The sequence below is a fragment of the Amycolatopsis sp. NPDC039088 genome, from assembly GCF_055598845.1.
This window is the reverse complement of the sequence record NZ_JBVKAE010000018.1, coordinates 1-111,344: the sequence shown is the minus strand read 5'-3', so window position 1 is coordinate 111,344 and position 111,344 is coordinate 1. Positions and strand designations below refer to the sequence as shown.

General features: G+C 68.4%; 108 protein-coding genes and 1 tRNA gene (1 of these 109 running past the window's edge). 65 read left to right on the top strand and 44 right to left on the bottom strand.

The window, feature by feature from the left end; translation table 11 throughout:
- From cydB to ACZ7KI_RS23390, 8 genes are all read left to right on the top strand, one after another.
- Window positions 1-467 carry the 3' end of a cytochrome d ubiquinol oxidase subunit II gene (gene cydB, locus ACZ7KI_RS23425; protein ID WP_470275226.1) on the top strand. Its footprint begins 541 nt before the window's first position, so only the last 467 of its 1,008 coding nucleotides appear in the window; the start codon falls outside the window, past its left edge; its stop codon occupies window positions 465-467.
- A complete protein-coding gene (gene cydC, locus ACZ7KI_RS23420) occupies window positions 464-3,715 on the top strand; it encodes a thiol reductant ABC exporter subunit CydC (protein WP_470275225.1) in 3,252 nt (1,083 codons plus the stop codon). The genes cydB and cydC overlap by 4 nt, the downstream gene beginning before the upstream one ends.
- A 14-nt stretch (window positions 3,716-3,729) precedes the next feature.
- Window positions 3,730-4,866, top strand: coding sequence for a GAF domain-containing sensor histidine kinase (locus tag ACZ7KI_RS23415; protein ID WP_470275224.1), 1,137 nt, complete (start codon window positions 3,730-3,732; stop codon window positions 4,864-4,866).
- Window positions 4,867-5,009: 143 nt separating this feature from the next.
- Entirely contained in the window at window positions 5,010-5,639 is a 630-nt protein-coding gene (locus ACZ7KI_RS23410) for an excalibur calcium-binding domain-containing protein (protein ID WP_470275223.1), read from the top strand.
- Entirely contained in the window at window positions 5,636-6,271 is a 636-nt protein-coding gene (locus ACZ7KI_RS23405) for a class F sortase (RefSeq protein ID WP_470275222.1), read from the top strand. The genes ACZ7KI_RS23410 and ACZ7KI_RS23405 overlap by 4 nt, the downstream gene beginning before the upstream one ends.
- Window positions 6,272-6,338: 67 nt before the next feature.
- Window positions 6,339-7,604: an HAD family hydrolase gene (locus ACZ7KI_RS23400; RefSeq protein WP_470275221.1), complete on the top strand. Its 1,266-nt coding sequence runs from the start codon at window positions 6,339-6,341 to the stop codon at window positions 7,602-7,604.
- A gap of 74 nt (window positions 7,605-7,678) precedes the next feature.
- A complete protein-coding gene (locus ACZ7KI_RS23395; RefSeq protein WP_470275220.1) occupies window positions 7,679-8,896 on the top strand; it encodes a hypothetical protein in 1,218 nt (405 codons plus the stop codon).
- A gap of 84 nt (window positions 8,897-8,980) precedes the next feature.
- A complete protein-coding gene (locus tag ACZ7KI_RS23390; protein WP_470275219.1) occupies window positions 8,981-11,197 on the top strand; it encodes a hypothetical protein in 2,217 nt (738 codons plus the stop codon).
- On the opposite strand, the gene ACZ7KI_RS23385 is transcribed toward ACZ7KI_RS23390, so the two are convergent.
- The 5 genes from ACZ7KI_RS23385 to ACZ7KI_RS23365 form a co-directional block, all read right to left on the bottom strand.
- The gene (locus ACZ7KI_RS23385; RefSeq protein ID WP_470275218.1) at window positions 11,198-12,733 is read right to left on the bottom strand and encodes a hypothetical protein; all 1,536 of its coding nucleotides are present in this window, start codon (window positions 12,731-12,733) and stop codon (window positions 11,198-11,200) included.
- Between the two features lie 117 nt (window positions 12,734-12,850).
- Window positions 12,851-13,477, bottom strand: a complete 627-nt coding sequence (locus ACZ7KI_RS23380; protein ID WP_125790547.1) for a response regulator — start codon at window positions 13,475-13,477, stop codon at window positions 12,851-12,853.
- 10 nt (window positions 13,478-13,487) lie between these two features.
- Window positions 13,488-14,624, bottom strand: a complete 1,137-nt coding sequence (locus ACZ7KI_RS23375) for a hypothetical protein (protein ID WP_470275217.1) — start codon at window positions 14,622-14,624, stop codon at window positions 13,488-13,490.
- A 23-nt stretch (window positions 14,625-14,647) separates the two neighbouring features.
- A complete protein-coding gene (locus tag ACZ7KI_RS23370) occupies window positions 14,648-17,146 on the bottom strand; it encodes a M14 family zinc carboxypeptidase (RefSeq protein ID WP_470275216.1) in 2,499 nt (832 codons plus the stop codon).
- Window positions 17,147-17,235: 89 nt separating this feature from the next.
- Window positions 17,236-17,553, bottom strand: a complete 318-nt coding sequence (locus ACZ7KI_RS23365) for a nucleotide pyrophosphohydrolase (RefSeq protein WP_061980383.1) — start codon at window positions 17,551-17,553, stop codon at window positions 17,236-17,238.
- Window positions 17,554-17,704: 151 nt separating this feature from the next.
- Here ACZ7KI_RS23365 and ACZ7KI_RS23360 point away from each other — a divergent pair, with 151 nt between their 5' ends.
- From ACZ7KI_RS23360 to ACZ7KI_RS23340, 5 genes are all read left to right on the top strand, one after another.
- Window positions 17,705-18,580, top strand: coding sequence for a nitrate- and nitrite sensing domain-containing protein (locus ACZ7KI_RS23360; RefSeq protein ID WP_470275215.1), 876 nt, complete (start codon window positions 17,705-17,707; stop codon window positions 18,578-18,580).
- A 23-nt stretch (window positions 18,581-18,603) separates the two neighbouring features.
- Window positions 18,604-19,917 (top strand): hypothetical protein, encoded by a 1,314-nt coding sequence (locus ACZ7KI_RS23355; protein WP_470275214.1) that lies wholly within the window; start codon window positions 18,604-18,606, stop codon window positions 19,915-19,917.
- A gap of 166 nt (window positions 19,918-20,083) precedes the next feature.
- Window positions 20,084-21,640: a DUF1841 family protein gene (locus ACZ7KI_RS23350; protein ID WP_470275213.1), complete on the top strand. Its 1,557-nt coding sequence runs from the start codon at window positions 20,084-20,086 to the stop codon at window positions 21,638-21,640.
- 70 nt (window positions 21,641-21,710) lie between these two features.
- Window positions 21,711-22,010 carry a type II toxin-antitoxin system Phd/YefM family antitoxin gene (locus ACZ7KI_RS23345; protein ID WP_470275212.1) on the top strand — a complete coding sequence of 100 codons (300 nt, stop codon included), beginning with the start codon at window positions 21,711-21,713 and terminating at the stop codon, window positions 22,008-22,010.
- Window positions 22,007-22,423 carry a PIN domain-containing protein gene (locus ACZ7KI_RS23340; RefSeq protein ID WP_470275211.1) on the top strand — a complete coding sequence of 139 codons (417 nt, stop codon included), beginning with the start codon at window positions 22,007-22,009 and terminating at the stop codon, window positions 22,421-22,423. Before ACZ7KI_RS23345 ends, ACZ7KI_RS23340 begins: the two co-directional genes overlap by 4 nt.
- 63 nt (window positions 22,424-22,486) lie before the next feature.
- Here the strand turns inward: ACZ7KI_RS23340 and ACZ7KI_RS23335 are convergent, their stop codons facing one another.
- From ACZ7KI_RS23335 to ACZ7KI_RS23325, 3 genes are all read right to left on the bottom strand, one after another.
- Window positions 22,487-22,660: a hypothetical protein gene (locus tag ACZ7KI_RS23335; RefSeq protein WP_470275282.1), complete on the bottom strand. Its 174-nt coding sequence runs from the start codon at window positions 22,658-22,660 to the stop codon at window positions 22,487-22,489.
- A 327-nt stretch (window positions 22,661-22,987) separates the two neighbouring features.
- Window positions 22,988-23,920 carry a type I pantothenate kinase gene (gene coaA, locus ACZ7KI_RS23330; protein WP_470275210.1) on the bottom strand — a complete coding sequence of 311 codons (933 nt, stop codon included), beginning with the start codon at window positions 23,918-23,920 and terminating at the stop codon, window positions 22,988-22,990.
- A gap of 157 nt (window positions 23,921-24,077) precedes the next feature.
- Window positions 24,078-24,719: a macro domain-containing protein gene (locus ACZ7KI_RS23325; RefSeq protein ID WP_465500399.1), complete on the bottom strand. Its 642-nt coding sequence runs from the start codon at window positions 24,717-24,719 to the stop codon at window positions 24,078-24,080.
- 97 nt (window positions 24,720-24,816) lie between these two features.
- On the opposite strand from ACZ7KI_RS23325, the gene pheA reads away from it, so the two are divergent.
- The 3 genes from pheA to ACZ7KI_RS23310 all read left to right on the top strand — a co-directional run bounded on the left by pheA (window position 24,817) and on the right by ACZ7KI_RS23310 (window position 27,156).
- Window positions 24,817-25,725 (top strand): prephenate dehydratase, encoded by a 909-nt coding sequence (pheA, locus tag ACZ7KI_RS23320; protein WP_470275209.1) that lies wholly within the window; start codon window positions 24,817-24,819, stop codon window positions 25,723-25,725.
- A complete protein-coding gene (locus ACZ7KI_RS23315; RefSeq protein ID WP_470275208.1) occupies window positions 25,722-26,342 on the top strand; it encodes a histidine phosphatase family protein in 621 nt (206 codons plus the stop codon). Before pheA ends, ACZ7KI_RS23315 begins: the two co-directional genes overlap by 4 nt.
- Before the next feature lie 160 nt (window positions 26,343-26,502).
- Window positions 26,503-27,156, top strand: coding sequence for a DUF4232 domain-containing protein (locus ACZ7KI_RS23310; RefSeq protein ID WP_470275207.1), 654 nt, complete (start codon window positions 26,503-26,505; stop codon window positions 27,154-27,156).
- Window position 27,157: 1 nt separating this feature from the next.
- Here the strand turns inward: ACZ7KI_RS23310 and ACZ7KI_RS23305 are convergent, their stop codons facing one another.
- From ACZ7KI_RS23305 to ACZ7KI_RS23290, 4 genes are all read right to left on the bottom strand, one after another.
- A complete protein-coding gene (locus tag ACZ7KI_RS23305) occupies window positions 27,158-27,595 on the bottom strand; it encodes a hypothetical protein (protein ID WP_470275206.1) in 438 nt (145 codons plus the stop codon).
- A gap of 60 nt (window positions 27,596-27,655) precedes the next feature.
- Complete coding sequence (locus ACZ7KI_RS23300) at window positions 27,656-28,918, bottom strand: MFS transporter (RefSeq protein ID WP_470275205.1); 1,263 nt, start codon at window positions 28,916-28,918, stop codon at window positions 27,656-27,658.
- Between the two features lie 214 nt (window positions 28,919-29,132).
- Complete coding sequence (locus ACZ7KI_RS23295; RefSeq protein ID WP_061980372.1) at window positions 29,133-29,483, bottom strand: metallopeptidase family protein; 351 nt, start codon at window positions 29,481-29,483, stop codon at window positions 29,133-29,135.
- Between the two features lie 4 nt (window positions 29,484-29,487).
- On the bottom strand, window positions 29,488-30,492 hold the full coding sequence (locus tag ACZ7KI_RS23290) for a septum formation family protein (protein WP_470275204.1): 1,005 nt from the start codon (window positions 30,490-30,492) through the stop codon (window positions 29,488-29,490).
- Window positions 30,493-30,586: 94 nt separating this feature from the next.
- On the opposite strand from ACZ7KI_RS23290, the gene ACZ7KI_RS23285 reads away from it, so the two are divergent.
- The 4 genes from ACZ7KI_RS23285 to ACZ7KI_RS23270 are packed head-to-tail and all read left to right on the top strand — an operon-like array spanning window position 30,587 to window position 33,834.
- Window positions 30,587-31,195, top strand: a complete 609-nt coding sequence (locus ACZ7KI_RS23285) for a hypothetical protein (protein ID WP_470275203.1) — start codon at window positions 30,587-30,589, stop codon at window positions 31,193-31,195.
- On the top strand, window positions 31,196-32,362 hold the full coding sequence (locus tag ACZ7KI_RS23280) for a glutathionylspermidine synthase family protein (RefSeq protein WP_470275202.1): 1,167 nt from the start codon (window positions 31,196-31,198) through the stop codon (window positions 32,360-32,362).
- A gap of 58 nt (window positions 32,363-32,420) precedes the next feature.
- Entirely contained in the window at window positions 32,421-32,873 is a 453-nt protein-coding gene (locus ACZ7KI_RS23275; protein WP_470275201.1) for a DUF350 domain-containing protein, read from the top strand.
- 55 nt (window positions 32,874-32,928) lie between these two features.
- Window positions 32,929-33,834: a haloalkane dehalogenase gene (locus ACZ7KI_RS23270; RefSeq protein WP_470275200.1), complete on the top strand. Its 906-nt coding sequence runs from the start codon at window positions 32,929-32,931 to the stop codon at window positions 33,832-33,834.
- 87 nt (window positions 33,835-33,921) lie between these two features.
- Here ACZ7KI_RS23270 and ACZ7KI_RS23265 read toward each other — a convergent pair whose 3' ends face one another.
- Window positions 33,922-35,205: an aspartate aminotransferase family protein gene (locus tag ACZ7KI_RS23265; RefSeq protein WP_470275199.1), complete on the bottom strand. Its 1,284-nt coding sequence runs from the start codon at window positions 35,203-35,205 to the stop codon at window positions 33,922-33,924.
- A gap of 156 nt (window positions 35,206-35,361) precedes the next feature.
- Here ACZ7KI_RS23265 and serS point away from each other — a divergent pair, with 156 nt between their 5' ends.
- The 3 genes from serS (at window position 35,362) to ACZ7KI_RS23250 (ending at window position 38,206) form a co-directional block, all read left to right on the top strand.
- Window positions 35,362-36,630 carry a serine--tRNA ligase gene (gene serS / locus ACZ7KI_RS23260; protein ID WP_470275198.1) on the top strand — a complete coding sequence of 423 codons (1,269 nt, stop codon included), beginning with the start codon at window positions 35,362-35,364 and terminating at the stop codon, window positions 36,628-36,630.
- Window positions 36,631-36,755: 125 nt separating this feature from the next.
- A complete protein-coding gene (locus ACZ7KI_RS23255; protein ID WP_470275197.1) occupies window positions 36,756-37,154 on the top strand; it encodes a hypothetical protein in 399 nt (132 codons plus the stop codon).
- Between the two features lie 47 nt (window positions 37,155-37,201).
- The gene (locus tag ACZ7KI_RS23250; RefSeq protein ID WP_470275196.1) at window positions 37,202-38,206 is read left to right on the top strand and encodes a DUF3558 family protein; all 1,005 of its coding nucleotides are present in this window, start codon (window positions 37,202-37,204) and stop codon (window positions 38,204-38,206) included.
- 18 nt (window positions 38,207-38,224) lie between these two features.
- Here ACZ7KI_RS23250 and lhgO read toward each other — a convergent pair whose 3' ends face one another.
- Window positions 38,225-39,409 carry an L-2-hydroxyglutarate oxidase gene (gene lhgO / locus ACZ7KI_RS23245; RefSeq protein ID WP_470275195.1) on the bottom strand — a complete coding sequence of 395 codons (1,185 nt, stop codon included), beginning with the start codon at window positions 39,407-39,409 and terminating at the stop codon, window positions 38,225-38,227.
- Between the two features lie 65 nt (window positions 39,410-39,474).
- Between lhgO and ACZ7KI_RS23240 the strand changes: the two genes are divergently transcribed.
- The 3 genes from ACZ7KI_RS23240 (at window position 39,475) to ACZ7KI_RS23230 (ending at window position 40,855) form a co-directional block, all read left to right on the top strand.
- Complete coding sequence (locus tag ACZ7KI_RS23240; RefSeq protein WP_470275194.1) at window positions 39,475-40,086, top strand: TetR/AcrR family transcriptional regulator; 612 nt, start codon at window positions 39,475-39,477, stop codon at window positions 40,084-40,086.
- A complete protein-coding gene (locus ACZ7KI_RS23235; protein ID WP_470275193.1) occupies window positions 40,083-40,574 on the top strand; it encodes a nuclear transport factor 2 family protein in 492 nt (163 codons plus the stop codon). The genes ACZ7KI_RS23240 and ACZ7KI_RS23235 overlap by 4 nt, the downstream gene beginning before the upstream one ends.
- A 68-nt stretch (window positions 40,575-40,642) precedes the next feature.
- On the top strand, window positions 40,643-40,855 hold the full coding sequence (locus ACZ7KI_RS23230) for a hypothetical protein (protein ID WP_470275192.1): 213 nt from the start codon (window positions 40,643-40,645) through the stop codon (window positions 40,853-40,855).
- Between the two features lie 92 nt (window positions 40,856-40,947).
- Here the strand turns inward: ACZ7KI_RS23230 and ACZ7KI_RS23225 are convergent, their stop codons facing one another.
- Window positions 40,948-42,045: a C45 family autoproteolytic acyltransferase/hydolase gene (locus tag ACZ7KI_RS23225; protein WP_470275191.1), complete on the bottom strand. Its 1,098-nt coding sequence runs from the start codon at window positions 42,043-42,045 to the stop codon at window positions 40,948-40,950.
- Between the two features lie 129 nt (window positions 42,046-42,174).
- On the opposite strand from ACZ7KI_RS23225, the gene ACZ7KI_RS23220 reads away from it, so the two are divergent.
- Together ACZ7KI_RS23220 and ACZ7KI_RS23215 are read left to right on the top strand one after the other, a co-directional pair.
- Complete coding sequence (locus tag ACZ7KI_RS23220) at window positions 42,175-42,393, top strand: hypothetical protein (protein ID WP_470275190.1); 219 nt, start codon at window positions 42,175-42,177, stop codon at window positions 42,391-42,393.
- Window positions 42,390-43,073 carry a hypothetical protein gene (locus tag ACZ7KI_RS23215; protein WP_470275189.1) on the top strand — a complete coding sequence of 228 codons (684 nt, stop codon included), beginning with the start codon at window positions 42,390-42,392 and terminating at the stop codon, window positions 43,071-43,073. The genes ACZ7KI_RS23220 and ACZ7KI_RS23215 overlap by 4 nt, the downstream gene beginning before the upstream one ends.
- Here ACZ7KI_RS23215 and ACZ7KI_RS23210 read toward each other — a convergent pair.
- Window positions 43,055-46,192, bottom strand: coding sequence for an AfsR/SARP family transcriptional regulator (locus tag ACZ7KI_RS23210; RefSeq protein WP_470275188.1), 3,138 nt, complete (start codon window positions 46,190-46,192; stop codon window positions 43,055-43,057). The two genes, ACZ7KI_RS23215 and ACZ7KI_RS23210, sit on opposite strands and share 19 nt — an antisense overlap.
- A 104-nt stretch (window positions 46,193-46,296) precedes the next feature.
- Between ACZ7KI_RS23210 and ACZ7KI_RS23205 the strand changes: the two genes are divergently transcribed.
- From ACZ7KI_RS23205 to ACZ7KI_RS23180, 6 genes are all read left to right on the top strand, one after another.
- A complete protein-coding gene (locus tag ACZ7KI_RS23205) occupies window positions 46,297-47,469 on the top strand; it encodes a DegT/DnrJ/EryC1/StrS family aminotransferase (protein ID WP_470275187.1) in 1,173 nt (390 codons plus the stop codon).
- A gap of 7 nt (window positions 47,470-47,476) precedes the next feature.
- A complete protein-coding gene (locus tag ACZ7KI_RS23200; RefSeq protein WP_470275186.1) occupies window positions 47,477-48,406 on the top strand; it encodes an NAD-dependent epimerase/dehydratase family protein in 930 nt (309 codons plus the stop codon).
- A 26-nt stretch (window positions 48,407-48,432) separates the two neighbouring features.
- On the top strand, window positions 48,433-49,629 hold the full coding sequence (locus ACZ7KI_RS23195) for a glycosyltransferase family 4 protein (RefSeq protein WP_470275185.1): 1,197 nt from the start codon (window positions 48,433-48,435) through the stop codon (window positions 49,627-49,629).
- Entirely contained in the window at window positions 49,616-50,242 is a 627-nt protein-coding gene (locus ACZ7KI_RS23190; RefSeq protein ID WP_470275184.1) for an acyltransferase, read from the top strand. Before ACZ7KI_RS23195 ends, ACZ7KI_RS23190 begins: the two co-directional genes overlap by 14 nt.
- Window positions 50,243-50,296: 54 nt before the next feature.
- Window positions 50,297-50,824: a Uma2 family endonuclease gene (locus tag ACZ7KI_RS23185; RefSeq protein ID WP_470275183.1), complete on the top strand. Its 528-nt coding sequence runs from the start codon at window positions 50,297-50,299 to the stop codon at window positions 50,822-50,824.
- Between the two features lie 794 nt (window positions 50,825-51,618).
- Window positions 51,619-52,185: a copper resistance CopC family protein gene (locus tag ACZ7KI_RS23180; protein WP_470275182.1), complete on the top strand. Its 567-nt coding sequence runs from the start codon at window positions 51,619-51,621 to the stop codon at window positions 52,183-52,185.
- A gap of 2 nt (window positions 52,186-52,187) precedes the next feature.
- On the opposite strand, the gene ACZ7KI_RS23175 is transcribed toward ACZ7KI_RS23180, so the two are convergent.
- Window positions 52,188-52,838, bottom strand: a complete 651-nt coding sequence (locus ACZ7KI_RS23175; protein WP_470275181.1) for a hypothetical protein — start codon at window positions 52,836-52,838, stop codon at window positions 52,188-52,190.
- Window positions 52,839-52,921: 83 nt separating this feature from the next.
- Between ACZ7KI_RS23175 and ACZ7KI_RS23170 the strand changes: the two genes are divergently transcribed.
- A complete protein-coding gene (locus ACZ7KI_RS23170; RefSeq protein WP_470275180.1) occupies window positions 52,922-53,431 on the top strand; it encodes a SigE family RNA polymerase sigma factor in 510 nt (169 codons plus the stop codon).
- On the top strand, window positions 53,428-54,183 hold the full coding sequence (locus ACZ7KI_RS23165; RefSeq protein ID WP_470275179.1) for a hypothetical protein: 756 nt from the start codon (window positions 53,428-53,430) through the stop codon (window positions 54,181-54,183). Before ACZ7KI_RS23170 ends, ACZ7KI_RS23165 begins: the two co-directional genes overlap by 4 nt.
- A gap of 9 nt (window positions 54,184-54,192) precedes the next feature.
- Here ACZ7KI_RS23165 and ACZ7KI_RS23160 read toward each other — a convergent pair whose 3' ends face one another.
- Together ACZ7KI_RS23160 and ACZ7KI_RS23155 are read right to left on the bottom strand one after the other, a co-directional pair.
- Entirely contained in the window at window positions 54,193-55,152 is a 960-nt protein-coding gene (locus tag ACZ7KI_RS23160) for a Gfo/Idh/MocA family protein (RefSeq protein WP_465500427.1), read from the bottom strand.
- Window positions 55,149-56,255, bottom strand: coding sequence for a DegT/DnrJ/EryC1/StrS family aminotransferase (locus tag ACZ7KI_RS23155; RefSeq protein WP_470275178.1), 1,107 nt, complete (start codon window positions 56,253-56,255; stop codon window positions 55,149-55,151). The genes ACZ7KI_RS23160 and ACZ7KI_RS23155 overlap by 4 nt, the downstream gene beginning before the upstream one ends.
- Before the next feature lie 173 nt (window positions 56,256-56,428).
- On the opposite strand from ACZ7KI_RS23155, the gene ACZ7KI_RS23150 reads away from it, so the two are divergent.
- From ACZ7KI_RS23150 to ACZ7KI_RS23120, 7 genes are read left to right on the top strand one after another with little or no spacing between them, the layout of a single operon-like run.
- Entirely contained in the window at window positions 56,429-57,160 is a 732-nt protein-coding gene (locus ACZ7KI_RS23150) for a UDP-N-acetylglucosamine acyltransferase (protein WP_470275177.1), read from the top strand.
- A gap of 10 nt (window positions 57,161-57,170) precedes the next feature.
- On the top strand, window positions 57,171-57,410 hold the full coding sequence (locus tag ACZ7KI_RS23145) for an acyl carrier protein (RefSeq protein ID WP_061980346.1): 240 nt from the start codon (window positions 57,171-57,173) through the stop codon (window positions 57,408-57,410).
- Window positions 57,410-58,135: an SDR family NAD(P)-dependent oxidoreductase gene (locus ACZ7KI_RS23140; RefSeq protein ID WP_470275176.1), complete on the top strand. Its 726-nt coding sequence runs from the start codon at window positions 57,410-57,412 to the stop codon at window positions 58,133-58,135. The genes ACZ7KI_RS23145 and ACZ7KI_RS23140 overlap by 1 nt, the downstream gene beginning before the upstream one ends.
- The gene (locus tag ACZ7KI_RS23135; protein WP_470275175.1) at window positions 58,135-59,532 is read left to right on the top strand and encodes an AMP-binding protein; all 1,398 of its coding nucleotides are present in this window, start codon (window positions 58,135-58,137) and stop codon (window positions 59,530-59,532) included. Before ACZ7KI_RS23140 ends, ACZ7KI_RS23135 begins: the two co-directional genes overlap by 1 nt.
- Window positions 59,529-60,581, top strand: coding sequence for a LuxE/PaaK family acyltransferase (locus ACZ7KI_RS23130; protein ID WP_470275174.1), 1,053 nt, complete (start codon window positions 59,529-59,531; stop codon window positions 60,579-60,581). Before ACZ7KI_RS23135 ends, ACZ7KI_RS23130 begins: the two co-directional genes overlap by 4 nt.
- On the top strand, window positions 60,578-61,822 hold the full coding sequence (locus ACZ7KI_RS23125; protein ID WP_470275173.1) for an acyl-CoA reductase: 1,245 nt from the start codon (window positions 60,578-60,580) through the stop codon (window positions 61,820-61,822). Before ACZ7KI_RS23130 ends, ACZ7KI_RS23125 begins: the two co-directional genes overlap by 4 nt.
- 34 nt (window positions 61,823-61,856) lie before the next feature.
- Window positions 61,857-62,825: a lysylphosphatidylglycerol synthase transmembrane domain-containing protein gene (locus ACZ7KI_RS23120; RefSeq protein ID WP_470275172.1), complete on the top strand. Its 969-nt coding sequence runs from the start codon at window positions 61,857-61,859 to the stop codon at window positions 62,823-62,825.
- A 25-nt stretch (window positions 62,826-62,850) separates the two neighbouring features.
- On the opposite strand, the gene ACZ7KI_RS23115 is transcribed toward ACZ7KI_RS23120, so the two are convergent.
- Window positions 62,851-64,788 (bottom strand): DUF6541 family protein, encoded by a 1,938-nt coding sequence (locus ACZ7KI_RS23115; RefSeq protein ID WP_470275171.1) that lies wholly within the window; start codon window positions 64,786-64,788, stop codon window positions 62,851-62,853.
- A gap of 264 nt (window positions 64,789-65,052) precedes the next feature.
- Here ACZ7KI_RS23115 and ACZ7KI_RS23110 point away from each other — a divergent pair, with 264 nt between their 5' ends.
- Window positions 65,053-66,663, top strand: coding sequence for a hypothetical protein (locus ACZ7KI_RS23110; protein WP_470275170.1), 1,611 nt, complete (start codon window positions 65,053-65,055; stop codon window positions 66,661-66,663).
- Window positions 66,660-68,126: a glycan biosynthesis hexose transferase WsfD gene (gene wsfD / locus ACZ7KI_RS23105; protein WP_470275169.1), complete on the top strand. Its 1,467-nt coding sequence runs from the start codon at window positions 66,660-66,662 to the stop codon at window positions 68,124-68,126. Before ACZ7KI_RS23110 ends, wsfD begins: the two co-directional genes overlap by 4 nt.
- Here wsfD and ACZ7KI_RS23100 read toward each other — a convergent pair.
- Window positions 68,087-69,337, bottom strand: a complete 1,251-nt coding sequence (locus ACZ7KI_RS23100) for a hypothetical protein (protein ID WP_470275168.1) — start codon at window positions 69,335-69,337, stop codon at window positions 68,087-68,089. The two genes, wsfD and ACZ7KI_RS23100, sit on opposite strands and share 40 nt — an antisense overlap.
- A 103-nt stretch (window positions 69,338-69,440) precedes the next feature.
- On the opposite strand from ACZ7KI_RS23100, the gene ACZ7KI_RS23095 reads away from it, so the two are divergent.
- Entirely contained in the window at window positions 69,441-70,175 is a 735-nt protein-coding gene (locus ACZ7KI_RS23095; protein ID WP_470275167.1) for a lysophospholipid acyltransferase family protein, read from the top strand.
- Here the strand turns inward: ACZ7KI_RS23095 and ACZ7KI_RS23090 are convergent.
- A complete protein-coding gene (locus tag ACZ7KI_RS23090; protein ID WP_470275278.1) occupies window positions 70,172-70,972 on the bottom strand; it encodes an HAD family hydrolase in 801 nt (266 codons plus the stop codon). The two genes, ACZ7KI_RS23095 and ACZ7KI_RS23090, sit on opposite strands and share 4 nt — an antisense overlap.
- A gap of 82 nt (window positions 70,973-71,054) precedes the next feature.
- Here ACZ7KI_RS23090 and ACZ7KI_RS23085 point away from each other — a divergent pair, with 82 nt between their 5' ends.
- A complete protein-coding gene (locus ACZ7KI_RS23085) occupies window positions 71,055-71,948 on the top strand; it encodes an LLM class flavin-dependent oxidoreductase (RefSeq protein WP_470275166.1) in 894 nt (297 codons plus the stop codon).
- A 711-nt stretch (window positions 71,949-72,659) separates the two neighbouring features.
- On the opposite strand, the gene ACZ7KI_RS23080 is transcribed toward ACZ7KI_RS23085, so the two are convergent.
- Complete coding sequence (locus ACZ7KI_RS23080; protein WP_470275165.1) at window positions 72,660-74,669, bottom strand: DUF6541 family protein; 2,010 nt, start codon at window positions 74,667-74,669, stop codon at window positions 72,660-72,662.
- A 77-nt stretch (window positions 74,670-74,746) separates the two neighbouring features.
- Between ACZ7KI_RS23080 and glf the strand changes: the two genes are divergently transcribed.
- The 5 genes from glf to ACZ7KI_RS23055 all read left to right on the top strand — a co-directional run bounded on the left by glf (window position 74,747) and on the right by ACZ7KI_RS23055 (window position 79,457).
- Window positions 74,747-75,973 carry a UDP-galactopyranose mutase gene (glf, locus tag ACZ7KI_RS23075; protein ID WP_465495804.1) on the top strand — a complete coding sequence of 409 codons (1,227 nt, stop codon included), beginning with the start codon at window positions 74,747-74,749 and terminating at the stop codon, window positions 75,971-75,973.
- Window positions 75,966-76,484 carry a phosphatase PAP2 family protein gene (locus ACZ7KI_RS23070; RefSeq protein ID WP_061980615.1) on the top strand — a complete coding sequence of 173 codons (519 nt, stop codon included), beginning with the start codon at window positions 75,966-75,968 and terminating at the stop codon, window positions 76,482-76,484. The genes glf and ACZ7KI_RS23070 overlap by 8 nt, the downstream gene beginning before the upstream one ends.
- Window positions 76,481-77,434 (top strand): decaprenyl-phosphate phosphoribosyltransferase, encoded by a 954-nt coding sequence (locus ACZ7KI_RS23065; RefSeq protein WP_470275164.1) that lies wholly within the window; start codon window positions 76,481-76,483, stop codon window positions 77,432-77,434. The genes ACZ7KI_RS23070 and ACZ7KI_RS23065 overlap by 4 nt, the downstream gene beginning before the upstream one ends.
- Window positions 77,435-77,532: 98 nt before the next feature.
- Window positions 77,533-77,913 carry a hypothetical protein gene (locus ACZ7KI_RS23060; protein ID WP_470275163.1) on the top strand — a complete coding sequence of 127 codons (381 nt, stop codon included), beginning with the start codon at window positions 77,533-77,535 and terminating at the stop codon, window positions 77,911-77,913.
- Between the two features lie 38 nt (window positions 77,914-77,951).
- Entirely contained in the window at window positions 77,952-79,457 is a 1,506-nt protein-coding gene (locus ACZ7KI_RS23055) for a hypothetical protein (RefSeq protein WP_470275162.1), read from the top strand.
- Here ACZ7KI_RS23055 and ACZ7KI_RS23050 read toward each other — a convergent pair.
- The 7 genes from ACZ7KI_RS23050 to ACZ7KI_RS23020 all read right to left on the bottom strand — a co-directional run bounded on the left by ACZ7KI_RS23050 (window position 79,436) and on the right by ACZ7KI_RS23020 (window position 85,753).
- Window positions 79,436-80,233, bottom strand: a complete 798-nt coding sequence (locus tag ACZ7KI_RS23050) for a class I SAM-dependent methyltransferase (RefSeq protein ID WP_470275161.1) — start codon at window positions 80,231-80,233, stop codon at window positions 79,436-79,438. The genes ACZ7KI_RS23055 and ACZ7KI_RS23050 overlap by 22 nt on opposite strands.
- A gap of 82 nt (window positions 80,234-80,315) precedes the next feature.
- Entirely contained in the window at window positions 80,316-80,909 is a 594-nt protein-coding gene (locus ACZ7KI_RS23045) for a hypothetical protein (protein ID WP_470275160.1), read from the bottom strand.
- Window positions 80,909-81,625: a hypothetical protein gene (locus ACZ7KI_RS23040; RefSeq protein WP_470275159.1), complete on the bottom strand. Its 717-nt coding sequence runs from the start codon at window positions 81,623-81,625 to the stop codon at window positions 80,909-80,911. Before ACZ7KI_RS23040 ends, ACZ7KI_RS23045 begins: the two co-directional genes overlap by 1 nt.
- Entirely contained in the window at window positions 81,622-83,112 is a 1,491-nt protein-coding gene (locus ACZ7KI_RS23035; protein WP_470275158.1) for a WXG100 family type VII secretion target, read from the bottom strand. The genes ACZ7KI_RS23040 and ACZ7KI_RS23035 overlap by 4 nt, the downstream gene beginning before the upstream one ends.
- On the bottom strand, window positions 83,109-83,594 hold the full coding sequence (locus ACZ7KI_RS23030) for a YbaB/EbfC family nucleoid-associated protein (protein ID WP_470275157.1): 486 nt from the start codon (window positions 83,592-83,594) through the stop codon (window positions 83,109-83,111). The genes ACZ7KI_RS23035 and ACZ7KI_RS23030 overlap by 4 nt, the downstream gene beginning before the upstream one ends.
- Before the next feature lie 72 nt (window positions 83,595-83,666).
- Complete coding sequence (locus ACZ7KI_RS23025) at window positions 83,667-84,422, bottom strand: decaprenylphospho-beta-D-erythro-pentofuranosid-2-ulose 2-reductase (protein WP_470275156.1); 756 nt, start codon at window positions 84,420-84,422, stop codon at window positions 83,667-83,669.
- Entirely contained in the window at window positions 84,419-85,753 is a 1,335-nt protein-coding gene (locus ACZ7KI_RS23020) for an FAD-binding oxidoreductase (RefSeq protein WP_470275277.1), read from the bottom strand. The genes ACZ7KI_RS23025 and ACZ7KI_RS23020 overlap by 4 nt, the downstream gene beginning before the upstream one ends.
- A gap of 152 nt (window positions 85,754-85,905) precedes the next feature.
- On the opposite strand from ACZ7KI_RS23020, the gene ACZ7KI_RS23015 reads away from it, so the two are divergent.
- Together ACZ7KI_RS23015 and ACZ7KI_RS23010 are read left to right on the top strand one after the other, a co-directional pair.
- Window positions 85,906-86,403, top strand: a complete 498-nt coding sequence (locus ACZ7KI_RS23015) for a GtrA family protein (protein ID WP_470275155.1) — start codon at window positions 85,906-85,908, stop codon at window positions 86,401-86,403.
- Between the two features lie 6 nt (window positions 86,404-86,409).
- On the top strand, window positions 86,410-88,335 hold the full coding sequence (locus tag ACZ7KI_RS23010) for a glycosyltransferase (RefSeq protein WP_470275154.1): 1,926 nt from the start codon (window positions 86,410-86,412) through the stop codon (window positions 88,333-88,335).
- Window positions 88,336-88,463: 128 nt separating this feature from the next.
- On the opposite strand, the gene ACZ7KI_RS23005 is transcribed toward ACZ7KI_RS23010, so the two are convergent.
- On the bottom strand, window positions 88,464-88,706 hold the full coding sequence (locus ACZ7KI_RS23005) for a hypothetical protein (RefSeq protein WP_465459447.1): 243 nt from the start codon (window positions 88,704-88,706) through the stop codon (window positions 88,464-88,466).
- A 114-nt stretch (window positions 88,707-88,820) separates the two neighbouring features.
- On the opposite strand from ACZ7KI_RS23005, the gene ACZ7KI_RS23000 reads away from it, so the two are divergent.
- The 4 genes from ACZ7KI_RS23000 to ACZ7KI_RS22985 all read left to right on the top strand — a co-directional run bounded on the left by ACZ7KI_RS23000 (window position 88,821) and on the right by ACZ7KI_RS22985 (window position 92,254).
- Window positions 88,821-89,585, top strand: a complete 765-nt coding sequence (locus ACZ7KI_RS23000; protein ID WP_470275153.1) for an ESX secretion-associated protein EspG — start codon at window positions 88,821-88,823, stop codon at window positions 89,583-89,585.
- Between the two features lie 146 nt (window positions 89,586-89,731).
- Entirely contained in the window at window positions 89,732-90,208 is a 477-nt protein-coding gene (locus ACZ7KI_RS22995; protein WP_470275152.1) for a hypothetical protein, read from the top strand.
- A gap of 5 nt (window positions 90,209-90,213) precedes the next feature.
- A complete protein-coding gene (locus tag ACZ7KI_RS22990) occupies window positions 90,214-90,768 on the top strand; it encodes a DUF3558 domain-containing protein (protein ID WP_470275151.1) in 555 nt (184 codons plus the stop codon).
- Between the two features lie 13 nt (window positions 90,769-90,781).
- Entirely contained in the window at window positions 90,782-92,254 is a 1,473-nt protein-coding gene (locus ACZ7KI_RS22985) for a WXG100 family type VII secretion target (RefSeq protein WP_470275150.1), read from the top strand.
- A gap of 85 nt (window positions 92,255-92,339) precedes the next feature.
- Here ACZ7KI_RS22985 and glfT1 read toward each other — a convergent pair whose 3' ends face one another.
- The 3 genes from glfT1 to wzm are packed head-to-tail and all read right to left on the bottom strand — an operon-like array spanning window position 92,340 to window position 95,026.
- Window positions 92,340-93,248 (bottom strand): galactofuranosyltransferase GlfT1, encoded by a 909-nt coding sequence (gene glfT1 / locus ACZ7KI_RS22980; RefSeq protein ID WP_465500456.1) that lies wholly within the window; start codon window positions 93,246-93,248, stop codon window positions 92,340-92,342.
- Window positions 93,245-94,069, bottom strand: a complete 825-nt coding sequence (gene wzt / locus ACZ7KI_RS22975; RefSeq protein WP_465500457.1) for a galactan export ABC transporter ATP-binding subunit Wzt/RfbE — start codon at window positions 94,067-94,069, stop codon at window positions 93,245-93,247. The genes glfT1 and wzt overlap by 4 nt, the downstream gene beginning before the upstream one ends.
- A 3-nt stretch (window positions 94,070-94,072) precedes the next feature.
- On the bottom strand, window positions 94,073-95,026 hold the full coding sequence (gene wzm / locus ACZ7KI_RS22970) for a galactan export ABC transporter permease subunit Wzm/RfbD (RefSeq protein ID WP_470275149.1): 954 nt from the start codon (window positions 95,024-95,026) through the stop codon (window positions 94,073-94,075).
- A 105-nt stretch (window positions 95,027-95,131) separates the two neighbouring features.
- Here wzm and ACZ7KI_RS22965 point away from each other — a divergent pair, with 105 nt between their 5' ends.
- Both ACZ7KI_RS22965 and ACZ7KI_RS22960 read left to right on the top strand, forming a co-directional pair.
- Window positions 95,132-96,379, top strand: a complete 1,248-nt coding sequence (locus ACZ7KI_RS22965) for a polysaccharide pyruvyl transferase family protein (protein WP_470275148.1) — start codon at window positions 95,132-95,134, stop codon at window positions 96,377-96,379.
- Between the two features lie 39 nt (window positions 96,380-96,418).
- A complete protein-coding gene (locus ACZ7KI_RS22960) occupies window positions 96,419-97,594 on the top strand; it encodes an epoxide hydrolase family protein (protein WP_470275147.1) in 1,176 nt (391 codons plus the stop codon).
- A gap of 207 nt (window positions 97,595-97,801) precedes the next feature.
- Here the strand turns inward: ACZ7KI_RS22960 and ACZ7KI_RS22955 are convergent, their stop codons facing one another.
- Window positions 97,802-98,410, bottom strand: coding sequence for a bacterial proteasome activator family protein (locus tag ACZ7KI_RS22955; protein WP_470275146.1), 609 nt, complete (start codon window positions 98,408-98,410; stop codon window positions 97,802-97,804).
- 134 nt (window positions 98,411-98,544) lie between these two features.
- On the opposite strand from ACZ7KI_RS22955, the gene ACZ7KI_RS22950 reads away from it, so the two are divergent.
- Entirely contained in the window at window positions 98,545-99,744 is a 1,200-nt protein-coding gene (locus tag ACZ7KI_RS22950; protein WP_037315320.1) for a cysteine desulfurase-like protein, read from the top strand.
- Here the strand turns inward: ACZ7KI_RS22950 and ACZ7KI_RS22945 are convergent.
- Entirely contained in the window at window positions 99,741-100,718 is a 978-nt protein-coding gene (locus ACZ7KI_RS22945) for an NAD(P)H-quinone oxidoreductase (protein ID WP_470275145.1), read from the bottom strand. The two genes, ACZ7KI_RS22950 and ACZ7KI_RS22945, sit on opposite strands and share 4 nt — an antisense overlap.
- 80 nt (window positions 100,719-100,798) lie before the next feature.
- On the opposite strand from ACZ7KI_RS22945, the gene ACZ7KI_RS22940 reads away from it, so the two are divergent.
- Window positions 100,799-102,346: a M28 family metallopeptidase gene (locus tag ACZ7KI_RS22940; RefSeq protein ID WP_470275144.1), complete on the top strand. Its 1,548-nt coding sequence runs from the start codon at window positions 100,799-100,801 to the stop codon at window positions 102,344-102,346.
- Window positions 102,347-102,425: 79 nt separating this feature from the next.
- Here ACZ7KI_RS22940 and ypfJ read toward each other — a convergent pair whose 3' ends face one another.
- The gene (ypfJ, locus tag ACZ7KI_RS22935) at window positions 102,426-103,349 is read right to left on the bottom strand and encodes a KPN_02809 family neutral zinc metallopeptidase (protein ID WP_470275143.1); all 924 of its coding nucleotides are present in this window, start codon (window positions 103,347-103,349) and stop codon (window positions 102,426-102,428) included.
- Window positions 103,350-103,888: 539 nt separating this feature from the next.
- On the opposite strand from ypfJ, the gene ACZ7KI_RS22930 reads away from it, so the two are divergent.
- A complete protein-coding gene (locus tag ACZ7KI_RS22930; RefSeq protein ID WP_470275142.1) occupies window positions 103,889-104,380 on the top strand; it encodes a MarR family winged helix-turn-helix transcriptional regulator in 492 nt (163 codons plus the stop codon).
- Here the strand turns inward: ACZ7KI_RS22930 and ACZ7KI_RS22925 are convergent.
- From ACZ7KI_RS22925 to ACZ7KI_RS22910, 4 genes are all read right to left on the bottom strand, one after another.
- Window positions 104,341-104,967 (bottom strand): hypothetical protein, encoded by a 627-nt coding sequence (locus ACZ7KI_RS22925; protein WP_470275141.1) that lies wholly within the window; start codon window positions 104,965-104,967, stop codon window positions 104,341-104,343. The genes ACZ7KI_RS22930 and ACZ7KI_RS22925 overlap by 40 nt on opposite strands.
- Window positions 104,964-105,746: a hypothetical protein gene (locus tag ACZ7KI_RS22920; protein ID WP_470275140.1), complete on the bottom strand. Its 783-nt coding sequence runs from the start codon at window positions 105,744-105,746 to the stop codon at window positions 104,964-104,966. Before ACZ7KI_RS22920 ends, ACZ7KI_RS22925 begins: the two co-directional genes overlap by 4 nt.
- Before the next feature lie 115 nt (window positions 105,747-105,861).
- A complete protein-coding gene (locus ACZ7KI_RS22915) occupies window positions 105,862-107,016 on the bottom strand; it encodes an RNA polymerase sigma factor (protein ID WP_470275139.1) in 1,155 nt (384 codons plus the stop codon).
- A complete protein-coding gene (locus tag ACZ7KI_RS22910; protein WP_470275138.1) occupies window positions 107,013-107,420 on the bottom strand; it encodes a YciI family protein in 408 nt (135 codons plus the stop codon). The genes ACZ7KI_RS22915 and ACZ7KI_RS22910 overlap by 4 nt, the downstream gene beginning before the upstream one ends.
- 180 nt (window positions 107,421-107,600) lie before the next feature.
- Here ACZ7KI_RS22910 and ACZ7KI_RS22905 point away from each other — a divergent pair, with 180 nt between their 5' ends.
- Window positions 107,601-109,292 carry an RICIN domain-containing protein gene (locus ACZ7KI_RS22905; RefSeq protein ID WP_470275137.1) on the top strand — a complete coding sequence of 564 codons (1,692 nt, stop codon included), beginning with the start codon at window positions 107,601-107,603 and terminating at the stop codon, window positions 109,290-109,292.
- Window positions 109,293-109,335: 43 nt separating this feature from the next.
- Here ACZ7KI_RS22905 and ACZ7KI_RS22900 read toward each other — a convergent pair.
- The 3 genes from ACZ7KI_RS22900 to ACZ7KI_RS22890 all read right to left on the bottom strand — a co-directional run bounded on the left by ACZ7KI_RS22900 (window position 109,336) and on the right by ACZ7KI_RS22890 (window position 110,132).
- A tRNA-Ser gene (locus ACZ7KI_RS22900) sits at window positions 109,336-109,424 on the bottom strand.
- A 44-nt stretch (window positions 109,425-109,468) separates the two neighbouring features.
- On the bottom strand, window positions 109,469-109,816 hold the full coding sequence (locus ACZ7KI_RS22895; protein WP_470275136.1) for a DUF4190 domain-containing protein: 348 nt from the start codon (window positions 109,814-109,816) through the stop codon (window positions 109,469-109,471).
- A 28-nt stretch (window positions 109,817-109,844) separates the two neighbouring features.
- Window positions 109,845-110,132, bottom strand: a complete 288-nt coding sequence (locus ACZ7KI_RS22890; RefSeq protein WP_465500472.1) for a DUF2277 domain-containing protein — start codon at window positions 110,130-110,132, stop codon at window positions 109,845-109,847.
- Between the two features lie 113 nt (window positions 110,133-110,245).
- On the opposite strand from ACZ7KI_RS22890, the gene ACZ7KI_RS22885 reads away from it, so the two are divergent.
- On the top strand, window positions 110,246-111,190 hold the full coding sequence (locus ACZ7KI_RS22885; protein ID WP_470275135.1) for an Ldh family oxidoreductase: 945 nt from the start codon (window positions 110,246-110,248) through the stop codon (window positions 111,188-111,190).
- Window positions 111,191-111,344: the final 154 nt, after the last annotated feature.

The window sequence follows — 111,344 nt, the reverse complement described above, 5'->3', positions numbered from 1 at the left end:
CGCTCAAAACCGAAGGCGACCTCCGCCGCCGGGCGCGGAACCTGGCCACCCGCCTCCTGCCGGTCGCGTTGTTGCCGTTGCTCGCGTTCCTCGTCGTCGTTCAACTGCGCTCGGGCGACCTGTGGACGCTGCTCCTGATCGGCGTCGCGGTCCTCGCTGCGGTCCTCGCCTGGTTCAGGATCCGCATGGGCCGCGAAGGACAGGCGTTCGCCGCGCTGGGCGGGGTCATCGCCGCCTCGGCGGTCGCGATCTTCGTCGCGCTGTACCCGAACGTCCTGCCGTCCACTGTGGACCCGGCGAACACGCTGACCATCGCGGGCGAGGCATCGAGTCCGTACACCCTGACCGTGATGACCTGGGTCGCGCTGTTCGGCGCCCCCGCGGTGCTGATCTACCAGGGCTGGACGTACTGGGTGTTCCGCAAGCGCATCGGCACCAAGCACATCCCGCCGGTGCACGCACCATGACCGAACTTCCCGGCCGCGACACCCCTTCCGCCACGGAGTCCACAATGGACCCAGCGCGACCGGGAAAGGGTCCGCTCGGCGCGCTGGCCCCGCTTTCGGCGGCGGCGCGCCGGGCGTTGATCCTCAGCGGATTCCTGTCTTTCGTCAACGCCGGTTTGCTGGTGGGGCAGGCGTTCCTGCTGGCCGACGTCCTCTCCGCGGTGGTCCGCGGCGCACCGGGGGACCGCACCGTCCAGTTGGCCGTGCTGCTCGCGCTCGTCGCAGGGCGCGCGCTAACCGGCTGGGCGGTGCGGATCGTCTCCGCCCGCGCGGCGGCCCGCGCGAAGGAGGAACTGCGCGCCAAAGCCCTCGACCATGCCCTGAAACTCGGTCCGGAATGGATCGCCCGCCGCGGCCACGGCGAGCTGACGTCGTTGACCACCAAGGGACTCGACGCGCTCGACGCCTACTTCACCCAGTACCTCCCGGCGCTGGTCACCGCGGCGATCGTGCCGCTCGCCGCCGGTGTCGCGATCCTGTTCGCCGACTGGCCGTCGGCCGTGCTCGTCGCGATCACCGTGCCGCTGGTGCCGCTGTTCGCCATCCTGATCGGCAAGCACACCGCCGAACGCGTCGCCGACGCCGCCGACGCCGAACACCGGTTGTCGGGACATCTGCTGGAACTCGTCCGCGCGCTGCCGATCCTCAGCGCGTTCCGCCGCGCCGAGGCGCAGGCCGAGACGGTCCGGAAGATCTCCGAACGGCATCGTCGTACGACGCTGAAAACACTGAAGGTCGCGTTCGCGTCGGCGTTCGCGCTGGAACTGATCGCGACGCTTTCGGTCGCGCTGGTCGCGGTCGTCATCGGCGTCCGGCTGGTCGACGGCGAACTGCCGCTGGCCATCGGGCTCGGCGTCCTGATCCTCGCGCCGGAGTGCTACCAGCCGCTACGCGCGGTCGGTGCCGCGTTCCACGCCAGCGAAGACGGCGTCGAGGCCGTGCGCCGGGTCGCGGACGTGCTCGCGGAACCCCTGCCGCCCACCGGTTCCGAGACCCCGGCCAAGGGCGAGGTCCACGTCGAAGGCCTGCGTGTCGCGCGGCGAGGTGGATTCGCGCCGGACGGCGAGACCTTCGCGGTCCGGCCAGGGGAAGTCGTCTGGCTGCGTGCGCCCAGCGGTGGCGGCAAGTCGACGACGCTGTCCGCATTGCTCGGCTTCGTGCAAGCCCAGGACGGGACGATCACCGTCGGCGGCACCAGTCTCGCCGACGCCGATCTCGACCGCTGGCGTGAGAAGGTCGCGTGGGTGCCGCAGTCGCCGGTGTTCGGCGGAGGCACGGTCCGCGACGAGGTCGGCGCGGACGACATCCTCGGCGAGCTCGGGCTGAGCGGCCTGGCCGGACGCCCGGTGGCGAAACTGTCGCAAGGACAACGCCAGCGGGTCGCGGTGGCGCGGGCCTTGGCGCGGGTCCGGACGGGTGCGTGGCTGCTTCTGCTCGACGAGCCCACCGCCCACCTCGACGAGGTCAACGCCGGACTCGTCATGGCCGCCGTCGCCAAGGCCGTCGGCAACGGTGCCGCCGCGATCATCGCCGCGCACGAACGCACGTCCGGTATCGACATGTCGGCTACGCGAGTGGTCGACGTCGGTACCGCGGACGAGGAGCCGACGGTCCGGCCGCTCCCGTGGCGCGATCTGCTGCACCGCAGGTTCTTCGGCGGCGCCTTGCTCGGCGCGGCCGCTTTGCTCGCCGGAGTCGCGCTGGCCGCGCTTTCGGGCTGGCTGATCGCGAAGGCGTCCCAGCAGCCGCCGATCCTGACCCTGACGGTGATGATCGTCGGCGTGCGGACCTTCGGCCTCGGCCGCGCGGGACTGCGGTACCTCGAACGGCTGGTCACGCACGACGCCGCGTTCCGGATCGCCGGACGGCTGCGGGTCCGGCTTTGGGAATCGCTGGTGCGGCTCGGCCCGGCGCGCGCGCTTCGGGCCGGTGAGGAACAGCGACGGCTGGTCGGGGACATCGACACGGTGCGTGATCTGCTTCCCCGTGTGATCACGCCGCTGGTCGTCGTCACCTTGGTGGCCGTGGGCGCCGTCGCGGTGCAGACCGCCGTGCTGCCCGAAGCCGGGCTCACGCTGGCCGCGGCCGTGCTGGTGAGCGCGTTCGCGCCGCTGCTCGCGCTGCGAGCGGAACGCCGCGCGACCAGTGCGCTGGCCGCCGGACGGCGTTCGGTGTCGGCGCAGGTGCTCGGCCTGTTCGAGGCCGCCGCCGAGTTGATCGCGTTCGGCGCCGACAAAGAGCGTCGCCGTCACATCGCCACGACCGACGCCGCGTTGACCGCCGAAGCGCGGCGGCAGGCCTTCGGCGCCGGTGCGGCCGACGCCCTGATCATCCTGGCGACGGGCGCCGCCACCGTCGTGAGCACCGGGTTCGCCGTGAGCGCTGTCGCCGCCGGCGCGCTGAACCCCGTCCTCGCACCGGTGGCCGGCCTGGTTCCGCTCGCGCTGGCGGAAGTGCTCTCCCTGCTTCCGCCCGCCGCGCAGCACTGGGACACCCTGCGCCAGGCCCGTCTGCGCCTCGCCGCGTGCCAGGAAAGGTCCTTTCCTGGCAAATTTCGCCAGGAAAGGACCTTTCCTGGCACCGGCGGGGTGCGGATCCGCGACGCCGACCTCGGCTGGCCCGGCACCGAGCATCCGGTCCTCACCGGTGTCGACCTCGACATCGCGCCCGGTACGCACGTGGCCGTCATCGGCCCGAGCGGGGCAGGCAAGTCGACGCTCGTCGCCGCCCTGCTCGGTTTTCTCAAGCCGAGCAAGGGCGACGTCGCCGCTCCCGAGAACGTCGTGTGGGCGCCGCAAGAACCGATGCTCGTCTCGACAACGGTCGCCGAGAACCTGCGCCTCGCCAACCCGACGGCGTCCGAGTCCGACCTCCGGAAAGCCTTGTACCAGGCCGTTCTCGAAGACGTCGAACTCACCACGATGCTGGACAGCGCGGGCGCCGGGCTCTCGGGCGGGCAAGCGCAGCGGGTCGCGCTCGCACGCGCCATGCTCGGCGCCGACCGGGCCGACCTGGTCCTGCTCGACGAGCCGACCGCACATCTCGACGAACCCACCGCGCGCACCGTCCGCGAACGCCTTGCCGAGGCTCTGGCGGGAAAGACCGTCGTCCACGTCACGCACAACGCCGCCGAAGCCGACGGCGCCGACGTGGTCCTGGAGGTACGAGAGGGTCGCGTCACAGCGCGCGCACGGGCCGGAGCGGGCTAATGTCGATAGCGCTCATGGATCCCACACTTGCCGCGCGCGCACTGTCCGCCGCCACCGAGATCACCGGCACCGCCCTGTCCGGCGACGACCCGGGCGACGTGCTCGAGACGGTGGTCGCCCGCGCCGTCGAACTGGCCGAGGCCGACCTCGGTCTCGTCATGGTGCGCGCGGACGACGGCCAGGTGGTCGTCGAGGCCGCGCACGGAGCGACGACCCAAGGCTTGCGTGGCTTGGCCTTCCCCGCCGATTCCGCCGCCGGTCAGGTCGCCCGCGGCGGGAAACCGGTCGTCAGCGAGGATTTCACCGTCGATCCCCGGACGGCGCCGTTCGTCCCGCCGGACCTGCAGGGCTTCGGCCCGTTCGCGGCGTCGCCGTTCGGTTCCGGCGGGCGCGTCCTGGGCGCGCTGACCGTGTATCGCCGCCACGGCGGGGCTCCGTTCTCCGACAGCACCGTCGAAGTCCTCACCGCTTTCGCGGCGCAGGCTGGCGTCGTCCTCGCTCTGGCCGAAGGCGCCAACGCGCGGCACCGCGTGACGCTCTACCAGGAGCGCGAACGTATCGCGCGCGAACTGCACGACGTCATCGTGCAGCGGCTTTACGGCGCGGGCATGCAACTGGACCGCGTGCGCAAGAACATGCGGAAGCGGTTCGCGCAGGCCGACGGCGCGCGGCTGTCCGAGGCGATCGACCAGCTCGACCAGACCATCGAAGAGATCCGCGGCACCGTGCGCGCGCTGCGCAGCCCGGAACCCGCGAACGAGAAGGTCGTCGCCACCGATCTCGCCGAGTCCGCCCGGGGCGAGGTGCGCATCGCGGGTGAGTTGCTCGGCTACCCGCCGACCCTCGAACTTTCGGGAGAACTGGCCGACATCCCCGCCGAACAGGCCGATCACATCCGCGCCGCCCTGCGCGAAGCACTGTCCAATGTGGTCAGACACTCCGGGGCGAGCGAGACCCGCGTGACGCTCAGCCGCGACGCCGAGGGCGTCAAGCTCCGGGTGCGGGACAACGGGTCCGGTGTGCCGCAGGGGGTCGCCAAACGCGGTCTCCGGCATCTCGACGAGCGTGCGACGACTTCCGGTGGACGGTTTTCGATCAATTCTTCGCCGAGTTTGGGTACTTTGGTGGCTTTCGACGTCCCGCTCGATTGAGTCGTGGGATATTCACCGCATTTTGTCGCTCGAACGAGTGACAAAATGCGGTTTTCGATTAATCCGTAACGACTGTGGCCGAGGCGCGACTGTAGGTGTATAGAACGCGCTCGGAGCGCGAATTCCCCATCGAAAGGTCTCCCATGTCCTCGGTTCGTCGCGCCATCGGCACGGCCGTGCTTCTCGCCGGATTCTCCTTGTTCGGCCCTGCTTCCGTCGCTTTCGCGCTGGCCGACACACCCGCGATCGCCGACTTGGACTGCGGCGACTTCCAGTTCCAGGAGGACGCGCAGGCGGTGCTCGAAAAAGATCTCTCCGACCCGAACGGTCTCGATCGTGACAAGGACGGAATCGCGTGCGAAACGCTGCCGAAGCGCGGAAACGGGCCGACGAAAACGATCACGCCGACCGTTCCGCCGATCGTCACGGAAACGAAACCGGCGCCCAGTAGTGCGAAATCCGCCGACAAGGATTGCGCCGATTTCCCCTCGCAGGCCGCGGCACAGGCCGAGCTCAAGAGGAACCCGAGTGACCCGTACAAGCTCGACGGCGACCACGACGGGTACGCCTGCGAGTCCCGCTTCGGCGAGCCTTCGAAATCCGGCCAGGTGAAGGTCAAGCCCGCGGGCGGCGTCGCGACCGGCGGCGGCGAGACCAGCGAAGTCAACGGTGGGCTCCTCGAAATCGGCGCGGTCGCGTTGACCGGCGGGGTCCTGCTGGCCGCGACGGCCGCGGGCGCGTCCCTCGTCCTCCGGCGGCGTGCCGAGCGATGACCCCGGTTTCTTCCTGGCGCCGATGGCCGTTTCCGCTGGTCATCGGCACCATCATCGGGGTGGTGCTCGCGGCCGCGCTGACCGCTTGCGCCGGCCCCTCGGCAGGCAGGGTCGCGTCACCGGCGCAGCCCACCACCGCGTCTTCGGCGGTCTCGTCGGCCGTCGCGGTCGCTCCGCTCGGACCCGCGAAGCCGGTGACGCTCGAGATTCCGGCGATCGGGGTGCGCACCGGCGAGATCGTCGACCTCGGCCTGACCGGCGACGGCAGCCTGCAGGTACCGCACGACGCGATCACCACCGGCTGGTTCACCGGCGGCCCGGCACCCGGCGAGATCGGGCCCGCCGTGCTCGCGGGGCACGTCGACTACAAGAAGGTCCCCGGGGTCTTCGTCCGGCTCAAGGAACTGAAGAGCGGCGACGAGGCTGTTGTGCATCGCGAGGACGGGGTCACCGCGGTGTTCACCGTGTACGCCGTCGAGCGGCATCCGAAGGCCTCCTTCCCGACGGAAAGGGTCTACGGCGACACGCTCGGACCGGAACTGCGCCTGATCACCTGCGGCGGGGACTTCGACTCCTCGACCGGCAACTACCTCGACAACGTGATCGCCTACGCGAGACTGACCCGCACTTAGCCTCGTGAGTCTCGCCGGAAAATGACAAGATCTCCCCGGAAAGTCGATGAAGACGTGGGGAGATGACATGCCGAGGTTCCTGCGAGCCGTCGCCGTCGCCGCCGCTGTGGCGGCCGTTCCGGTGCTGGTGCCCGCCACGTCGGTGGCCGCGACCGAGTCACGTTGCCCGCAGCTGCGGCTGGCCGATCACTGGTACGGCGACAACGCCACGAAGATCCAGAAGGTCATCGACGAACGCGGCCGCTGCGGCGGGCGGCACGGCGAGCGCCCGGTCGCGGTGTTCGACTGGGACAACACGGTCATCAAGAACGACATCTCCGATCAGACCGTCTTCTGGATGATCCGGCACGACAAGATCCTCCAGCCGAGGAACAAGGACTGGCGCACGACCAGCCGGTACATGACCGACGCCGGGGCGAACGCGCTCGGCAAGGCGTGCGGTACCGACACCCCGGCCGGGAAACCGCTGCCGACGAGCAAGAACATCACCTGCGCGGACGAACTCCTTTCCGTGCGGAAGAACGCCAAGACGACCACCGGCGAAGAGGTCTTCGCCGGAAGCAACCGGCGCTACATGGAGGCGGCCTACGCCTGGGTCGCGCAGATCAACGCGGGATACCGCCCGGACGAGGTCCGCGCGATCGCCCGGCAGGCCAGGGCCGCGGCGCTGCAGGCACCGGTCGGAGCGACCCAGAAGGTCGGTTCGAGCACGCAGGTCGCGTGGATCCGCTACTACCCGGAGATCAAGGACCTGATCGCGACGCTGACCAAGGCCGGGTTCTCGACCTGGGTCGTTTCCGCCTCGCCCAAGGAGTTCGCGGACGTCTGGGGATCGGCGGTCGGGATCCCGCCCAGCCGCACCCTCGGGATCTACTCGCTCACCACGAACGGCCGGATCAACGGACACCTCGAAGGCTGCGGCGGGCACGCCGACGGCGCCGACGAGATCATGACCTACATCGACGGAAAGCGTTGCTTCATCAACGAACGGATCCTCGGGATCCGCGGCCCGAAAGCGATGGAAGCGGCACCGGAAGCCAAGCGGCAGGCACTCGCCGGCGGCGACGCGACCACCGACGTCACGATGCTGCGCGACGCCACCGGAGTCCGCGTCACGCTCAACCGCAACAAGGACGAGCTCATGTGCCGCGCCTACGACAACGCGGACGGCAAATGGGCGGTGAACCCGATGTTCATCGAGCCCTTCCCGGCGTTGAACCGCACCTACCCGTGCTCGACGACGGCGTACGAGAACCCCGACGGCACACACGGACCGGTGCTGCGCGACGACGGCACGGTCATCCCCGATCAGCGCGACACCGTGCACCCCTGAGCGTGTTCCTCGCCGATCGGACCAGGTGAAGGAGTTCTGTTAATGTCGCCATAAGGTCGTGGAAGGGGAGAGACATGACCGCAGAGGCGATAATTCTCGGGTATGGTGCTACAACGCTCGGCTTGGCTTTGATCGTTCTGACTGTCCATGTTGGTTCATGGATGGTATTCCAGGATGGCTTGGCCCGGTTCGGCGTCAGAATTTTCCATAGCAAAGAATTTCACGATAAAAGACGGGCCTTGGGAACTCTTGGCCGTGTGGCCAGGCTTGGGCTCGGAATAGTTATTGCTCTCACTTTGGCGGAAACCGTTGCGTTCGGTTTCGCGTTGGTGAGCTGGCGTGTGACTCTGAACATTCTACTTTTTTGGGGACTCTTGGCTGCCCCCGTGGTGTATGTGCTCGTCTACCTGACGTTGGTCAGCTGCTTGTTCGGGCGAATCCGAGCCCGTGTGGAGAAGGAGGCCGTGACCGTGCCAGGGGTCGAGGACTCCAAAGGCCTGTTAAGGGAGTTTGCGGTGTCCCGGACCCGCGATCGAGGCCTGTCCTTGTCCTTGATTTTTTGTGCCATCCTGCCCGCGTTATGGGCGGGTGTGGTGTTTTCGATCGAGACCTTCCCTGCCGGAGGTCGCACTGGCCCAGACGCCGCGATGCTTGGCTTTTCGACCCTCTTGAGTGCCGGTGCGGCTCTCTTGTGGATTGCCTTGGTTTGCTGGTTCCTCCGTATTTCGTCCCCACATCAAGGGTTGATCGACGATTCATTTTCCATTTTGAAGTTTCTCGCGATGCGAAGGCCAGATGAATCTTACCGGCGATCACCGCATTTGCCGTGGTCGTTCCGTGCATCGCGGTCGCGTAACCTCCTGCATGGTATGGGGTTCGACTTGGCGCGCCATGTCGAACGCTATGTGCGTGGTACGGAGCGCCGCCTCACTTCTTATGAGTACGAGCGGCTGCGAAACACTTATCAGGCGATAGCCTGTGCGCTTCGGAGTGAGTCCATTGGTGCCACGCGGAATATCGAGAACACGCAAAAGTATCGAGAACTCGTCATCGCGGGATTGGCGCTGGTTTCCGTGGAAGAGTTCAACCTGCTTCCTCAGCGGTACGCGTCGTTGGTGGCGAACGCAACGGAACAACCTGTCGTCCGCCCACGCTGGCAGCGGTGGGTAGAGACGGCCGACACTCTCCTGCAGCGAGGTCGGGCGTTCATCAGTGTCTTGATTCTGTTGGCGGGCATTCTCTTCTTCCTGGCCACTGGACAGTTGGCCGAACTGCTAGGGCTCGTCAAGTAGGCGGACAGGCCTGGGGTTCACGGTGAGTGACGCGCATGATCCACGCTGCTAGCGTATCGGTTACAGCTGTGAGGGGGTTTACAGGTGACCGATCCGTTGCTTCAGGTGGAACTCGTCAAACAGACCGTCGCTTTGGTCTTCACCAGTGGTGGCAAGGTCGCCGAGTATCTCTGGAAGAAGCTCTCCGGACGGCGGGACGAGCGGCGGCTGCGGTCCGATCCGGCCGCGCTGGAAGCCGCTGTGCGTCGCCTGACCACCGAAGACCCGGCGGTGGCGAAGGAACTGCGGGAGCTCGTCGGAAGCATGCTCGAGATGCGCCATGCCCGCCCGCTTGTCGTCCCTCGTTCGGCAAATTTGTTCGACCGGGTCGGCGCTCAAGCCGAGATGGGTGGATCCGGGGTTCTGGTGCTCTCCGGCCCGTCCGGCGTCGGAAAGACAGCGCTCGCGGAGCATTTCGGCCAACGATCCCAGGAGGCGTATCCCGATGGGGCACTGCTGATCGATCTCGCGGACCACCGCGACGGCCCGGGAGCGTCGTTGCGGTTCAGCCAGGTCAGGGAGTCGGTGCTCAGGGCACTGGGAGTGGATCCGAAGCTCATCACGATGGGCGCCGACGAGCTGAAGGGCCAGTACAACGCCTTTCTCGCGCCACTGCGGCTGCTCCTGATCTTCGATTCGGTCGAAGGCGTCCGCGATCTCCAGGCTTTGGTGCCTCCGGCGCCGATGAGCCTGGTGCTGGCTTTGACGGAGGGGCCTGCCGAAGAAATCGTGACGCAGTACCCGCGGCACGTGCCTCTCAGCAGGCTCGAAGAAGGAGCGGACAAGAAGCTCTTCGAAGCCATCGCGGGTACCGAGCTGCTCGCAGCCGATCCCGAAGGCGCCGGGGAAGTGCTCGCCGAATGCGATCGTTTTCCGGCGATGGTGGTCGCGGCGGCCACCGCGGCGCGACAACGAGCCGGTCTGGCCACCCGACCGCTCAAGCATCTCGCGAAGGAGTTGCGCAACGGCCGCGCTCTCGGTCCGGTGAGTACCGCCTTCGATCAGGTCCTCGCCGGACTTCCTCAGCGTGAACAGGAACTCTGTCGGTTGCTGAGCGAGATCCCCGGTCCGGGTTTCACACTCGACGCGGCGGCCGCCGTCGCCGACTGCGAACCGTTCGCGCTGTTGGGCGACCTTGCGCACTTCCAGTCCGTCTTCTTTCTGACCCCAGAACCTGACGGCCGGCTCCGGCTGACCAAACAAGCGATGCAGGCGCTCACCCGCGCTGGTCATGCTCCGGGTGGCGAAGGTTTCCGGCGGCTCGTCCGGTTCCATCGCACGCGAGCGGTACAGGGGGATCAGCTGAGAATGCCCGGTGGGCGGCTGAGGCTTTACGATCAAACGTTGCCGGAAGGCACTCAGGCCTGGGAGCTGGAACCCGGCCAGGATCCGATCGAGCTGCTGCTCGCCGAGATCCCGGTCTACCGGGCCCTGGCGGAACCGGCCCACCACGCTGGGCTTCATGTCGAGCTGACGCAGATCTGTGGCGCTCTGGAAATCGTCGGGCTGTACCGGGGACACCTGCGCGAGCTGGTGGAGATCACCAAGTGGGGTATCGCGAGTGCGGAAGCATTGCGCGACGTCCCACTCCAGCTGAGGACCATCGCGCAACAAGCGCGTCTGTACTCGTTGCTTCAGGAGTTTTCGCGCGCAGACGTGGAATTCGACCGCCTGCGAGAGCTGCTTCCCCGGTTGGAGTCACCCGAAACCGAAACGAATCGTCAACTCCGCGCCTCGCTTTGGGAGTTCCGCGGGCTTTTCCACCGGGAACAAGGCCAGTACACCGAGGCGGCGGCATGCCTCTTCGAGGCGCTGAAGATTAGCCGGACATTGGGCGGACTTCCCTTCCGAGGGCAGGGTTTGCACGCGAGGATGCTCGCCAACGTCCTGGTTCAGCTCGGCGATCTCGACGGGGCGCTCCAGTTCCTCGCGGAGGCCGAATCGAATACGAATCCCGCGAACAACCGTGACCTCGCTCAGGTGTGGCTGGTCCGGGCGAAGGCGCTTAGCCGGTCCGGCACGGCGGCCGCCGCGCGGCAGGCGCTCGACCTGCTGCCGGAAGTCTGGCGCATGGTCGCCCCCACCGGAAGTGATCAGTACGACCTGGAGATCGCCGAGGCGCTTGGGGACGCCGCCTGGTACTGCGGGGAATTCAATTTGGCACGGCACCACTGGTCAGGCGTCTGGCAACGGTTGCAGGCGGTCCGACATCCGCGCGCGTCCGGAGTGCACGCCAAGATTTTCCACGGATGCCGCCCCTGATCAGCCGGTGAACTCCGCGGTGACCACGTTCCGGGTGGCGTTGCCCTCTCGCACGCGGAACGGCCCTGTCGTCGGAAGGTCCCGGTTCCCGCGCCAGTACCAAGCGGAGATGGCGGACAACGGCTCGCCTTCCGTGACGAGTTCGACGACCGGACGGCCGGGTCTCCAGACCAGGCACCGGTCCGCACCGATCCCGGCGATGAGTCCGGCGTCGGGGCGACGACGTCTGATTTCCCGAGCCCAGTCGGTGAACTCGGCGTTTTCGCCGTCGAATTCGCAGTAGACAACGTCGGCCCCGTCGAGTTCGTCCAGAGTGGACAATTCCTCGTGGGCGACGATATGGCGACCCGGTGAGGCCGTCTTTCCCGCTCGGTCACCGGGAAACCGGAAGACCGCGACGTGGTCGGCGTGCTGCCGTACTTCGACCGAGAACGTCGTCGGCTCCGTGACGTCCGGCACCGGATCGGGCACAGGGCGGAAGATCGCGCGACTTTCCGGTTCGGGCAGGCGCATCAACTCGTACAGAATGGGTCGAAGAAGCTCCGCGCACTTCCCGGAGAACTCGACCGCCTGCTCCGCGACGTCGGTGAGCGGTTCCGTGGCGGCGGCTGCGTCGACCTGCTTGCGCAGATCACGTTCCGGGTCGAGCCGCGGCGCCCTGACCAGGAGTTCCGCGAGGGGCGAGTCCGGTACCACCGTGGCAGGCTCCCGGCTGCCGATCAGGACCGGGATCCGCGTGGCGGCGGCGTACAGCGCGATGGAGCCGCCGTCCGAGATCAGGCAATCCGCCGCGATGACGGTCGCCTGCCAGCCACGTTGAGGTGGGATCACGGCGAGACCCGCCCGCAACGGCCGCGACAACCACGCGCGGATCTGCCAGGGACTGTGCGCCGCCCAGGCGCCCGGATGCACGATGAGACTGAACTTGTACTCGTCGACTGGGAGTTCGGTGAGCAGCCGTGCGGGCAGGCTCGGATCGGTGCCCAACAGAGAATCAGGCCCCCAGGTGGAGGCCAGTACGACGTGCTTGCGGTCCCGCACGTCGAGCAGCCGCCGGTAGCGGGCCGCGCGATTGAGGCTGGCGAGCATCCGGTCGTGGCAGGGGTCGCCGACCACGACGGCGTGCGGTTCGGCTTGGGAGCAGTGCTGCCGGAGATAACGCAGTTGGTTGCTGTGCGAAAGGCCGATCCGGCTGGGTACGACGTGGCCGTCGCGGATCAACCGTGCCGGGTTCAGGCCCGAGATGACGGACTGGTGCGGGTAGACCTTCTGGTGTCCGATGCCGTGCGGCACGAGCAGAACGGGCGCGGCCAACCGGTGGAGTTCGTCGTTCTCGCTGGCGGCGATCGCCAGGTCGAACGAGGTTTCGACAGCCTGGTCCCAGGAGATGACCTTTGCGTCCATCGAGGCGAGGAACTCACCGACCCCGGAGGACAGGATCGCCGGCTCTCGCTCGTTGTGGGTGAAGACGATCTGGATCCGCGGATCGTCCTTCAGCAGTGACACGACGTCGAGCAGCCGGGTCAAGGTGGTCACGGTGCGGACGACGACCAGAACACGGTGGGAGAACTGGACCGTGAGCCACTGATCGAACGCGGGATCAACCGGGACCTTCGCCCAAAACGACGGGGGGGGGGGTACCTTTTTCGCGCACTACCTGTCCCGGCGCGCGATCCACGCCGCGGCCTGCGTGCGGCGCTGCATGCCGAGCTTCGCGAGGACGGACGTCACGTAGTTCTTCACCGTCTTCTCGGCGAGGAACAGGCGTTCCGCGATCTCGCGGTTGGACATGCCCTGCCCGATCAGGTCCAGTACTTCGCGCTCGCGTTCGGTGAGGGAGCCGAGTTCGTCCTCCGGCGGGTGCCGCAGCTTGTCCAGCACCCGCGCCGTCGACAGCGGGTCGAGCAGCGAACGGCCTGCCGCGACCTCGCGGACCGCGTTGACGACGTCCTGCCCGCGGACCTGTTTCAGCAGGTACCCGGCCGCGCCGGCCATGATCGCGCCGACCATGGCCTCATCGTCGTCGAACGCGGTCAGCATCAGGCACTGCGGCGGGTTCGGCTTCGAACGCAGTTCGCGGCAGAGCGCGATGCCGTCGCCGTCACCGAGCCGCACGTCGACCACCGCGACGTCCGGCTCGACGTGCATCGCCACGGCGAGGGCTTCGTCGACCCCGCTCGCTTCGGCGACGACCTCGATGTCGGGCTCGTCGGTGAGGAGGTCGCGCAGACCGCGCCGCACCACCTCGTGGTCGTCGATGAGCAGCACCTGGATCGGCATACCCCCCACGTTACTTCGTCGCCTTGGCGACCATCCCTTCCACCAGCGGAGACGGCAGGCCTGCCCGCTCGCCCAGCCAGCGCACCCACGTCGGCAGCAAGGCCTGCGCGGCGGGGCGGATGGTGTCCTCCGGCCAGTCGCCGATCAGCGCGATGAGGTGGTCGAGCCGATCCGGTGAGACCGCGAACCAGGTGGCCGGGACGACACCCTCCATCCATTCGGCGGCGAGTTCTTCGACCACCAGATCATCGGGTTCGTTGCCGAAGGTCTCGAGGTGCCAGGCGGTGAAGGGGACGGTCATCACCGTCGGGTCGATGCCGGTGTAGTAAGAGCCGCTCGGCGGTAACCGCAGACCGCGGTTCTTGAGCGCCGTATCGAGCGCCAGGTACCGGCGCTCGGAGCGATACCAATTGTCGAGGAGCGTGCGGGATTCGTCACCGATGATGTCCAGGCTTCGGTTGACGAGGCCTTCCAGACGGCGTGGTTCGATCACCGGTTCGGGGGCCGCCTGCTCGTCGAAGCGTTGCCGCCACGCTTCGACGGCCTGATCGAGAGAGTCGTAGACGCCTCCGCCGCTCAGGCGGGGAATCCATGACTGGTCGATTTCGAACAGGTAGATCGTGGGGGCCGCGTCACCGGGGTAGCTATAGGCCGCGAGCACGCCGAGGCGGGTCCCGTAGACGTCCTGGAGTTCCCAGACGTCACCGGTCGCCTTGATCTTCGTGGCCAGCTGGGGCCATTCGGGCAAGTCTTCCGACCGCAACGCCTTCCGCAACCTGCTCACGCCCGCGCGGACGAACGACTCGAATCCGGGCGGTGAGATCGCGCTCATCCCCTGCAGCAGCAGCCAAAGCTCCTGGCGCGGCTCCGCGTTCGTAACGGCGAGTACGACGGCTTCGAAGAACAGGTCGAAGTCGAGGCCATGGTTCTCGCCCTGCAACGCCCGGTACAGCTCAGCGCCGAGCAGCGAGGCCGTCACCTGCTCGAGCTCTCTGGGGCTTCGCGTCTTCAGGAGCACACTCGCCTCGCCGAGGACGTTCTCGACCGATTGCTCCATCCACTCCGGCAGGGCCACCGGCTCCAAGGCCTTCTGCGTCTTTGGCGGTTTTTTGTTCTTCTTCGGCTTGCGGCCGCGGGAGACGGGCATGGCCCGGAGCGTATCCGCCCGGATCAGGCGGCCGCCCAGAACACCGCCTTGGCCACCTGCGAGTACAAGCCCTTCGGGTGATCGCGGAACAGCGGTTCGGTGCCGAACAGCACCACCCGCCCGCCGAGTCCCGAGGTACCGGACACGACGGCCGCCTGACCCGCCGCCTGCAGTGGCCCGCCGGTCCCGTCGTCCCGGGTCCGCCAATGGCCCGCGACCAGCGGATTCCCGCTCGCGTAGCGCTGCTCGACACTGACCGAAGAGCCGAGATCGGTGAACCAGAAAGGCCCGTAGACGAACGAGTCCGGCAGTGCGCCCGCGCCGACCGGGCCGGTCCCGTTGACGACCGAAACGACGCCGTTCCCGTCCTCCCAACCGGCCACCGGACGCGCTTCGAGAAGTCCCACGTCGGTGTTGAAGCGTGCGCCTGTCGCGCCGCGGGTGACGACGCCGCCGCGAGCGAGGAAGGCGCGTAGAGCGTCCTTCGCCGCCGGGTTGAGGTCGGTGTAGCGCAGCCCCGAAGACACGAACAGCAGGTCGATCCGCGACCAGTCGAATCCGGCGTTGAGTACCGCCGCCGACACCGGCCGGACGTCGAAGCCCATGTCCCGCAACGCCTTCAGCTCGTCCGGCCCGACGGCGCCCGCGATCGTCTTACGGCCGAGCGGGGTCGCCGCACCACTTGCCTCGGTGAACCGGACGCCGTAACGGTCCGCCACCTCGGCGGCGGACGGACGCGCCGACGCGGGGACGACGATCGTGCCGTCGGCCGCGCGGCCCAGTGCGATACCCCGGTTCAGCAGGTCGTTGACGGCGCTGACGTCCTTGCCGTCGACGAGCTTCAGCGCGAGGTCACGGCCGGGAGCGGCGTCGATGCCGCCGGTGGGCGACGCCGCGGCGACGTCGTGCGTCCGGACGTCGAGCCTGCCTTGGCGGACGATGTCGACCGACGCACCCCACAGCAGCCGGTGGCTCCAGCCGGAGATGTCGTACATGACCGGTACCTTCGCCGAGATGTCGCTGCCCTGCTCCAGCATCACGTTCGCCAGGCCGCGCTTCGGCTGGTGCATGTCCACCAGGTACGAACCGGCCGGATACCGGCGCCCGGCGAGGCTGAACGCACGATCGGCCTGTTTGACCCGGACGTCGTTGGCCACCAGGTGGTCGACGAGCCGGGAAGCGGCGACGGCCGAGCGCTGGCCCGCGCCGGCGGGGATGACGTACGCGCGCGGGAACTCCGTGCGGTAGCGGTCTTCCGGCCCGAATCCGGGCACGAAACCGTCGGGGATCTCGCGCTGCGCCTCGCCCGCACCGCCGCGGCGGAACATCTCGATCTGGTTCGCGATCAGCTCACCGCGGTTGCGGTCGACGTAGGTCAGCGTGCTGCCGATGGTGGCCTCGACGACCTCGGTGTTGATCACCGCGCGCCGCTGGAGTTCCGCCACGGGCTGCGTTTCGTAGTCCGCGTTGTTGACCCGCATCGGGATCTCGATCGTGAACGACACCGCGCCGTGGTACATCGCGTACTGGGCGGTGTAGATCGGCGCCCAGCCGTCCCAGCTGCCGGGTTCGTAGTCGCGGAACGGGATCTCCGGCTTCGCCGTCTCCGGCCGCCCGAGCGCCTTGACCGCCTGCTCCATGCCGAGACCGTTGGCGTAGCCGTGCTTGATGTAGAGGTCGAAGTCGTAGTTCTGGCCGTGCGGGGGCGTGGTCGGCTCGATGAGCGTGTTTTCGACGTAACCGTGTTCGTCCAGCATCATCAGCGGCTGCTTGCCGATGGCGATCCCGCGCATGGCCCGCACTTCCGGCTGCGACGCGGTGACGAAGTCGCGGTTGGGGTCGAAGCCCTGCGACGTCTGCCGCGTGCCGGCGACCCTGCCGTCCGGATTGGCCGTGACGTTGAAGTAGAAGCGGTTCCGTTTCAGCAGCTCAGCCGTCTTGGGATCGTTGGACGTCGCCAGCTTCTCGATGACGCGAAGCGTGCCGTCGGTCCCTTCCCATTCGTTGCCGTGGATGTTGTTGTTGATCCACACCGGAGCCTTGTAACCGTGACGCAGGAAGGGGTCGCGGGCGGCACGGGCCGGGTCGTTCTCGATCAGCGACCGCCACGCGTCCTGCCGTCGCGTCTCGAACGGGCTCTCCGGCGCGGTGAGCGTCACCAGGTAGAGGTCGCGGCCGAGGCCGGACTGCCCGGCGATCTCGACGGAGATCCGGTCGCTGCGCGCCTGCAACGCGTTCAGTTTCGGCGCGATCGCGTGGTACGGCGCCAGCCCGAGCTTGATCGACTTGTCGCCCGTGGTCTCCGGGTAGACCCGCAGCTTGGTCTTGCGCGGATAACCCGAATGGTCGCCCGCGACGTTCTCGCCGGCCGCGGCGCGCGCGGTGCTCATCGGCGGGTCGGTCGCGGCGACGTCGTTGCGGTCCGGCCCGTTGCCGGGGTCCCGATGCGTCGTCGTCGGCGGTGGCGCGGCGTACGCGGGCGCGGCGACCGCGCTCAGGGACAGCATCAGTGCCAGAACCACGGTGCGAGCCGAACGCGACAAGGGCCACCTCCAGAGACGTCGGCACAGTCTTTCGGCTCGCTAAAGACGTCACAAGACCCGAAAGGCGGCTAATCGGGCGCGGGGAACCGATGCTCGTTCCGGTCGATCTTGGCGTTGGCCGCCTCGATCAGGTCGACGCCGAGACTGTTCGCCAGCTGGAGGAGATACAGCGTGACGTCGGCGATTTCGTCGACGACGTTGTGTGCCAGTTCAGGGTCGGAGCGCCACTTCTCGGACTCCTCCGGCGTGAGCCACTGGAACAGCGAGGTCAGTTCACCGACCTCGCCGGACAGCGCCATGACCAGGTTCTTCGGGGTGTGGAACGGTTCCCAGGCCCGTGCCGCGGCGAAGTCGCGGAGGCGCTGGTTGAGGTCGTCGAGTGTCACGTGCTGTGCCTACCAGATCGTCACGGTGCGCTAACGGCCGTATGGCGGACGAGCGTTGACGTGCAATTTGCAACTTGCATAGCGTCGTTCCGCGTCGGGGAATCGATCCGGAAGGAAAGCCTTGACGTACCAGCGAAGCCTTCGCTCTCGCATGCTCTCCATCGCGTTCGTGCCGAGCGCGGCACTGGTGCTCGTCGCGCTGTTCATCGGCGGGTTCCTCGTCCACCAGGCCATCCAGGTCCGCGACGACGCCGAAAGCGGAGCCGTCACCATGGTCGACGTGAGCCGGATGATCGCGGCGCTGCAGCGAGACCGGGCGGTCGCGTTGAAGGCGCCGGGCAGCCGTTCCGCCACGTACACGGCGTACGCCGAGCGCATCGACACCTCGCTTTCGTCCCTGCGCGAGATCGCGCGAGTCGCCCCCGACGCCGAGGTCGGCTACCAGCAGACGATCGCCGTCGAACTGCTCACCGTCGTCGAAGGGATGGACCGCAGCGACTCGCTGGCGGTCGCCGGGATCGACGACGAGGGCAGGCGCCACTACGCCGCGGCCGTCGGTGCCTACCGGTCCAGGCTCGACGCCGTGGCCGGAATGCTGACGGAGAGTGGTCGGCAGGTCTACCGGAATCTCGTCGCCAGTGAGGCCTGGAGCCGGTTCGGCGCGGTCGAGAACGCGCTGAGCGCCGCCACGCCGCCGCCCGTCGGACAGGACTCCTGGCGTGTCGCGGCCGGCGTCGTCGGCCGGTCCCTCGGCGACCTCGCCACCCGGCAGATCGAGTACTCGGCGCAGCTCGCGATCGACGGCGGACGCCGGGTTTTGAGCGGCGCGCTCGCCGCGGCCGGGGCGATCTCGCTGCTCGCGTGGGTGGTGATGGCGATCGTGATGCTGCTCGCCCGGCGGCTCCCGATCCCGATCATCCGTTGCCCGGTCCGCCTCGAAGCGGCTCTTCCGGAGCCTTTGGGCTGGTCACGCCGTGTACACGATTACGCCGAAAAGAGCACGCTGTTGGCCCACACGCGTCGGTGAACCGGTCGGGCAGACTTGTCCGGGTGAGTTCCCCGACGGATCTGCGCCCCTACCTGCGCACCTTGGACGCGGAGACGCTGGCTGACCTGCTTCATGCCCACGCCGAGCGTGACCCTGTGTTACGGCAGACCCTGGAGAACCGCTTCACCACCCAGGGGAGTGATCTCGCTGAGGCGCACCGCCTCCTCGATACCGCCGTGGCGGCGGGGAACGTCGAGTACGCCGCGAAAGTGGGCTCGGTTCTCGACACGCTTCAGCGCCTCCTCGACGCCGGTAGCCGGGCCGATCTCGCCCCGCTCGCCCGGCGGACCGTGGACGACATCAGCGAGATGCTGGAGCAGATCGACGACGCCTCCGGCGAGGTCGCGGACCGGCTGGACCGGGCCGTCGAGCTGTACGCGCGGGCCTGTGTCGCGCGCCCGCCGGATCCGGAGAGTCTGGCCGACTGGATTCTCGAAGTGGAGTTCGACGGGCCGGGCTGGCCGGCCATCGAGCTCGCCGATTTCGCCTCCGCCTTGGGAGACAAGGGCATCGCGCGGATAAAGTCCACTGTGGACAGCGTGCTGGCGGAGCAGCCGTCCGGGGCGAAGCGCGAGACGGCCGAGCGGATGCGCGAGGAACTGGCGGAGGTGTCCGGCGACGTCGACGCGCTCGTCGCGATCCTCGCCGCCAAGCCGCCGCGGGTCGACGTCAGCCTCAAGATCGTGCGCGTGCTGCGCGCGGCGGGACGGCACAGCGAGGCCATCGCGCACGCGGCGCGGGCGCTCACGCATGACAAGAAGGAAGAAGCGCCTCCGGTCGAAGAAGAGCCGGTTCCGTTGTCTCGCAAGGAGTTCGACGAGAATCCCGGTAGCGCGACATATCTCGCGCTGCGCGAGGAGGCGCTCGAAGCGGGACGGTGGGTCGCGCAGCGGAAGACCGCGCTGGCGCGGTTGCGCGAACTCGCCGCCGAGAACACGGAGGCCGCCGACGAACTCGTGCGCGCGCTGCTCGGTGAGGATCGCGTGGACGAGGCCTGGCGGGCGGCGGTGCGTTTCGAAGCCTCTTCGCCGGTGCGTGTCGAACTCGCGGATTCGCGTTCCGTCGCCCATCCCGCCGAAACGATTCCCATCTACCGGGACCATGTCGAAGAATTGATCACGCACAAAGATCCGAATTCCTATCGCGAGGCCGCCCGGCAGCTGCGCAAACTCCGCACGGTGCACAAAAAGGCCGGTACGGCTGAAGAATTCAGCTCGTACCTCGCCACGTTGGTGGAAATACACAAACGGAAGACTCGGCTGATCGCCGAGATCAAGGCGGCGAGAATCGCGATTCCGAAAACGGTCAGGGCGTAACCGCGCCCGTCGCCGGTCGTTATTCGAAGTGAACCGAGGAAACCCGGCGAAGTCGCGGTGGTCCTGAACCGGTGTCCGCCCGCGCCCTCCCCGCGACCTGGACCTCCGTTTCGCGCCCGGGACCACCGCGACGAGCCGGTTCGGGTACGCGTGCAAACATGTCGCCATGAGTCCGGTGAGTCGTGCCCGCAAGAAGGCAGCCCAGCCCGCCACTCCGAGTGTGACGGGCCTCTTCAAGGACGTCCTCCGGGACTTCTCGACCCTCGGCGCCGAACCCGAGGTGCTCGATGTCGAATTGCTGACCTCCGAGGTGCTCGGTCAGTGGTGGGAGATCGAGCTCGAAGAGGGTGAACAGCCACTGGGCTTGGAACTCATCGCCTTCGCGGAGCGGAAGATCACCCCCGCGGCGGCCGCGTTGCTCGCCGGCCTGCGGGTGTTCGCCGAGACCGAGGAGGAGCGCGAGGCGGCCGCGTCGGCGCTGAACACCGTCCTGGGCCGCGGGATTCCGGAGCCGGAGTGGGCGGCGGACCTGGCCGCGGTGACCGTCGGGGACTGCTGGCGGACCGGCGACGTCTTCGATGACGAGTCCTCCCTGCTCTGCTTCTTCTCCCGCGGCGGCGTCGAGCACGGTCTGCTCGCGCTGGTCGACTTCACCGAGGGTGGCCGGATCCGCGACGTCGTCGTGGTCGACAAACCGCACGACGTGCTGGCCGATATGCGGCAACAGGCCGCCGACGATCCGGAGCTGGTCACGCTGGAGCGGGTGCTGCCCGAGCGTGCCCACCAGCTGCTGGCGGACGGGCTGGCCGCGACGGACGTCGTCGAGGAGCCCGACGTCAGCGAGGACTACGCGCGGTTCCACGCGCTCGCGCTGGCCTGGATCCGGACTCTTCCCGCCCCCGAGCCTTCGCCCGAAGTCACCGAATGGCCCGAGCAGGTGCGCGAAGAGGTCGTCGCCGACTTCATCGGTTCCGGGCTCGTGGAGGACACCGAAGCGACGCGGTTCTACGCGCGCCTGCTCGTCGACTACGGCTGCGAGACCGAGCCGGGCAGCCCGCTGCGGGTCGGGCCCGAGAAGCTCGCGCGGTTCCTCGAGTCCCTGCTGGACGGTGAGTTCGAGATCGACGAAGCGTACGAGGACGCGCTGGAGCCCGCGCTGCTCGGCTGGGTCACCTGGGCCGCCGATCGCGCCGGTCTCCCCGAAGCCGCCCGTGTGGCGCTGCTGGAAAGCGCGACGGAGTTCCTGGAGGAGTTCTCGCAGGAGGAGGACTCCACCCTCGACGTCTACTTCGACGGTTCCGAGGGAATCGAGGACCCGGCGGAACTCGCGGAGGCCCTCCAGCGCCGGATGTTCGCCGTCCCGACGGTCTACACGGAGATCGGCGACGAGGAGCTGGAACTCGAGCCCGCCGACCCCGAACAGCGCCGTCTGCTGGTCATCGGCGAGCACCCCGAGTATCACGAGGCGCTGGCCGAGGAGACCTTCGACGGGGAGCCGAGGTTGCGGCTGGCGCTCAAGACCACGATCGTCGACCAGCTCTGGGCCGACGAGCCCGCCGAGGTCTGGCAGGCCGTGCGGCGGCTGAGTGAGAGCGGCCAGGAGCGCGACGAGATCTTCGACCGGCTGATCGACGCGCTGTCCGCCCAGCTGAGCGAGGCGGGCGAACACGAGATGGACTACGACATCGACGACTACCGGAAGGCGCTCGCCGACCTCGGCTGACGTCCCTTTTTCACCGGTCACGACCTCTCCCGGCCTTGCCTTCCCACCCGAGTCCGTCTAGTCTGTCTAGATGGAAGCAGCAACCTGGCAAGTGCAGGACGCCAAGCAGCGGCTGAGCGAGCTGCTGCGCCGGGCCTCGGCCGAGGGGCCGCAGTTCGTCACGAAACATGGGGAGGAGGTGGCCGTGGTGCTGGACATCGTGGACTACCGCAGGCTGGCCGGAGGCGGTGAAGCCGTCGATTTCAAACTCGTGCTCTCCGGCGAGCAGCACCATCCCGAATACGGGGAGGCGCTGGCCGACGTACTGGAGGAGATCGCCGCCGAGCGTGCGGAGGATCTGCCGAGGGATGCCGCGGAGGTGAGCGGGTGAGCTTTCTGCTGGACACGAACATCGTGTCCGAAGCCCGGCGCCGCACGAAGAACCCGGGTTTCGCCCGGTGGTGGGGCGGGGTGTCGTCGAGCAAGCTCTACTTGAGCGTGCTGACCGTCGGAGAGATCGAGAGGGGGATACACAAACTCAGGGTTCGAGGAGATCAGGACCGGGAGCGGGCGGACGCCTTGGCCGACTGGCTGGCCGGGCTCACCGCGCAGTTCTCGGAACGGATCCTTCCGGTGACCACCGCAATCGCGGCCGAATGGGGCAGGCAGTACGCGCCGCGGAAAGTGCCGTCCATCGACGGGCTGATCGCCGCGACCGCCCGGGTCCACGAGCTGACCCTGGTCACCAGGAATCTGGCCGATATGGCCGGACTCGGCGCGCAGGTGCACAACCCGTTCGACTGAGCTGTAGTGGACCGAGCTGTAGTTGACCGAGCTGTAGTTGACCGAGACGAGTTCTGCCCGCCTTCAGCTCAGCGGTGCGGCCGGGGTCCCCTTGCTCTCCGTGACGTCCGGCTTCTTCCAGCGGCGGTCCCCGCGAGCGTCGTCGAAGTCGACGACGAAGGCGCCGGCGGCCATGGCCACCAAGAGTGCGAGACCGAGAATCGAGCCGACCCAGGTCAGGATGATCGAGAACATCATGACCCTCCTCCCTGCTCAAGGTCCCTTTAGAGACCTCTTCTTCCCCTGACACAAGGGTCGCCTCGGGGGGCTGTAGCCGGTATCGGCCAACCGGTTACACGTACTGAGCGTGGATCGGCCGATCGGCCGAGGAAATCCGGCCATCGGTCGCGGCGTGCGACCGGACGACGCCGACGCCTCGCCGGTGGTGCGAAGGCTGGTACTTGTGAGGGAACAAACGGAATTCGTTCGGGTGATCGGCTTCCGGCCGGATGATCTTGGGCTTCGTCGTGAAACGCTCGCCGTGAGTAGAGGTTCCGTGAGTATCCGGTTACCCAGCGTCCGTGCTCAGAGCTTGCGCAGCCGGACCCGGTTGATCGCGTGATCGGCGTCCTTGCGGAGGACGAGGGTCGCGCGGGGCCGCGTCGGCTTGATGTTCTCCATCAGGTTCGGCTCGTTGATCGTGCGCCACAGGTGGCGCGCCTCGGCCCGTGCCTCGTCGTCCGGGAGACCGGCGAAGTGGTGGAAGTGTGACGCAGGGTCCGCGAACGCGGTGTGCCGCAGCTTGAGAAAACGCTCGATGTACCAGCGCTCGATGTCGGTCGTCGGCGCGTCCACGTAGATCGAGAAGTCGAACAGATCGGAGACGGTCAGCCGGGGGCCGGGCTGAAGGACGTTGAGCCCTTCGAGGATGAGGATGTCGGGCCGCTGAACAACCTGTTCCTCGCCGGGAAGGATGTCGTAGGCGAGGTGCGAGTACACCGGCGCGCTGACCCGTTCGGCCCCGGACTTCACCTCGGTGACGAACCGCAGCAGGGCCCGGCGGTCGTAGCTCTCCGGGAAGCCCTTGCGGTGCATGATCCCGCGCCGGACCAGTTCCGCCCGCGGGTGAAGGAACCCGTCGGTGGTGACCAGGTCGACCCTGGGGTGATCCGGCCAGCGGGCGAGCAGGGTCCGCAGGATGCGCGCGGTGGTCGATTTGCCGACGGCGACGCTTCCGGCGATCCCGATGATGTACGGCACCTTGGTGCCCCGACTGTCTTCACCGAGAAAGGTGGTGGTGGCTTCGTACAACCGTTGCCGGGCGGCGACCTGGAGATTGATCAGCCGGGAGAGCGGCAGATAGACCTCGGCGACCTCGGCCAGGTCGACCTGTTCACCGAGACCACGCAGCCGCAGCAGTTCCGCGGCCGTCAGCGGCAGGGGAGTCGCCCTGCGCAGCTCGCGCCACTGCTCACGGTGCAGCTCCACGTAGGGACTGAGCTCACGGACCCGCGGCATCGCACACTCCTCGCCCGTCGCCTGCGCTGGCGCCGTACAAAACCGTGTTGACGAGTTCTCGGCGGGAAGACGTGCCTCGAACCGGATGAAGCCGCTTTAACGGTAGGGCTTACGGCTCGTGAACGCGCTGCGATGTGATGTAGCCCGCGTCGGGGCGTTACCGTCCGTTACGGGTACGGGGAGGCGAAAAGACCTCGTCCCAGGCCGCGGCGACCTGCCGTGCGCAGGTGGCGGGTGCGACACCACCCACACCGGTGCCGAGTCCGGGCATCGCGATCGTGTGCACCAGGTCACGGACCCGGCCCTGGTCGACGCTGCCGTCGCGCCACTGCCGGAACACGGCGCGGGCGGCCAGGTACGGGTGCACGGTGTCACGCGGGAGACGTTCGCCGGGTTCCCGCATCGTCGGAGCGCTGATCAGCCAGGCGGGCTCCGCCTCGCCGGTGGGCACGATCACCGTTTCCCCGATCGGGAGCTCCCCGCCGTGGTAGGCGAGTACGGCGCTGCGCACGTTCTGCTCGACCTCGGGGTAGGCGCGGGCGTAGACGGCGTCGATGCCACCGCGCATCCAGCCGTAGGAGTTCGCGGGGCTGACGACGGCCTGCGCGACGACGTCGAGCACCGACCCGCGGTGCACGAAGACCCGTCCGTCCACAGTGTCCGCGACGGTGGTCCAGGCTTGCGCGAGCAGGTCATCGACGGCGCACAGCACCAGCTCGGGGGTGGGATGGTCCGGCAGGGGAGCATATGAGGAGCCGACATCCGCGTGGCCGGTGTGCGTGCCCGATTCGGCGGTCACGCCCTAAGCATGGCAAAAAAAGCCACCCGGCGTAACCGGTTCGCGTACCGGCTGTCCGAGTGAAAGTCGCCACTCGCGGCGTGCGTAATCTGGCGAGGTGTCACGGATCGCGTACTTCGGCCCACAGGGAACCTTCACCGAACAGGCCGCACGCCGGCTCGCTCCCGGCGAGGAGCTGATCCCGGCGGAAACCATTCCGGCGGCGTTGGCCGCGGTGCGCGCCAGCGAGGCCGACGCGGCCTGCGTCCCGATCGAGAACTCGGTGGAGGGCGCGGTCACCGCCACCCTCGACAACCTGAGCGACGCCGAGCCGCTCGTCGCGGTGGCGGAGGTGCTGCTGCCGGTCCACTTCAGCGTGCTGACCCGGCCCGGGGCGACCGAGATCCGCACTGTGGCGAGTCATCCGCACGCCCTCGCGCAGGTCCGCCACTGGGTCGAGGCGAACCTCCCCGGCGCCCACCCGGTCGCGACGTCGTCCACGGCCGCCGCCGCGGTCGCGGTCGACGCGGGCGAGTTCGACGCCGCCGTCACCGCGCCGGTCGCGGTCGAGCACTATCCGCTGGAGGTGCTGGCCACCGAGGTCGCCGACGTCCGCGACGCCAAGACCCGGTTCCTGCTGGTCCGTCCGCCTGGTGAACTGCCGTCGCCGACCGGCGCCGACCGCACCTCGATCGTCGCCGCCGCGACGAACCGCACCGGCGCGCTGGCGGAACTGCTCACCGAACTGGCCGTCCGCGGGATCAACCTGACCAAGCTGGACGCCCGTCCGACCAGGAACAACTTCGGCGAGTACCGCTTCTTCATCGACTTCGAAGGGCATGTGACCGAACCTCGGATCGGTGACGCCCTGGCCGCGTTGCGCCGCCGGTGCCGCAACGTGCGGTTCCTCGGCTCCCACCCGCGGGCGGATGGCGGCGCGACCGAAGTCGAGCCGGGCGCCGCCAATGAGGACTTCACCGACGCGATCGACTGGGTCGAGTCGGTCCGGAAGGGAGCACAGGCGTGAAACTTCTCCTCGTCCGCCATGGCCAGACCGAGGGCAACGTCCGTGGCGCGCTCGACACCGCCCTGCCCGGTCCGCCGCTCACCGAACTGGGGCGCGAACAGGCCCGTGACCTCGCGACGCGGCTCGACGGCGAGCCGATCGTCGCGGTCTATGCCTCGCAGGCGGTCCGCGCTCAGGAGACGGCCGCGCCGGTGGCCGCCAAGCTCGGCCTCGACGTCCAGGTCATCGACGGCGTGCACGAGGTCGCCGCGGGTGACCTCGAGGGCAAGACCGACAAGGACTCGGTCGCGGTCTACATGAGCCTCGTGCGCCGGTGGACGCTCGGCGAACTCGACCCGCCGATCCCCGGCGGCGAGACCGGCGCGCAGGTGCGCGCCCGGCTGCTCGACGCGGTCGCCCGGCTGCGCGCCAAGCACGAGCAGGCCGACCCCGACGGAACGGTGGTCCTGGTGAGCCATGGCGGCGCGATCCGGCTCGGTGGCGAGTGGCTCGCCGACAACGTCACCGCCGAGGTCGCCAACCAGGGCCTCGTCCCGAACACCGGCATCGTCGAACTCGTCGCGACCGACGGCGGCTGGCACTGCCTGACCTGGGCGGACGTCCCCCTCGAAAGCTGATTCGCGGCTCACGCGGTGATCCCGTTTGCCTCCGCTCCCGCCGGGGAATACACCCCACGAGATCAATTAACACCTTGTGGGGAATTAACCGGGGGAGCGCAACCCCGGTGCCGGACAAGACGTCTACTGATCGGTGGGTCACCCGGCTACAGGGAGGCGAATGACCATGGTTCGTTCGAAGATGATCTCCATCGGCGGTCTCATCGCGGGTACCGCCGGGCTCCTGCTGATCAGCGCGTGTGGTTCGGAAACCGCCCCGGTCGCGCAGAGCTCGTCCGCGACGCCGTCCAGTTCGGCACCGGACACCTCGGCCGCGCCCAGCGCGAGTCCGACGAGTTCCGCACCGGCACCGCAGCCCGCACAGGGCGGGGACCCGGCGCCCAAGAACGACGGGCTGTGCAAAGCGGGAGACGTGAAGCTCTCCGTCGCCGGCGGTGACGGGGCGGCGGGGACGGTCTACCGGAAGCTCGTCATCACCAACTCCAGCGGACACGCGTGCACCATCCAGGGTTTCCCCGGCATCTCCTACGTGACCGGCGCGGACGGTCACCAGGTCGGTGAGGCCGCGTTCCGCGACGGAGCCAAGGGCGAGCCGGTCACGTTGAACACCGGCGAGAGCGCGTCGGCCGACGTCGGTTTCGTGAACGTCCGCAACTACGACGAGGCGGTCTGCAAACCGACCGAGACCCGAGGACTGCGGGTGTACCTGCCGCAGGAGACGGCGTCGAACTTCGTGCCGGTGCAGGGGCTCGGCTGCGCGGGGAAGATCCCCGGCAATCAGCTGACCGTCAAGACGGTCCACAAGGGAGCATGACCTAGAGCTGCGTGCAGAGCTGTTCGGCCTGCGCCAGATGCCGCTGGCCGGAGATCTGGTTGAAATGCAGGCTGAACACCATCCGGCTGACGCCGTCGATGTGCTCGGCCAACGGCCGGTAGGTGTCGTTGGCGGCGGCCGCCGCGGCGGAGAGTTCGCGGGCGGCCGTCATCCGGTGCAGGATCTCGGGGGCCAGCACCGCCACGGGCCGCTCTCCGGGTGCCGAGCCGGTGGTGTCGGGGATCGTGCCGACCCTGGCCAGTGCCTGACAGGCGTCTTGAGCGTCTTCGAGCGCTCCCGCGTTGACACCCGAGAGCGCCCACAGCATGCCGATCACGCCGGCGCCGATCACGAAACCGGCGACCGCGGTGACCACCTGCGGGCGTCTGGAAGGTTCTGCTGTTCCCACGCCGCCCTCCGGCACCAGTGTCTGCTGCATCGCGGACCTCCCTCACCAGCTGGCGGTGATGGGCTATTCCAGCACCAAAGGCGCCGGTTTTCACTGGTCTTGGTGCAGTACCCGCGAGGCCGTGGCCGATTCGTCATCGAAGGCGCCGGGGCGTAACGAGACGAACGCGAAACCGGCTACGCCGAACAGCAGAAGCCCGGACGTCAGGAACGTCCGGGCCGGGGAACCGAGCGTGTGGGTGAGGACGCCCCCGAGCAAAGCCCCCACCGGGATCGCACCCCAGACCACGGTGCGCCATACGCCGAGGACCCGGCCGAGCAGTTCACCGGGGACGAGCGTGTGCCGCGCCGTCCCCAGCACGATGTTCACCGCGACCACGGCCGCCGCGAACAGGCCGAACAGCACCGCTCCCGCCACCGGCGAACTCGTCAAGCCCATCCCGGCGAAAGCCGCGCCGCAGCAGGCGGTGCCTCCGAGGAGGACCGCGCGACGGCTGGACGTCTTCACCAGCCGTGGGGCGATGCCCGCGCCCACCAAGCCCCCGATCCCACCGACGAACGCGAAGAGCCCGAAGGTGGCTTCGCTGAGTCGCAGGTACTCGATCGCGTACAGCACCAACTGTGCCTGCGCGAGTTCGCTGATCAGGCTGATCAGCCCGGCGACGATGACCAGGCGCAGCACCAGTCGGTGCTGCTTCAGCCACCGGAAACCCTCCGCCAGCTCGGCGCGGAAGTCGGCGGGCGCGCTCGTGGGGGAAGGGCGAGCCCGGTAGCTCCCCGTGAGCCCGATCAGCACCGCCGCCGCGATCGCGAAGCCTGCCGAGTTGAGCAGGAACGGGAACGTCGCGAAGAGTGCGAAGGTGGCGCTGCCGACCGGCCCGCCGAGGAAGGTCTGTCCGACGATCTCGCAGGCCTGGAGCTTGCTGTTCGCGCCGTCGAGCGACCCCTTGCCGACGACCGCCGGGATGAGCACGTTCGCGGCGCTGTCGGCGACCACCTCCGCGAAGCCGATGAGCAGGGCGGCGGCGTAGACCACCCAGATCGTCACCCCGCCGGCCGCGACCAGGACGGCCATCCCGCCGACGACCACCGCGCGGGCGCCGTTCGCGAAGATCATCGCGCGACGGCGGTCGATCCGGTCCAGCAGCGCGCCCGCAGGGAGCGCGAACAGCAGCCACGGCAGGAACTGGGTCGCCGAAAGCCCGGCGATGAGCAGCGGATCGCGGGTGAGGGTGATCGCGAGCAGCGGGAAGGCGACCTTGCCGATCCCGTCGCCGAGATTCGACGCCGCGCTGGAGGTGAGCAACCAGCGCAAACGCCGGTCACCCCTGCGGCGCACCGTCGACTCGGCCATCCACGCCTCCCCAGGCATTCGCCGGCGCCGGCCGACGACAACGTGCCGAAAAGTTTAGCGGGGTTGTCGCCCAAAGTGGCGGGATTGTTACGCCCAGTTAAGAATCCGAAGAACCTTTGGTGCCCGACGCACAAAAATCACCGACCACGCCGCCCTCGGCACGAAATCCGCCGGAAGGGAGCAAGGGACCTTTGCTATCGCCTGTGGCGGCGGTTCAGCCCCAGCCGAGTTCGTGCAGCCGCGCGTCGTCGATGCCGAAATGGTGGCCGACCTCGTGGACCACCGTGATCAGCACCTCTTCGACGACGTCTTCCTCGGTGTCGCACATCTGGAGCAACGGCCGCCGGTAGATCGAGATCCGGTCCGGCAGCACTCCGCCGTACTCGTGGGTCCGTTCGGTCAGCGCGACACCGTGGTAGAGCCCGAGGATCGTGGGCGACTCCTCGTTGTACTCCTCGACGAGGACCACGACGTTGTCCATCGCGTCCGCGAATTCGGGCGGAAGCTCGTCCAGCGCCTCCGACACCAGTTCCTCGAACCGCTGCTGGGTCATCTCGACGGGCACGCGCTCACCCTCCGGTCTTCGGGGCCGAAGAAGACGATGGCGGGGTCGGCTGCCCGCCGTCGGACGGCGGGGCTTCGCCGTTGCCGACCTTGACGCTCCCGGTGACCGGTGCGAGCCCCTTGTTGTCCGGCAGGACCGCCGCCGCCTTGCAGTTCACCAGCGTCGACCCGGCGTCCCAGCTCTCCTGCTCGCGAACGTCCCAGCTGAGGATGAGCTTCTTCGCCGCCAGGTCGGCGTTGCCGGAGTAATCCTGCGCCGCCGTCGAGCATTCGGTGTCCAGCCAGGTGTTCTGCTGCTCCTGTGAGGGGTAGCCGTCCTTGAACTTCGTCTTGAGGTCGAGCGTCGCGATGATCTCGTAGGAGTGCGGCTGCGCGCAGTCGATGGGATCGCCGAAGCTGTTGTTGAGCAGCGCGAGGCAGGTGCCCGCCTCCCACACCATGGACTGGTTCTGCTCCTTCGCCGGTCCGGTGGTCGGCTGCAGCTTGCCGCCGGGGCCGGCCCACTGCAGACCACACCGCAGCTGCCGGTCGCCGTCCTCCCATTGCGCGGGCGTCGGCCGGAGCAGGTTCATGCTCAGCCTGCCGTAGGGATCCAGCGTGCGGCCGAGGTACGGCTTGACGTCCACGGTGCACTTCGACCGGGAGATCTCCTGCCACTGGTTCAGGTTCGGGCTCGGCACGCCGGCCGGGTACTGCGCGCCGATGTCGACGACGCTGGTGACCTCGAACAGGTGGGCCTCCGTGCACGGCACGCGCCGCGCGTCGGTGGCGTCCGGGTTGTTCCAGGTCAGACAGGTGCCAGGGGGAGACTGGAACGCTTCGACCGCGGCGGGCGACAGCTTGGGGGCACCGCCGCCCACGCCGCCCTCCGGGCCGACATTCCACGAGAACGCCACACTCAGCGAAAGGGCGATGATCGCGCCCACGAACACACCGGCCATGACGAGCCGGGTGCTGAGGGTGCTCAGCGCGTTTCGCGGATCACGGAACCGCTCGGCCTGTTGAGACATCCACTCCATGATGCCCGCGCCGCACGTAAGGTGCGCGTACCGGGTGGTTAGTGTTGGACACGGGTTCGTGCTGGCGGGCGATTACGGAGCTTCGATGACGCAGGATGACAACCGAGGGGGACAGCCTCCCCAGGAGCCGCCGAAGCGCGGCTCGATGCGGTTCCAGGACGAGACGACGCAGGCGCGGCAGCCGTCGCTGGCCGAGCAGCGCGCGCGACAGCAGGCGCTGGCGGAGCAGGAGCGGCAAGAGGTGCTCGCTGCCGAAGCCGCCCGTGCCGCCGAGAAGAAGTCGTCGACCAAGAAGAAGATCCTGATCGGCACCGGGGTGACCGTCGGGCTGGTCGGCCTGGTCGCGACGTTCTACACCGTCGCGAAGCCGGAGAACGTCACGGCCGTCTGCACCACCAAGGACGAGATCGTCGACAACGACAACAACTGCGACGAGAACTACGTGCGGTCGCACGGCGGGCACGTCAGCGGCGGATTCTTCTTCATCCCGATCCCGGGCGGCGGCGGATACAACAGCTACCGCTACAACTACGGCGGCAGCGGCACGATCGGCCAGCGGGTGTCCGGCGGCTCGTACACCGCGCCGTCGAACGCGAACGTCAGTACCAAATCGGGCAAGAGCGTCCAGCGCGGCGGGTTCGGCATCAGCGGCAAGAGCGGCTCCGGCGGCAGCGGAAAGAGCGGGGGCTCGTAGGTGTACCGGGATTCCAAGCCGCCTCGGCGGGACTGGCAGCACATCGTCGAGGAGCAGGGCCTGGTCTTCGGCACCCCCGCCCGTGACGGTGCCGGCAAGTCCAGGCCGTACTGGGACGAGTCGGTCCACTACGTCTTCGAGATGGACGAGATCCTGTCCGTCGAGGCGGACGTGGAACTGCTGCACTCGATGTGCCTCGAAGCCGTCGACAACGTGGTGACCACCGAGCAGTACCACCGGTTCGGCATCCCCGAGTGGGTCTGGCCGCATATCGCCGAGTCGTGGAAGCGGCAGGATCCGCACGTCTACGGCCGGTTCGACCTGCGCTACGACGGCAAGAGCCCGGCGAAGCTGCTCGAGTACAACGCCGACACGCCGACCTCGCTACTCGAGGCCGCGGTCCTGCAGTGGCACTGGAAGACCGCGGTCTTCCCGGAGGACGACCAGTGGAACTCGATCCACGAGAAGCTGGTCGAGCGCTGGGGCGAACTCGCCGACAAGCTGCCCTCCAACGAACTGCACTTCACCTGGTCGTCCGCGGATCCCTCCGGTGAGGACCACGTGACGACGGCGTACTTGCAGGAGACCGCGGCCGAGGCCGGACTCGACACCGTCGGGTTGTCGATCGAGGAGATCGGCTGGGATCCGGTGCTCAAGCGGTTCGTCGACCTCGAAGAGGCGCAGATGGCGACCGTGGTGAAGCTCTACCCGTGGGAATGGGTGGTCGACGAGGAGTTCGGCCGCTTCGCCGTCGAGACCATGCCGCGCACGCTGTGGGTCGAGCCGCTGTGGAAGATGATCCTCTCCAACAAGACGCTGCTCGCGATCCTGTGGGAGAACTATCCGGGCCATCCGAACCTGCTGCCCGCCTTCGCCGACGACCCCGGCCTGCTGACCGAGTACGTCCGCAAGCCGAAACTCGGTCGCGAGGGCGCGAACGTGCAGATCGTCGCCACCGGGTACGAGACGCAAACCGACGGCGTCTACGGCGCCGAAGGCTACGTCTACCAGGCTTTCGACCCGCTTCCGGAGTTCCAGGGCTACCGGCCCGCGCTCGGCGCGTGGATCGTCGGCGACCAGGCCGCCGGCCTCGGCATCCGCGAGACGGCAGGACTCGTCACGGACGACGGTGCCGCGTTCGTCCCGCACCGCATCGTCGAGTCGTGATAGAAGCAACCGCACAAAACTGACATTCCTGACCAGCTCGTACTTCCGGGAGAACCCTGTGACCACCACCCTTGCGCTGTCCGACACGTTCGGCTCCGACCTCGTGCGAGGGATCGGCGCGATCCTGTTGTACGGCGTCGTCGGCCTGCTGCTGATGTTCGCCGGGTTCTGGGCGATCGACTGGACCACGCCCGGCAAACTGGCCCAGCTCGTCACCCGTGGCCTGCCGAACGCGGTCATCGTCACCGCGTCGGGTCTGCTGTCGATGGCGTTCATCGTCGTCGTGGCGATCGCGAACTCCGCCAGCGACCTGACCGAGGGCCTCATCACGTCGCTCGTCTACGGCCTGCTCGGCATCGTGGTGCAGGTGCTGGCCGTCCGGCTGCTCGAATGGGCGACGCGGATCGACGTCCGCTCGACCATCGAAAGCGAGAAGTTCGCCCCGGTCAGCGTCGTGGTCGCCGCCGCGCACCTCGCACTCGGGCTCGTCGTGGCCGTCGGTATTTCGTAAATCCTTGTCGCACTGAAAACGGCATAGGCGCACGATTCCCACTAACGTGGGAGCCGTGCGCCTTTTGAGGACACCGGACGACCGGTTCTCGGACCTGCCCGACTTCGACTTCGAACCGCGCTACGCGGAACTCGTCGACCTTCACGGCGGCGTGATCAGAGTGGGTTACGTGGAGGCCGGACCCGAAAACGGGCCGCCTGTGCTGCTGTTGCACGGCGAGCCCACCTGGTCCTACCTCTATCGCAAGGTCATCCCGGTGCTCGCCGACGCCGGGTTGCGCGCCATCGCGCCCGACCTGGTCGGCTTCGGCCGCTCCGACAAACCCGGCGACATGGTCGACCACACCTTTCAGCGGCACGTCGAGTGGATGCGCGCGTTCGCCTTCGACGTGCTCGACCTGACCGAGGTCACGATGGTCGGTCAGGACTGGGGCGGCCTGATCGGTCTGCGGCTGGTCGCCGAGAACCCCGACCGCTTCTCCCGGGTCGTCGCGGCCAACACCGGCCTCCCCACCGGCGACACCGACATGCCGGAGATCTGGCACAAGTTCCGCGAGACCGTCGAGAACGCGCAGGTCCTCGACGTCGGCCGATTCGTGCAGGCGGGCTGCCAAGCCCAGCTGCCGCCCGAGGTCCGCGCCGCCTACGACGCGCCGTTCCCGAACGAGATGTACAAGGCCGCGCCGCGCGCGATGCCGTCGCTGGTGCCGACCACCCCGGACGACCCGGCGTCGGCCGCCAACCGGGCCGCGCTGAAGGTGCTCGCCGAACTGGACAAACCGTTCCTGGTCTCGTTCTCCGACGGCGACCCGATCACCGCGCCGTGGGGCCTCGAACTGCGCGGCTCGATGCGCGGCGCCCGCGAACTCGAGCATCCGACGATCACCGGCGCCGGTCACTTCCTGCAGGAGGACGCCGGTGGGCGGCTGGGCGAGGTCATCGCACGCTTCGTGAAGTCCTGACGCGCGCAATGAAAGGCTCTTTCCTTGCAAAATTTGCAAGGAAAGAGCCTTTCATTGCATCGGGCAGGGCTCAGGAGGGGGCGTGGTTCAGGACACGGCGGCCAGCGCGTCCACGATGATCTCCAGCCCCTCCGCGGCCTCCTCGGCGGTGAGCGTCATCGGCGGCGCGATCCGCAGCACGTTGCCGTGCAGCCCGCCCTTGCCGATCAGCAACCCCCGCGCCTTGGTCTCTTCCATCATCCGCGCCGCGGCCTGCGGGTTCGGTTCCATGCCACCCGGCTTGACCAGCTCCACGCCGATCATCAGGCCCTTGCCGCGCACGTCCCCGATGAGCGGGTTCCCCGCCGCGCGCAGACCGGCGAGCAGTTCGTTGCCCCGTGCCAGCGCGTTGGCCTGGAGATCGTGGTCGGCGATGTGGTCGAGCACCGCGGCCGCGCCCGCCATCGCGACCGGGTTGCCGCCGAAGGTCGAGATCGAGTTCGCGGTCAGGCAGTCGACGAGGTCGCCGCGCGCCACGAGACCGCCGATCGCGAGGCCGTTGCCGAGGCCCTTCGCGAAGGTCATCGCATCGGGGACGACGTCATGCGCCTGGATGCCCCAGTAGTGTTCCCCGGTCCGTCCCCAGCCGGTCTGGACCTCGTCGGAGATGAACAGGATCCCGTACTGGTCGAGGACCTCCTTCATCGCCTTGAACAGGCCGTCCGGCGGTGAGCTGAAGCCGCCGACGCCCTGGATCGGCTCGGCGATCATGCAGGCGACATCACCGGCGGTGCCCGTCTCCAGGACGTCGACCAGGTCCGCGACGCAAGCGTCGATGTACTCCGTGTCCGAAAGCGCGCGGAACGGGCTGCGGTACCGGTAGCCACCGTGGACGTAGCTCACCTTCACCGGGCTGAGCGACGACGCCGACCAGCCGCGGTTGCCCGTGATCCCGACCGTCGCGAACGACCGGCCGTGGTACGAGTTCCGCATCGCCAGCACCTGGTTGCTGCGCCGGTATTGCGTGGCGAGCATCAGCGCGGTGTCGTTGGCTTCGGTCCCGGAGTTGGTGAAGAACACCTTCGCGTCGGGGATGCCGGAGAGCTTCGCGATGCGCTCGGCCAGTTCGACCTGTGAGCGGATCAGGTACAGCGTCGAGGTGTGCAGGATCCCGGTGTCGAGTTGCTTGCGCACGGCGTCGCTGATCGCCGAGACGTCGTAGCCCATCGAGTTCGTCAGGATGCCCGCGAAGAAGTCGAGATAGCTGCGTCCGGTCGAGTCGATGACCCGGCGGTCCTGCGCGTGCACGATCTCGATCGGCTCGTCGTAGTAGAGCGCCAGCCACGACGGGAGTACCGCCTTGTGCCGCGCCAGCAGGTCCGCATCGGTCATCGGGTTTCTCCGTCCGCAGCAGGGAGATCTCAGTATGGGGACGGCCGGAAACGGGCGACAACGATCAGACTGTCGGGTTATCCGCGACGGCCCGCACAGTGTGTACGGGCAAACTGCCTCGAAGCACTTGAAGTCCTAGGACTAATCTCTGGACTCGTGATTGACCCCAGGACTCTGCGCGATGACCCGGACGTCGTGCGCGCTTCTCAGCGCGCCCGTGGCGAGGACGAAGGAGTGGTCGACAAGCTGCTCTCCCTCGACTCCCGGCGCCGGTCTTCGATCGCCGCCGCCGACAAGCTGCGCGCCGAGCAGAAGTCGCTGGGCAAGCTCATCCCGAAGGCGCAGGGTGACGAGCGGGCCGAACTGCTCGCCAAGGCGAAGGACCTCGCCGCCCAGGTCAAGACCGCCGAGGTCGAGCAGACCGAGGCGTCGGAGGAGTTCGACCAGCTGCACCGCCTGGTGCCGAACCTGGTCCACCCCGACGCGCCCGAAGGCGGCGAGGACGACTACGTCGTGCTCAAGCACGTCGGTGAGCCGAAGAAGTTCGACTTCACGCCGAAGGACCATCTCGAACTCTGCGAGGGCCTCGGCGCGCTCGACATGGAGCGCGGCGCGAAGGTCTCGGGCTCGCGGTTCTACTTCCTCACCGGCATCGGTGCCCAGCTGCAGCTCGGCCTGCTGAACATGGCCGTCGCGCAGGCGACGGCGAACGGCTTCACGCCGATGATCACGCCGACCCTGGTGCGCCCGGAGATCATGGCGGGCACCGGCTTCCTCGGCGCGCACTCGTCGGAGATCTACCGGCTGCGCGACGACGACCTCTACCTCGTCGGCACCTCCGAGGTCCCGCTCGCCGGCTACCACGCCGACGAGATCCTCGACCTGACGAAGGGGCCGAAGCGCTACGCGGGCTGGTCGTCCTGCTACCGCCGTGAGGCCGGTTCGTACGGCAAGGACACCCGCGGCATCATCCGCGTCCACCAGTTCGACAAGGTCGAGATGTTCGTCTACACGCGTCCCGAGGACGCCGAAGCCGAGCACGCGCGCCTGCTGGATTGGGAAGAGCAGATGCTCGCCAAGATCGAGGTCCCGTACCGGGTGATCGACACCGCCACGGGTGATCTCGGCACCTCCGCGTACCGGAAGTTCGACTGCGAGGCGTGGGTGCCTTCGCAGGAGACCTACCGCGAGCTGACCTCGACGTCGAACTGCACGACGTTTCAGGCCCGCCGCCTCGGCATCCGCTACCGCGACGACGACGGCCGTCCGCAGACCGTCGCCACGCTGAACGGCACGCTCGCCACCACCCGCTGGATCGTCGCGATCCTGGAGAACCACCAGCTCGAAGACGGTTCGGTCCGGGTGCCGGAGGCTCTTCGTCCCTTCCTCGGTGGAACCGAGGTGCTCACGCCGGCATCGAAGTAGGGTCCGCGCCGAGGAGGGACCCCGCATGAACCGCCGCAGCGAACCGATCACCGCGCTCTTCGCGGCGGTCCTGCTGCTCGGCGGATGTTCCGAGACGATCTCGGGCCGTTGCCGCGAGCCGACCCATGCGCGCTGCTGAAGCCGGACGAGGCCGCGAAGCTGGCCATGGCCCCCGGGACCCCGTCGACCCCGCGAACCTGGCCAATCCCGAGGACAGGGGCTGCGAGTGGAAGGACTCCGACGGCGACAAGGGGCAGCGTCCGCTGAACGTGACGTTCTTCCCGTCGACGGCCGTGGCCGACGTCGCCGGTCTCGAAGGCACCCCCGAGGAGAACGACCTCGGTGGTCGCAAGTGGACGGTCCGGTTCGACGCCTCCCTGAAGTACTGCACGGCCGTGCTGCCGATCAACGAGACGTCCACCGTGAAGGTCTCCAGCGGCCACTGGGACGACGAGACGAAGGCCTGTGACCTGCTGCGGGCCGCGCTGCCGACGGTGAGCGCGGCGCTGCCCGCCGGTTCGTGAACGGCGGCCGCGCACAAGTAGTGTGCGAGCCGATGAGGAGGGGACGCATGCGGTTTCGGAATTCGCTCGCGGTCGGGCTGGCGGTGCTGGCGGTCGGCGGCTGCACGTCGACGATCGGCGGTACGGCCTCGCCGGTGCCAGGGCAGGGGCCGGTGATCACGAAGGCCGAGCCGTGCGGACTGCTGACGCAGGAGCACGCGGCGGCGCTGGGTGTCCAGTATCCCGGTGCGGAACGCGCCGCCAAGCCCGAGCAGAAGGTCCCCGCCGTCTGCCGGTTCCGGAAACTGGAGGACGTGCGCAAGGCGTCGAACCTCGAGGTGTCGTTGAGCAAGGACCTGTCCTTGAACGACTACATGAGCGGCGCGCAGCCCGGGGAGAAGTTCGGGATCGGCGGGTTCACCTGGACGCGCTACGCCACCATCCTCGGCCCCTCCTACTGCTCGCTGAGCACGGAGCTCACCCCGGACTCCTTCGTGGAGATCGCCAGCGAGAGCCCCGACCACACCGAGGGCAACGCGTGCGACCTGGCCAAGGCGGCGGCCCCGGCCGTGGCGTCGAAGCTGCCGGGTGGGCAGCAGGACCCGCAGATCACCGCGCCACCCGGGCAGAAGCCCGCCGAGCCGGGCGGGCCGCTCGTGACCACCGACCCGTGCGCCATGCTCAAGCCCGAACAGACCGCGCAGCTGCGCCTCGGACCCACGGGTGAGCCGATGAAGTCCAGCTCCAACCCGAACCAGCTCGGCTGTGAGTGGGCCGACACGGACGGCGACCAGGGAGAGAAGGCGTTCGACCTCTGGTTCTACACGGCGACGCCGATGGACGAGGCTCCGTCGCTGATCACGCAGGGTGAACCGAAGGACTTCGACTCGGGTGACCGCAAGTGGAAGCTCTACACCGAGCCGGGCAGCAAGCTGTGCGCGGCAGGTCTCGCGATCACCCCGACGTCGACGGTGGCGATCATCGCGGGCAACCTCGACGATCCCGCGAAGGCGTGCGACGTGATCAAGGCCGCCGTTCCGATGTTGAACGGGAACCTGCCGCCCTCGTCCTGAGTCACTCGGGCTCGGCTGCTAGTCCGCCACCTCGTCGGCGATGTGCTTCGCGATCTCCAGCGCGCTGGTCGCCGCCGGTGAGGGCGCGTTGAGGACGTGCACCTGGTTCCGCGCGGTCTCGATCAGGAAGTCGTCGACGAGCGCGCCGTCCGGGCGCAGCGCCTGCGCGCGGACACCGGAGCCGTGCCGCACGATGTCGTCCTCGGTGACGGCGGGTACGAGCCGCGCGAGGCTTTCGGCGAAGCGGCGGCGGGAGAACGAGCGGCGGACCTCGTCGAGCCCGGTCGGGTAGGCGTACTTGCGCGCGAGCCGCCAGACGCCGGGGAAGCGGGCGACCTCGGCGAGGTCCTTCGCGGAGATGTCGCGCCAGGTGTAGCCCTCGCGGCGCAGCGCGAGCACGGCGTTGGGGCCGGCGTGCACGCTGCCGTCGAGCATGCGGGTCAGGTGCACGCCGAGGAACGGCAGCGACGCGTCCGGGACCGGGTAGATCAGGCCGCGTACGAGGTGACGGCGTTCGGGTTTCAGTTCGTAGTACTCGCCACGGAACGGCACGATCCGCGCGCTCGGGGTGAGCCCGGCGAGCCGCGCGACGCGGTCCGCGTGCAGGCCCGCGCAGTTGACGAGCGCGTCCGCGTGGATCACCTCGTCGCCGGTCGCCACCTCGACCCCGCCGTCGCGGGCCGGGCGGATCCCCAGCGCGGGCGTGCCGAGGCGCAGGTCGGCGTCGGACTCGTCGAGCAGGCGCACCAGCGCGGTGCAGACGGCGGGGAAGTCGATGATGCCGGTGGATTCCACACGCAGCGCGGCGACGCACGACACCTCGGGTTCGTACTCGCGGGCCTCACTCGGGGTGATCAGCTTGGCCGGGACGCCGTTGGCTTCGGCCCGTTCGGCGAGCACCTTCAGCGCCGGAAGCTCGGCTTCGGAGGTCGCGACGACCAGTTTGCCGCACACCTCCACCGGCACCCCGTACTGCCGCGCGAAGTCCACAATGGACCGATTGCCCGCGGTGGACATCCTCGCCTTGAAGGAACCCGGCTTGTAGTAGAGCCCCGCATGCACGACGTTGGAGTTGTGCCCGGTCTGGTGGGCCGCCCAGCGGTCCTCCTTTTCGAGCACCGTGACGTCCAGGCCTCGTTTGGTCAGTTCCCAGGCCACGGCGAGACCGACGATCCCGCCCCCGATGACTACGACTGTACGCACGATCGACCAGGCTACCCGGAGCGCTACCTGACAGCTGTCAGGTTAGGTGGTAGCGTACCTAACCGATGTCAGGTAAGCGCTTGAGCAAGGACGAACGCCGGGAACGGATCCTCGCCGCGGCGGCGCGGGTGTTCGCCGCGTCCGGTTACGACGGCGCCGGGATGCGCGAGGTCGCGACGGCGGCCGGGATCAGCACTCCCGTGCTGTATGACCACTTCCCGTCCAAGGCGAAGCTGTACGCCGGGCTGCTGGAGTCCGAAGTGGACAGTCTGCTGGCAGGCTGGGCCGAGCTGCCGCCGTCGGAAACCACCGAGGAACTGCTGCGCGGCCGGGTCGACGCGATCTTCGCCTGGATGGAGACGAACGAACGCGGCTGGCGGATGATCTTCGCCGAGACGCCGTCCGACGAGGGTGTCGCCGAGGTGCACCGGCGCGGGCAGGCCAGGGCGACCGGACAGCTGACCGAGGTGTTCGCGCAGGTCCCCGCTCTGGCGCTGACCGCGGACCTGCCGCGTGAACGCGCGAACGAGGTACTCGCCGAAGCGGCGAAAAGCGCACTGAACGCCATCGCCACCTGGTGGTGGAGCAACCGCGACATCCCGCGGGAGCAAGTCGTCGCGCTCACGGCCGATCTGCTGTGGCGCGGCCTGGGAGCCCTGATCCAGGAGGAAACATGAGCATCGAAACCATCGAGCGGTACCGCCGGGCTCTCGAGACACGAGACGTCGAACTCGGGCTGAGCGCCTACGCGCCGGACGCGGTGGTGCGTTCACCGCTGACCAGCCGGGTCCGGTTCACCGGGCACGCGGAACTCCGGCCGCTGCTGGAAGTCGCCTTCTCGCATCTGCGTGACGTCCGGTTCGGCACCGACACCGGCGACGCGTCGACGCGCGTGGTCGTCTACACCGCGCGCATCGGTGACGAAGAGGTCGAAGAGGCGGCGGTGCTGAAGCTCGACGAGGACGGGCTCATCGCCGAAGCGACGTTGTTCGTGCGCCCGCTACCCGGCCTCGTCGCGCTCATGGACGCCTTCGGTCCCGACATCGCACGCCGCAACGGCCGCACCTTCGCGGCCCGGCTGCTGAGCGTGGCCACCAAACCGTTGCTGGCCATGGTGCGGTCGGGCGACCGCCGCGCCGTCCCCTTGGCCGGGCCCCGCCCCTGACCGCATTCAGAGGACTAAACGCGGGAGGGTCGTCGGGGTCTCCGAGGACCTTCGGCACACCGCGCAGCGTGAACAACGCGCTGATCGCCAGCAGTGCCATGAGCCCCGCCGAGCACAGCATCATCAGCTGCAGCCCGTCGACGAACGCCAGTTTCGCGTTGGCCAGTATCAGCGCTCCCTGCTCAGGCGGCAACTGCGCCGCGACCTGGACAGCACCGCCGAGAGTGTCCGAGACCACCTCGGGCTGCACTCCAGCCGGGATGACCAGTTCGCTCCGGTAGAGCGCGCCGAGCACACTGCCCAGCACCGCGATCCCCAGCGCCCCGCCGAGTTCGGTCGCCGTCTCGGAGATCGCCGCGGCCACGGCCGAGGGTCATCGCGTCACGCCGAAGGTGAGTTCCGGCGAGTGACGCGCGGTGCCGTTCTCGCCGTCGCCGAGGTAGAACCGGGTGCTCATGGTGCGGGCCGCCGGGTCGAGGACGCTGCGCCACAAGGTCCGCCACGGCGCGCCCGGTTCGATCGCGAAGGACACCGCGTCGAGCGCGTCACGCGGTCCGGTGCCCGCCTCCTCGGTGAGCGTGCGCAGACGCTGGTAGGTGCGGAAGGTGTCCGGGGTGTCCTCCGGCAGCGCGTCGAGATCCGGGTGCCGGTGCAGCGGGTGGTTCGTGACGCACAGCGGCCCTTCCGCGACCTCGACGAAGTACTCGACGTCGTGCTCGCCACGCTCGTAGACGAAACCGCGTCCGGAGGCGTCGGCGACGATGTAGTGGCAGGGCGCACCGTGCGCGTACTGCTTGGCGAGCATCAGGGCTTCTTTGGCTTCGTCGACGTTCTCGCACGTGTCCAGCAGATATCGGCATACCTGGGTCACCGAGAGGCCCGCCTGCGGGCCGGGGTCGTCCGCCGGCGGTGCCGCCGTTTCGACGTCGGCCATCAGCAACGCGACGACGAGCCCCGCCTCGTTGACACCTTCCATTCCTCCGTCCATTGTGGACATCGAGAGCGACGTCGACGCGATGCCGTCGTCGGGGATCGTGGTCAGGAAGTAGGGCCGCGAAGCCATCGGCACGGTTCCGTCGTCGACGGGTTCCGCACCCGCCATCACCGCGCCCAGCTGGCTCCAGCTCAGGGTGAAGAAGTCGTAGTTCCGGCCGAGCGCGCTGCCCGTCCACAGCGCCGAACAACCCGAACCGGCAGGCAAGGCGCTGGCGTTGTCGAAGGAGACCGCCGCGTCGGCCGAGAAGCCGTAGGCCTCGGCGAACCCCGCCATGCGTCCGGCGTACTGCGGCCAGTTCCTGGCGAACCAGGTCCGCCGCGCCTTGGCGACGATCGGATCGATCGGCGGCGGCGTCCAGTCCGAGAGCGCCTTCGTTTCGGCGCCGAGGGCGTGGCCGATCTCGGCCTGTGTGCCGCGCAGCGTCAGCTGCCGTACGGCGAGGAAGTCTTCAGGAGATCCCGCGAGGTAGGTCATGGCCGGGAGCGTGGCCGTCGCCGCTGACCGGCCACGCACCAGTCGCTGACGGCCTGTCCTTGCTTGTCATCGGAATGTCATGTGCACCGCGCGAAGCTTTCGGCACCAGGAACGAAAGCGAGGGATTCCATGCTCAGCAACAAGGTGTACATCATCGCCGGTGGTGTCATCAGCGTTCTCTTCGTCGCGCTCGCGATGGTCGAATTCTCCACCGGTTACCCGGACGACGGCCTCCAGGACCTGTTCTACGCCGCCCTGAGCGCCGGCGCGGGCGTCCTGCTGTACGTCCTCGACCGCCGTCAGCGCGAGCGCCGCGCGGCCGCCGAAGCACAGCGTGATGCCCGATGAGGAACATCGACGGCGGTTTTCTCGCCGCCCCGGACCAGGCCGCGCTCGAACAGCGGGAGCGCGACATCCGCAAGGGCAAGCTCGCACTGGCCTTGACCGTCGTCGGCGGCTTCGTCACGCTGATCGCCGGTTACCAGGTCTTCGAGGACTTCTCCCCGGGCTCGCTGGTGGTGACGATGCTCGCGCTGGCCGTCGCCGTCGGCGGCGGGATGCTCACCAAACAGCTGAACCGCAACGTGCGGTTCCGGGTGCACAAGCCGAATGCGGGGCTGGTCGCTGCCGCGAAGCTGACCGGAATCCTGGTGGTCTTCTTCGCGATCGCCGCCCTGCTCGGCTCGATCGACGCTCCCGGTCCGCTGCGTCTCATCCTGATCGCCGGTGTCTGCGGCGCCCTCGCCTACGTGCGATCGCTGCACGATCAACAGTGGGTGCTCTTCGAACTGGACGCGGTCGGCGTCCGGGTCGAACGGACGGTCGTGCCGTGGCGCGACGTCACCCGGCTCACCATCGATCCGGTCGGCCCCGGCATGACCCGGCTGGGCGCCGTCCCGGTCAACTCGGAGCCGCTGTACGTCGCGGTGCAGGACAGTGAGCTGGACTCGCGGCTCCTGACCGAGGCCGTCGCCCGGTTCGCGCCGACGGGGGTCCTGCTGACCGGCGTTCACAATCCCGCCAGTTGAGCGGCGTTCCGCAGGCCGAGTCCCCGGCGGTAGGCCCGGTCGAAGTCGTCACCGAGCCGCTCCCGAACGGTCGCCCGGAGCAGGGCGGCGTCCAGATCGACGGCGGACGGGGTGCCCCTGACGGTCACCGCGGCGCCGATCAGGACCGCCGCCTGCTCGGGATCGTCCCGGAGCAGCGCGACCCCGGCGAGGCCTTCGACGGCGCAGGCGAGGGTGGTGCTGTCGTGCCACCGGTCCGCCGAGACGAGCGCCGCCCGGTGCAGTTCCTCGGCACCGTCCGCGTCGCCCTCGGCGGCCATGACCCAGCCCAACGAGATCCTCGCTCCGGTGCGGACCCCTTCGGCCGCGAAGGAGCCGCCAGGGCACTCCGAAAGAGCGAGTTCGCTCAGCGCGCGAGCCGTCGCCAGATCGCCTTCGTGCCGGGCGAGGAAGGCGAGCCCGATGTACCCGGCCGCCCGGCTTTCCGGCATCCCGGCGCGACGCGCGATTTCGATGGCGAGTTCGAAATCGGCCCGCGCCCCCGCCGCGTCGCCGTACAGCAGTTTGCTGCCGCCGCGGCGGCACAGCAGGTCCGCGTTGTCGTCCGCGGCCCCGAGTTCCCGCATCAGCCGGAGCGCCTCGTTCATCGTTTCGAGTGCTTCCGCCTGCCTGTCCGTCCAGATCAGGATCTGTGACAGGTGATCGAGCGCCATCGAGAGACCCCAGCGTTCCCCGAGACGGCGGAACGCCGCGGCCCCTTGGCGCAGGAACTCTTCCGCCGGTTCGAGTTCGCCCCGCATCAACGCGCGGAGGCCGTACCCCGTCGGCGCGAGGGCGAGACTCCAGGCGTCGCTGTGCGCCAGCAGGGCCTGACCGCGCTTGATCAGCGCGTCGTCGTCACCGGGCGGACCGGTCACGACCCCCATCAACAGCAGCAGCGCCGGATTCCGGGGCGCCTTGGCCAGGTCGCGCGCGAGGTCGTCCACGGCCGGTAAATGGTGGTCGAGGGCTTCGTGGCCGCGGAGACCGGCGGCGGCGTTGAGCACGCACAGCTGATACTCCTCTTCGAGCCCCTCCGGCGGTCGTGTGCCGAGCCGTTTGACCACTTCCACGCACAGCGTCGAGCCTTCGAACCGGCGCCCGCGCATCCACCAGTACGTCACCATCGAGGCCGAAAGCCGCAGCGCGATCCGCGTGTCCGCCTCGGCCGACCACCGCAACGCGGCCAAGAGGTCGTCGTAGGCGTCGTCGACGCGCTCCAGCCAGATCAGCTGATCACCGGTGCGGATGAGCGGATCGGCCTTTTCGGCGAGGGCGAGGAAGTGCTCGGCGTGCGCGCGTCGTATCCGCTCGGTCTCGCCGGATTCGGTGAGCTTTTCCGCGAAAAAGGCTCGGATGGTTTCGAGCATCCGGTACCGGTTTCCGGCGCGCTCGACGAGTGATCTGTCCACAAGGGACGGAAGCAGCTCCTCGATGTCCGGCACGGCGCAGACCGCCTCGGCGTCGGCGAGGGTGGTGCCGCCCGCGAAAACGGTCAGCCGCCTGCCGAGCCGCCGTTCGTCCTCGTCGAGCAGATCCCAGCTCCATTCGACGACGCCGCGCAGCGTGCGATGCCGGTTCTCGGCGACGCGGCTACCGCGGGAGAGCAGGGCGAAGCGGTCATCCAACCGGCTGGCGATCTCGCCGACCGGCAGGGCCCGGACGCGGGCGGCGGCGAGTTCGATGGCCAGCGGCAGCCCGTCGAGCGCGGCGCAGATGCGCTGGACGTCGCCCGCGGTGGTGTCGTCGACGGCGAAGCCCGGGTCGGTGGCCCGCGCGCGATCGGCGAACAGCCGCACGGCGGCGAACTCCAGCGACCGCGCGGGCGGCGTCCCCGGCGGCGGCACGGTGAGCCGGGGCACGGGGGAGACGACTTCGCCGGTGATGCCGAGCGGTTCGCGGCTGGTGGTGAGCACGCGCAGTGCCGCGGCCGCGCCCAGCAGCCGCGCGATCAGTTTCGCGGCCGCGTCGACCAGATGCTCGCAGTTGTCGAACACCATCAGCAGCGCCCGGTCGGCCAAGGCGTCGATCAGCCGCTCGACGGGTTCGTTCTCCACCGGGGCGGTCGCCACGCCGAGCGGGGTGGTCCGCAGGCCGAGCGCGGTCAGCGCGGCGTGGGCGACGTCGGCGTCCTCGGTGTAGGGCGCGAGCCCGACGAACACCACGGGCAGGTCCGCGACGGCCGCGACCTCGACGGCCAGCCGGGTCTTGCCGGTCCCGCCGGGGCCGGTCAGCGTCACCAGCCGGGAGCGGTCCAGCTGGCCGAGTACGTGCCGGAGGTCGCCTTCGCGCCCGATGAAGCTGGTGAGCTGTGCCGGGAGCGGCGTTGTCGCCTTTTTGGCGGGAGGCGCTTCTTTGGCGGGAGGGGCCTCGCCGCGCAGCACGGCCAGATGCGCGGCCGCGAGTTCCGGCCCCGGATCCGTGCCGAGTTCTTCGGCGAGGACGCGACGGGCGTCCTCGAACGCGGTGAGCGCGTCGGCATGGCGTCCGGCGGCGTGCAGCGCACGGATCAGCAGCGCGCGTGGCCGTTCGCGCAGCGGCTGGGTGGTGACGATCTCGCGAAGGGCGGTGAGGACGTCTTCGTGTCGTCCCAGCTTGAGATCCGCTTCGGCGCGGTCCTCGATCGCCGACGTCTTCAGTTCGTCGAGCCGCGTGACCTGTGGCTCGCGGAACGGCGCGTCGGTGATGTCCGCGAAGGCCGGGCCACGCCAGAGACCGAGAGCGTCGCGAAGCAGTTCGGCCGCCTTCGTGGCGTCTCCCGCCGCGAGGATGCGACGTCCTTCCGCGGCGAGCTGTTCGAACCGGTGGACGTCGACGTCGGCGGGATCCACGGCCAGCCGGTAACCCGCCGGAGTGAATTCGACCGGCGCGAGATCCTTCAGCGCGCCGCGCAGCCGGGAGACCTGCGATTGCAGCGCGTTCGCCACTCCTTCGGGTGGTCGTTCGCCGTAGAGACCGTCGATGAGCCGCTCGGCCGGGACGACCCGGCCCGCCTCCAGCGCGAGCAACGCGAACAGCGTCCGGACCCTGGGCCCGCCGACCGGTACGAGGGCGCCGTCCGCACGGCGCACCTCCGTCGCCCCCAGAACGCCGAATCGCATGAGCTAGAGAGTAGGACGTCGTTGACCTGGGCGGATCCAGCCCGCCCGAACTACGCCGATCGGCGTCTATACACTTCGCCGGGTCCCCACGCAATGGGAGTGGTATGTCTACGCAGGAACCTGTGGTCCTCGGTCAGCCGACCGTCGGCGACGAAGAACTCGCCGCGGTGGCGGAGGTGTTCCGGTCCGGCTGGCTGGCCGGCGCCGGTCCCGCGTGCCGCCGTTTCGAGGAACGCTTCGCGAAGACCGTCGGCACCGCGCACGCGCTGACCACCAGCAACTGTGGCTCCGCACTCTTCCTCGGGCTGCGTGTACTCGGTGTGAAGCCGGGTGACGAGGTCATCGTCGGCGACTACACCTTCCCCGCCACCGGCCACGCCGTGCTGCAGGCGGGTGCGACCCCGGTGTTCGCGGACATCCGCCCGGACGTCTGGAGCGCCGATCCGGCGTCGATCGAAGCCCTGGTCACCCCGCGTACGGTCGGCATCCTCGCCGTCGACGTCGCCGGGCAGCCCGGTGACTTCGACGAATACCGCGCCATCGCCGACAAACACGGCCTGTGGCTTTTCGAAGACGCCGCCTGCGCCGCGGGCGCCACCTACAAGACCCGGCCGGCGGGCAGCCTCGCCGATCTGGCCGCGTTCTCCTTCCACGGCCGCAAGGGCATCACCGCGGGCGAGGGCGGCGCGCTGGTCTCGGACCGCGAAGACCTCATCGCGCACGCGCGCAAACTGCACACCTACGGCATCGAGCCCGCCATCACCCGCGAGGGTTCCCCGGAGGCGGGGGTGGGCCCCCGAAGGGGGGCTGGAATCAACACAGCGTTGCCGATCCCGGAGTTCCACGAGCTGGGCTACAACTTCCGGCTCTCGGACGTGCAGGCCGCGATCATGAACGTTCAGCTGGACCGGCTCCCGGATCTGCTCTCGGCCCGCCGTTCGGTGGCCAAGCGCTACCACGAGACGTTCGAAAACCTGCCCGGCCTCGACGTCCCGGTGGAACTGCCGGACCGCGAGCACCCCTGGCAGGCCTACATCCTCACCGTGGCCCCGGAGATCGACCGCGACGCGCTCGCGCTGCGGATCCGCGAACAGGGCGTGCAGTGCAACTTCGGCACCTACGCCTCGCACCTCCAGCCCATCTACGGCAAGAAGCAGACCTTGCCGGTCTCGGCGGACCTCTTCGCCCGTCATCTCGCCATCCCGATGCACGCCAACCTCACCGATGCCCAGGTCGACCGGGTCATCGAGACCGTCAGCGCCGCACTGCCGAGCTAGGAGAGAAATGCCCGACAAGAAGGTCCTCTTCACCGGGGGCGGCGGTTTCATCGCCGCGCACGTGATCCCGATGCTGATCGAAGGCGGCTACACCGTCCGTATCTTCGACAACATGACGCGCGGCGACCGCGCGAGGGTGAACGAGTTCATCGCCACCGGCAAGGTCGAACTCGTCGAGAAGGACGTGCGATACGGCGGAGCCGTGCGCGAAGCCATGCGCGGCTGCACGCACGTGATCCACTTCGCCACCGTGTCGATCAACAAGTCGGTGGCAGACCCGCACGAGTCCATCGACATCAACATGGTCGGCAACCACAACGTCTTCGCCGCCGCGGCGGACGAGGGCGTCGAGCGCGTGGTGTTCGCCTCGACCGCGTCCGTCTACGGCGACCCGAAGCGGCTGCCGATGCACGAGGACGACGAGCTCAAGCCGCTCACGCCGTACTGCATCTCGAAGCGCGCCGGCGAGGACATGCTGGGCTTCTACGAGCGCACCAAGGGCCTCTCCTGGAACGCTCTGCGGTTCTTCAACGTGTACGGCCCCGGCCAGAAGATCGAGGCCTACTACACCTCGGTGATCAACCACTTCATCCAGCGCCTGCGCGCCGGTCAGCCGCCGGTCATCGACGGCCGCGGCGACCAGTCGATGGACTTCGTGCACGTCACCGACCTCGCCCGCGCCGTCGTCGCCGCGCTCGAATCGGAGCAGGCCAACCTGCCGATCAACATCGGCACCGGGATCGACACCTCGATCGCGACGCTGGCGAAGATCCTCATCGACGCTGTCGGCGTCAACGTCGAGCCGCTGTTCAACGAGCGTGACGTGCTGGTATCGCGCCGGGCGGCGGACATCACCCGTGCCCGCGAGATCCTCGGCTGGGAGCCGAAGATCTCCGTGGAAGAGGGCATGCACGAACTGGTGAAGGCTTCGGAGTGACTGCCGGCCCAGGGGAGAGCCGCGCCATGCGCATCGCGGTCGTCAACAACTTCTTCCCGCCGCGGGTGGGCGGAAGCGCGCATATGGCGGCGTCCCTGGCCGAGCAGTACGCGGCGCGCGGGCACGAGGTGCTCGCGATCACCGCGGCCTACGCCGACGCCCCGGCCGACGAGACGAAGGACGGCTACCGCGTCGTCCGCCTGCCCGCGGTGAAGATGCCGCAGCTGGGCCTGTCGATCGACTTCGACATGAGCTTCGCCTCGCTGCGGCCGGGGAACTGGCGGCGGCTGTGGAAGCTGCTGAACGAGTTCGAACCGGACGCCATCCACCTGCACGGACAGTTCTTCGACCTGTCGTGGCTGGCCGGGTTGTACGCGCGGCGGCACAAGCTGCCGATGCTGCTGACCATCCACACCCTGCTGATCAGCGACAACAAGCTGTACGGCGGCGTGTTCCGGTTCCTGGACACCGTGCTGGTGAACCCGATCCTGCGCTATCTCAAGCCGCGGTACGTCATCCTCGACAAGCTCGGGGTCGATTACTGCGTCGAGCGCTACGGAACCAGCGACGCGAACTCGGACTACTTCCCGATCGCCGTCGACACCGGCAACTTCGAGAAGCCGCTCACCCTCGACGTGCGTGCGGAGCACAAGCTGGGCGACGGTCCGGTGATCGTGTCGCTCGGCCACGTGATCCCGCTGCGCAACCGGCTGCCGCTCGTCGAGGCGCTTCCGTCCATTTTGGACAAGCACCCCGATGTGAAGGTCGTCGTCGTCGGCCGGGTCTACCACGACGTCTTCCTGAAGCGGGCCGAAGAACTCGGCGTCGCCGACGCCATCATCGTCACCGGCGCCGTGCCGAAGGCGGACGTGCCCGCGTACTTCGCCGCCGCCGACATCGTCACGCACGACCTCAACGGCGGCTGCGGCACCGCGTCGCTGGAGGCGATGCTGTCGGGCACCGCGACCATCGCGTCGGTCACCGAGGACAACTACCCCGGCATCGAACTGCGCAACGGCGAGAACATCCTGCTGGTGCGGCCCGACGACAGCGAGGCGGTCGCGAACACCGTCATCGAACTGCTCGACGACCCGGAGAAGCGGGCTTTGGTGGCACAGCGGGAAAGCGCGATGGTGCGGGCCAACTTCGGCCTCGACGTCGTCGCCGACGAACACCTGCGCACCTTCGAGAAACTGGTGACCGAGGCCGATGTTCTTCGATGACGAGCGCAGCAACCGGCTGCGTCCGCAGATCCTGACCGAACTCGTTTCGCAGTACATGAACGACGCCGAGCGCGCGAAGTTCTACGGTCTGCCGGAGACGACGAGGGTCCGCGAGCGGGTCAAGATCATCAGCCCGGAGAACCTGAAGATCGGCGAACACTGCTGGATCGGCGAAGGCGCCGCGCTCGACGCGAGTGGCGGGCTGGAGATCGGCGAGCACACCAGCATCGGCCTGAACACGCTGATCTTCACGCATTCCAGCTGGCTCGCGAACATGACGCTGCAGAACCACTCCGGCAGCGACCTCATCGAGCGCAAGCCGGTGAAGATCGGCAAAGGCTGTTTCATCGGCGGCCTCGTCGTGATCATGGCGGGCGTCACGATCGGCGATTTCGCCACCGTGCAGCCGAATTCCGTGGTCGCCAAGGACGTCCCGCCGCGGACGCTCGTCGCGGGCAACCCCGCGCGCGTGTTCCAGAAGTACGACGACGAGTACATCCAGTCCGAAATGGAGCGTGTGCGCGGCGAGAACGCGCGGCGGCGCGCGCTGGCGGAGGAGCGCGGGGACACGCCGGGATCTTGGGGCGCTCCGGCAGGCGACTTCACGGAGTAATCGCCACCGCAAAGGGTGATGAACCGTCCTTTGTGGCGACATACGATCGGCTTGATGAACCCCGTGAACCTCGCCGACTGGGCGTCCATGCCCCAGAACCGGGCTGAAGTGGTCAGCGGTGTGCTGGTCCAGCCACCGCTGCTGGGTACGCTTCACCAACTGGCCGTGGGTCGGCTCGCCTATTGGTTGGACGAGCGGCTCCCGGATCTGTCCGCCTTCGCCGGAGTCGAGTTGTTGCTCGCCGAGGCGCCGCTGACCATTCGCGTACCGGACGTCGTCGTGACGAGTTTGACGGATTCGAACGTTCCCAGGGTGGCACCTGAAGATGTGCGGCTGGTGATCGAGGTTCTTTCCGAGGGCACGGTCCGCACCGACCGGGTCACGAAATTCTCCGAGTACGCCGAAGCCGGAATCGAGCACTACTGGATCGTCGATCTCGACGACCCGCCGAGCATGATCACCTATCGCCTTGTTGACGGCGAGTACGAGAACTTCGGTGAGCACACCGGCAAGGTGAGCCTCGACTTCGATGGCACCCCGATCACGCTCGACCTCGACGCGCTCACCACCCGGCACGCGTAGCGCCCCTGATCAGCCCTCGTGAGTAGTAATGACGGTCCTATTGGGGGTAAGGCAAACGTGTCGTGTCTCGGGCGAGACGGCAAGTCACGCCTTACCGAAGTACATGAAGGTCCCCTTCCTTGCGCCTAGCGCAGGGTCCCGGCAAAGTCGCATAACTGCTGGTCGGCTCCGCCGCTAGAGCGGGACAGGGCGAACGTGTCGTGGTGGCCTCGGCGGGAGCGGGCTCACGCAAAGGGCCTCACCCGGCTTCTGACCGTCCATAAGGGACACTTTTCAAGTCAAATGTGACCGGTTTGGGAGACTTGCACGGTTTTGAGAAGGGGTCGTGAGTGATTTGGGTCGTTCTAACCCTCATTATCACTCACGACCCCGCGTCGAAACGTGCATAACGGCATCAATCGGACATCTGATCGCCCAGTGGTGTCCCTTGTGGACAGTGAAACCTCTCCGGCGTCCAGAATCAGGCCTGCCCTACCTCGGCTCGCCCTTGATCCACCACCGATGCGTGCGGCCTAGCGCAAGGAAGGGGGCCTTCATGTACTTCACGACCGGCCGCCGAGATCACAGCCGTCCACTGTCACCAGGGCTCACATCCGACGGTAGCGAAAGCCTCCTTCACTACCGTCAGAGTAGGCAAGGAGGCCTTCACTACCAGAAGAACGCCTACGCAGGAGCGACAGCAGCCCCACGCCACGACACGTTCGACTTACCCCTCAATAACTGTCCTTACCACTCACCAGGCTCGCGTCCGGCCACTAGGCTCACCCGGGGAGTTTCCGCGTGAAGGGTGTCTGATGAGGTTCAAGCGGTTCGGTGCGTCCCTGCTGGCCGCCGGGGTGACCCTGCTGGGTGCCGCGACCCCGGCGATGGCCCACTCGGAGCTGAAGAGCAGTGATCCGGAGAGGGGCGCTTCGCTCGCGGCGCCGCCGACGCAGATCAAGCTGACGTTCTCCGGCCCGGTCACCCTCGCCGAGAACCCGATCCAGATCACCGGGCCCGAGAACGCGTCATGGACGGTCGGCCGGGCGGAGGTCGCCGGAACCGTCGTCACCGCGCCGGTACAGGCCGTCGGGCCCGCGGGCGAGTACACCTTGCGCTACAAGGTGACCTTCGAGGACACGCACGCCGCGAGCGGTTCGGTGAAGTTCAACCTCAGTGCCCCGGTCGCGCCGCCGTCCTCCAGCAGCGCTGCGGCTCCGGCGAGCAGTGCGGCACCCGCGACCGGCGCCACCCCGGCCCCGCAAGCAGAGGAGACCACTCCCGAAGGCCTGTTGCCGGTCTGGGTGTGGATCGTGCTCGCGGCCGCCGTGGTGGTCGCCGGTCTCGTCGTCGCGTTGCGCCTCACTCGACGCAAGAACTGAGCTCAGCCGTGGCCGACGTCGGGGTTGCCCAGGGGCAGCTTCTTGCCGGAGGCGTCGAAGGCGGCCAGCTTCAGCGGGTCGGCGGCGGAGTCGAACCAGAACACGACGATGTTCGGGTCCACGCTCCAGGCGGCCTGGTGCGCGGTGACGGCCTTGCCGTTCACCTTCGCGGTGATCTTCGCGGCCGGGCCCGCGTAGTAACCGAAGGCCGGGATGCCGTTCAACCCGCCGGACACCGCGTGGAAGCCAGGGGACTTGTCGGGGCCGGAGAACTCGTTGGTGACGGTGCCGGCGGTCACCTCGCCGTCGGCCGACCGGTGCCCGGCCATGATCCCGAAGGTCGTCTGCGGAAGCTGTGCGAGGTCGATCTTCACGCCGTAGAACACCAGCTCACCGCCATCGCTCTGGACGCCGGTGCCGATGACGTCGCCCCACGGCGTGTTGGCCGGTTCCTCGGCCGTCCGCACCGGGGCGGCCACCTCCACGACCTCCGCCGCCGCGACGGGCGCAGGTGCCGGAGCGGGGGTCGCGTTCGCGGTCAACGTGCTCGAAAGGACGACAGCGAGACCGGCGGCCGCGATCCCGCCGCCTGCCAGCATCGTCCGCTTCCCGGGTGATTTCATGTGCAGTGCCTCCCAGTGGTCGAAGATCATGCGAAGACCTCTACGGGAGAGCGGTCGAAAAGGTTGAGGCAACCTTTCGGGTGGCCAACCGTCGAACGGAGATGAGGACCAGCGTGGCTCGCGGCGATGACGAGTTCGTCGAGTTCGTGCGGAACTCGTCGACGCGTCTGCAGCATGCCGCCTACCTGCTGACCAGCGACCGGCATCAGGCCGAGGACGCCGCACAGACGGCGCTCGCCAAGACGTACGCCGCCTGGTCACGGGTACGCCGCAAGGACGCCTACGCCTACGCGAGGCAGGTCCTGGTCAACCACATCATCGACGGCTGGCGGCGTCCGATGCGCGAGAACGCCACCGAGAAGGTCCCCGAACGGCCGAGCGGCGCGGACGTCGCCGGGGCCGTTGTCCAGCGGAAATGGCTGCTTGACGCGTTGCGTACGCTCACAGATCGGGAAAGAGCGGTTGTGGTGCTCCGGCACTTCTTCGACTTGAAGGAGTCCGACGTGGCCGGCGAGCTGGGGGTCTCGGTGGGCACGGTGAAGAGCACCAACTCCCGCGCACTGACGAAGCTGCGGATCACCGCGGAGGACGGCACGGAACTGATCGGGGGGCTGGGACGATGACCGACCTCGAGACGCTGCGCTCGGCTCTCCGGGAACCGCCTGCCGAGGAGTTCGCCGCACCCGACCTCGCCGCGATCATGACCAAGGGCAGGCGCATCCGCCGCCGTCGCCGTCTCGCGACCGGCGCGGGCGGGGTCGCCGCCGCCATGGTGACGGTGCTGGTCATCGTCGGCGCGGTGGCGCTGAAGGAACCGCCGCCCGACCGGCAACCGATCCCGCCGGCCGCGAGCGCGCCGGCCTCGCAGCCGCTTCCGGCGCCGGTGTCACCGGCACCGTCGGTCGCCACCACCACGGCGGCGGCGGCGGACCTGCCCATGGGCGACGTGATCCCGCTCGGCGTCCGCGGTGAGGGCGGCCGGGAACTGGTGATCTACGCGGCCGCGCTCGACGAGCCGGCCCTGCCGGACATCCACTTCAGTCTCCAGGTCGCCTACCGGAACGACAACGGCACCTTCGAGGCGCTCCAGAGCACCAACGAGTACAAGGGATCCGACCGGTCCTTCGGCTTCCACGCCACGGACGGCGGCGACCTGGTCCAGGGCACGTTCGTCCCCGTGTTCGGCTACTTCTCCGGTCCGGCGGCGCGGATCACCAGCACCGTACGGGGAAAGCCGGTCGAAGCGAAGACGGCCGTCTGGTCCGAAGACCCGGGGGTCGTGATCTTCTGGTTCGACCCGGCCGACGTGGACTCGGCGAGCGTCCTGAGCCGACTCGTCGCCTACAACGCGAAGGGCCAGCGCCTCACCAAATAACGCGAGAGATCAGGCGGCGGCCTGGGTGAGCACCTGGTCGACGACGGCGTGCGACGGCAGGATCAGGTCACGCTCGGTGTCGGCGTCGACCTTGCCTTCGAGCAGTTCGAGGAACCGGTCCAGCTGGGTGGCCAGCGGCTCGCGCGCGGTGACCAGTTCCGGGATCTCGATGACGGTCTGCTGCCGGTAGCCGAGGCCGTCCGGGGTGACCGAGTCGTGCGAGACGTGCCGGTAGATGGTGACGTCGCGGCGGAGCAGGTCGATCTCGATCATGCGGTCCAGTTCGGACACCCAGAGCGAGCGGACCTTGCGCTGGCCGAGGCGGGACGCGGAAACCGTGGCCAGCCCGGACTCGAACGACAGCACCGTCTCGATGGTGTCTTCGGCGCCCTCGACCGAATTCGGGTGGAAGTAGCCGGCACCCGAGGCGACCCGCGCCGGGGTCGCGCCGCCGAAGAACTGGATCGCCAGGTCGACGTCGTGCACCAGCAGGTCCCACGCGACACCGGTCTTGATCCGCGGCGCGTACGGGCCGTGGCGGCGGGCCATCAGGTGGATCGGCTCGTTGATCAGCGCCCGCGCGGTCATCACGGCGGGGTTGTAGCGCTCCAGGAGCCCGCACATCAGCGGGACGTCCTTCTTCGCCGACAGCGCGACGATCTCCTGGGAGAATTCGAGGCTGTTGCAGACCGGCTTCTCGACCAGCAGCGGCTTGCCCTGGCCCAGGATCTCCTGCGCCAGCTCGTAATGCGCCTCGGTGGCCGAAGCGAGCACGACGGCGTCCACATCGGACAGTGAGCCGATTTCGGGCGTCCACTGGGTTTCGTAGCGTTCGGCGACCTTGCGGCCTGCCTCTTCGCGCGGGTCGATCACGCGGACGAGGTCGACGCGCTCGTTCGCGGCGAGGACACGGGCGTGCAGCGAACCCATGTTCCCGGTACCGATGAGAGCGATCTTGTGCGTCGTCATGCGCCGAGTACCTCGCGAACCGTTTCGATGATGGTGTCCAGGTCGGACTCGGAAAGGTGCGGGTGCACCGGCAGGGAAAGCGCCTGCGCGGCGACGGAGGCGGCCACCGGGAAGTCCTCGACCTTGGCGTCGGGGATCAGCGGGTTGTTCCGGTAGCAGTCGTAGTCGAAGACGATCTTCGGGTAGTAGATCCCGTTGCCGATGCCCCGCTCGGTGAGCGCGGCGGCGAGTTCGTCACGGGAGAGGAAGGCGTGCGGGCCGACCAGCACGGTGTACTGGTGCCACACGTGCTCGCGGCCAGGCAGGACCTGCGGGAGGTCGAGACCCGGGGTGCCGGCGAGGCCCTCGGTCAGGCGCTTCGCGTTGGCCTGGCGGGCGGCGGTGAGCTGGTCCAGCTTCTCGAGCTGCGGGATGCCGACCGCGGCGTGCAGATCGGTCATCCGGTAGTTGTGCCCGGCGACCTCGTACTGGTACCGGGCGCGCATGCCCTGGTTGCGCAGCACACGCAGGCTGTCCGCCAGCTTGTCGTCGTCCGTGGTGATGACGCCGCCCTCGGCGGTGGTGACGTTCTTGGTGGCGTACAGGGAGAAGCAGCCGATCCCGAAGGATCCGGACGGCTTGCCCTCGAACGACGCCCCGACGGCCTGCGCGGAGTCCTCGATGACCTGGAGACCGTGTTCGGCGGCCAGCGGCGCGAGCTTGCCCATGTCCGCGGTCTGCCCGTACAGGTGCACCGGCATGAGGACCTTGGTGCGGTCGGTGATCGCGGCGCCGACGGCGTCCGGGTCGATCGCGAAGTCGTCGCGCCGGATGTCGGCGAAGCGGACGGTCGCGCCGGCTTCCAGGATCGCGTTCAGCGTCGCCACGAAGGTGAACGGCGAGGTGATGACCTCGTCACCCGGCTGGAGGTCGAGCGCCTGGATGGCGGCGACCAGCGCGGTGGTGCCGTTGTTGACGGCGATCGCGTGCTTCGTGCCGGAAACGTTCGCGAACGCGTCCTCGAAGCGCTTGACCATCGGTCCCTGTGCGATGGCGCCGGATCGCAGCACCTCGACGACGAGGTCCTCCGCGTCACGGACGTCGACCACGGTAATGGGGATCATCTGCAAGTCTCTCTCGACTGGGCATTCGTGAATCAGGCACTACGGTGCGTCCGGTACAGTGAGCCGCCGGTTCTGCGTCCGGCCGCCCTCTCTGGCGCGGGCCACACGTTACCGGGACCGCCGAAGCGCCCAATACCCCAGGCTGCCTCCCAGCCACAACGAACGGATCTCACGTGGTGAACAGCATCCACCCGACCGCAGTCATCGGCGAGGGTGTCGAGCTCGGTGACGACAACGTCATCGGACCGTTCACCGTCATCGTGGGCCCCACGCGCATCGGCGACGGCAACTGGATCGGCCCGCACGTGACCATCGGCACCCCCGGTGAGGACCGCGGTCGCGAGCACCCCGCCGCCTGGGAATCCGCGCCGAACGGTGATCCCGATCACGACGGCCACGGTGTCGTCATCGGCAGCCGGAACCGGATCCGCGAGTACGTCAGCGTCCACCAGGGCACCTGGCGCACGACCACCGTCGGCGACGGCGGCTACTTCCTCCGCGGCTCCCACATCGCCCACGACTGCCTGGTCGAGGACGCCGTCACGGTCGCGTCGAACGTCATCACCGGTGGCCACTGCCACATCTGGTCCGGGGCGAACCTCGGCATGGGCGCGATCCTGCACCAGCGGGTCGTGATCGGCCCCGGCGCGATGGTCGGGATGAGCTCCGCGGTCCGCAAGGAGGTGGGCGCGTTCACCATCGCGGTCGGCAACCCCGCCCGGGTGACCGGCGTCAACACCGTGGGCCTGTCCCGTCGAGGGCTGGACGAGGCCACCATCGAGGCACTGGGACCGTGGCTGAAGGGTAAGGCCGGTCTCCCTGAGGACGGGCTGGCCGACCGGCTGCCCGGCGACCTCTCTACCTTGGTGAAGGCGTGGGACGCCCGTCCGCGCGACGATCATTAGGAGTACGGACATGGCGGAAGTCGCCGGCAAGCTGCGTGAGGTCTTCGTCGAGGCGCTGGACCTCGATGGCGATGTCGACGTCGAAAACCTGAAGTACCGCGACATCGAGGCGTGGGACTCGGTCGGTCACATGGCGCTGGTCGCGGCCATCGAGGACGAGTTCGACGTCGAGTTCGACACCGACCAGGTGATCGACATGTCGAGCTTCAAGGTCGCCGTCGACATGGTCACGGACCTCCAGAACAAGTGATGCTCGAAGGCAAGGTCGCCCTGGTCACCGGCGGAACGCGCGGGATCGGGCTCGCCACCGCGCGGGCGCTCGCCGAGGCGGGCGCCACCGTCGTGTTGACCGGCCGTGACGAGGCCAAGGCCAAGGAAGCGGCGGCCGCGGCGGGTGCCGCGAACGGGCTCGCGCTGGACGTCACCGACGCCAAGGCCGTGTCGACGCTGGTCCGCGGCGTGGCCAAGGAGCACGGCAAGCTCGACATCGTGGTCGCCAACGCCGGGATCATGGAGGACGCGCTCCTCGGGATGATCCGCGAGGAGCTCGTCGACACCACGCTGAGCACGAACGTCGCCGGCACGCTGCACACCGTCCAGGCCGCGGCCAGGGCGATGATGCGCAAGAAGACCGGCGCCATCGTGGTGCTGGCATCGATCGTCGGCGAGCACGGAAGTGCCGGTCAGACGGTGTACGCGGCCTCGAAGGCAGCGGTGGCGAACATCGCGCGTTCGGCCGCGAAGGAACTCGGCCGGTCCGGGATCCGGGTCAACGCGGTGGCGCCCGGCGTCATCGACACCGACCTGACCTCGGGCCTGAGCGAGGACGCGAAGGCCGAGAACATCGGCAAGACCCCGCTCGGGCGGCTCGGAACGCCCGAAGACGTGGCGAACGCGATCCGGTTCCTCGTCAGTGATGACGCTTCGTTCATCACCGGGCAGGTGCTGGGCATCGACGGAGGCTTGGTTCTCTGATGACCCTCTTGGGTGTGGGTGCACGACTCATCGACGTCACGAGCGGCAAGACGCTCGCGGGCGAGGAACTCGACACCGAGGTCACCCGCGTGGGGGCCGCGTTGTCGGAGCTGCCGCCGGGCGCGCTGTTCGCGCGGATGTCGGTGGACCTCGAAAGCGTGCTGAACTACCTCGGCGCGTTCGAGGCGGGCCGCGCGATCGCGTTGATCGACCCGGCACTGGACGCCGACGTCCTGGCGGGGCTCATCGAGCGCTTCCGCCCGGCCGCCGTCCTGTCCGCGCCGGACGCGCCCGCGCCGGAGGGTTACGGCGTCTCCGACGGACACTGGGTCCGCGAGTCTGCCGAAGGTGTCGAGCCGCATCCGCATCTCGCGGTCCTGCTGCCGACCAGCGGTTCCACCGGTAATCCCAAGCTGGTCCGGCTTTCGCGCGGTGCGGTGCTGTCCAACGCCGACGCGATCGCGCAGGTGCTCGGCATCGACCGCGACGAGGTCGCGCCGACCAGCCTGCCGCTGCACTACAGCTACGGCCTGTCCGTGCTGAATTCGCATCTCGTCCGCGGCGCGACCGTGGTCATCGAGCCTTCCGGCGTGCTCGGGCGTGGGTTCTGGGACGCGGTCAATGAGCACAAGGTGACGTCGCTCGCCGGGGTCCCGTACCACTACGAGATGCTGCGGCGGCTCAAGTTCGACCCGGCGAAGTACCCGTCACTGCGCACGCTGACCCAGGCGGGCGGCAAGCTCCGCGACGATCTCGTCGCCCAGTTCAACGACAAGATCCGCGCGGTCGGCGGGCGCATGTTCGTGATGTACGGGCAGACCGAGGCGTCGCCGCGGATGACCACCGTCCCGGCGGAGCGGCTCGCGGAGAAGCTCGGTTCCGCCGGGCCAGCGCTGCCCGGCGGCTCGTTCGCCGTCCGGCGCGAGGACGGCTCCGAGACCAAGCATCCGAAGATCGTCGGCGAGGTCGTCTACCGGGGGCCCAACGTGATGATGGGCTACGCCGACGACGAGACCGGGCTGGCCGCGGGCGACGAATGCGGCGGCGTGCTGCCCACCGGCGACCTCGGCTACCTCGACGAGGACGGGTTCCTCTACATCACCGGACGGCTCAAGCGGATCGGCAAGGTCTTCGGCAACCGGGTCAGCCTGGATGATCTCGAGCACGCCGTGCGTTCCGCTTCGGTGGGGATCGACGTCGTGGCCGCCGTCCCGGCCGGGGACAAGGTCGTCCTGTTCGCCGAGGCGGCCGACAAGGAGATCTGCAAGGACGCCGCGAAGGCGCTGTCCGAGCGGCTGCACCTGCACACCAGCGGGTTCGACGTCCGCCCCATCGACACCGTGCCGCTGCTGGCCAGCGGCAAGATCGACTACCGGTCGCTGGAGGCCCAGGTATGAGTGTGTTCACGCTTTCGCAGGCGGAGCGCGAGAAGCACCTGCTTCCGCAGCTCGCCGAGCTCACCGCGCACCACCGCGAGAATTCCGTCGGTTACGACCGCATCCTCTCCTCGCTCGGCATCGCGCGGGACGCGGAGTTCGCCTCGATCGCGGATCTGCCGTGGCTGCCGGTGCGGATGTTCAAGACGCACGACCTGCGCAGCATCCCCGAGGCCGAGATCTTCAAGACGCTGACGTCCTCGGGCACCACCGGCGCGGGCGCGTCCCGGATCTACCTGGACAAGGCCGCCGCCGGCGCGCAGACGAAGCAGCTCGGCGCGACGCTGCAGGAGGTCCTCGGCGGTGAGCGGCTGCCGATGCTGATGGTCGACACCATCGGCATCATCAAGAACCGCCGTTCGTTCTCCGCGCGCGGCGCCGGTGTGCTCGGCATGGCGAACTTCGGCCGCAAGCACACCTACGTGCTCGACGAAAACGACCAGCCGGACGTCGAGGCCGTCAAGCAGTTCCTCGTCACCTACGGTGACAAGCCGTTCCTGATCTTCGGCTTCACCTTCATGGTGTGGCAGTACCTCTACGAGGTCGCGCGTGAGCACAAGCTGGACCTGTCCAACGGGATCCTGATCCACTCCGGCGGCTGGAAGAAGCTGATCGACCGCGCGGTCGACAACACCGAGTTCCGCCGCCGGTTCAAAGAGGACACCGGCCTCACCCGGATCCACAACTACTACGGGATGATCGAGCAGATCGGCACCGTGTTCCTCGAAGGGCCTTCCGGGAACTCCTTGTACTGCCCCGACTTCGCGGATGTCGTGATCCGGGACCCGGAGACCTGGGAAGAGCAGCCGGTCGGTGTCCCCGGGGTGATCGAGGTCGTCAGCACGCTGCCGCATTCGTATCCGGGTCACGTCCTGCTCACCGAGGATCTGGGCGTCTACAACGGGATCGACGACGGCGACTGGCCGGGCAAGCACTTCTCCGTGCACGGCAGGCTGCCCAAGGCCGAGGCCCGCGGCTGCTCGGACACCTTCCAGGGGGCGGCGGCATGAGCACACTGAACCAGCGGTTCCCGCTCGGCGACGGCATCGAGGTCTCCTCGTTGGTCGAAGAGCTGCGTGCCGAGCCCGTCGGCGGACGGCTTCGCGTCGGCGACCCGCGTGTCGTCGAGTTCCTGACGAAGTTCGCGCGCAAGCTCCTCGCGCCCGCCACCGCGCGCCGGTTCCCGGAACTGGCGTCACTCGGTTTCTTCCTGCGCAAGGGAGAGATCGCCAAAGCACTGTCCACTTTGGATACTTCCGGCGACGCGCTGCGCTTCCCGCGCGGGCTGGTCTTCCACGTCCCGCCCGCCAACGTCGACACGATCTTCGTGTACTCGTGGGCGCTTTCCGCGCTGGCGGGCAACCACAACGTCGTCCGCGTGTCGTCGCGTTCGGCCGGTGCGGCCGAAACGGTGCTGGAGGCGCTGAACGCCGCACTGTCCGAAGTGGACGACGACACCGCCGCCGCGATCACCGCGACGCAGCGCATGGTCACCTACGACCGCAGTGACGCGATCAGCGGTGCGCTGTCGGTCGCCGCGGACCTGCGGGTCATCTGGGGCGGCGACGCCTCGGTCGCGGCCCTGCGCAAGTACCCGCTGGCGCCGCACGCGCGCGACCTGACCTTCCCGGACCGCTCGTCGTTCGCGGTCGCGTCGGTGCGTGGCTGGCAGAACGCGTCCGAGGCCGAGCGCCGCGGCGCGGCCGAAGGGTTCTACAACGACTCGTACTGGTTCGACCAGGCCGCCTGCTCGTCGCCGCGCGCGGTGTTCTGGGTCGGCGACGAGGACGGCGCCCGCGAAGCCGGGCAGGAGTTCCGGAAGCTGCTCGCCGAGGTCTTGGCGACCAAACAGCACGTCACCGAGCCCGCGATGGCCGTCCAGAAGCGGGTTTCGGCGTACGGCGCGGCCGTCGACGGGCTCGTCGACGGCATCGAGTTCCAGGGCAACGGCCTCGCGACGCTCGAACTGGCCGACCCGGCGATCCTTCCGCGTGAGTGGCTCGGCGCGGGTACTTTCGCCAACGCGCGGGTCGACACGCTTTCCGACCTCGTCCCGATCGTGCTCCGCAAAGATCAAACCGTCGGTCAATTCGGCTTCAGTAAAGAGGAATTGACGGAATTCGTGACCGAATTGGCGGGCCGCGGTGTCGACCGTGTCGTTCCCTTCGGATCGGCCCTGACGTTCTCCGCGATTTGGGACGGCTACGATCTGCTGACCGAGTTCAGTCGACTGGTGACCGTACAGTCCTGACCAGCGGCGACAGCGGTACAGCGGAGGAGGTTCAGTGACGACCGTCGAAACGCCCGAGGAGGAGTCTCCGGTTGCGGTAAAGCAACCGAAATCCACCAAAGCGAAGATCCTCGACGTCGTCCGCTGGATCGCCATCATCGCGGTAGTCGGTTTCGCCGCGAAGACGCTGGTCGCCAATTGGGCGGAATTCTGGCGGACGTTGTCCGACGTCGCCTGGGAATCCTCCACGCTGAGCCTGCTCGCGCTGATCGCCGCGATCATGGTGTCGACCTACGGCTGGCAGGTCATGGTCGACGACCTCGGCAAGCCGATCGGCTACGCCCGCGGGGCGCAGATCTGCCTCGTAGGTTCGCTCGGCAAGTACGTGCCGGGTTCGGTGTGGGCGTACCTGCTGCAGATGGAACTGGGCCGCAAGGCCGGGCTCGCCAGGGCCCGGATCTTCACCGGCTCGCTGATCCAGCTCGGCGTCGGCGTGGTCTCCGCGCTGGTCGTCTCGCTGCTCGCGGCTCCCGCGGTGTTCAGCAACAGCCCGCGGGCGCTGTGGCTGTTCGTGCTGATCCCGGTCGGGCTGGCGATGCTGCATCCGCGCGTGCTCACCTGGGGTACGTCACTGGTGCTGCGGATCCTGCGGCGCCCGCCGCTGGACCACCGGCTGAGCTGGTCCGTCGTCGGCAAGGTCTTCGGCTCGTCGACGGCCGCGTGGGCGCTGCAAGGTGTGCACCTGTGGCTGCTGGCGAACTCGGTCGGCACGCCCGGCTTCAGCGGCTTCGTGCTGTGCGTCGGCGCGATGGCTGTCGCGATGACCGTCGGGACGTTCGCGTTCATCCTGCCCAGCGGGGTCGGTGTCCGCGAGGTCGCCCAGGTCGCCGTGCTCACCGCGTCGGGTCTCACCGTCGGCCAGGCGACGGCGTTCGCCATCGCTTCGCGCGTCATGTTCACCGTCGCCGACCTGATCACCGCCGGCGCCGCCGCTCTCTCCGCCCGCCTCGCGACCCGCGTTTAGGACCGCATTCAGAGGACTAAACGCGTCAGGGGATCAGCCGGTAAATGACGGCGTCAGCGTTGCGGTAGACCTCGCTCACGAAGTTCAGGCCGTCCAGATCGCGCAGCCCGGCCTGGCGCGGCGCGCCCGGCGGGTAGCCGTACTGCCCGAGGATCACCCAGCGCACGTTCAGCCGCTGGACGGCCGCCCGGACGTCGGGATTCGCCGGGTACTCGCGGAAGTGCCACTCCAGCAGCCGCGCGTCCGACGGTGACAGCGTCTCGTCGAAATGCCCGGAAGTGGTGCGGACGCCTGACAGCGCGTAGGTCCACACCGTCCCGTCCAGCCGGTCGTTCAACGCGCGCTCGCCGGGCTTCACGAACTCGGCGAGCTTCTCCATCGCCACGACCTCGTCCGGGCTCACCGGCAGCTTGTGCTGGTTGATACCGGGGGTGTTCGCGTAGCCGGGCGCGACCATCGCCGCGTTCGCCCGCGCGTAGAAACCGTTGCTCAAGAACGCGAACCCGCCGAAGACCACCACCGCGACGACGAACGCGGGCACCTTCCGGTGCACCACGGTGTCCCGCAGCCACGCCTGCGTCTCGGCGAGCCCGTGCGCCGCGATGACGGCCAGGGGGATCGCCGCCATCGCCATGAACCGGTACGGGTCGTTCCACCATGGCCGGGACAGCGCCAGCACGACCGGTTGCTCCGACGACGTCACCGCGATGTAGGCGAAGCCGGTGAGCAACGCCGTCACGCCGATCCAGCGCAGCGCGCCCGCTCGCGCGAAGAAGATGAAGCCCAGCAGCAGGGCCGCCGAAAGCCAGATCTGCGGGTAAGGCGCTTGGTGCTGGAAGCCCAGCAGCGCGCCGAGCGCCGTCGTCGCCCGCCACTCGACCGGCCAGCTGCGGTAGGGCACCTCCCCGTTCGCCAGTCCGAGCGCCCCGAACAGCTGCAGCCAGGCCACGACGATCGCGAGGACACCGACGATCGCCAGCGCGCGCAGGTCCCGTCCGATCCGCCGCCACCGCTCACCGGGTGCGATCCAGCGTTGCAGCAGCAGCGGACCGGCGAACAGGATCGCGCCGAACAGCGCCGACGAGTGCACGCACAGCAGCCCGACCGCGCCGATCACCAGCACGAAACCGGTGTCGGGCGCGGGACGGTCGAGGTACCGCTTCGCCGCGACGGCGGCCAGCGGGGTCAGCGCGAGCCCGAGCAGGAACGGCAGCAGCGGTCCCCGGTTCATCGATTCGTACAGCCCCATCGACGGCGCGATGGAGACGAGCGCGGCCGCGCCGGCGAAGACCGCCCGCCCTCGGAACACCCGCACCATCGTGACCAGCGACAACGCCAGCAACGCCGGGAGCAGCGCGGTGTTCACGTCCAGCGTCAGCGGGATGGTCGCCGGGCTGAGCAGGTACCCCACGGACGCGAGCAGGTGGTAGGCGTTGGGGTAGAACACCGGCGCCGCGTCGCCGTACCAGTTGACCTCGCCGGTGCCGAACAGGCTGCCGTCCCCGGTTTCGGCGATCTCCCGGACGCCGTTCGCGTGATAAACCGCGTCGAAGCCCTGCGGAATGGCGTCCAACCTGCCCATCCCGCGCACCACCGCGTACATCCCGATGGCGGCCGCGAGCAGCAGGCACGCCCCGACGGCGAGGTGCCCGGCCCGTCCCCACAGCGGCTCCTCCGGCGTGGGCGGCCATCGGCGCAGGGTGAGCCGTCGCAGACCGAAGGCGACACCGGCGAACAAGGCCGTCGCCACCGCGTACGTCACCGGGTTGAACGGGATCCCTAGCGCGGCCGCCCACGGTCCGGCGAGACCACCGACGGCGTAGCTCAGCAGGGGCGCCATCCCGGCCAGCACCCAGCCGCGCAGCCCGGCGGCGAGGCCGGTGAGCACGCCGGGAAGGCCGATGACGAGCAGGGTGACGCAGATCGTGACGACGTCGGTCAGCGCGGAGGTCTGGGTGGGCACGAACTTCCTCGGGGCTGGGGGAATCCGCACAGAACCCCGAGGTGCGGAACGGAATGGACAGCCAGATTAACCTGCGGGGACCGTTACTCGAACGGGTCACATCACGACGGGGAAATCACGGCGCCTATGCCTACTTTTGGCAAACTCCACTCGCCCATTCGTGTCGAGTCACTGCGCCAAAAGAAACACCTTGGCGCGGTGATCGATACTTGACCGTAGTCTTTTCGTCAGGGGAGAGGCTCGGCCCGGGAGGGTGGGGATCACGTGGTGGTCGCGGTCGTCGGCGCGTGGCTCGTGGTCGCCGCCTTCGTCCTCGTGGCCTGGCCCAAGATCAGTACCGACGAGAACTGGCGAGCCGCCACGCTCGCGTTGACCCTCGGTTTCTCACTGGTGCACCAGCTGGCCTACTCGACCATCGGGGAAGACGCGTACATCACCTTCCGTTACGCGCAGAACATCGCCGACGGCAACGGTCCGGTGTTCAACACCGGCGAACGGATCGAGGGTTACGCGAATTTCCTCTGGATGATCGCGATCGCGTTGCCGAAGGCCGCTTTCGGAGCGGATATCGAGACGTCGGCGATCGTGCTCGGAATCCTCGCCACGCTCGGTGCCGTCCTGCTCGCGTACGTGACGGTGAACCGGGTGGTCGCGCGGGCGGTGGGCGAGCCGCGTCCGGCCTGTGGCGTGGCCGCCGCGGTGCTCGTCGCGGCCGCCGGAGGACTCGCCGCGTACGGCGGATCCGGCACCGAGACGCCGTTGTTCGTCCTGCTCGTCCTCGGCGTCTTCGCGTCGCTCGCGGCACGGCGCCCGGTGGTCGCGGGCGTGCTCGTCGCCTTCGCGATGATGACGCGTCCGTCGGGAACGCTGCTCGCGGTGCTCGTCGGCTGCTGGCTGGTCATCGCCGCGCTGCGCGGCCGGTACACCTGGTGGTCGCCGGTGGGCTGGTTGCTCGGCGGGCTCGTCTTCGTCGCGCCGTGGACGGCGTGGCGGGCCACCTACTACGACCACGTCCTGCCGACCTCGATCCTCATCCCCTTCGACCTCGACCTCCCGGCGCGAATCGACAGCGGCTGGCACTACCTGTCGGGATTCTCGGTGGTCCACCAGGGATTCCTGTTGCTCGGCCTGGTCGCGGCGGTGGCGCTGCCGCTGCGCCGCAACGGCCGTACGCCCCACGAAGCCGAGGCCAGGGCACTGATCTGGCTGATGCTCGCCACCGCCGTCGTGCTCACCGGGTTCGTGGTCTTCTTCGGCGGTGACGCCGCCCCGGCGTGGCGCCTGCTGGCGCCGATCCCGCCGCTGCTGGCGGTGGCCGCGGTCTCGGTCTACGGCGTGCTCACCGCGGCACCGAAGCCGAGCCCTCGGCCGAGGCCGTCCGTTCAGCGGCTGATGCCCGCCGCCGCGGTGACGTTGTCCGGGCTCGCGGTCCTGGCCTCCGTGTTCAGCCCCGACATGCTGGCCAGTGTGCGTGCCTGGCACGACCACGGCGCGCAGATGGAGGAGATCGGCCGCTGGCTCGGCGTCTACCTGCCGCCCGGTTCGGTCGTGAGCACGTCCGCGCCGGGGGCGTTGTCGTATCACGCCGGGACGCAGCTGCAGATCGTCGGCGTCCGCGGGCAGACCGAGGAAGCGGGCGAGGCCGTCGTCTCCCGGCGGCACCCGACGATCGCCGTCATCACCGACAGCGGCTATTCGGCGACGCAGTCCTGCGCGATCGACCCGGCGTACGCGGCCAGGTACCGCGTCGCGACCTTCGTGCGTGAAGGCACCTCGGCGTGGATCGCCGTGTTCTTGCGGGCCGATGTCGAGCGGTCGGTCACGCCCGCCCTCGACTTCTCGCCCGACTTCCGCCACGTACCGTGCCCTTCGTGAGTGTCGACGAACGCGTTTCCCCCGGCCGTCCAGCAGCGCTCGAAGCGTCCTCTCGTCTGTTCGGCTTCGGCGTGTTCGCCGCGGCGCTCACCGTGCTGCTCGTCCGCTTCCTCGTGCCGAGGCCGGTCGCGATGTCCGACAACGGTGACGGTTTCCGTGTGCTGTGCGGCGCGGGCATCCCGTGGAAGGGGAAACCGGAGCCGTTCGTGCGGCTCGAGTACACCGTTCCGGCGGGCGAATGCGACGCGACGTACCTGCTGAGCCAAAGCTGGTTCGCGAGGATCGCCCGCTCACTCGGTGGCCTGCTCGGGCTGGAGTCCACGCTCAGCCTGGTCGTGCTCGGCGTGCTCATGAGCGTCCTGGCCGCGACGGCGGTCGCGCTGATCGTCGTCGGCCTGCCGTACTCGCGACGCGTCCGCCTCTTCGCGACCGTGGGACTTCTGCTGGTCGTCGCGGACTCCGCGTTCTTCGGCTACTTCGCGTCCGTACTGGGCGAAGGCGCCGCGTTCCTCGGTCTTTTGCTCGCCGTCGGTGGCTTGCTGGTGGCCGCGCGGCCGGGTTGGTGGCGCTACGCGGGACTGGCCGTACTGCTGTTCGGCGGCATCATCGCGGTCAACGCCAAGGTGCAGACGCTGATGATCCTGCCGTTGCTGGCGCTCGCCGCCCTGCTCGTCCGCCCGGCGGGCGTACGCGGCACGAAGCGATGGCTGCCCGTGGTCTTCGTCATCGGCGCGCTCGCCGGAGGAACGGCCTACGCGCAGCAGACCGTCGAACCGGCGAAGCTGCCCGACGGCTCGATCGCCGAGCGCCCCGGCGACGATTCCCGCGAGATCAACATGTTCAACACGATCTTTCTGACCATTGTGGACGGTCAGCACGACACCGGAGCCGACCTCGCCGCGTTGGGGCTGCCCGCTTCGTTCGGTCAGTACGCGGGCAACGGCTGGTGGCATCCGCGGCCGGCCACGCTCGATCCCGAGTATCCGAAATACCGCGAGCGGATCAGCAGGCACAACGTCGTAGAGTACTTCGCGACGCATCCCCTGCGCACCATCGGCATCCTGCACCGCGCGGCGGGCGACCTGCTCACCGCGCGACCGCCTTACCTCGGCAGCTTCGACCGCTCGGCCGGATTCGCCCCCGAAGCGCGGGAATACCGGGTCCCGGTGGCGTCGACCGTCACGAAACTCTCGGCGCCCTTGGGTTTCTTCGCGCTACTGCCGATCTGGTTCCTGCTCGCCGCGCGCGGCTGGAAGACCCGGCGCGACGCGGTGGGCGTCGCGCTCGGGTTCCTGCTCGCCGTCGCCGCCGGGCAGTTCGCGCTGGCGGCGCTGGCCGACGGCCTGGAGAACGTCAAGCACCAGGTGATCGCGCTGTACTGCACGCTGCTCGGCGTCGTCCTGGCGCTGGTGACCTTCGCGCGTCAGACGGACTTGCCTTCCCCGACGTCCAAGGTCCCTTGATGCGGCCGGAAGCCGTTGAAGCCCTTGCCTCCTGCCCAGCGCGGCGTTGCCGGGAACGACACCAGCGCGGCGAAGATCAGTAGTGCGACGGCGTCGACCCAGAACACCGCGGCACCCCCGACGAGCCGCAGGTTCACCGCGACGTAGAGGAAGAACAGCGCGCCGACCCAGAGCCGCCGTCCCTCTCCTCGCTGCTGGTCGAGCACGAGGGCGGTGAGCGCGACGATCAGCGGCGCCATCATCACGAACACCCGCGGGGTGTCGGTCGCGACGAGCCGTCCGGCCAGACAGCAGGCGAACAGCCAGACACTGGAGATCAGCAGTTCCGCGCGCAGGCCATGGCGACGGTACTGCTGGTAGAGGCCGTAGCCGAAGATCAGCCAGAAGAAGTGGAACGTGGTGAACAGTTCGACCTGACCGGTGCCCTTGCTCGCGTTGAGCGCGAAGCGGATGTTGTCGAGCAGGCCGCTGTTCGACTGGCCCGCGCCGAAGCCGTAGTCGCCGCCGATGAGGTTCTGTGCCCAGATCCGGTAACCGACGTAGATGCCGGTGGCGACCACGAACACGCCGATGCCCCCGAGGACGTCGCGATCCCGGAAGGAACGGCCGCGCGTCCATGCGATCAGCGGGTACAGCGGCGCCAGCAGGAGCGTCGTCTCCTTGTTGATCGCGCCGAGCACGATGACGATCGCGAACGGGATCAGCTTGCGCTTGAGGATGAACCAGATCGCGAGCAGGTACAGCAGGTTGTTGAGCGGGTCCACCAGCCAGGGGTTGCTGAAGGCGTACGGCGCGTACCAGAACGTGCAGGCCAGCGCGACGGCGGCGAGTACGGCGGTGAACAGCTGCAGCTTCAGGTACGAGCGCAGGAATTCGAAGAAGACGAGCACCGTGGCGAGCGTGACCGTGAAGGTGAGGCCGACCCAGAGGACATCGAGGGAGAGCCCGGTCAGCAGGTTGCCGCGGTGGACGATCCACGGGCTCAGCATCCGCAACGCGAACGGGTTCTCCACGGCCGCGCCGGTCTGCTCCGACATGCGGTAGTAGTTCACCGCGTCGCCCCAGGCCTGTTCGTGCGGCTTGGGGAACTTGGGCATGAAGGAGATCAGGTTGATCAGGGAAACCGTGCCCAGCGCGAGATACGCCCAGAGACGCTGGGCGCTGGGTCTGCCTCGCGGCAGGAGGGTGATTTCGGTGGTCTCGTGCGTCACCGGACCCAGTTTAGGGGCAGTGACCTGGGGTGATGGCGTGAGTGCGCGCGTGTGACCTACGCGACCGTAGGTTGGTTACCCTACGGTAGCGTAACCTGAACGAATGGCTGAGCTCGTTTACCCGCCCGTCATCATGGCGGCGAAGTTGATGTTCCGGGTGCTGGACAACCGCATCCGGGTGGAGGGCACCGAGCACATCCCGGCCACCGGTGGGGCGGTCATCGCCTGCAACCACGTGAGCTACCTCGATTTCATCTTCTGCGGCCTCGGCGCGCAGCCGGCGAAACGCCTGGTCAGGTTCATGGCGAAGAAGGAGATCTTCAGCAATCGCGTCGCCGGTCCGCTCATGCGCGGGATGCACCACATCTCCGTCGACCGCGGCGCGGGACTCGCGTCGTACCGCGAAGCCGTCGAGCGCCTGAAGGCCGGAGAGGTCGTCGGCGTGTTCCCCGAAGCGACGATCAGCCGGTCGTTCACCGTGAAGGACATCAAATCCGGCGCCGTCCGGATGGCGGCCGAAGCCGGCGTCCCGGTCGTCCCGATGGCGCTGTGGGGCACGCAGCGGCTGTGGACCAAGGGCCGCCCGAAGGACCTCACCAAACGCCACGTCCCCATCTCGATCCTCGTCGGCGAGCCGATCCACCCGAAGGCCGACGATGACGCCGAGGTCCTCTCGAAGGACCTTCGCGTGCGGATGTCCGCGCTCGTGGACCGCGTCCAGGCGGACTACCCGGAGAAGCCGGGCTCCGACGACGAACGCTGGTGGCTCCCCGCGCACCTCGGCGGCACCGCGCCGACGCCGGAAGAGGCCGCCAAGCTCGACCGCGAGGGCCGCTAGAACCAGCGTTCGAGCACCTGCGCGACACCGTCTTCGGAGTTCGGCGCGGTCACCTCGTCGGCGATGGCCAGCACTTGACGATGTCCATTGGCCATCGCCACGCCGTGCCCGGCCCAGCCGAGCATCTCGAGGTCGTTGGGCATGTCGCCGAACGCGATCACCCGCTCGGCCGGGACGCCCAACCGGGCGGCGACCTCGGCCAGCCCGGTCGCCTTCGTGATGCCGTGCGCGGCGACCTCGATCAACCCGGAGTTCGTCGAATAGGTGATGTCGACCGAACCGTCGAGCACCTCGCGGGCCGCCCGCGCCATCTCGTCGGAGCTCATCCCGCGCCTGCTGATCATCAGCTTGATCGCCGGATGCCCGAGCACCTCGGCCCTCGGCGCCTCCGTGCCTTCGTGATTGCCCCAAGGATTGTGATAGTCCGGCTCGATCACGAAGTTGCGCATCTCCGGATCCCGCGCGGACTCGCCGATCCGTTCCGCGGCGAACCGGCAGCCGGGAAGAGCGTGATCAAGAGCACTCACGGTGTCATGCAGCAACTGGGGTTCGAGCAGGCCGTGCACCGCCACGATCCGGTCCGTCCCGATCTCGTACAGCACCGCGCCGTTCGCGCAGACCGCGTAACCGGTCAGGTCGAGCGGCTCCGCGATCGGCGCGATCCAGCGCGGCGGACGGCCGCTGACCAGCACGAACGGCACCCCGGACGCGGTGACGCGCCGGACGATGTCCACCGTGCGTTCGGTCAGGACCTCCAGCGGGCCGAGCAGGGTGCCGTCGACGTCGGACGCGATCAAGAGCGGTTTCTCCACCGGCACATTGTCCCCGAAGATCCGCCCATCGGGCGAAGTGTCGGCGGAGACCGCTACCTTCCCGGGTGTGCGCGTAGGCATCGTGATCCTTCCGGAAGATCGTTGGTGGGCGGCCGAGCCGAAATGGCGGGCCGCCGAGGAGTACGGCTTCGACCACGCTTGGACGTACGACCACCTGGGCTGGCGGACCCTCGTCGACGGCCCCTGGTTCAGTGCGATGCCAACGTTGACGGCGGCCGCCATGGTCACGTCGCGGATCAGGCTGGGCACCTTCGTCGCCTCGCCGGTCGCCCGGCATCCCGTGCCGTTCGCCCGTGAGCTGATCACCCTCGACGACGTCTCCGACGGCCGCTTCATCCTCGGTGTCGGCGCCGGTGTGCCGCACACCCACTACGACGCCACCGTCCTCGACGGCCCGGAACTGTCAGTGAAAGAGCGCACGAACCGCTTCACCGAGTTCGTCGAGGCACTCGACGGGCTGCTCATGACCGACGGCTTCGACTTCGAGGGCGAGCACTACCGCGCCAAGGGTGCCCGGAACCTGCCCGGTTGCGTGCAGCGGCCGCGACTGCCGTTCCTGGTGGCCGCGAACGGGCCACGCACGATGACCCTCGCCGCCCGGTTCGGCGCGGGCTGGGCCACCACCGGCATCAAGGCGGAGACCCAGGACGAGTGGTGGAAGGGCATCGCGGAACTCGTGAAGACCTTCGACGAGCGAGTCGAGGCCGTTGGCCGGGACAAAGCGAGCGTGCAACGGTTCCTGAGCCTCGACGCGGCTCCGGTCTTCTCGCTCTCCAGCGTCGGCGCGTTCACCGACGCGGCAGGACGGGCCGAGGAACTCGGATTCACCGACATCGTCACGCACTGGCCACGCTCGGGGGACTACTACGTCGGCCGCGAGTCGACACTCGAAGAAGTCGCCAGCGACGTACTCCCGGTACTCCAAGGAAAAAATTCTTAGGCCGAACGGGTGACGTTGACGGGCCGGGTAAACCGGTTCCGCCTAACGGTCGTCTGAAGAGAAGTACAGCGAGTGGGCGCGGCCGACGACGGCTGCCCCTCACGGGTCACCCCGGGGGTGAATGGGGGACAAAGGCTCGCGTGGTCGCGGCAGGGGCAGTCCGCGACCACGCGAGCTGTAATTTTTGTCGCGCGCTGACGGAACTGTGCTTATCTGTCGCGCGCTGACGGAAAAATTTCGCAGGGCGCAGATCGCAGTGGACGTCACGCGGGAGCGGGCGGCGCCCTGCAAAATGTTTCCGTGGGCCTTCGGCCCGAAAGAGGGCGCGCGACGGTGAAGTCTCCGTCGGGCGCGGGGCGCCCTTGGGGAGACCGTTCGGGGTACCGCAGCGGACCCTCCCGAACGTCATGAACGGCCCGTTGGTCGTGTGTGGCGATTCGGGTCAGGACGGACCCCTCTTCAGTACCTACGCCTGGCCTGCCCGAGGGTGGTGGTTCCGCGGGTATCGTCGCCCGGTCTCACACCTTGATCAACGGAGGATCGGGGACACTCAACGTCCCCGATCCTCCGTTGATCACCGTCCGAGACCGGGGCGACCTCGCTCCCCCAGAACCTCAGGATGGAAAAGGCTCATTGCAAAATTCGCTATGAAAGCGTCCTTCATCTCACGGGGCTCACAGGAGGAGGGCGCAGACCTGCGTCAGGTGATCCTCAGCGGGTCAGGGTGTAGATCGAGGCGCCCGTGTTGGAAAAGTCCTTCCGCAGGAAATCCAGCCCGTCCAGATCCCGCAGCCCCGGCGCCGGCGGCTCACCGATCTTGATCGGTGTACTCCCGATCAGCACATGCTTGACGTTCAGCCGCCTGACCGCCGCCCGCACCTCGGGGTCGGTGTCGTACTCGCGGAAGTGCAGCGCCAGGTACTTCGCGTCCGGCGGCGGCACACCCGGGTCGTAATGCCCGGCCACCGGATGGATGCCGGTGATCGCGTACAGCCAGGCCGTCCCGTCGAAGCGCTCGTTGAGCACCTTCTCGTCCGGTCCGATGTTCATCTTGGTCAGCTGGTCCATCGCGGCGAGCTCGTCGGCGCTGACCGGCGGGGTGACCTCACCCTCGGGGCCGTTGTAGTACAGGAACGACACCGCGTGCGCGTTCGACTCGGTGTAGAAACCCTTGGTCAGCACCGCCGAGGCGGCCACGACGAACACCGCGGTCGCCAGACCGAGCCGGGCGGGCAAGGCGGGCCTGCTCTTCACCCAGGACCGGCCGCTCGCCCACTTCGCGAACCAGCGCTGCAGCTCCGCCATCCCGTGCCCGGCGAGTAGGCAGAGCGGGATCGCGGCGAGCGCCATCAGGCGGTAGCGGTCGTTCCACCACGGCCGCGACAGCGAGATCACCCACGGTTCGGCGCCGAACGAGGCGACCAGCACGAACAGCGCCGAGAAGCCCAGCGCCGAGAGCCCGATCCAGCGCATCCTGCCGAGCTTGAACAGGCTCAGCACGCCGATGACCAGCAGCACCGTCAGCCACACCTGCGGGGCGCTCAGCACCTGCCGGAACGTCAGCAGCAGCGCGAGCGACTTCTCCACCGGCAGCTGCGAGCCCCACGCGTAATAAGGGTATGAACCCGAAGTGAATTTCAGGGCGCCGAGAATGTGCGGTGCCGCCAGCAGCCCGCTGGCCACCATCACCGGCACCATCTTGACGACGTCGCCGCCGATCACCCGCCAGCCGCCGCGGCCCTCCGGCACACCGTCGAGCCGTTTGTGCCGCAGCGCGCGGTACCAGCGCTGCACCACCACCGGGAAGGCGAACAGCAGCGCCCCGAACAACGCCGACGAGTGCGCCGCCAGCAGCCCGACAGCGGTCAGCGCGAGCACATAGCCGGTGTCGATGCCGGGCCGCGCGAGAAACCGGGCCAGCGCGACGACGGCCAGCGGGGTCAGCACTATGCCCAGCGCGAACGGCAGCAGCCCGCTGGACACCGACTCGTACGCGCCGGTCGTCGCGGCCGCGGCCACCAGTGCCGTGCAGCCCGCGAACACCGCCCGGCCGCCGAGCTGACGGATCAGGGCGACCATCGACAGCGCGAAGATCCCGGCGACCGGCATCGTGATGGCGTTCAGCGTGACCGGGATCGTCGTACCCGAGATCGAGTACACGAGCGAGCCGACCAGGTGATACGCGTTCGGGTAGAACGAGCCGTCCGGATACCAGTTGATGGTGCCCATGCCGGTCAGCGAGCCGTCGCCGGTCTCGGCGATGTAGCGGATGCCGTTCGCGTGGAACACGGTGTCCCAGCGCTGGAACACGGCCGTCGTCCCGCCGCGGGCCGAGAGCACCACGAGGATCGAGATCCCGACGGCCAGCGCCACACAGGCCGCGACGGCGTAGTGCGCGCGGGGATGCCACTTCGTCGGCGGCTCTTCGGCGCCCGGCTTGATCCAGCCGAACCTGGAGCCCAGCCTCCGCAGGCCGAAGCCGGCGCCGGCGAGCACGAGCGTGACGGCCGCCACGGTCAGCGGGTTGTACGACACGCCAGCGAGTGCCAGCCACGGACCGGCCAGTCCGGTTACCGTGTAGGACAGCAGCGGGGCCAGCCCCGCCAGGGCCCAGCCGCGCAGGCCGGCGGCCCGGCCGACGAGGCCGCCGGGGATCGCCAGCACGGCCAGGTAGGTGGCGGTCGCGCCGAAGTACGACCAGAAGGTGTCCGGAGTAGGCACTGCTTCCTAAGTGTGTCGAAGGTGAAAACCGGTGCTCGCTGCAGGGCACGGAGGCGACGTGCGTACCCTCGACGCCCGTGAGCGCGCACACGAACCCCGACAAGATTACTGAAGCCGATTTCACCGGCTACGACCTCATCGTGGTCGGGTCCGGTTTCTTCGGGCTGACCGTGGCCGAACGGGCCGCGGCCGAGCTCGGCAAGAAGGTCCTCGTGCTGGAGCGGCGCCACCATCTCGGTGGGAACGCCTACTCCGAGGCCGAGCCGGAGACCGGAATCGAGGTGCACCGCTACGGTGCGCACCTGTTCCACACGTCGAACAAGCGGGTGTGGGAGTACGTCAACCGCTTCACCGAGTTCACGAACTACCAGCACCGCGTGTTCGCGCGGGTCAAGGACCAGGTCTACTCGTTCCCGATGAACCTGGCGCTCATCAACCAGTTCTTCGGCAAGTCGCACACGCCGGACGAGGCCCGCGAGCTGATCGCGAAGCAGGCGTCGGAGTTCGACACCGCGGACGCGCAGAACCTCGAAGAGAAGGCGATCTCGCTGGTCGGCCGTCCGCTGTACGAGGCGTTCATCCGCGGTTACACGGCCAAGCAGTGGGAGAACGACCCGAAGAACCTCGGCGCCGACATCATCACCCGGCTCCCGGTCCGCTACACCTTCGACAACCGGTACTTCAACGACACCTACGAGGGCCTGCCCGTCAACGGCTACACCGCGTGGCTGGAGAAGATGGCCGAGCACGAGAACATCGAGGTGCGGCTGAACGTCGACTACTTCGACGTCCGTGAGCACATCCCGGCAGGCACCCCGACCGTCTACACCGGTCCGCTGGACCGCTACTTCGACTACTCCGCCGGCCGGTTCACCTGGCGCACGGTGGACTTCGAGTCCGAGGTCGTCGAGACGGGCGACTTCCAGGGCACCTCGGTGGTCAACTACAACGACGAAGAAGTGCCCTACACCCGGATCATCGAGTTCCGGCACTTCCACCCGGAGCGCAAGCACTACCCGAACGACAAGACCGTCGTGTTCCGCGAGTACTCGCGGTTCGCGGGCGAGGCCGACGAGCCGTACTACCCGATCAACACCCCGGACAACCGCGAGAAGCTCGAGGCCTACCGCGAGCTGGCCAAGAACGAGGCCAAGGAGCGCAACGTCCTGTTCGGCGGCCGTCTCGGTACCTACAAGTACCTCGACATGCACATGGCGATCGGCTCCGCGCTGACCGCGTTCGAGAACAAGATCGCGCCGCACCTGACCGATGGCGCGCCTATCGATGGGTCCCTCGATGCTTGAGAAGGGCGCTCCCACCGGCGAGGTGGCGGTCCTCGCGAAGGCGCAAGGCGTCCTGAAGAGTGACGTCACCGTCAAGGCGGCACGGGGTCTTTCGCACTTCGGCGAGCACAGCGCGGGATGGTTCGCGCTGGGGCTCGTCGGGGCGGCGGTGGACAAGAAGCGCCGCAAGGACTGGCTGGTCGCGGCGGTCGGCGTCGTCGGCGCGCACGCCGCGTCCATCGCGGTGAAACGCGTGGTCAGGCGGCCGCGCCCGGATCACCCGAGCGTCGAGGTCCTGGTCGGGACGCCGAGCAAGCTGAGCTTCCCGTCCTCGCACGCCACCTCCACTACGGCGGCGGCGGTGCTCTACTCCGGATTGACCGGGCGTAACCTGGTGCCGGCCCTGGTACCGCCGATGCTCGCCTCGAGGCTGGTACTCGGCGTCCATTACCCGACCGACGTCCTGGCCGGAGCAGCCCTGGGGGGCCTCGTCGGTGGTCTCATACGACGAAAGCTGAAGAAACGACAATGAGCGAAACGACCGAGAAGGCCGATTCCAAGCCTGAAGACGCAGGGCCCGTGGCCGCCGAACCGAAGAAGGTCGCCGGCGGTCTCGTCGGCGGCATCATCAAGACGGCACGCCCGCGCCAGTGGGTGAAGAACGTGCTCGTGTTCGCCGCACCGTTCTTCGCTTTCTCCAAGTCGACGGACCGGACCGGCCTGCTGATCGCCGCGCTGATCGCCTTCGCGGCGTTCTCGCTGGTGGCCTCCTCGGTCTATCTCATCAACGACGCGATCGACGTCGAGGCGGACAAGGCCCACCCGACCAAGCGGAACCGGCCGATCGCGGCCGGGATCGTGCCGGTGCCGGTGGCGTTCGTCGCCGCGGGCGTGTTCTTCGCCGCGGGCCTCGGCATCTCGTTCCTCGCCAGCTGGCAGCTCGCGGTCGTGCTGGCGGTCTACGAGGCCGTTCAGCTCGGCTACTGCTTCGGGCTCAAGCACCAGCCGGTGGTCGATCTCGCCATCGTCGGTTCGGGCTTCCTGATGCGGTCGATCGCCGGTGGTGTCGCCGCCGGTATCGCGCTTTCGCAGTGGTTCTTGCTGGTCACCGCGTTCGGCTCGCTGTTCATGGTGGCCGGTAAGCGCTACGCCGAGATCATGCTCTTCGAGCGGACAGGCGCGAAGATCCGGTCTTCGCTGAAGAAGTACTCGGCGAGTTACCTGCGGTTCGTGTGGGCGACGTCCGCGGCGATCCTGATCATGTCGTACTGCCTGTGGGCGTTCGAGATCCGCCAGGTCGAGCACAACTCGGTCTGGGCCGTCGTCTCGATGGTCCCGTTCGTGGTGGCCGTCCTGCGCTACGCCGTCGACGTCGACGGCGGCAACGCGGGCGAGCCGGAGGAGATCGCGCTCAAGGACCGGGTGCTGCAGGTCCTCGGGGCGGGCTGGATCGTCACGCTGTTCCTGTCGTTCTATCTCTGATTCGACAGGTCCGGCACAGCGGATCCACAGGTTGGACACGCATCCTCGGTGATGGGAGCGGGTGACATCCCCGCTCCCATCGACCAAGGAGCGAAAAGATGAGCGACCCGCAGCGGCCGTCCGATGACGACGACAAGACCGTCGAGCAGCCCCAGGCAGTGGCGGACGAGACCGCGAAGAAACCCGCCGAACCCGAGACACCGGCCGCTGCCCACACCGGGCCCCCGCCGGCTCCGCCCGCGAAAGGCGGTTTCCGCCGCTTCGCCGGGCATCGCGCGACGCAACTGGTGGCGGTGGGCGTCCTCGGCTTCATCATCGGCGGTGGAGTCATCGGAACCGCCGTCGGCCTGGCCTCCCACCACGGCGACCGGCCCGGTTTCTCTCGCGAACACCGCGGTTCGGCCGGTCCTGGCGGTCACCGCGACTTCCGCGACGGCCACGGTGACCGTGGCTGGCGTGACGAGTACCACGGGCGGTAGATAACGGAATCATCACGACACCGTGTACGGTGTTCGTGATGCGAAGCGCCTCCGCTGAATTGCCCAAGGTCCCCGGTGCGCTGCCGGTAGCCGCCGTCCTCGCTCGTCCCTGGGTGCTGCCCGCCGGGGCGGCGGTGGCATCGTCCCTGGTGTTCGCCCTGGTCAGCGGGCATTTGATCGACGACACGTACATTACGCTGTCGTATGCGAAGAACCTCGCCTTCCACGGTCATTGGGGCCTGATCGAGGACGGCACCGCCAACACCGCGACGTCGCCGCTGAACGTCCTCGTGCTGGCGCTCCTCACGTTCATTGCCCGAGACGCCGTCTTCGCCGCCGGGGTCGTCTTCGTCGCGAGCCAGGTGATCCTCGTACTCGGCCTGCGTCGCATCGGCACCGCGACCGGCCTTCCCGGCGGGTTCGCCCCGCTGGCGCTGGGTCTGTTGCTGGTGAATCCGCTGCTGCTGTCGTCGGTCGGGCTCGAAGTCGCCCTCGGCGCGACGGCCGTCGTCTGGTTGATGGTGTTCCTGCACGAACGCCGCCCCGCCGCCGCGGGTGCGGTGATCGGCCTGATCGCGCTCATCCGGATCGACCTGCTGCTGATCGCCTTCGTGCTGTTCCTCGCGCGCCGAGAGTTCTGGGCGGGCATCTGGCGGATGACGTTCGCCGCGCTCGGGGTGATGCTGCCGTGGTTCGGGTTCAGCTGGCTCGTGCTGGGTTCGGCGGTGCCCGACACCCTGGTCATCAAGATCATGCAGCGGTCGTGGGGACCGTTCAGTTTCACCAACGGCCCGCTGCTGTACTGGCGCAACTTCCCCGTGGCGTCGACGCTCGCGTTCCTGCCGCTCGTGATCGGCGGCCTCGCCGGTCTACTGTGGACGTTCCACTTCCGGCGTGGTTCGGAGCGGGCGAAGCGGCTGGTGCCGTTCGCGACCCTCGCGATCGCCGGTGCGGCGCACTATCTGGCCTATTGCTGGCTGAACGTCCCGCCGTACCACTGGTATTACGCGCCGAGCATCATCGGCGCGTCGATCTTCCTCGCCGCCGGTGCCTGTGCGGTGCCCGGCCGGGCTCGTCTCGGCGCGGGGGTTCTCGCCGGCGCGTTCCTTCTCGTGAGTGTCGTCGCCTACGCGACGCCTGAGCTGCCGCGGCGGTTCGCGCCCATCACCAGCAACCACGCCGCGTCCGACGAGTACCGCAAGATCGGCTCGCAGCTGGCCGAACTCACCAAGGGGCGCAAGGTGGAGAGCGCCGGTGAGGTCGGCGCGCTCGCCTACGCCTGCGACTGCGACATCGTCGACCAGTTCTCCGACCGCGGCTCGGTCGACCCGGCGATCGTCGAGACGAAGAGCCGCAGCGGCGACCTCGGCAAGGCCCTGCTGGAGGCGAACTTCCGGTTCTTCGACCACAGCGTCCCGCCCGCGACCCCGGATCTGGTGCTGGCCACCACCCGGAAGGCGCCGCCGCCGAACGCGCTGGCCACCTGGACGATCAGCTCGCCGTGGATGGGCACCCAGCAGCTCTACCTCCTGCCCGCCCGGTAGAACCCCGTCACGAAGGGGCGGACGACCTCGCCGCCGAAGCGGTCGATGACGAGGTTCTCGATGGCGTCGAGCAGCCGCACGCGCTCTTCCGGCGGATGACTCAGCACGAGCGCCATCGACGCGTACAACGTGCGCAGCCGGACGGCGTCCATCCGTGCTTCGGAGCGGATCACCTCGCCGTCGAAACCGGTGAAGCCCGCGGCGGTCAGGTACTCGCGATGGGCGTCGACGTCCAGCTGGAACGGCGGCCCGCCCGGATCCATCACGGTCCCCGGTGACATCCCGAGGATCTCTTCGGCGGCCGCGTCGAACTCGTGCGGCCGGTCCGGGTCTTCGAACATCATCCACCAGAGCGCGACATGCCCGCCCGGTTTGACGATCCGCCGCAGCTTCGCGGCGCCCACATCGGGCTGGACCCAGTGAAAGGATGTGGCCGCCACCGCGAGGTCGAAGGCGTCGTCGGGGAGTTCGGCGTCTTCGAAAGGGGCGGTGATGACGTCGAGGGCTTCGGTGGGGTGCGCGGCGCGAAGAAAGCCGGCCAGGGGAGCGCTGGGTTCGACCGCGGTGACCGTGGCCTGGTGGGCGAGCAGCCGGGCGGTGACCAGGCCGGTCGCCGGTCCGATCTCGACGACGCGCGCGCCGGGGCCGAGGCCGCACTCGGCGGCGAGGATTTCGTAGACGCGGTCGGGGTAGCCGGGGCGTCCGGCGTCGTAGGACTCGGGGTCCTGGCCGAAAAGGTGCCTGCCCTGATGCGTGTCGAGCCGCGTTCTCCCCATGGCCTCCATCGTCCCGCATTTAGTCCTCTAAATGCGCTCCTTGCGTAGGCAACTACCGCATTTAGAGGACTAAATGCGAGGGTCAGCGGCGTGAGTCGGCCCGTGCCGCTTTGTCGACCGCCAGCATGTCCCGCTGGTAGACCACCGAGCCGTCGGCGAAGACGAACTGCAGCACCGGCCGCGGCGGAAAGCTCCGCCCCAGGTACAGCGCGGACACCGAACGCACGACGCCCGACGGCATCTCCTCGAAGGTCCGGAACGGCTGGGCGGGATCCTCGCCCTCCAGCATCCGCGCCGGGTAGACCAGCGCCAGCCGCCGGTCGGACAACGTCAGCCGCGCCTCGCCGCATCCACCGGCGAGGTGGTCCGCGATCCGCACGGCGATCTGGTCCGCCGACCGCGCGACGACCCAGTACGCGATCGTCGGATCGTCGGTCCAGTCGGCTTCGAGAACACCCGGAGCGGGCAGTGGCCAACGCGGTTTGCCGGTCACCGCAGGGGTTTCCCGCGCCGCCTCGTAGGGCAGCGTGAGCTCGCCGTCCAGCAGCAGGCCCACGTAACCGTGCGCGGGCGGGCAGCCGATGATCAGGCGTTCGCCGGGCGCGAGCCAGAATTGGTGGAGTTCCCGTTCGACGATCTCGTCGACGGACTTCGCCATCGGAAGTGTGTTCTCCATCAGCGCACCGTCACCGCGTGGAGCCAGGCGAACTGCCGAGGATCGTCGCAGTCGAACAGGAAATCCATCCCCGATCCATCCACAAAGGACACCCGAAGGCACGGGCGGCGTTTCTTGCCGTGTTCCGCCACCGTGAACCCGCCGATCCGCTCGCGCGGCAGCTCGGCGGCGACGACCATCCGGTGCGTCGCGATCGGGACGCCCTCGGTGTTCTGGCCGTAGGTCTTCGTGGTCATGATCGCGGCGATCTCCTTGCCCGTCTTGACCACGCCCTTGCCGAAGCCGATCGCCTTCGACATGAACGACTTCTCCGAGGACTTCTCCGGCTCCGGCGGCGGGACGAACTTCTCCAGCACCAGCAGCCGCGCACTCGTCAGCGCCCACAACCGGGACAGCGAGCCGCTCGTCGACAGCTCACGCACCGCCGCATGCGCCAGGCCGCCCTGTTCGCCGAACACGATGACCTGCGGTGACGGCGGATTCGACGCGCCGTCACCGTCGTCCCCGCCCAGCGCGGCGCTGACCATGTCGCCGGCGAAGTTCGCCGCGCCCGAGCCGAGTTTGCCCAGGACGCTCTTCTTCGGCACACCCCACGGATCGAGGCCGCGCACGTCGTAGTTCAGCGTCCGGCCGTACGCGGCCCACAGCAGCCGTTCGCCCGGGTGCAGCGAAGGCAGGGCCTGCGACGCGGCCCCGAGCGGGTAGCCGAGATTCATTCTTCGATCGTGAACCCTCTGTCGGTCGCCGCGCGGCGCTCTTCCTCGGACGACGAGTCCTGCGACTCGTTGTAGCCCGCCTTGACGCCCTGCTCGACGCCCAGTTCGGCCAGATTACCGGCACTCCCGCGGAAGGCGGCCTTGCCGAGGCTGGTCGTCCCGCTCATGCCCATCGCGCGCAGCCCGGCCTCGGTGAGGTTCGTGGTGAGCGCGTCGGAGCCCTCGCCGCCGACGCCGTAGCGGTTCGCGAACTTGTTGGCGGTCTTGGAGGCACCGGTCGTGGGGTTCGCCTTCGTGACGATCTTGGCCAGCGGGTTCTTGTCGATCTGGTCGGCGAGCCGCTTCTGCAGCCAGTTGCCGTCGCGCAGCCCCTCGGCCCGCTCGACGACCTTCTTCAGCGGCCCGTTGCGCAGCATCTTCAGGATGTCTTCGAGCTTTTCGATGAGCGGCTTGAGCTTGCCCAGCAGCTGCTTGACCTTCATCCCGAGCCGTCCACCGGTCACCGCGACCTGGCCCGCCGTCGCCGCGCCCGCCGCGCCGACCGACGCGCCAGCCGTGATCCACGAGGCGGCCAGCGCGGCCAGCCATTCGATGATCAGGCCCATCACCAGTTCCTGGATGATGTCGATGGCGATCTCGACGAAAGCGTCGAACAGGTCGGCCGCGATCTCCAGGATCTGCTGCAGGCCGCGGACGTCGTTCGCGAAAGCCTTGGCGCCGCCCGAGAACTCGGTCATCTGGCCGCGGAACGCCTCGCCTGCCTCGCCCTTCCAGGCCTCCTTGGTGCCGTCGGCGCGCTTCTGCTCGTGCTCGGCGACGCCGTCGAGCCACTTGGCCGTCTGCTCCCAGCCCTTGGCGGTGCTGCGCATCTGCTCGGGGTCGCCGATCGCCGGTTCCAGCACCAGTTCGACCAGTGGGCTGATCACGATCCCGATCAGGAAGCCGAGTCCGTTGTCCAAAAAGGACTGACCGGGACTCGTCACGAGCTGGAGCTGTTCCATCCGCGCGTGCACGGCCGCGATCGCGACGTCCGGCGGGCTGCTCGCCCGGGAGACGTCCGACGACGTGCTGATCCACGAGCTGCCGTAGCCGCCGTTCTGCTCCCAGAACCCCTTGCGGCCCGAGTCGCCCGCGCTGTTGAGGTCGCCGAGGCTGCCGGGGCCGCTACCGCCGTCGCCCAGCCCGGTACCGAGGCCGGTGATGACCGCGGCGGTGCCCTGGTTGTGGTCGAGGTAGGTCTTCGCCGCGGTGGTGGTCTTGTCGGCGATCTGGTCGAGGAAGGACTTCGCCTGTTCGGCGAGGTCCTGGCATTCCTGCAGACCCTCGAAATACTTGAAGGCCATCAGCTCACCGAGCGGGCCGAAGCAGTCGTCCGAGACCCTGGCCTGTTCCAGCAGGCTCGCGAGGCTGCCGAAGTTCCCTGAAGCCTCTTTGGACCCGTTCGCGTGCGCTGTGAGCGCGTCGGTCTGTACGCCGAAGCTGGTCAAAACGAATCCCTCCGCAGGATGGGGCCGCCGAAGTCGTCGTCATCGGCCGGGGCCGGACGAGCCGGACGCTGGGTACGGACGGGTTGCTGGGCGGCCGGGCCCGCGAGGGATTCCGCGGGCGGGGGAGTGCTCGGCCCAAGCGGTTCGATATGGGCGTTGAACGCCTCTTTGAACTGTTCCGCGCGGTCGCCGAGAATCGGCTGGACGGTCTGCTGCATCGCGGCCGCGGCCTGCTGCGTCGCTTCTCTGATCGCGGTGAGGATCTCTTGCTGCAGCGCGGTATGCGTGCGGTTCATCGCCTTGGGGGACAGTTGGAGTCCCAGCAACGCGCCCGACGGGGCGACGGTCACCGTCACCGAACCGTCGGCGTTGCGCGCGGACCCGCGCAGCCCGGCGATCTTGTCCTTCAGCTCCGCTGCTTTGGCGGCCTGCTCCTGAAACGACCGGATGGCCGCGTCGAGCCTGGCTTCCTGGTCAGCCATCGATTCCTCTCAACCCGGGGACGGAGGGATGTCCGTGCCCGGGTGAGACGAATGGAGTAACGCGCTCGTTCCCTAGATCGGCAGTTTCCGGAAGATCGGGCGGGGCACATGCCGCAGCGCCGACATGACCAGGCGGAAGGGCGCGGGAGCCCACACCAGTTCCTTGCCGGCCCGCGAGGCGTTGACGGCGATCTCGGCGACCTGCTCGGCGGTTTGCGCCAGTGGGGCGTCCTCGAGTCCCTCGGTCATCTTGGTCTTCACGTGCCCGGGGCGGACGACGGTGACCTGCACGCCGGAAGGCGCCAGCGCCTCGCCGAGGCCCAGGTAGAAGCCGTCGAAACCGGCCTTCGTGGAGCCGTAGACGAAGTTCGACCGGCGGACCCGCTCACCGGCGACCGACGACAGCGCGATGACCTTGCCGTGGCCCTGCTTCTTGAGCTTGTTCGACAGCGCGACACCGACCGAAACCGCGGCCGTGTAGTTCACTGTCGCCGCCTCGACGGCCTTCGCGTGGTCCTGCCACAGCTCTTCCTGGTCGCCGAGCAGGCCGAACGCCACGACGGCGACGTCGATGTCGCCACCCTCGAACGCCTTGTCCAGCACTGCCGGGTGCGAGTCCATGTTCTTGGCGTCGAAGTCCACGCATGCGACTTCGGCGCCTTTGTCCTTCAGACGCTGCGCGGCGGCGTCGAGCCGAGGCGACTGACGTCCGGCCAGCACGACCCGGAGGGGCTTCTCGGCCAGGTACTTCTCCGCGATCGCGAGCGCGATGTCGGAGGTGCCGCCGAGCAGCAGCAAGGACTGGGGGTTGCCCACAGCGTCGATCACAGTTCCAACCTTCGGGACATGTCAGAGGCGAAAACGCCTTCGGGGTCAACGGAAGCGCGGACCTTGCGCCATTCCTCGAGCCGCGGGTACATCCTCGCGAAGTTCTCCGCGGAGGTGCGGGAGTCCTTCGCCGTGTACAGACGGCCGCCGAGCGCGAGCACGTCCTCGTCGAGTTCCTGGCAGAACCGGCTCAGCCCGTCCTTGATCGGGAAGTCGAGGCAGACCATCCAGCCGGGGTGCGGGAATGACAGCGGCGCCGCGTTGCCCTCGCCCATCTGCTTGAACACGTTGAGGAACGACACGTGCCCGGAGTCCGCGACCTTCTGGATGATCCGGCGCAGCGGCTCGTGCGCGTTCAGCGGCGTGCTGAACTGGTACTGCAGGAAACCCTTGGAGCCGTACGCGCGGTTCCACTCACCGAACAGGTCGAGCGGGTGGTAGAACGCGGTCAGGCTCTGGATCTGGTCGCGCGCGTTCTTCGCGGTCTTGCGGTAGTACAGCTCACCGATCGCGGAGAACGACAGCTTGTTCGCCAGTCCGTTCGGGAACACGTCCGGCAGGGTCGCCAGGGTGCCCGGGTTGAACTTGAGCGGGTCCGCGCGCAGCTTGGGCGGCAGTTCGTCCAGCTTGGCGAGCGAGCCGCGCTGGAAAGCGGCGCGGCCGAGCTTCGCGCCCCTGGAGATCGAGTCGAACCAGCCGGACGAGTACGTGTAGTTGTCCTCGGAACCGTCGGTGACCAGCGCCAGGGTCTCGTCGAGGTTCGCCGTGCGCTGGATGTCGGCCTTGAAGTAGGCCGTCTCCGTCTTCGTCATCCGGATCTTGGCCCGGACGATGATGCCGGTCAGGCCGATGCCGGCGACGGTCGCCCAGAACAGCTCCGAGTCGGGGCCCTCCGGGGTCAGCGTGCGCACCTGGCCGTCGGCGGTGATCAGGTCCATCGACACGACGTGGTTGCCGAAGCTGCCGGCCGAGTGGTGGTTCTTGCCGTGGATGTCGTTCGCGATCGCGCCGCCGATGGTGACCTGGCGCGTGCCCGGCAGCACGGGGACCCACAGGCCGTAGGGCAGGCCCTCGCGCATCAGCTTGTCGAGGCTGACGCCCGCGTCGAGGTCGACGATGCCGGAATCCGGGTCGATCGAGTGGATGCGGTCGAGCGCGGTCATGTCGACGACCAGGCCACCGGCGTTCTGCGCCGGGTCGCCGTACGACCGGCCGAGGCCGCGCGCGATGACCCCGCGTGCCCCCGCCTGCGTCACCGCCCGCGCGATGGTTTCCACGTCGGGCGTGCTCAGGACGTCCGCGATGCTCGGCGACGTCCTTGCCCAGCCCATGAGCGACTGCCGCTGTGTTCTGGGCCGCTGTGTCTTGGGTGCTTGGGTCACGCCGACCAGGGTAACCACGCCGAACACTGCCCGGAACGTGACCCTGAAGTGGCCGCTTCTACACTTTGGCCACCAGCCCCAGCAGTTTATGAGGTAGAGCAGTGGTGGCGACCGACCCGCAAGCCGGCCCGACGGCAGCAGCGCCGTCCTCTCCTGGGCTGCTCGGGCAGCTCATCCGCTTCGGCCTCATCGGTGGGTTCTGCGCCCTCGTCGATTTCGGTGTCTACCAGGGGCTGCGTGCCCTCGGCATGGACGCGACGCCGTGGGTGGACATCGCCCGCGCGCTCAGCTTCATCGTGGGCACCACGACCGCCTTTTTCCTGAACCGCAAGTTCACCTTCGCCGGTGGACGGCAGGAAGGCGCACGTCAGATCGGCGGCTTCGTCCTTCTGTACGCCGTGACGTTCCTCGTCGCCGTGGGCGTCAACCGGACGATGCTGCACGTCCTGCCGGATTCGGCCTGGAAGGCCACACTCGGTTGGGTCGTGTCGCAGGCAACCGCGACCGTGATCAACTTCGTCATGCTCAAGTGGGTCGTCTTCCGTGAGCCCCGCGCAAGCGCCGCCAGCCCAGTCTTGACCAGCACAGAGGAGAACTGAGGATTCATGCCCGGTAAAGCCGCCGTCACCGGAGAGGCCCCGAGCGCCATGGTGAGCACTATCGACGACACCCGCTTCGCGGAACGCACCCCGCAGGGCCGTCTCACCGCGCAGCGAGGGCTCTACGCCGGCCCGGCCCCCATCGTCAGCAAGGACCTCTACGCCGAACTCGAATGGGGCTCCGCCGTGCGCGAACGCGCGGGCATCGCCATCGAGCCGGCGTCGAAGGTATCCGGCAACACCTACTTCGGGCGCTTCCCCGCGAGCTACTGGCAGCGCTGGACCGACGTGACCGAGGTCGCGGTCGAGGCCGTCGTCACCGGTGACGGGCAGCTGTCCGTCGGCGCTTCCGACATCGAGGGTGACTCGCGTGTCGTCGCCGCCGAGGTCATCACGGGTGCGAAGCAGCAGAAGGTGACGCTGACCGCGAAGCTGGACAAGTTCTACGACGGCGGCGCGCTCTGGCTCGACCTCGAAACCGAGGGTGGCCAGTCGCTGCGCGTCGAGAACGTCCGCTGGACGGTCGAGGCGCCGGAGAAGATCCGTCCGACCGCGGTGACCATCTGCACGATGAACCGCGCCGACGACTGCCTGTCGAACCTGCAGGCCCTCGCCGCCGACGTCTCCTCGCTGGAGACGCTCGACGCGATCTACGTCGCCGACCAGGGCACCGACCTCGTCGAGTCGCGCGAAGGCTTCGAGCAGGTCGCGAAGGACCTCGGCGACAAGCTGCACTACATCAAGCAGCCGAACCTCGGCGGCGCGGGCGGCTTCACCCGCGGCCTGTACGAGGTCGCCGGGCACACCGAGACCGAGCACGCGAACGTCCTGTTCATGGACGACGACGTCCTGCTCGAGCCGGACCTGGTGATCCGGATGACCGCGTTCTCCAACCGCACGGTCAACCCGGTCATCGTCGGCGGGCAGATGCTGAACCTGCTGCACCCGAACCAGCTGCACGTCGGCGCCGAGTACGCCCGGCTGAACACGCTGGAGCCCGGCCAGCCGGTGACGCACTCGCTCTCGACCGCCGACCTGCTCGGCGTCGACGAGGAGACCCTCAAGCCGAACCGCCAGGAACGCCGCCTCGACGCCGGGTACAACGGCTGGTGGTCGTGCCTGATCCCGTACGAGGTCGTCAAGGCCACGGGCTACCCGCTGCCGTTCTTCTTCCAGTGGGACGACGCGGAGTACAGCTACCGCGCCCGCGGTGCGGGTTTCCCCACGGTCACCCTTCCGGGCGCCGGCGTCTGGCACGCCGACTTCCACTGGAAGGACTGGGACGAGTGGCACCGCTACTTCAACCTGCGGAACTCGATCATCACCGCCGCGCTGCACTCGCCGTTCAACCTGAACCTGCTCTCGCGCGTGCTCATCGCGCAGCTGGTCCGGTACCTGCTCGGCATGCAGTACGGCCTCTCCGCCACGCTGATCAAGGCCGTCGAGGACTTCCTCGAGGGGCCGGAGGTCCTGCGTGACGGCGGCGTCGCCGCGATGAAGGAGATCCGCCGGATCCGCGACGAGTACCCCGAGACCAAACGGCACAAGGCCACCGACGTCCCGGGTATCGCGTCCAACGACATCGGCATCATCAACAGCGCGCCGCGGCCCAGCATGCAGCGCCTGGTGCTGATCAAGCGGATCCTCGACCGGGTGCTCGGCCGCAGCCGCCACTCGCTCGGCGCGATCCCGATCGACGAGGCCCACTGGTGGCACGTCGCGACCTTCGACACCGCCGTCGTCACCGACGCTTCGCAGGAAGGCGTGCGGGTCCGCTCGTACGACCGCGCGAAGATGTTCGACCTGGCCCGTCGCGGTGCCAAGGTCATCCAGCGGCTCCGTAAGGAAGGCGCCGCGGTGCAGGAGCAGTACAAGCGCGCCATGCCCGAGCTGTCGTCGCGGGACAACTGGAAGCGGCTTTACGAGCTGTAGGACCGCTTCGGCTCCAGAGAGTGTCATGAGGGGTCCCCATCGGACGAAATTCGTCCGATGGGGACCCCTCATGACGTCTCGGGGTACGTCTTCCCCGCAGCAGTTCTCCCGAAGCCGACCTGCGGTCCCTAGTGGAGACCGAAGACCCGCGTCTTCCGGTTCAGGTCGTCGATGTAGGCGGCGGCGACGTGGGAGAAGTTGATCGCGACTTCGGAGTCGTCCTTCGTCTTGACCGTCTGCACCGAACCCGTGCGGACGAAATGCGAAAGGTCCTTGGTCAGCCGTTCGGTTTCGTCCGTCGTGAGCGCGAAGAGCAGCGGCTCCCCACCGGCGACGAGATGGAGTACGAGCGCGGGTTTCTGGTCTGCCATGCACCCATCGCACCAGCCGTGATCACGGCCGGGCAAGCGGGTTCGCTGCGGGCGTACCGGGTGAGTGGACTACGTTCATCCCGACGAACAAGACACCCGCGGGGGGAAAAGGTGATGCCGCATTCGTTCTCGCTGTCGCTGGCGGCGGTGGACATCCTGCTCGAACACGGCCGGCTCGGACCGGCTCCGGTTCCGTTCGAGGTCCCGCACATCGGCACCACGACCGACCAGCGCGCGATGGTGCGCGAGGCCGTCTTCCGCGATCTCGAAGGCCGTGGCCTCATGCGCGGCGGCAGGCTCGACGCCGACGTCGAACTCGCGCTCGCCACGTTCGTCAAACCGCAGCTCGCCGTGTGGGCGGTCGCGCAGATGGACAAGGACAAGCAGCTCTTCGCGAGGGCGGCGACGAACGGCCAGTTCGCGGTCCTCGCGCGCCAGGACGAGAACCTGCTCGTGTTCGAGGAGACCAGGCCGACGGCGATCGTCGCGTCGATCGTCGACCTGCTGCCGCTCACGCCGCCCGGTCCCGGCCAGTCCGTCACCATCGCGAAGCCGGTGAGCGCGCCGAAGCGCCCTCGCAACGACGACGCCTACGACCCCTTCGCCGGTGTCAGCGGTCCCCGTTCCCACGGGTCGAACCCGCAGCAGCGGCAGGTGGAACGGATCTTCGAGAAGCCGAAGACGCGCGTGGGCCAGTTCAGCGTGTTCATCCGCGGCGGCCAGGTGTTCCCCCCGCTGGCGTGGTTCGACACCGAAGCGGGCCGGTTCATGATGACCTCGCGCCAGGCGGCCGACGGGCAAAGCTGGCTGACCTACGCTCCCGCCGACAACGCGAGGATCGCGCAGCAGCTGTATGCCCAGCTCGAGGGCCAGTTCTGAGCGAGCCGGAACCAGGGCGGCGCCCGTTTCGTCACAGTTGCCGGAGCGGGCTTCGGTGATCGGAGAATCACCGTTGCGCAGAGTGCCCGGCTAGTAGACTGCCGGACGGTACGCACGGGCGAGAAGACGATGCAGTGGGGCGGGCGATGGCTTTCGAAGCGGACGGCGGACAGGCGGCACCGAATTTCGCGATCGGCTCCGCGATCGGCGCGGCGGCGGGTTATGTCGCGAAGGGCGGTCTGAACGAGGCGGCGGTCGCCAAGGTCAGCGCCGAGACCCAGAAGCTGGTCGCCGCCGCCAAGAACGGTGGCTTCACGATCACCGAGAAGGGCGTGGAACCCCTGCGCAAGGCGCTGGCGGACATGTCCGAGCACCTCGACACGCTCAAAGCGAAGACGGTGCACCTTTCGCAGGCCCCGAAGCTGGGCGGGCATCCGTACGGCAAGGCCGTGGCGGCGCACGACCAGAAGGGCGCTTCCGAGTCGGCCGGATCCGCCGCCGTGGTGCTCGATCAGTTCGCCAAGGTGGTCAAGGACGCCGACGAGGCGCTGGCCAGGGCGGCCGGGCTGTACAAGGGAGTCGAAGATCGCGCGATCGACGCCACCAAGAAGATCCAGGCTTGAGGACGATGAAGAAGCTTTACGCCTTGCCGCTCGTCGCGGCCGCACTGGTACTCGCCGCCTGCTCCAGCGAGAAGCCCGGCACACCGACCGCCGCGCCGACCTCGGCGCCGGGGCAGCCGTCGTCGTCCGCCGCGCCGCCGTCCACCGGCGGAGGGAACACCGCGTCGCTGGACCCGTGCTCGCTTGTCAGCGCGGCCGACCTGGCCTCGTACGGGACCTTCAAGGCGCCGGAGAGCGGTGAAGACGGCGGAGCCCGCACCTGCACCCTCACGAAGGACAAGGCCACCGCCAGCGAGGAATCGCTGACCGTCAGCGTCGGTGTCCGTGACTCGCAGGGGCTCGACAGCGTCAACGACGCCGGCAACGGCAAGACCAACGGCAACGTGCAGGGCCGCAAGGCGGTCCTGGTCCCGACGCCGCCGACGAACTGCCTGATGGCGCTCGAAGCGGGCGCAACCTCGCGAGTGGACGTCGTCACGGTGTCGACCGACCCCGAGAAGGCCTGCGGGATCGCGGAGAAGGTCGCGGACATCGTCGTACCGAAGCTTCCGAAGAGCTAAGGGGGAATCAGGGATGACCACGAAGACACCGAACCTGAGCGAGAAGCAGGTCTCCGAACTTTCGCCCGCGGCACGTGACGCCTACTTCCAGCAGAAGGCGAACGAAGGCGTCGACCCGAGCGACGGCTGGCTCTTCGGCGCCGTCAAGCAGTTCATCGCCACCGGGCAGGCGCATCAGCAGGCGCAGGAGGTCGGCGACAAGAACGTCGACCAGCTGACCAAGAACGGCGATGTCCAGTACGTCGAGGGGCTGGAGCCGTCGAACGCGGATTACCAGGGCTACGACCACGAGAAGCTCAAGCAGTTCGTCAGCAGCGACTTGAACGTCGAGCAGGTCACCCAGGTCTCCACCGCGTACCACGACATCCACAAGGCTTTCGAAAGCTTCGCGAACACGATGACCCAAGCGGTCAACGCGTCGCAGGGCACCTGGGACGGCGAGGCGGCCGCCAACGCGAAGGGCTATTTCCAGAGCCTCAGCAAGTGGTCCGAGGCGAACTCGCAGAACGCGAAGCTCGCGTCCGAGACGATCTACGACCAGGGCACCGCGGCTTCCAACGTGAAGAACGTGATGCCCGAGCCGATCCCGTTCAGCTGGAAGGACGAGGTCGGCGGCTGGATGACGTCGAACCCGTTCAACCTCGGCGAGAACATCGACAAGTCCATCCAGAAGCAGCAGGACAGCCAGGAGGCGCACACCCAGGCCGCCTCCGCCATGCACGAGTACGACAAGTCGTTGTACGAGGCCGCGTCGAAGCAGCCCGTGTTCGCCGAGCCGCCGAAGTTCGGCGTCGGCGGCAGTGGCGAGATTTCCGGGGATCCTCACCTGCGAGGCGACCTGCCTCCCGGATCGAACCCGCCCGGCTCCAACCCGCCCGGCAACACCTACATCCCGCCCGGCAGCGGCGGCAATGGCGGAGGCGGCGGCGGCGGTGGTGGTGGCGGCACCGGCATCCCGACGGGCACGGGCCACATCCCCGGACCCGGGTCCACCACGGGATCCGGCAGCATTCCCTCGGGCACGACGCCTTCGGGTTTCCAGAACACCCCGCAGCCGATCAGCACGCCCGGGCCCAACAACCAGACCGCGATGCCGATGAGCCCCATGCCGATGTCGCCCATGATGGGCGGCGGTATGGGCGACTCCGACTACAACAGCCGGACCGGCCGCGGCGGTGGCGGCGGCGGATTCGGCCCCGGTAGCGGCGCGAGCTCCACGCCCGGTGCGGGTTCCGCGTCCGGCGCGGCCCGTCCCGGTGGGGTCGGAGCGGCCGAAGCGGCGGCCGGTCGCGGTATGGGCGGCCTCGGCGGTGGCGCCGGCGGCCGTGGCGGACCGGGGATGGGCGGCGGCATGGGCGGTCGCGGCCAGAGCTCCGAGGGGGACGAGGACACCGAGCACCAGCGTCCGACGTACCTCGTCGAGGGTGACCCGGACGAGGTCTTCGGCACCGACATGCGGACCGCTCCGCCGGTCATCGGCGAGTAGGCGGCTCAGCCGGAAATGCCATGAAAGGTCCTTTCCTCGCAAAATTTGCGAGGAAAGGACCTTTCATGGCATTTGAAGGCCGGTCTCAGTAGCGGAAGAACTTCTCCTTGCGGCCCTGGCGCACCAGTTTGAGCCACTGCAGGAACGCTTTGGGATCCCGCTTCACACCGATGAAGTACAGCCCGAACCGCGCCACTTCGAGCGCGCCGATCTTGCGCATGCCCGGCTGCGAGAGCAAATACCCGCGGTTGCGGTAGGTGTAGTAGCGCTTGACCTCGTTCTCCGGGTCCTGCGCGTGGAACCGGCCGCCCAGCATCGGCTTGAACTCGTCCGAGCCGTCCGGGTGCAGGTACGCGGTCTTGAGCGAGGTGCCGAACGGCAGCCCCGAACGCACCAGGCGCCGGTGCAGTTCGACCTCGTCACCGCGGAAGAACAGCCGCAGATCCGGCACGCCGACGACGTCCAAAGTGGACGCGCGGAACAGCGCGCCGTTCATCAGCGAGGCGATGCCGGGCAGGAAGTCGACGCCCAGTTCCGAAGACGAACGCTTCCAGGTCAGCCCGCGCCGCAACGGGAACGCGAGTTTCTCCGGTGAGTCGATGTTCGTGACCACCGGGGAGATCTCGGCCAGATCCCGTTTTTCGGCCTCTTCCAACAGGATCGCGAGGACGTTCTCGTCGGCGGGGCGGCCGTCGTCGTCGGCCAGCCAGATCCAGTCCGCGCCCAGCGACAGCGCGTGCAGCATGCCGAGCGCGAACCCGCCCGCGCCACCGAGGTTGCGGTGCGAGGGCAGGTAGGTGAAGGGAAGCGGGTAGTTCTCGACGATGTCGCGCGCCGACTGGTCCGGCCCGTTGTCGACCACGACCAGGTGGTCGACCGGCCGGGTCTGGGTGGCGATGACCTTCAGCGATTCCGCGAGCAGTTCCCGACGATGGCGCGTGACGACGACGCCGACGACGGCGCCTTCGGGCAACTGCCGGGTCTCGCTGGTCATCCTTGACCGCCGTTCGTCGTCGCAATTGGCTCGGGCTCGACGCCGAATCGCTCCAGAGTCTCCTGGCTCATGTTCTCGAACGGGTCGCGCCCCTTGTAGCCGGTGAGCACCTCGCGCAGCGAACCGCGCTGCTTGACGTGCCCCTCGTCCATCCAGATGGCGGAATCGCAGAGCTCGAAGAGGAACTCGTCCGAGTGGCTGGCGAACACCAGGATGCCCGAACGCTTCACCAGGGCCTTGAGCCGATCCCTCGCCTTGTTGAGGAACGCCGCGTCGACCGCGCCGATACCCTCGTCGAGGATCAGGATCTCCGGGTCGATCGAGGTGACCACGCCCAGTGCGAGGCGCACGCGCATACCGGTCGAGTAGGTCCGCAGCGGCATCTGCAGGTAGTCGCCGAGTTCGGTGAACTCCGCGATGTCGTCGACGCGGGCTTCCATCTGCTTCGCGGTCATCCCGAGGAACAGGCCGCGGATGATGATGTTCTCGAGCCCGGAGATCTCCGGGTCCATGCCGATGCCGAGGTCGAAGACCGGTGCGATCTTGCCGGAGATCTTCGCCGAACCGCGGGTGGGCTCGTAGATGCCGGACAGCAGCCGCAGCAGCGTCGACTTCCCGGCGCCGTTGTGGCCGACGAGGCCGACCCGGTCGCCTTCCCGCAGCTGGAGCGTCACGTCGTGGAGTGCTTCGATGATCGGCACCTTGGTTTCGGTGCCGATCTTGCCGCCGACCTTGCCCAGCACCTTCTTCTTCATGGAGCGGGTCTTCGCGTCGAAAATGGGAAAGTCGACGTAGGCGTTGTGCACATCAATGCTGACCATCTGTCACACCCAATAAGAGACGCGGGAACGGTAATTACGCATCGCGACCAGCGCGAGGATCCAGCCGACGACGGTGAAGCCGAGCACCACGTACCAGCTGTTGATGCTGACTTGCTGTCCGATCAGCGGTGCGCGCACGATCTGGATGAAGTGGAACAACGGGTTCCCGTGGACGAACGGCAGTGCCCACGAGGAGTCGACCCGCGCGCCGCCCGCCATGAGCTGGTCGATCGGCCACACGATCGGCGTCAGGTAGAACAGCAGCTGGATGATCGAGCTGATCACCTGCGGGATGTCCCGGTAGCGGGTCGAGATGATGCCCAGCAGGAGGGTGACCCAGCCGGCGTTCAAGGCGAGCATGAAGAAGCCGGGGATCGCGGTGAGCGAGTACCAGCCGATGCCGGGGTGGCAGATGCCGGAGTAGCCCGGATCGCAGTTGCCGGTGTTCAGCGAGTACTTGTGGTTGAGCGCGGTGAAGAAGATCGCGATGACGATGACGTAGACGATCAGGTTGTGCACCAGCATCAGGGTCTGGCGCCACACCGTTCGCAGTACGTACACCGAAAGTGGCGCGGGGAGCTGTTTGATGAGCCCCTCGTTGGAGATGAAGGTCTCCATGCCCTCGGAAAGGCAGCCGCTGATGAAGCCCCAGATGATGAAGCCGGTGCTGATGTAGGGCAGGAACGTCGCCGTCGGCATGTGGAACAACTGCGAGTACAGGAGTCCGAGGCCGAGTGCGATGACGCCCTGGCTGATGGTGATCCAGAACGGGCCGATCACCGAGCGGCGATAGCGCTGCTTGATGTCCTGCCAGCCGAGGTGTCCCCACAGCTCTTTGGCGGCGAAACCGGTCTTGATGTCGGCGAACGCGCGCGAAAAGGTCTTGCTGTCCGAAATCGGCGGAACCGAGGTCGGCGCAGCACCGTCGGCGGCGTGAACCGTGCTGGTGGCATGCACGGGAACGAGGGTACCGATGGGGCCGATGGTGCCTGGGCCACCCCGGGCGGACGAGGTTTCGTGCGCCCGCTCCGGTAACGGTGTGTGCGGCGTTACGATGCACGAATGCCGGTCCCCGACAGTACGGCTCCGGTCTCGGAGCCTGCCCGGCGCGCGCTGTACTACCTCGTCGCGCCGGTCGGTCACCCCAATTACGGTGACGAGCTCATTGCCGCGAGTTGGCTCCGGCATCTGGCTGAAGTGGCTCCGGACGCGGATGTGTGGGTGGACACCCACTCGCCCGGTCCGGCCGCCGTGCTGCTCGACGGGCTGCATCCGCGCGCGAAGTTCACCGACACCCTCTGGCGGCTCTGCTGGGAGGTCGCTTCCGAGGATCCTTGGCAGGCCGCCGCGTGGGTCCGGGAAGCCATCCACAACCCCGGGATGATGCCGAGGCTGCACCATGGCATCGAGCTGCTGGCCGAGGTGGACGTCATCCATGTCGTCGGCGGTGGCTACATCAACAAGCTCTGGCCGAAGCAGATCGGTCTCTTGGCAGGCGCCGCCGCGGCCGTCGAGCGGTCCGGTGGCCGCGCGGCCATGACGGGGCAGGGCCTGCTGCCCGCCTGCGACGACGTCACGCCGTTGCTGCGCGCGCTGGCCGACCGGTTCGAGATCGTGGAAGTCCGTGACGACGCCTCGGCGGAGCTGCTGGACGTGCCGGTGGGGCTCGACGACGCCTTCATCGGCATCGGCCCGCACCTCTACGAGGACACCGAAGACCTGCCCGAGGTCATGCTCTGCCTCCAGTCCGACCTCGTCGAGGTGGGGATCGGCAAGCTGGCGGGCGCGGTGCTCTCGATGCTGCGCTCGTGGAAGATCCCGCCGGAGAAGGTCGGCGTCGTCGAAGGGGTCCCTCGCGTCGACCGTGAGGTGTTCGCGCTCCTCGAGCGAGAACTGCCCGGCGCCCGGTTTTACCCGTTTTCGCACATCTGGACCCACGGGCTCCCGGTCGCGGCCGATCAGACCTGGATCTCCACCAGGTTCCACCTGCACATGCTGGCGTCCGCCGCGGGTGCGTCGGGGGTCGCGGTGTCGATCCACCCCGACTACTACGCGACGAAACACCGTTCCCTGGCCGCGCTCGGCTCCAACTGGACCCTGCTGGAAGACCTGAGCCAGGTGCCGGATCGCCCGAAGGCCGGCGGTTACGCACCCGAGGTGCTCGCGAACTTCAAGAAGGCGAAGGTGGAGCTGGCGAAGTCCATCTACGCCCCCGTGATCCGCCCCGAGCCGGAGACCGAGCCACCCGCGGAAGAACCGCCGGTGGTGCCTTCACGACGTCGGCGATGGGCTCGAATCATCCGAGGTTGAGGACCGTAGCCGTCCTCGATTTTCCCTAGCGTCGGTTTCATGACCGACAACGTCGCCCCGTTCAAGATCGCCGTCCCCCAGCGGGACCTCGACGACCTCGCCGCCCGCCTGGCGAACACCCGCTGGCCCGACGAGCTCGACGGGGTGGGCTGGGGCCTCGGCACGCCGCTCGGGTACCTCCAGGACCTCGCCGAGTACTGGCGGCTCCGCTACGACTGGCGTGCGCACGAGGAGCGTCTCAACGGGTTCCCGGGCTTCGTGACGAACATCGACGGCGCGAACGTCCACTTCCTGCACGTGCGGTCACCGGAACGGGGCGCGATTCCGCTGGTGCTCACGCATGGCTGGCCTGGGTCCATTGTGGAGTTCCTGGACGTCATCGGGCCGCTGTCCGATCCGCGTGCGTACGGCGGCGACGCCGAAGACGCGTTCCACGTCGTCGTGCCGTCGCTGCCGGGCTTCGGCTTCTCCGGGCCGACGACCGAGGCGGGCTGGGGTTCCGACCGGACAGCCGATGCGTGGCAGGTGCTGATGTCGCGGCTCGGGTACGAGCGGTTCGGGCTGCACGGCGGTGACTGGGGCGCGATCGTTTCGCGTCAGGTGGGCGTCCGGTGCCCGGAGCGGGTGATCGGCACGCATCTGACGATGTTGCCGAGCGCGGTGCCGGAGTCGGAGGACGATCTCGAAGGGCTCACCGGCGCCGAACTCGCGCGGGGTGAGGCGGCACTGGCGCGGCGACGGGAGTTCAACCACGGCGAACTGGGTTACGCGATGATCCAGTCGACCAAGCCGCAAACGCTTGCCTACGGGCTCACCGACTCACCCGCCGGGCAACTCGGGTGGCTGGTGGAGAAGTTCAAGTCCTATTCGGACTCCCGTGACGTTCCCGAAGACGCGATCGACCGCGACGATCTGCTGACCAACGTGATGCTCTACTGGCTCACCGGGACCGCGAACTCGTCGTCGCGGATCTACGCCACGCTGGGTGGGACCTGGGGCGAGGAGCCGCCGAGGTCCACTGTGCCCACCGGGGTCGCCGTGTTCCCGAAGGACACCGGCCTCCCGATGCGGCATCTCGCCGAGCGGACCGACAACATCGTGCACTGGTCCACTCTGGACCGCGGCGGCCACTTCCCGGGACTCGAGGTGCCGGACCTGCTCATCGGGGACCTGCGTGCCTTCTTCCGCACGCTGCGCGACCCACGGCGCGAGTAGTCATCCTGCGGCTGTGCCATGTACTGGAGAAGGTGTGAAGGCCGAGTTTCCTCGCCTGAACCGAGGGAAGGGGGCCGTCACGCGCCGTCGTTGTGACTGGTGTCGCTGCTGAGGCTGGTGATGACCTTCCGGGCCGGTGAGGGGAACTTTGAGGGACTCTGAGTCCCTCAAGGAGTCCTTCACGGTCTCCTTGGCGCTGGTGAGGTGTCAGAGGTACTGGCCGGGTCCGTGTGCCTCGCCGCCGCCTGCCCCGTGCCCGCCAAGGGCGCCGCCGGCGGAAGGTCCGGCCGGGAGCCCCCGGCGCATCTGCTCCAGCTGCACCCGCGCGGCCATCTGCTGCGCGAACAGCGCGGTCTGGATGCCGCTGAACAGCCCTTCCAGCCAGCCGACCAGCTGAGCCTGCGCGATCCGCAGTTCGGCGTCCGACGGCGTCGAGTTCTCGGTGAAGGGCCGGACCAGCCGCTCCAGCTCGTCCTGCAGTTCCGGCGCCAGAGCCTGCTCCAGCTCGCGGATCGAGGTCTGGTGGATCTCGCGCACCCGCGTGCGGCTGGCGTCGTCCAGCGGCGCGGCGCGGACCTCCTCCAGCAGCTGCTTGATCATCGTGCCGATCCGCATCACCTTGGCGGGTTCTTCGACGAGGTCGCCGAGCGACTCCTCGCCGCCGCCGCCCTCGCCCTGCTCTCCGGCGGAGGCGAGGCGCGCGGTGCCGACCGGAGTGCCGTCGGGACCGACGACCACCACGTGGGGTGAGGACTCTCCGCCGCCGTCACCGGGGGTGGTCGATTCGCGGAAATCAGGGTCGGTCATGTGCTCCATCCTGGCTTACGTCGGGCACAAAGCGCAGTGTGGTTTTCGGCGCCGTCTCCGAGCGTAGCGGGAATCGTCGCGCCCCGTGGTCAGGCACCCAACCCCGGGTAAAACGCCAAACCGCACGTCCGTACGGTGTCCCCATGGCGTTCGACGTCGCTCGTATCCGTGGGTTGTTTCCCGCGCTGGGTGACGGCTGGATTCACTTCGACGGCGCCGCCGGAATGCTCGTACCTGAACAGGTCGCTTCGGCCGTATCCACGGCCATGCGCGCTCCGGTGTCCGGGCCGGGCGGAGCGTTTCCGGCCTCCCAGCGTGCGGAAAGCATTGTCACGGCCGCTCGCCGGGCGGTCGCCGACCTCGTCGGCGCCGACCCGGCCGGAGTCGTGCTCGGGCCCAACGCGCCCGATCTCATCCGTCGTCTCGTCGACGCGATGGCCGACCGCTGGACCATCGGCGACGAGGTCGTCGTCTCCCGACTCGACGAAGAGGCCAACCTCGCGCCCTGGCGCCGCGCCGCCAAACGCGTCGGCGCCGTCGTGCGCTGGGGCGAGATCGACATCGAGACCTGCGAGCTGCCCGCGTGGCAGTACGAGAACCTCGTCTCCGCGCGCACCAAGGCCGTCGCGGTCACGCTGGCGTCCGGTTCGGTCGGCACCCGGCCCGACGTCCCGACGGTGATCGAGTTCGCCAAACGCGTGGGCGCGTTGGTAGTCGTCGACGCGACGTACGCGGCGCCGTTCGTGCCGCTGGACCTCAACGCGCTCGGCGCCGACGTGATGGTGGTTTCGGCGCAGGCCTGGGGTGGGCCGTCGGTGGGCGCGCTGGTCTTCCGCGACCCCGAACTGCTCGAACGCCTGCCGTCGGTCTCGCTCGACCCGGCCGCCCGCGGTCCGGCCAGGATGGAGCTCGGGCCGCACGCGTATCCGTTGCTGGCCGGCCTGATCGCGTCGATCGACTATCTGGCCGGTTTGGACGACGCCGCGATGGGCTCGCGCCGCGAGCGGCTGGTGACGTCGCTGGGCTCGGCGAAGTCGTATCACGCGGGACTTCTGGCGCAGCTGTCCACGGAGCTGCGTTCGCTGCGGCACGTCATGGTCATCGGCGACGCCATGCGCCGGATCCCCGCGCTGGCCTTCGCCGTCGCGGGCAAGAAGGCGCCCGAGGTCGCGGAATACCTGGCGTCCCAAGGGCTCTGCGCCTTCGCCGACGACGGCACCAGCGGCGTCTTCGGATCGCTGGGCGCCGCCGAAGTCGGCGGCGCCGTGCGGATCGGCCTCGCGCACTACTCGAACGTCTTCGAGGTCAATCAGCTCGTCCGGGTGCTGGAAGAGATCCGCTAAGACTTGGCAGCCAAAAGAACCTTGCCGAATACCGTGCCGTCTTCGAGCGCGCGGTGCGCGGACGACGCTTCGGCCATCGGCACGACCTGACCGACGATCGGCTTCACCGAACCCTGCTCCACCAGCGGCCACAGCCGTTCGCGGACGTCGGCGACGATCGCCGCCTTCTGCTCCAGCGGCCGCGCCCGCAGGCCCGCGCCGTACAGGCTGCAGCGTTTGCCCAGCAGCTTGCCGATGTTGAGCTCACCCTTGACGCCGCCCTGCATGCCGATGATCACCAGCCTGCCGTCCGTGGTCAGCGCGTCGACGTTGCGGTCGAGGTACTTGGCGCCCATGTTGTCGAGGATGACGTTCGCGCCGCCGGTCTCGGCGCGCAGGACCTCGACGAAATCCTGCTCCTTGTAGTTGATCGCGATGTCGGCGCCGAGCTGGCGGCAGCTTTCCAGCCGGTCCTCCGACCCGGCGGTCACGGCGACCGTCGCGCCGAGTGCCTTGGCGACCTGGATCGCGTGCGTGCCGATGCCGCCCGCGCCGCCGTGGACGAGCAGGACCTCGCCTTCGGACAATTTGGCGTGCATCACCACATTCGCCCAAACCGTGCACGCGACTTCGGGCAGTCCGGCGGCCGCGAGCAATTCGACTTCGGCGGGAAGCGGAAGCAGTTGTCCGGCCGGGACGGCGACCTTTTGTCCATAGCCGCCACCGGCGAGCAAAGCACAAACCTCGTCCCCGATTCGCCATCCTTCGACGCCTTCGCCGATTTCGGCGATCGTGCCCGAACATTCGAGGCCGAGAATTTCGCTGGCACCCGGCGGGGGAGGGTAGTGACCCTGGCGTTGCAGCAGGTCAGCACGGTTGACCGCACTCGCGGCGACCTCGATGACCACTTCGCCTTCGCCCGCTACCGGATCAGGCACTTCGGTCCATTCGAGAACGTCGGGATCGCCGGGCTCACGGATGGTGATCGCATACATACAAACGACCCTATCCCGGTGTCGTAAAGTCCGCCGAACGTCGGTTGACCTGTGGCACAAACCACACAAAGGTGACGCTCATGTCATATTCGCGAAGAAGCATTGTTCCCTCGATCGTGGTGATGGCCACCGCCGCGCTCACGGTCGGGATGGCTCCCGCCGCCACCGCCGTCACGGGGATCGACGGACCCGCGCTGGCCAAGCAGCTCGTCACGAAGGTCGACGTGAACAACGTCAACCGGCATCTGATCGCGCTGCAGCGGATCTCGGACGCGAACGGCGGCCGTCGCGCCGCCAGCACCGAGGGCCACAAGCGGTCCGCGGAGTACGTCGCCACGAAGCTGGAGCAGGCCGGGTACACCGTCACCCGGCAGGAATTCCCCTTCACCTACGCGGAAACCCTCGCCGAAAAGCTGACGGTCGCGGGCGCCGACGTCCCGATCATCATCATGTCCTACAGCCCGTCGACGCCCACGGGCGGAATCACCGCCCCGCTCGCGGTGGTCCCGGTCGACGACACCAGCGGCTGCGAGGCGGCCGACTACGCCGGCGGGGTCACCGGCAAGATCGCGCTGATCCAGCGCGGCGGCTGCTCCTTCGCGCAGAAGCAGGCGACAGCCGCCGAGGCAGGCGCCGTCGGCGCGATCGTCTACAACAACGTCCCCGGCCCGGTCAACGGCACCCTGGGCGACCCGGCCGCCGGCAAGATCCCGACCGGTGGCATCACCCAGGCCGACGGGCAGGCGCTCGCCGCCAAGAACGGCGCCTCGGTCACCCTCGACCTGCGTGCCTTCCAGGAGGCGCGGACCAGCTACAACGTCATCGCCGAGACCAAGACCGGTCGCAAGGACAACGTCGTGATGCTCGGTTCCCACCTCGACAGCGTCACCGAGGGCCCCGGCATCAACGACAACGGCACCGGTTCCGCCGCGCTGCTGGAAACCGCGCTCCAGCTGGGCAGCAAGCCCAAGGTCAACAACGCCGTCCGCTTCGGCTGGTGGAGCGCCGAGGAGTTCGGGCTCGTCGGCTCGACCCACTACGTCAACTCGCTGAGCTTCGAGCAGCAGCTCGACATCGCGCTGTACTTCAACTACGACATGATCGGCTCGCCGAACGCGGCGTACTTCGCCTACGACGGTGACAACTCCGACGGTGTCGGCGCGGGTGCGGGCCCGTACGGTTCCGCGCAGCTCGAGAAGACCCTCGTGGACTACCTCGAGAAGGGCAAGGGCGTCCCGGTCGAGGGCACGGACTTCACCGGTCGTTCGGACTATGGCCGGTTCATCGCCGTCGGCATCCCGGCCGGTGGCCTGTTCACCGGCGCCGAAGGCGTGAAGACCGCGGCTCAGGCGGCGAAGTGGGGCGGTAGCGCCGACGTTCCTTACGACAAGTGCTACCACCAGGCCTGCGACAACCTCGGCAACGTCGACCGCGTCGCGCTCGAGCGCAACTCGGACGCCGTCGCCTGGGCGCTGGGCGTGTACGCGATCAGCACCGAGAACATCAACGGTGTCCCGGGTGGCACGGCCGCGAAGCCGACCGCCGTTCGCGCGGCCGAGCGGTCCGCGCAGCGGAGCATGACGGCTTCGGTGCAGGCTGACGACCACCACGGCACAGTCGCCGCGTAGTCGCTTCAAGCTGCCATGAAAGGACCTTTCCTTGCAAAATTCGCAAGGAAAGGTCCTTTCATGGCGTTGGGGGCAGGAATCAACCCAGGCTGTTGGTCGCGAAGGTGTCGCACCGCGCGGGCTCGCCGGTCTGGAAGCCGGTGGTGAACCACTTCTTCCGCTGCGCCGACGTGCCGTGGCTGAACTGCGACTCGTCGACCCGGCCGCCGCCGAGTTTGGACTGGATGTAGTCGTCACCGATGCGCGAAGCCGTGTCCAGCGCGGAGTTGATGTCCTGCTGGCTGATCTCGCTGATCAGCGGCCGTCCGGTCTCGGTCGGCGTGGTCGTGGCGTGGTTCGCCCAGACACCGGCGTAGCAGTCGGCCTGCAGTTCGAGCCGCACCGATCCCGACGTCGGCCCGCTTCCGGTGCCCTTCTTGGAGACGCCGGTCAGGTTCTGGACGTGGTGGCCGTACTCGTGTGCCAGCACGTACGCCTCCGCGAACGGCCCGCCCTCCGCGCCGAACTTCGTGCGGAGTTCGTTGAAGAACCCGAGGTCGATGTAGACCTCCGAGTCGCCGGGGCAGTAGAACGGTCCGACGTCCGACGTCGCGTTGCCGCAGGCCGTGTTCACGCCGCCGTTGAAGAAGTTCGTGACGGCCTTGCGGTAGGTCGACCCGGACCGCTGGAACTCGCTTCCCCAGTAGTCCTGGATCGAGTTGATGATGGCGACGATCGCGCAGTCGTGCTTCCGGTTCGCGTCCGCGCCGGTCTTGCACTCCTGCGACAGCGACGTGTTGTCCACTTGCTGCCCGGAACCCACGCCGCCCAGACCGCCGAGCCCGCCGGAGGACGGGTTGAGGCTCACGCCGCCGAACTGGGAGATGAGGAAGTAGATGACGAGGCCGACCACGCCGAGCCCGCCGCCGCCGAGCGCCACCCGGCCGCCGATACCGCCACCGCCGCCGCCGCGCATGTCCTCGACTTCGGAGGTGTCCAGGCCCGCGCCTTCGTCGAATCGCACGAGGGAAGCGTAACCGGAGAGGCCCGGATATGCCTGGGTGCGGCCACTTCGCCATGGCCGCACCCAGAACTACCGAGGTTGTCTTGCTCTGATCACCGGTCGGCCGCGATCAACGGGCCGGCGTCCGGCACTGCCGAGGCGGTCGAAGAGGCCGCGAACCCGAAACAGGCACGAGTGACGCCGAATGCGCGAGAATTGTCGAGCGCATCTACAGATGCCCGCGCTCGTCGCTGTTCACAGTCGCGACCGACCCGGATCTTTGCCGTTCCGGTCGCGGGACACAGCAGGCGGTCAACCGCGAGAATCACCCGCCATACCACCACCTGAACCCTTCCCGGCTGGGAGCAGGTCCGGCGCCCTTCCTACGGTGCGCCCGATACTTGCCCGACCATCCGCTGACAAGCAGAATGCGCCTTTTCCCGCCGAGTCTCAACCTTTTCGTAACCCTCCTTCGGGCGAATGTTCTCCCGGGTTTTTCACCGACCGAAAAGTGACCGGTGGGTCTGCGCCTTGTGCGATCAACGATCTACTCTGCGTGGATGGCGGTGGAGCAGAAGAATGTGCGCTGGCTGAACGAGTCCGAGATGGTCGCGTGGCGCTCGTACATCGTCGCCACCATGCGGCTGCGACAGCGCCTGCACCGTGAACTCGCCGAGCGCCACGACGTCACGCTCGCCGACTACGAGGTCCTCGTGTGCCTTTCGCTCCAGCCCGACGACCGGATGCGGATGTCGGAATTGGCGAGCATGCTCGGCTCGACCAAGAGCAGGCTTTCGCACCAGATGGTCCGGCTGGAGGCCGAGGGGATCATCCGGCGCACCCGCGATCCGGCGGACAAACGCGGCGTCGTCGCGGAGATGACCGAACGCGGCAGGGAACTGCTCGCGGGTGCGGCGCCGACGCACGTCGAAGGGGTCCGGGAGCACCTGATCGACTTGCTGAGCCCGGAAGAGCAACAGGTGCTGGGGCAGGCTTTCGAGCGGGTGCTGGATCACCTGTCGGAGATCGACGGTCTTCCGCGCCTGCCCTGATCGGGCCGCCGTGGCCGGGGGATCAGCGGAATGCCGTTCCCGAGCGGAAGGGCGACGGCGAGATCCAGCTCCGTGGTGTTCGACGCGAGAAGCACCTCGTTCGCGGTCAAGGAGACCGCGATCGCGCAGCCGCCGTCGTGCACGGCCGTGAGATGGCCCGCGCGGACGACCGCTTCCACGCCGATCTCGAGGACGATCTCGATCTCGAGGGCGAGCGAGAACGTCGTCGCGTAGGAGTTCACGAACAGTTGCATCGTGACGTTCGTCGACCAGGGGACCGGAATCGTGAACAGTCGCACGATCTCGACACTCGACGGCGCGGCCGCGGTCCGCCGGGCCGCGGCAGCCAGCTCGCCGTACGTCCGCAGCGTGTCGATGATCAGGTGGGCCACGTCGATCTCGAGCTGTGCCGCGATGGCCTCCACGAGCCGTCGCAGCAGCTCGGCCCGCCCGCCGGGGGACAGCCGCTTGACGGTTTGAGCGGCTTCATCCGCGATCCGGCTCTCGGTCAAGGCGTTCGTCAGCGCTTGAGTGCCTCCGCCGTTCGGGAAGAGGACACCGCGGGCAGTGAACCGCGACGGCATCATGACGGCGGCTCCTCGTCCGGTTCTCGCTTTTGTTGCCAGGGTTTGTCCACCCGGACCTGGAGCAGGACCGACATCGAAGGTCGCGCCCGCGTCCCGCCTCGCGCGATCCGCCTCGGCGACAGGTTCGACCGATAGCTGACGTGTCCCGCCACCCATCGCGCCGAACGCTTCGGAAACCCCGCGGCCAGCAGGGAAACCGCGACGGCGAGCAGGAGCCCGGTGCCACCGGCGATGATCAGCACGCCGGTCGAGCCCCCGGTGCCGCCCGGTCCCGAAGCGCCGGGCGGCGAAAGGGTGGCCGGCGCGTCGGTGGTGAGAGTCGTGGTCGTATCCAGCGTGGTGGTCGACCGAGTATCGGGCGGCGTGCTGGACCGCGGAGAGGGTTTGACGACCGGGTCCACCGTGAACGTCACTTCTTCTCCGCGCGGCTTACCGTCGTAGGTGAGCTCGATCTCGTGCGGTCCGACCGTGGCCTCGGCGGGGACCTTGAGTTTCCCGGACCCGGGGCAGTCGAAGTCGCCGGTCGTCCCGGTCAAGTCCACCCACCCGGCCTCGCACCGCGGCGTTGCGGCCACCCGCTGGGATGGCAGGCCCGTCGACGTCGTGGGTGACCGTTCCACCGCACGGGTCACCGTGACGGTGACCGTGGTGCCGGGAACGCCGTGTGACGGCGAGAGGCGGACGGTGAACTCGTCGGCCGCCGCCGCACCGGCCGGTGCGGACAGCGCGACGGCGACGGCCACCGCGACCACGGTGAGAACACGCGTCCGGACGAACATCGACGCCCCCTCAAGCCGTCGAACAGCCCTTATGCGTCGACCATCCGCCGCCCGCCGTCTCGCGGATAGGGAAGAAAGTCACCGTGGGTGAGAATTGCCCCTGAATGTCGGCAGGTCACTTCAGCAGTGCGTTGATCCGGGCCACCTGGCGCGTCAGGTGGGCGCGCTCGGCGAGGTTGGCCGCCTTCTGGACCGCCTCGCTGTACAGCCGTGCCGCAGCGACCAGGTCGCCGTCGCGCTCGTGGAGGTAAGCCGCCACGGCGGCGTAGCGCGGCAGCGAGTCGTCCAGTTCCGCGAGCGCTGTCAGGCCGGCCCGCGGCCCATCGGCCTCGCCGACGGCCACCGCGCGGTTGAGCCGGACGACCGGGCTGCCGGTCAGGCGGACGAGTTCGTCGTACCACTCGACGATCTGAACCCAGTCGGTCTCCTCGGCGGCGGGAGCGTCGGCGTGCAGGGCCGCGATGGCGGCCTGCGCCTGGAATTCGCCGAGCTCGTCACGAGCCAGCGCCGCCTGCAGGATCTCCACGCCCTCGGCGATCAGGCGCGTGTCCCATCGGCCGCGGTCTTGTTCGGCGAGCGGCACCAGCTCGCCGTCGGCGGTGGTCCTGGCGGCACGCCGGGCGTGGTGGAGCAGCATGAGGGCGAGCAGCCCGCGCACCTCGGGATGGTCGATCGCCTCCGCGAGCCGACGCGTGAGCCGGATGGCTTCGGCGGCGAGGTCGACGTCGCCGGAGTAGCCCTCGTTGAAGACCAGGTAGAGCACGCGCAGCACGGTCGCGACGTCGCCTGCCTGGTCGAACCGCACGCTGGACACGGTGCGCTTGGCCCGGCTGATGCGCTGCGCCATGGTCGCCTCCGGCACCAGATAGGCCTCCGCGATCTGGCGGGTGGTCAGCCCGCCGACGGCGCGCAGCGTGAGCGCGACCGCGGATGACGGCGTCAGCGACGGGTGGGCGCACAGGAAGTAGAGCTGCAGCGTGTCGTCCACCGCGGGAGCGGGTCCGGGTTCCGGCTCGTCGTCGACGAGCTCCTCGCGACGGCGCCGGGCGGCGTCCGACCGGGCCATGTCGAGGAACTTGCGCCAGGCGACGGTGACGAGCCAGCCCTTCGGATCCTTCGGGCGGTCGCCTGGCCAGACGCGGACGGCCTCGATCAGCGCTTCCTGTACGGCGTCCTCGGCCGCCGCGAAGTCGGCTCCGCGGCGGACGAGGATGCCGAGGACGTTCGGTGTGAGGCCCCGCAACAGGGTCTCGTCCAGCTCGGCGGTCACTCCGTGATGACGGGCGGTTCGCCCCAGAGCGGACGCAGTTCGAGCCACTCCTGGACCGGTTTTCCGCCCGCTCCCGGAGCGGCCGACAACTCGGCCGCCAGTTCGAGCGCGCGCTCATGGCTGTCGACGTCGATGATCGTCCAGCCGGCGATGAGGTCCTTGGTTTCGGCGAAAGGGCCGTCGGTGACCGGCGGGCGGCCTTCGCCGTCGTACCGGACCCATGTCCCGCTCGGGGCGAGCGCACGGTGCTCGACGAACTCGCCGGTCTGTTCGAGCCGTTTCCCGAAGTCCTCCATGTACTTCACGTGCGCCGTGATCTCCTCCGGCGTCCACTGCTCCATCGGCACGTCGTTGACCGAGGCCGGAGCGCCGCGATAGTGCTTGAGCAGCAGGTACTTGGGCATGCCGGAAGGGTAATGGCAGTCTGCCGGTCCTTCTGCCTGGTGGTCTATACATCCGACCTCTAGCGTCCTTATCGCGTTCCTCCATCGTGAAAGGAAGAGCCCTTGTCCAAGGCGAAATGGCGATCCGCCTGCTTGCTCGTGACCATCGGTCTCGTCTGTGGCTTGCTCACCGGAGAGGCCGTGGCATCCGATGAATCGGCAGGCCAGGACCACAGCAGACCCCTGCCACCCGGCGCGGCCCCGGTGGCCCCGCTCGCTCCCGCCGTCGCTCAGGCGCAGATCGCCGCCAACCCGGTGATCTGCGAGGGTGACGGCGTCTCCGGCAAGCGCGTCGAGCTGGTCTACGTCCGAGAGGCCGGTCAGCCCGACCGGTACGCGGCCGTCGTGCCGTCCCTGCGTGCCTACGCGTCCGGGATCGACGACTCGTTCAACGACAGCGCCGCGGCGACGGGTGGCAGCAGGCATCTCCGCTACGTGACGACCGCCGGCGCGGGCTGCCAGGTCGCCGTCGGCAGCCTCGTGGTCCCCGACGGCACGTACAAATCCGGTGCGATCCGCGAACTCGCCATCAAAGCCGGCTTCCACAACGCCGATCGCGACTACATGCTGTTCTCCGACAACCCCCTCACCTGTGCCGGCACCTGGGGCGACAGCGACGACCAGCCCGGCCCCGCCAACGCGTTCAACAACGGCAGGCACTACACGGAAATCGCCGTCCCCTGCTGGGGCGTCAACGCCGCCGCCCACGAACTGGGCCACATGCTCGGCGCGGTACTGCCGGGGGCCCCGCACTACCAGGGCGGCGGGCACTGCTCCCAGGAATGGGACCTGATGTGTTACGGCGACACCCAGTCCTTCGACTGCACACAGCGCGATTTCGATCGGCTGCTGGACTGCGGCAACGACGACTACTTCAGCACCGCCCCCACCCCCGGCAGCTGGCTCGCCACCCACTGGAACGTCGCCAACAGTGCCTTCCTGATCAAGAAGGACACTCCCGACAACGACGACGGGCACGCACAGGGCGGGAAGACCTACGTCATCACCGGCAGCAGTGGCAACGCCATCGACGTCGTCGGTTCGTCGACCGGCGGCCTCGTCAAGCTGAGCCAGCGGCCCCGGAACGACGCACTGAGCCAGAAGTGGATCCTGGGGTACGACACCGGTCTCCAGCTCGTCAACGCCAACAGCCAGTTGTGCGCCGACAGCGCCCAGAGCGGGACGGCACCCGGCACGCAGATCCTTCAGTACAACTGCAACGGCCAGAACGGGATGCGGTGGGCGTTCCAGCCGCTCGGCAACGGCCGTGTGGCGATCTTCAACTATTTGACGGGCTACGCGATCACCGACGGCGGCGCGTATCCGGCCCCGCTGGTCCAGCAGCCCTACACCGGTGCGGCCAACCAGCAGTGGACCTTGAACCCCGTCGCCGACCCCGGCCCGAAGGCGGGCAAGAAGTACTACCTCTCCGTCGCCACCAACGGCAACAGCGCGGCCGTGGTCGACGGCTCGACGTCGGCCGGGGCGAAGATCACGAACGTGGCCAGGCAGAACGACAACGGCCAGAAGTGGAAGCTCACCGACGCGGGCGGCGGCTACTGGAAGATCGTCAACGAGCGGAGCGGCCAGTGCCTCCGGCCGGTCTTCGGCAGCACCGCGGAAGGCGCGCTACTCGAACAAACGCATTGCGGTTCGGCCGTCGACCAGCAGTGGAAGCTGCTCCGGAGTGCCGACATGCGCTACGGACTGGTGAACCGGGCCAGCAAGCTGGCGGTGCGGCAGGTCGACAACGGCACGGCGTCGCTCCTGGAACAGCGGCCTTTCGTGGGCGGCCGTAGCGACGAGACCGTCTGGGCTCTCGTGCCCGCGTGACGAAAAGCGCCCCAGGCCCGTGGCCTGGGGCGCTTTTCAAGACTGGCGGTAGCGGTGGGATTCGAACCCACGGAGGACAGAGCCCTCGCATGTTTTCAAGACATGTTCCTTCGGCCGCTCGGACACGCTACCGCCGTCGAGGATATCCGACGGTTCCGTGTCGGAACGCTTCGGATCTAGTCGAAGTCCCAGTCGGTCAGGATGCCCACGAAGATGACGCCCGCCAGGATCAGCACGAGGAGGGCGACGCCGATGTAGCCGATGATGATCGCCGCGAGCGCCATCCCCTGCCCGCCCGCTTCACCGCGTTTGGCCTTGGAGTGCGCGATATGCCCCATGATGACGCCGATCGGCGACGGCAGCCCGCTGCAGACGACCAGGCTGGCGATCGACACGATCAGCGCCGCGGTCGCCAGGCCCTGTTCCTGCGGCGGCATCGGCGGACCGTATCCGTAACCCGGCTGCTGGTACGGCTGCCCGTAAGGCTGCTGCTGCTGACCGTAGGGATCCTGCGGATATGTCACCGACACACCGTAACCGCCCGAGCGCGGTTCAGGAGGCCTGACTCTTCGCGGCTTTCGCGGCGATGCGCGCCTGGACCTCCGGACGGCGCAACGGCGGCACCGTCGGCGGCGGCTGACGGCGTGCGGGCAGTTCGGAGAGCAGCCGTTCGGTGATCCGGGTGACCTCGGCGACGGCGGCCTCGAACGGTTCGCGCGTGGCGTCCGAGAGGCTTTGCACCCCGGTCACCTTGCGCACGTATTGGCGGGCGGCGGCCTCGATCTCTTCCGGCGTCGCCGCCGGCTCCAGGCCTCGAAGCGTGGTGATGTTCCGGCACATGCCCCGATCGTACGTCCGGCCACCGACGCTTCCGGGCGCTTCGATCACACAGTCGGTTAGAAGCTGCCCCGGTTCGTTGACGCCGAAAAACGTGCTTGGGCACTCTCGGCGGAGTGCCCCTCAGACCCCGTTCGCTACGCCGTGCCCCCGTCGAGCCGATCCCCGAACCCGCCGAACCCTCACCGATACCGGAACAGGTCTGGCAACGCGTCCCGATCGACGCACTGATCGACCTCGTCACCGAGGTCTTCACCGCCCACGACCTGCCGTGGTCGCGTGCCCGCATGGCCGCCGAGGCGCTGTGCCACGGCGACCTCACCGGCACCCCGGAGACCGGGGTCGCCGAGCTGACCCGGCTGCATCTGCCGATGCTGACGAACGGCATGGTGCGGCCGAGGGCCGAACCGCTGATGATCGCCGACCGCGGCGCCGCCGCCCTGATCGACTATCGCCGCGCGCCGGGACTGTGGGCCGTCGGCGACGCGATGGACCGGGCGGTGACCAGGGCCGGCCGGTACGGCGTCGGGCTCATGTCGGTCCGCGGCGTCGGTCCGTTCGGCCGCGCCGGGCACCATGCCGCGAGGGCGTTGCCGCACACCATGATCGGTCTCGTCATGGCGGCGGGCGGGGAGCGCGGGACGGCCGCGAATCCGCTCGGCATGGCCGCCCCCGCCGGCGCGTATCCCGAATTCGTCCTCGATCTGGACACGCTGGCGGACGTAGACAGCGCCGCCGTCGCCGGATTCGCCCTGCTGGTCGAGATCTTCGCCGGGGTGTTGTCCGGCGTCGGCGATCACGACCACGACACCGGACTGATGGTGATGGCCATCGCGCCGACGACGCTTCGCAGCGCCGATGGTTTCTACAAGGCCGCGAGCGCGTTGTTCGGGAGCCTGCTCGGCTGGGAGGGCGGGACGCCGGTCCGCTATCCCGGCTGGCGCGAGGCGCAGTACCTCGAACAGTGCCAGGCGCTGGGTGTCCCGCTGAACGAGCCGGTGCACCGCGAACTCGAGGAACTCGCCAGGGCGTTGCGCCTGCCGCCGCTGCAGGGCCGCTAGGCCCTTAGGGAACGGGAGTCTCAAATGTCCGGTGTCTGCGTGGGGGTCGTGAGTGTTTTGTGTCGTTCTGGCCGACGGTGTTTTGGTTACCTACGGCGGGTGAGCCGGGTAGCGCTGGGTCCGTGAAGGACTCCTTGAGGGACTCTGGGTCCCT

What these genes read in the sequence shown, in the direction of transcription:
- ACZ7KI_RS23300 (WP_470275205.1), bottom strand. Translation starts at nt 28,918, where the DNA reads ATGGCCGAGTCGACGGTGCGCCGCAGGGGTGACCGGCGTTTGCGCTGG.
- ACZ7KI_RS23165 (WP_470275179.1), top strand. Translation starts at nt 53,428, where the DNA reads ATGACCGACCTCGAGACGCTGCGCTCGGCTCTCCGGGAACCGCCTGCC.
- ACZ7KI_RS23375 (WP_470275217.1), bottom strand. Translation starts at nt 14,624, where the DNA reads ATGCCCGTCTCCCGCGGCCGCAAGCCGAAGAAGAACAAAAAACCGCCA.
- glfT1 (WP_465500456.1), bottom strand. Translation starts at nt 93,248, where the DNA reads ATGACCAGCGAGACCCGGCAGTTGCCCGAAGGCGCCGTCGTCGGCGTC.
- ACZ7KI_RS23220 (WP_470275190.1), top strand. Translation starts at nt 42,175, where the DNA reads ATGCTCAGCAACAAGGTGTACATCATCGCCGGTGGTGTCATCAGCGTT.
- ACZ7KI_RS23380 (WP_125790547.1), bottom strand. Translation starts at nt 13,477, where the DNA reads ATGCCGATCCAGGTGCTGCTCATCGACGACCACGAGGTGGTGCGGCGC.
- ACZ7KI_RS23290 (WP_470275204.1), bottom strand. Translation starts at nt 30,492, where the DNA reads ATGTCTCAACAGGCCGAGCGGTTCCGTGATCCGCGAAACGCGCTGAGC.
- ACZ7KI_RS23050 (WP_470275161.1), bottom strand. Translation starts at nt 80,233, where the DNA reads ATGGGGAGAACGCGGCTCGACACGCATCAGGGCAGGCACCTTTTCGGC.
- ACZ7KI_RS22965 (WP_470275148.1), top strand. Translation starts at nt 95,132, where the DNA reads ATGCCGGTCCCCGACAGTACGGCTCCGGTCTCGGAGCCTGCCCGGCGC.
- ACZ7KI_RS23030 (WP_470275157.1), bottom strand. Translation starts at nt 83,594, where the DNA reads ATGGCTGACCAGGAAGCCAGGCTCGACGCGGCCATCCGGTCGTTTCAG.
- ACZ7KI_RS22960 (WP_470275147.1), top strand. Translation starts at nt 96,419, where the DNA reads ATGACCGACAACGTCGCCCCGTTCAAGATCGCCGTCCCCCAGCGGGAC.
- ACZ7KI_RS23185 (WP_470275183.1), top strand. Translation starts at nt 50,297, where the DNA reads ATGAACCCCGTGAACCTCGCCGACTGGGCGTCCATGCCCCAGAACCGG.
- ACZ7KI_RS22950 (WP_037315320.1), top strand. Translation starts at nt 98,545, where the DNA reads ATGGCGTTCGACGTCGCTCGTATCCGTGGGTTGTTTCCCGCGCTGGGT.
- ACZ7KI_RS23175 (WP_470275181.1), bottom strand. Translation starts at nt 52,838, where the DNA reads ATGATCTTCGACCACTGGGAGGCACTGCACATGAAATCACCCGGGAAG.
- ACZ7KI_RS23240 (WP_470275194.1), top strand. Translation starts at nt 39,475, where the DNA reads ATGTCAGGTAAGCGCTTGAGCAAGGACGAACGCCGGGAACGGATCCTC.
- ACZ7KI_RS22910 (WP_470275138.1), bottom strand. Translation starts at nt 107,420, where the DNA reads ATGCCCAAGTACCTGCTGCTCAAGCACTATCGCGGCGCTCCGGCCTCG.
- ACZ7KI_RS23020 (WP_470275277.1), bottom strand. Translation starts at nt 85,753, where the DNA reads ATGGGCTGGGCAAGGACGTCGCCGAGCATCGCGGACGTCCTGAGCACG.
- ACZ7KI_RS23095 (WP_470275167.1), top strand. Translation starts at nt 69,441, where the DNA reads ATGGCTGAGCTCGTTTACCCGCCCGTCATCATGGCGGCGAAGTTGATG.
- ACZ7KI_RS23065 (WP_470275164.1), top strand. Translation starts at nt 76,481, where the DNA reads ATGAGCGAAACGACCGAGAAGGCCGATTCCAAGCCTGAAGACGCAGGG.
- ACZ7KI_RS23235 (WP_470275193.1), top strand. Translation starts at nt 40,083, where the DNA reads ATGAGCATCGAAACCATCGAGCGGTACCGCCGGGCTCTCGAGACACGA.
- ACZ7KI_RS23215 (WP_470275189.1), top strand. Translation starts at nt 42,390, where the DNA reads ATGAGGAACATCGACGGCGGTTTTCTCGCCGCCCCGGACCAGGCCGCG.
- ACZ7KI_RS23310 (WP_470275207.1), top strand. Translation starts at nt 26,503, where the DNA reads ATGACCATGGTTCGTTCGAAGATGATCTCCATCGGCGGTCTCATCGCG.
- ACZ7KI_RS22930 (WP_470275142.1), top strand. Translation starts at nt 103,889, where the DNA reads ATGGCGGTGGAGCAGAAGAATGTGCGCTGGCTGAACGAGTCCGAGATG.
- ACZ7KI_RS23060 (WP_470275163.1), top strand. Translation starts at nt 77,533, where the DNA reads ATGAGCGACCCGCAGCGGCCGTCCGATGACGACGACAAGACCGTCGAG.
- ACZ7KI_RS23070 (WP_061980615.1), top strand. Translation starts at nt 75,966, where the DNA reads ATGCTTGAGAAGGGCGCTCCCACCGGCGAGGTGGCGGTCCTCGCGAAG.
- ACZ7KI_RS23180 (WP_470275182.1), top strand. Translation starts at nt 51,619, where the DNA reads ATGAGGTTCAAGCGGTTCGGTGCGTCCCTGCTGGCCGCCGGGGTGACC.
- ACZ7KI_RS22890 (WP_465500472.1), bottom strand. Translation starts at nt 110,132, where the DNA reads ATGTGCCGGAACATCACCACGCTTCGAGGCCTGGAGCCGGCGGCGACG.
- ACZ7KI_RS22955 (WP_470275146.1), bottom strand. Translation starts at nt 98,410, where the DNA reads ATGGAGCACATGACCGACCCTGATTTCCGCGAATCGACCACCCCCGGT.
- ACZ7KI_RS23205 (WP_470275187.1), top strand. Translation starts at nt 46,297, where the DNA reads ATGTCTACGCAGGAACCTGTGGTCCTCGGTCAGCCGACCGTCGGCGAC.
- ACZ7KI_RS23055 (WP_470275162.1), top strand. Translation starts at nt 77,952, where the DNA reads ATGCGAAGCGCCTCCGCTGAATTGCCCAAGGTCCCCGGTGCGCTGCCG.
- ACZ7KI_RS23000 (WP_470275153.1), top strand. Translation starts at nt 88,821, where the DNA reads ATGCCGCATTCGTTCTCGCTGTCGCTGGCGGCGGTGGACATCCTGCTC.
- ACZ7KI_RS22920 (WP_470275140.1), bottom strand. Translation starts at nt 105,746, where the DNA reads ATGTTCGTCCGGACGCGTGTTCTCACCGTGGTCGCGGTGGCCGTCGCC.
- ACZ7KI_RS23125 (WP_470275173.1), top strand. Translation starts at nt 60,578, where the DNA reads ATGAGCACACTGAACCAGCGGTTCCCGCTCGGCGACGGCATCGAGGTC.
- ACZ7KI_RS23040 (WP_470275159.1), bottom strand. Translation starts at nt 81,625, where the DNA reads ATGAATCTCGGCTACCCGCTCGGGGCCGCGTCGCAGGCCCTGCCTTCG.
- ACZ7KI_RS23415 (WP_470275224.1), top strand. Translation starts at nt 3,730, where the DNA reads ATGGATCCCACACTTGCCGCGCGCGCACTGTCCGCCGCCACCGAGATC.
- ACZ7KI_RS23140 (WP_470275176.1), top strand. Translation starts at nt 57,410, where the DNA reads ATGCTCGAAGGCAAGGTCGCCCTGGTCACCGGCGGAACGCGCGGGATC.
- ACZ7KI_RS22995 (WP_470275152.1), top strand. Translation starts at nt 89,732, where the DNA reads ATGGCTTTCGAAGCGGACGGCGGACAGGCGGCACCGAATTTCGCGATC.
- ACZ7KI_RS23335 (WP_470275282.1), bottom strand. Translation starts at nt 22,660, where the DNA reads ATGATGTTCTCGATCATCCTGACCTGGGTCGGCTCGATTCTCGGTCTC.
- ACZ7KI_RS22925 (WP_470275141.1), bottom strand. Translation starts at nt 104,967, where the DNA reads ATGATGCCGTCGCGGTTCACTGCCCGCGGTGTCCTCTTCCCGAACGGC.
- ACZ7KI_RS23190 (WP_470275184.1), top strand. Translation starts at nt 49,616, where the DNA reads ATGTTCTTCGATGACGAGCGCAGCAACCGGCTGCGTCCGCAGATCCTG.
- ACZ7KI_RS23395 (WP_470275220.1), top strand. Translation starts at nt 7,679, where the DNA reads ATGACCGCAGAGGCGATAATTCTCGGGTATGGTGCTACAACGCTCGGC.
- wzt (WP_465500457.1), bottom strand. Translation starts at nt 94,069, where the DNA reads ATGGTCAGCATTGATGTGCACAACGCCTACGTCGACTTTCCCATTTTC.
- ACZ7KI_RS22945 (WP_470275145.1), bottom strand. Translation starts at nt 100,718, where the DNA reads ATGTATGCGATCACCATCCGTGAGCCCGGCGATCCCGACGTTCTCGAA.
- ACZ7KI_RS23265 (WP_470275199.1), bottom strand. Translation starts at nt 35,205, where the DNA reads ATGACCGATGCGGACCTGCTGGCGCGGCACAAGGCGGTACTCCCGTCG.
- ACZ7KI_RS23225 (WP_470275191.1), bottom strand. Translation starts at nt 42,045, where the DNA reads ATGACCTACCTCGCGGGATCTCCTGAAGACTTCCTCGCCGTACGGCAG.
- ACZ7KI_RS23155 (WP_470275178.1), bottom strand. Translation starts at nt 56,255, where the DNA reads ATGATCCCCATTACCGTGGTCGACGTCCGTGACGCGGAGGACCTCGTC.
- coaA (WP_470275210.1), bottom strand. Translation starts at nt 23,920, where the DNA reads ATGCCGCGGGTCCGTGAGCTCAGTCCCTACGTGGAGCTGCACCGTGAG.
- ACZ7KI_RS23160 (WP_465500427.1), bottom strand. Translation starts at nt 55,152, where the DNA reads ATGACGACGCACAAGATCGCTCTCATCGGTACCGGGAACATGGGTTCG.
- ACZ7KI_RS23195 (WP_470275185.1), top strand. Translation starts at nt 48,433, where the DNA reads ATGCGCATCGCGGTCGTCAACAACTTCTTCCCGCCGCGGGTGGGCGGA.
- ACZ7KI_RS23135 (WP_470275175.1), top strand. Translation starts at nt 58,135, where the DNA reads ATGACCCTCTTGGGTGTGGGTGCACGACTCATCGACGTCACGAGCGGC.
- ACZ7KI_RS23305 (WP_470275206.1), bottom strand. Translation starts at nt 27,595, where the DNA reads ATGCAGCAGACACTGGTGCCGGAGGGCGGCGTGGGAACAGCAGAACCT.
- ACZ7KI_RS23210 (WP_470275188.1), bottom strand. Translation starts at nt 46,192, where the DNA reads ATGCGATTCGGCGTTCTGGGGGCGACGGAGGTGCGCCGTGCGGACGGC.
- ACZ7KI_RS23130 (WP_470275174.1), top strand. Translation starts at nt 59,529, where the DNA reads ATGAGTGTGTTCACGCTTTCGCAGGCGGAGCGCGAGAAGCACCTGCTT.
- ACZ7KI_RS23010 (WP_470275154.1), top strand. Translation starts at nt 86,410, where the DNA reads ATGCCCGGTAAAGCCGCCGTCACCGGAGAGGCCCCGAGCGCCATGGTG.
- ACZ7KI_RS23405 (WP_470275222.1), top strand. Translation starts at nt 5,636, where the DNA reads ATGACCCCGGTTTCTTCCTGGCGCCGATGGCCGTTTCCGCTGGTCATC.
- ACZ7KI_RS23005 (WP_465459447.1), bottom strand. Translation starts at nt 88,706, where the DNA reads ATGGCAGACCAGAAACCCGCGCTCGTACTCCATCTCGTCGCCGGTGGG.
- ACZ7KI_RS23350 (WP_470275213.1), top strand. Translation starts at nt 20,084, where the DNA reads ATGAGTCCGGTGAGTCGTGCCCGCAAGAAGGCAGCCCAGCCCGCCACT.
- ACZ7KI_RS23410 (WP_470275223.1), top strand. Translation starts at nt 5,010, where the DNA reads ATGTCCTCGGTTCGTCGCGCCATCGGCACGGCCGTGCTTCTCGCCGGA.
- ACZ7KI_RS23200 (WP_470275186.1), top strand. Translation starts at nt 47,477, where the DNA reads ATGCCCGACAAGAAGGTCCTCTTCACCGGGGGCGGCGGTTTCATCGCC.
- ACZ7KI_RS23400 (WP_470275221.1), top strand. Translation starts at nt 6,339, where the DNA reads ATGCCGAGGTTCCTGCGAGCCGTCGCCGTCGCCGCCGCTGTGGCGGCC.
- ACZ7KI_RS23045 (WP_470275160.1), bottom strand. Translation starts at nt 80,909, where the DNA reads ATGGAGAACACACTTCCGATGGCGAAGTCCGTCGACGAGATCGTCGAA.
- cydC (WP_470275225.1), top strand. Translation starts at nt 464, where the DNA reads ATGACCGAACTTCCCGGCCGCGACACCCCTTCCGCCACGGAGTCCACA.
- ACZ7KI_RS23145 (WP_061980346.1), top strand. Translation starts at nt 57,171, where the DNA reads ATGGCGGAAGTCGCCGGCAAGCTGCGTGAGGTCTTCGTCGAGGCGCTG.
- ACZ7KI_RS23255 (WP_470275197.1), top strand. Translation starts at nt 36,756, where the DNA reads ATGCGCGCTGCTGAAGCCGGACGAGGCCGCGAAGCTGGCCATGGCCCC.
- ACZ7KI_RS23250 (WP_470275196.1), top strand. Translation starts at nt 37,202, where the DNA reads ATGCGGTTTCGGAATTCGCTCGCGGTCGGGCTGGCGGTGCTGGCGGTC.
- ACZ7KI_RS22990 (WP_470275151.1), top strand. Translation starts at nt 90,214, where the DNA reads ATGAAGAAGCTTTACGCCTTGCCGCTCGTCGCGGCCGCACTGGTACTC.
- ACZ7KI_RS22940 (WP_470275144.1), top strand. Translation starts at nt 100,799, where the DNA reads ATGTCATATTCGCGAAGAAGCATTGTTCCCTCGATCGTGGTGATGGCC.
- ACZ7KI_RS23345 (WP_470275212.1), top strand. Translation starts at nt 21,711, where the DNA reads ATGGAAGCAGCAACCTGGCAAGTGCAGGACGCCAAGCAGCGGCTGAGC.
- ACZ7KI_RS23285 (WP_470275203.1), top strand. Translation starts at nt 30,587, where the DNA reads ATGACGCAGGATGACAACCGAGGGGGACAGCCTCCCCAGGAGCCGCCG.
- ACZ7KI_RS23360 (WP_470275215.1), top strand. Translation starts at nt 17,705, where the DNA reads ATGCTCTCCATCGCGTTCGTGCCGAGCGCGGCACTGGTGCTCGTCGCG.
- ACZ7KI_RS22985 (WP_470275150.1), top strand. Translation starts at nt 90,782, where the DNA reads ATGACCACGAAGACACCGAACCTGAGCGAGAAGCAGGTCTCCGAACTT.